General features: G+C 73.8%; 104 protein-coding genes and 3 pseudogenes (1 of these 107 cut by a window edge). 60 read left to right on the forward strand and 47 right to left on the reverse strand.

Features of this window, described 5'->3' with window-relative positions:
• On the reverse strand, positions 1-432 hold a 432-nt coding region (locus ACZ3YO_RS19215; RefSeq protein WP_465570584.1), incomplete at its 3' end, for a hypothetical protein.
• 306 nt (positions 433-738) lie between these two features.
• Between ACZ3YO_RS19215 and ACZ3YO_RS19220 the strand changes: the two are divergent.
• A pseudogene (locus tag ACZ3YO_RS19220) lies at positions 739-1,196 on the forward strand (FUSC family protein); the annotation flags it as partial.
• A gap of 120 nt (positions 1,197-1,316) precedes the next feature.
• On the opposite strand, the gene ACZ3YO_RS19225 reads toward ACZ3YO_RS19220, so the two are convergent.
• The gene (locus ACZ3YO_RS19225; protein WP_465570587.1) at positions 1,317-2,732 is read right to left on the reverse strand and encodes an amidase; all 1,416 of its coding nucleotides are present in this window, start codon (positions 2,730-2,732) and stop codon (positions 1,317-1,319) included.
• Positions 2,733-2,868: 136 nt separating this feature from the next.
• Here ACZ3YO_RS19225 and ACZ3YO_RS19230 point away from each other — a divergent pair, with 136 nt between their 5' ends.
• From ACZ3YO_RS19230 to ACZ3YO_RS19270, 9 genes are all read left to right on the forward strand, one after another.
• Positions 2,869-3,426, forward strand: a complete 558-nt coding sequence (locus ACZ3YO_RS19230; protein WP_465570589.1) for a hypothetical protein — start codon at positions 2,869-2,871, stop codon at positions 3,424-3,426.
• Between the two features lie 117 nt (positions 3,427-3,543).
• Positions 3,544-5,337 carry a glycoside hydrolase family 35 protein gene (locus tag ACZ3YO_RS19235; protein ID WP_465570593.1) on the forward strand — a complete coding sequence of 598 codons (1,794 nt, stop codon included), beginning with the start codon at positions 3,544-3,546 and terminating at the stop codon, positions 5,335-5,337.
• A 162-nt stretch (positions 5,338-5,499) separates the two neighbouring features.
• Positions 5,500-5,847, forward strand: a complete 348-nt coding sequence (locus ACZ3YO_RS19240) for a GntR family transcriptional regulator (protein ID WP_465570596.1) — start codon at positions 5,500-5,502, stop codon at positions 5,845-5,847.
• The gene (locus tag ACZ3YO_RS19245; RefSeq protein WP_465570598.1) at positions 5,844-6,833 is read left to right on the forward strand and encodes a DUF1648 domain-containing protein; all 990 of its coding nucleotides are present in this window, start codon (positions 5,844-5,846) and stop codon (positions 6,831-6,833) included. Before ACZ3YO_RS19240 ends, ACZ3YO_RS19245 begins: the two co-directional genes overlap by 4 nt.
• A gap of 130 nt (positions 6,834-6,963) precedes the next feature.
• Positions 6,964-7,125, forward strand: coding sequence for a hypothetical protein (locus tag ACZ3YO_RS19250; RefSeq protein ID WP_465570600.1), 162 nt, complete (start codon positions 6,964-6,966; stop codon positions 7,123-7,125).
• A 279-nt stretch (positions 7,126-7,404) separates the two neighbouring features.
• On the forward strand, positions 7,405-9,474 hold the full coding sequence (locus ACZ3YO_RS19255) for a SpoIIE family protein phosphatase (RefSeq protein ID WP_465570603.1): 2,070 nt from the start codon (positions 7,405-7,407) through the stop codon (positions 9,472-9,474).
• A gap of 133 nt (positions 9,475-9,607) precedes the next feature.
• Positions 9,608-10,516: an Lrp/AsnC family transcriptional regulator gene (locus ACZ3YO_RS19260; protein WP_465570606.1), complete on the forward strand. Its 909-nt coding sequence runs from the start codon at positions 9,608-9,610 to the stop codon at positions 10,514-10,516.
• Positions 10,517-10,668: 152 nt separating this feature from the next.
• Complete coding sequence (locus ACZ3YO_RS19265) at positions 10,669-12,096, forward strand: APC family permease (RefSeq protein ID WP_465570608.1); 1,428 nt, start codon at positions 10,669-10,671, stop codon at positions 12,094-12,096.
• Entirely contained in the window at positions 12,093-13,739 is a 1,647-nt protein-coding gene (locus ACZ3YO_RS19270) for an amidohydrolase (protein ID WP_465570611.1), read from the forward strand. The genes ACZ3YO_RS19265 and ACZ3YO_RS19270 overlap by 4 nt, the downstream gene beginning before the upstream one ends.
• 24 nt (positions 13,740-13,763) lie before the next feature.
• Here ACZ3YO_RS19270 and ACZ3YO_RS19275 read toward each other — a convergent pair whose 3' ends face one another.
• Positions 13,764-14,132, reverse strand: coding sequence for a hypothetical protein (locus ACZ3YO_RS19275; RefSeq protein ID WP_465570613.1), 369 nt, complete (start codon positions 14,130-14,132; stop codon positions 13,764-13,766).
• Positions 14,133-14,288: 156 nt separating this feature from the next.
• Positions 14,289-14,492, reverse strand: coding sequence for a cold-shock protein (locus ACZ3YO_RS19280; RefSeq protein ID WP_042388274.1), 204 nt, complete (start codon positions 14,490-14,492; stop codon positions 14,289-14,291).
• A gap of 409 nt (positions 14,493-14,901) precedes the next feature.
• On the opposite strand from ACZ3YO_RS19280, the gene ACZ3YO_RS19285 reads away from it, so the two are divergent.
• A complete protein-coding gene (locus ACZ3YO_RS19285; protein WP_396322423.1) occupies positions 14,902-15,126 on the forward strand; it encodes a hypothetical protein in 225 nt (74 codons plus the stop codon).
• A gap of 153 nt (positions 15,127-15,279) precedes the next feature.
• Here ACZ3YO_RS19285 and glmS read toward each other — a convergent pair whose 3' ends face one another.
• Positions 15,280-17,106, reverse strand: coding sequence for a glutamine--fructose-6-phosphate transaminase (isomerizing) (gene glmS / locus ACZ3YO_RS19290; protein ID WP_465549990.1), 1,827 nt, complete (start codon positions 17,104-17,106; stop codon positions 15,280-15,282).
• A 35-nt stretch (positions 17,107-17,141) separates the two neighbouring features.
• Positions 17,142-17,426, reverse strand: a complete 285-nt coding sequence (locus ACZ3YO_RS19295) for a hypothetical protein (protein WP_396322425.1) — start codon at positions 17,424-17,426, stop codon at positions 17,142-17,144.
• Between the two features lie 238 nt (positions 17,427-17,664).
• On the opposite strand from ACZ3YO_RS19295, the gene asnB reads away from it, so the two are divergent.
• From asnB to ACZ3YO_RS19335, 8 genes are all read left to right on the forward strand, one after another.
• Complete coding sequence (gene asnB, locus ACZ3YO_RS19300; RefSeq protein WP_465570618.1) at positions 17,665-19,515, forward strand: asparagine synthase (glutamine-hydrolyzing); 1,851 nt, start codon at positions 17,665-17,667, stop codon at positions 19,513-19,515.
• Between the two features lie 215 nt (positions 19,516-19,730).
• Entirely contained in the window at positions 19,731-20,864 is a 1,134-nt protein-coding gene (locus ACZ3YO_RS19305; RefSeq protein WP_465570621.1) for a hypothetical protein, read from the forward strand.
• A 126-nt stretch (positions 20,865-20,990) separates the two neighbouring features.
• Positions 20,991-22,412, forward strand: a complete 1,422-nt coding sequence (locus ACZ3YO_RS19310; protein ID WP_465570623.1) for a pyridoxal phosphate-dependent decarboxylase family protein — start codon at positions 20,991-20,993, stop codon at positions 22,410-22,412.
• A 90-nt stretch (positions 22,413-22,502) separates the two neighbouring features.
• The gene (locus ACZ3YO_RS19315) at positions 22,503-23,951 is read left to right on the forward strand and encodes a GNAT family N-acetyltransferase (protein WP_465570626.1); all 1,449 of its coding nucleotides are present in this window, start codon (positions 22,503-22,505) and stop codon (positions 23,949-23,951) included.
• 320 nt (positions 23,952-24,271) lie between these two features.
• Positions 24,272-25,534, forward strand: a complete 1,263-nt coding sequence (locus ACZ3YO_RS19320; RefSeq protein ID WP_396322430.1) for a MurT ligase domain-containing protein — start codon at positions 24,272-24,274, stop codon at positions 25,532-25,534.
• Positions 25,535-25,583: 49 nt separating this feature from the next.
• The gene (locus tag ACZ3YO_RS19325) at positions 25,584-26,312 is read left to right on the forward strand and encodes a type 1 glutamine amidotransferase (RefSeq protein WP_396322431.1); all 729 of its coding nucleotides are present in this window, start codon (positions 25,584-25,586) and stop codon (positions 26,310-26,312) included.
• Positions 26,313-26,676: 364 nt separating this feature from the next.
• Positions 26,677-27,702 carry a 6-phosphofructokinase gene (locus tag ACZ3YO_RS19330; RefSeq protein WP_396322432.1) on the forward strand — a complete coding sequence of 342 codons (1,026 nt, stop codon included), beginning with the start codon at positions 26,677-26,679 and terminating at the stop codon, positions 27,700-27,702.
• A 193-nt stretch (positions 27,703-27,895) separates the two neighbouring features.
• Positions 27,896-28,897: a 2-hydroxyacid dehydrogenase gene (locus ACZ3YO_RS19335; protein ID WP_465570634.1), complete on the forward strand. Its 1,002-nt coding sequence runs from the start codon at positions 27,896-27,898 to the stop codon at positions 28,895-28,897.
• A gap of 213 nt (positions 28,898-29,110) precedes the next feature.
• Here ACZ3YO_RS19335 and ACZ3YO_RS19340 read toward each other — a convergent pair whose 3' ends face one another.
• The gene (locus ACZ3YO_RS19340) at positions 29,111-29,488 is read right to left on the reverse strand and encodes a hypothetical protein (protein WP_465570636.1); all 378 of its coding nucleotides are present in this window, start codon (positions 29,486-29,488) and stop codon (positions 29,111-29,113) included.
• A 263-nt stretch (positions 29,489-29,751) separates the two neighbouring features.
• Here ACZ3YO_RS19340 and ACZ3YO_RS19345 point away from each other — a divergent pair, with 263 nt between their 5' ends.
• Complete coding sequence (locus ACZ3YO_RS19345) at positions 29,752-30,726, forward strand: cytochrome c oxidase assembly protein (RefSeq protein ID WP_405363873.1); 975 nt, start codon at positions 29,752-29,754, stop codon at positions 30,724-30,726.
• Positions 30,727-30,816: 90 nt separating this feature from the next.
• On the opposite strand, the gene ACZ3YO_RS19350 is transcribed toward ACZ3YO_RS19345, so the two are convergent.
• On the reverse strand, positions 30,817-31,536 hold the full coding sequence (locus ACZ3YO_RS19350; RefSeq protein WP_465570638.1) for a TetR/AcrR family transcriptional regulator: 720 nt from the start codon (positions 31,534-31,536) through the stop codon (positions 30,817-30,819).
• Between the two features lie 144 nt (positions 31,537-31,680).
• Between ACZ3YO_RS19350 and ACZ3YO_RS19355 the strand changes: the two genes are divergently transcribed.
• Positions 31,681-33,147, forward strand: coding sequence for an MFS transporter (locus ACZ3YO_RS19355; RefSeq protein ID WP_465570640.1), 1,467 nt, complete (start codon positions 31,681-31,683; stop codon positions 33,145-33,147).
• 70 nt (positions 33,148-33,217) lie between these two features.
• Positions 33,218-34,216: a YdcF family protein gene (locus ACZ3YO_RS19360; RefSeq protein WP_465570642.1), complete on the forward strand. Its 999-nt coding sequence runs from the start codon at positions 33,218-33,220 to the stop codon at positions 34,214-34,216.
• A 101-nt stretch (positions 34,217-34,317) separates the two neighbouring features.
• Here the strand turns inward: ACZ3YO_RS19360 and ACZ3YO_RS19365 are convergent, their stop codons facing one another.
• From ACZ3YO_RS19365 to ACZ3YO_RS19375, 3 genes are all read right to left on the reverse strand, one after another.
• The gene (locus tag ACZ3YO_RS19365; protein ID WP_396322438.1) at positions 34,318-36,540 is read right to left on the reverse strand and encodes an NADP-dependent isocitrate dehydrogenase; all 2,223 of its coding nucleotides are present in this window, start codon (positions 36,538-36,540) and stop codon (positions 34,318-34,320) included.
• Between the two features lie 165 nt (positions 36,541-36,705).
• Entirely contained in the window at positions 36,706-37,128 is a 423-nt protein-coding gene (locus tag ACZ3YO_RS19370; RefSeq protein WP_465549967.1) for a DUF4180 domain-containing protein, read from the reverse strand.
• Complete coding sequence (locus ACZ3YO_RS19375) at positions 37,121-37,552, reverse strand: helix-turn-helix domain-containing protein (protein WP_465570646.1); 432 nt, start codon at positions 37,550-37,552, stop codon at positions 37,121-37,123. Before ACZ3YO_RS19375 ends, ACZ3YO_RS19370 begins: the two co-directional genes overlap by 8 nt.
• Before the next feature lie 232 nt (positions 37,553-37,784).
• Here ACZ3YO_RS19375 and ACZ3YO_RS19380 point away from each other — a divergent pair, with 232 nt between their 5' ends.
• Positions 37,785-38,075 carry an SAV_915 family protein gene (locus ACZ3YO_RS19380; RefSeq protein WP_396322441.1) on the forward strand — a complete coding sequence of 97 codons (291 nt, stop codon included), beginning with the start codon at positions 37,785-37,787 and terminating at the stop codon, positions 38,073-38,075.
• Positions 38,072-38,389: a hypothetical protein gene (locus tag ACZ3YO_RS19385; protein WP_465570649.1), complete on the forward strand. Its 318-nt coding sequence runs from the start codon at positions 38,072-38,074 to the stop codon at positions 38,387-38,389. The genes ACZ3YO_RS19380 and ACZ3YO_RS19385 overlap by 4 nt, the downstream gene beginning before the upstream one ends.
• 48 nt (positions 38,390-38,437) lie before the next feature.
• Here the strand turns inward: ACZ3YO_RS19385 and ACZ3YO_RS19390 are convergent, their stop codons facing one another.
• Positions 38,438-38,833, reverse strand: a complete 396-nt coding sequence (locus ACZ3YO_RS19390) for a DMT family transporter (RefSeq protein WP_465570651.1) — start codon at positions 38,831-38,833, stop codon at positions 38,438-38,440.
• Between the two features lie 26 nt (positions 38,834-38,859).
• Here ACZ3YO_RS19390 and ACZ3YO_RS19395 point away from each other — a divergent pair, with 26 nt between their 5' ends.
• Complete coding sequence (locus tag ACZ3YO_RS19395; protein WP_465570654.1) at positions 38,860-39,786, forward strand: serine/threonine dehydratase; 927 nt, start codon at positions 38,860-38,862, stop codon at positions 39,784-39,786.
• Positions 39,787-39,800: 14 nt separating this feature from the next.
• Here ACZ3YO_RS19395 and ACZ3YO_RS19400 read toward each other — a convergent pair whose 3' ends face one another.
• From ACZ3YO_RS19400 to ACZ3YO_RS19430, 7 genes and pseudogenes are all read right to left on the reverse strand, one after another.
• Complete coding sequence (locus ACZ3YO_RS19400; protein ID WP_465570657.1) at positions 39,801-41,120, reverse strand: DUF2254 domain-containing protein; 1,320 nt, start codon at positions 41,118-41,120, stop codon at positions 39,801-39,803.
• Positions 41,121-41,181: 61 nt separating this feature from the next.
• Positions 41,182-41,919: an urease accessory protein UreD gene (locus tag ACZ3YO_RS19405; RefSeq protein ID WP_465549952.1), complete on the reverse strand. Its 738-nt coding sequence runs from the start codon at positions 41,917-41,919 to the stop codon at positions 41,182-41,184.
• Positions 41,920-42,065: 146 nt separating this feature from the next.
• A pseudogene (gene ureG / locus ACZ3YO_RS19410) lies at positions 42,066-42,743 on the reverse strand (urease accessory protein UreG); the annotation flags it as partial.
• Entirely contained in the window at positions 42,733-43,398 is a 666-nt protein-coding gene (locus ACZ3YO_RS19415) for an urease accessory protein UreF (RefSeq protein ID WP_465570660.1), read from the reverse strand. The gene ACZ3YO_RS19415 and the pseudogene ureG, both read right to left, overlap by 11 nt.
• Positions 43,398-45,149 (reverse strand): urease subunit alpha, encoded by a 1,752-nt coding sequence (locus ACZ3YO_RS19420; RefSeq protein ID WP_465570662.1) that lies wholly within the window; start codon positions 45,147-45,149, stop codon positions 43,398-43,400. The genes ACZ3YO_RS19415 and ACZ3YO_RS19420 overlap by 1 nt, the downstream gene beginning before the upstream one ends.
• Positions 45,142-45,453, reverse strand: a complete 312-nt coding sequence (locus tag ACZ3YO_RS19425; protein WP_465570665.1) for an urease subunit beta — start codon at positions 45,451-45,453, stop codon at positions 45,142-45,144. Before ACZ3YO_RS19425 ends, ACZ3YO_RS19420 begins: the two co-directional genes overlap by 8 nt.
• A gap of 14 nt (positions 45,454-45,467) precedes the next feature.
• On the reverse strand, positions 45,468-45,770 hold the full coding sequence (locus tag ACZ3YO_RS19430) for an urease subunit gamma (RefSeq protein WP_465549942.1): 303 nt from the start codon (positions 45,768-45,770) through the stop codon (positions 45,468-45,470).
• 392 nt (positions 45,771-46,162) lie between these two features.
• Between ACZ3YO_RS19430 and ACZ3YO_RS19435 the strand changes: the two genes are divergently transcribed.
• Complete coding sequence (locus tag ACZ3YO_RS19435) at positions 46,163-47,818, forward strand: APC family permease (RefSeq protein WP_465570668.1); 1,656 nt, start codon at positions 46,163-46,165, stop codon at positions 47,816-47,818.
• Between the two features lie 68 nt (positions 47,819-47,886).
• Here ACZ3YO_RS19435 and ACZ3YO_RS19440 read toward each other — a convergent pair whose 3' ends face one another.
• Positions 47,887-49,512, reverse strand: a complete 1,626-nt coding sequence (locus ACZ3YO_RS19440) for an FAD-dependent oxidoreductase (RefSeq protein ID WP_465570671.1) — start codon at positions 49,510-49,512, stop codon at positions 47,887-47,889.
• 302 nt (positions 49,513-49,814) lie between these two features.
• On the opposite strand from ACZ3YO_RS19440, the gene ACZ3YO_RS19445 reads away from it, so the two are divergent.
• The 7 genes from ACZ3YO_RS19445 (at position 49,815) to ACZ3YO_RS19475 (ending at position 55,103) form a co-directional block, all read left to right on the forward strand.
• On the forward strand, positions 49,815-50,981 hold the full coding sequence (locus ACZ3YO_RS19445; protein WP_465570674.1) for a SchA/CurD-like domain-containing protein: 1,167 nt from the start codon (positions 49,815-49,817) through the stop codon (positions 50,979-50,981).
• A gap of 92 nt (positions 50,982-51,073) precedes the next feature.
• On the forward strand, positions 51,074-51,508 hold the full coding sequence (locus ACZ3YO_RS19450) for a cupin domain-containing protein (RefSeq protein ID WP_396322454.1): 435 nt from the start codon (positions 51,074-51,076) through the stop codon (positions 51,506-51,508).
• Entirely contained in the window at positions 51,505-52,761 is a 1,257-nt protein-coding gene (locus ACZ3YO_RS19455; RefSeq protein ID WP_465570677.1) for a beta-ketoacyl-[acyl-carrier-protein] synthase family protein, read from the forward strand. Before ACZ3YO_RS19450 ends, ACZ3YO_RS19455 begins: the two co-directional genes overlap by 4 nt.
• A gap of 5 nt (positions 52,762-52,766) precedes the next feature.
• Positions 52,767-54,008: a beta-ketoacyl synthase N-terminal-like domain-containing protein gene (locus tag ACZ3YO_RS19460; protein ID WP_465570680.1), complete on the forward strand. Its 1,242-nt coding sequence runs from the start codon at positions 52,767-52,769 to the stop codon at positions 54,006-54,008.
• 39 nt (positions 54,009-54,047) lie between these two features.
• Positions 54,048-54,308 carry an acyl carrier protein gene (locus ACZ3YO_RS19465; RefSeq protein WP_396322457.1) on the forward strand — a complete coding sequence of 87 codons (261 nt, stop codon included), beginning with the start codon at positions 54,048-54,050 and terminating at the stop codon, positions 54,306-54,308.
• A gap of 1 nt (position 54,309) precedes the next feature.
• Positions 54,310-54,765 carry an SRPBCC family protein gene (locus tag ACZ3YO_RS19470; protein ID WP_396322458.1) on the forward strand — a complete coding sequence of 152 codons (456 nt, stop codon included), beginning with the start codon at positions 54,310-54,312 and terminating at the stop codon, positions 54,763-54,765.
• Positions 54,766-54,770: 5 nt separating this feature from the next.
• On the forward strand, positions 54,771-55,103 hold the full coding sequence (locus tag ACZ3YO_RS19475; protein WP_396322459.1) for a TcmI family type II polyketide cyclase: 333 nt from the start codon (positions 54,771-54,773) through the stop codon (positions 55,101-55,103).
• Positions 55,104-55,297: 194 nt separating this feature from the next.
• On the opposite strand, the gene ACZ3YO_RS19480 is transcribed toward ACZ3YO_RS19475, so the two are convergent.
• Entirely contained in the window at positions 55,298-56,164 is an 867-nt protein-coding gene (locus tag ACZ3YO_RS19480) for a hypothetical protein (RefSeq protein ID WP_465570684.1), read from the reverse strand.
• 72 nt (positions 56,165-56,236) lie between these two features.
• Positions 56,237-56,713, reverse strand: coding sequence for a PPOX class F420-dependent oxidoreductase (locus ACZ3YO_RS19485; protein ID WP_465570687.1), 477 nt, complete (start codon positions 56,711-56,713; stop codon positions 56,237-56,239).
• Between the two features lie 285 nt (positions 56,714-56,998).
• On the opposite strand from ACZ3YO_RS19485, the gene ACZ3YO_RS19490 reads away from it, so the two are divergent.
• Positions 56,999-57,406 carry a hypothetical protein gene (locus tag ACZ3YO_RS19490; RefSeq protein WP_465570689.1) on the forward strand — a complete coding sequence of 136 codons (408 nt, stop codon included), beginning with the start codon at positions 56,999-57,001 and terminating at the stop codon, positions 57,404-57,406.
• A gap of 220 nt (positions 57,407-57,626) precedes the next feature.
• A complete protein-coding gene (locus ACZ3YO_RS19495) occupies positions 57,627-58,316 on the forward strand; it encodes a class F sortase (RefSeq protein WP_465549923.1) in 690 nt (229 codons plus the stop codon).
• 99 nt (positions 58,317-58,415) lie between these two features.
• Here ACZ3YO_RS19495 and ACZ3YO_RS19500 read toward each other — a convergent pair whose 3' ends face one another.
• Together ACZ3YO_RS19500 and ACZ3YO_RS19505 are read right to left on the reverse strand one after the other, a co-directional pair.
• The gene (locus ACZ3YO_RS19500) at positions 58,416-59,447 is read right to left on the reverse strand and encodes a methyltransferase (RefSeq protein ID WP_465549921.1); all 1,032 of its coding nucleotides are present in this window, start codon (positions 59,445-59,447) and stop codon (positions 58,416-58,418) included.
• 127 nt (positions 59,448-59,574) lie between these two features.
• Positions 59,575-60,669, reverse strand: coding sequence for a right-handed parallel beta-helix repeat-containing protein (locus ACZ3YO_RS19505; protein WP_465570693.1), 1,095 nt, complete (start codon positions 60,667-60,669; stop codon positions 59,575-59,577).
• A gap of 552 nt (positions 60,670-61,221) precedes the next feature.
• Between ACZ3YO_RS19505 and ACZ3YO_RS19510 the strand changes: the two genes are divergently transcribed.
• The 3 genes from ACZ3YO_RS19510 to sph all read left to right on the forward strand — a co-directional run bounded on the left by ACZ3YO_RS19510 (position 61,222) and on the right by sph (position 65,480).
• Entirely contained in the window at positions 61,222-62,217 is a 996-nt protein-coding gene (locus ACZ3YO_RS19510; protein ID WP_465570695.1) for a deoxyribonuclease IV, read from the forward strand.
• 80 nt (positions 62,218-62,297) lie between these two features.
• The gene (locus tag ACZ3YO_RS19515; RefSeq protein ID WP_465570698.1) at positions 62,298-64,394 is read left to right on the forward strand and encodes an MMPL family transporter; all 2,097 of its coding nucleotides are present in this window, start codon (positions 62,298-62,300) and stop codon (positions 64,392-64,394) included.
• Positions 64,395-64,466: 72 nt separating this feature from the next.
• Positions 64,467-65,480, forward strand: coding sequence for a sphingomyelin phosphodiesterase (gene sph / locus ACZ3YO_RS19520; RefSeq protein WP_465570700.1), 1,014 nt, complete (start codon positions 64,467-64,469; stop codon positions 65,478-65,480).
• A 156-nt stretch (positions 65,481-65,636) separates the two neighbouring features.
• Here sph and ACZ3YO_RS19525 read toward each other — a convergent pair whose 3' ends face one another.
• The 3 genes from ACZ3YO_RS19525 to ACZ3YO_RS19535 form a co-directional block, all read right to left on the reverse strand.
• A complete protein-coding gene (locus tag ACZ3YO_RS19525) occupies positions 65,637-65,843 on the reverse strand; it encodes a hypothetical protein (protein ID WP_465570703.1) in 207 nt (68 codons plus the stop codon).
• Positions 65,844-65,882: 39 nt separating this feature from the next.
• Entirely contained in the window at positions 65,883-69,065 is a 3,183-nt protein-coding gene (locus ACZ3YO_RS19530; protein WP_465570705.1) for an SNF2-related protein, read from the reverse strand.
• Positions 69,066-69,420: 355 nt separating this feature from the next.
• A complete protein-coding gene (locus tag ACZ3YO_RS19535; RefSeq protein ID WP_465570707.1) occupies positions 69,421-70,314 on the reverse strand; it encodes a LysR family transcriptional regulator in 894 nt (297 codons plus the stop codon).
• A 157-nt stretch (positions 70,315-70,471) separates the two neighbouring features.
• Here ACZ3YO_RS19535 and ACZ3YO_RS19540 point away from each other — a divergent pair, with 157 nt between their 5' ends.
• Both ACZ3YO_RS19540 and ACZ3YO_RS19545 read left to right on the forward strand, forming a co-directional pair.
• The gene (locus ACZ3YO_RS19540; protein WP_465570710.1) at positions 70,472-72,052 is read left to right on the forward strand and encodes a class I adenylate-forming enzyme family protein; all 1,581 of its coding nucleotides are present in this window, start codon (positions 70,472-70,474) and stop codon (positions 72,050-72,052) included.
• 44 nt (positions 72,053-72,096) lie between these two features.
• Positions 72,097-72,971, forward strand: a protein-coding gene (locus ACZ3YO_RS19545) for an IS5 family transposase (protein WP_465570712.1) whose coding sequence is annotated in 2 segments (ribosomal slippage) — positions 72,097-72,490 and positions 72,490-72,971 — 876 coding nt in all. Because the reading frame shifts where the segments join, the coding sequence is not laid out codon by codon here.
• A gap of 17 nt (positions 72,972-72,988) precedes the next feature.
• Here ACZ3YO_RS19545 and ACZ3YO_RS19550 read toward each other — a convergent pair.
• Positions 72,989-73,483: a hypothetical protein gene (locus ACZ3YO_RS19550; RefSeq protein WP_465570715.1), complete on the reverse strand. Its 495-nt coding sequence runs from the start codon at positions 73,481-73,483 to the stop codon at positions 72,989-72,991.
• Between the two features lie 410 nt (positions 73,484-73,893).
• Here ACZ3YO_RS19550 and ACZ3YO_RS19555 point away from each other — a divergent pair.
• Positions 73,894-74,793: pseudogene (locus tag ACZ3YO_RS19555) on the forward strand (IS982 family transposase).
• Positions 74,794-74,988: 195 nt separating this feature from the next.
• Here ACZ3YO_RS19555 and ACZ3YO_RS19560 read toward each other — a convergent pair.
• Positions 74,989-75,945, reverse strand: coding sequence for an aldo/keto reductase (locus ACZ3YO_RS19560; protein ID WP_360253334.1), 957 nt, complete (start codon positions 75,943-75,945; stop codon positions 74,989-74,991).
• A gap of 203 nt (positions 75,946-76,148) precedes the next feature.
• Between ACZ3YO_RS19560 and ACZ3YO_RS19565 the strand changes: the two genes are divergently transcribed.
• Positions 76,149-77,603, forward strand: coding sequence for an MFS transporter (locus ACZ3YO_RS19565; RefSeq protein WP_465570718.1), 1,455 nt, complete (start codon positions 76,149-76,151; stop codon positions 77,601-77,603).
• 201 nt (positions 77,604-77,804) lie between these two features.
• Entirely contained in the window at positions 77,805-78,011 is a 207-nt protein-coding gene (locus tag ACZ3YO_RS19570) for a hypothetical protein (protein WP_465570721.1), read from the forward strand.
• Between the two features lie 137 nt (positions 78,012-78,148).
• Here the strand turns inward: ACZ3YO_RS19570 and ACZ3YO_RS19575 are convergent, their stop codons facing one another.
• The gene (locus ACZ3YO_RS19575) at positions 78,149-80,059 is read right to left on the reverse strand and encodes a serine/threonine-protein kinase (RefSeq protein WP_465570724.1); all 1,911 of its coding nucleotides are present in this window, start codon (positions 80,057-80,059) and stop codon (positions 78,149-78,151) included.
• A 269-nt stretch (positions 80,060-80,328) separates the two neighbouring features.
• Here ACZ3YO_RS19575 and ACZ3YO_RS19580 point away from each other — a divergent pair, with 269 nt between their 5' ends.
• The 9 genes from ACZ3YO_RS19580 (at position 80,329) to ACZ3YO_RS19620 (ending at position 87,952) form a co-directional block, all read left to right on the forward strand.
• Positions 80,329-81,009 (forward strand): HAD family hydrolase, encoded by a 681-nt coding sequence (locus ACZ3YO_RS19580; RefSeq protein ID WP_465570727.1) that lies wholly within the window; start codon positions 80,329-80,331, stop codon positions 81,007-81,009.
• A gap of 277 nt (positions 81,010-81,286) precedes the next feature.
• On the forward strand, positions 81,287-81,481 hold the full coding sequence (locus tag ACZ3YO_RS19585) for a hypothetical protein (RefSeq protein ID WP_465570730.1): 195 nt from the start codon (positions 81,287-81,289) through the stop codon (positions 81,479-81,481).
• 125 nt (positions 81,482-81,606) lie between these two features.
• The gene (locus tag ACZ3YO_RS19590; RefSeq protein WP_396322477.1) at positions 81,607-81,798 is read left to right on the forward strand and encodes a YegP family protein; all 192 of its coding nucleotides are present in this window, start codon (positions 81,607-81,609) and stop codon (positions 81,796-81,798) included.
• A gap of 130 nt (positions 81,799-81,928) precedes the next feature.
• On the forward strand, positions 81,929-83,215 hold the full coding sequence (locus ACZ3YO_RS19595) for a glycosyltransferase family 4 protein (RefSeq protein WP_465570734.1): 1,287 nt from the start codon (positions 81,929-81,931) through the stop codon (positions 83,213-83,215).
• The gene (locus ACZ3YO_RS19600) at positions 83,212-84,636 is read left to right on the forward strand and encodes a glycosyltransferase (RefSeq protein ID WP_465570737.1); all 1,425 of its coding nucleotides are present in this window, start codon (positions 83,212-83,214) and stop codon (positions 84,634-84,636) included. The genes ACZ3YO_RS19595 and ACZ3YO_RS19600 overlap by 4 nt, the downstream gene beginning before the upstream one ends.
• 28 nt (positions 84,637-84,664) lie before the next feature.
• On the forward strand, positions 84,665-85,639 hold the full coding sequence (locus ACZ3YO_RS19605; RefSeq protein ID WP_465570739.1) for an SGNH/GDSL hydrolase family protein: 975 nt from the start codon (positions 84,665-84,667) through the stop codon (positions 85,637-85,639).
• Positions 85,636-86,178 carry an MOSC domain-containing protein gene (locus ACZ3YO_RS19610; RefSeq protein ID WP_465570742.1) on the forward strand — a complete coding sequence of 181 codons (543 nt, stop codon included), beginning with the start codon at positions 85,636-85,638 and terminating at the stop codon, positions 86,176-86,178. The genes ACZ3YO_RS19605 and ACZ3YO_RS19610 overlap by 4 nt, the downstream gene beginning before the upstream one ends.
• 107 nt (positions 86,179-86,285) lie before the next feature.
• Positions 86,286-87,410, forward strand: a complete 1,125-nt coding sequence (locus tag ACZ3YO_RS19615) for an NUDIX hydrolase (RefSeq protein WP_465570744.1) — start codon at positions 86,286-86,288, stop codon at positions 87,408-87,410.
• Positions 87,411-87,520: 110 nt separating this feature from the next.
• Positions 87,521-87,952: a DUF6188 family protein gene (locus tag ACZ3YO_RS19620; protein ID WP_465570747.1), complete on the forward strand. Its 432-nt coding sequence runs from the start codon at positions 87,521-87,523 to the stop codon at positions 87,950-87,952.
• 219 nt (positions 87,953-88,171) lie between these two features.
• On the opposite strand, the gene ACZ3YO_RS19625 is transcribed toward ACZ3YO_RS19620, so the two are convergent.
• The 4 genes from ACZ3YO_RS19625 to ACZ3YO_RS19640 all read right to left on the reverse strand — a co-directional run bounded on the left by ACZ3YO_RS19625 (position 88,172) and on the right by ACZ3YO_RS19640 (position 90,909).
• The gene (locus tag ACZ3YO_RS19625; protein ID WP_465570750.1) at positions 88,172-88,546 is read right to left on the reverse strand and encodes a hypothetical protein; all 375 of its coding nucleotides are present in this window, start codon (positions 88,544-88,546) and stop codon (positions 88,172-88,174) included.
• 189 nt (positions 88,547-88,735) lie between these two features.
• Positions 88,736-89,122: a roadblock/LC7 domain-containing protein gene (locus ACZ3YO_RS19630; protein WP_396322483.1), complete on the reverse strand. Its 387-nt coding sequence runs from the start codon at positions 89,120-89,122 to the stop codon at positions 88,736-88,738.
• Positions 89,123-89,204: 82 nt separating this feature from the next.
• Positions 89,205-90,407 (reverse strand): hypothetical protein, encoded by a 1,203-nt coding sequence (locus tag ACZ3YO_RS19635; RefSeq protein ID WP_465570753.1) that lies wholly within the window; start codon positions 90,405-90,407, stop codon positions 89,205-89,207.
• Positions 90,408-90,525: 118 nt separating this feature from the next.
• Positions 90,526-90,909, reverse strand: coding sequence for a hypothetical protein (locus ACZ3YO_RS19640; protein WP_465570755.1), 384 nt, complete (start codon positions 90,907-90,909; stop codon positions 90,526-90,528).
• A gap of 910 nt (positions 90,910-91,819) precedes the next feature.
• Here ACZ3YO_RS19640 and ACZ3YO_RS19645 point away from each other — a divergent pair.
• Entirely contained in the window at positions 91,820-92,149 is a 330-nt protein-coding gene (locus tag ACZ3YO_RS19645) for a deoxyxylulose-5-phosphate synthase (RefSeq protein ID WP_465570758.1), read from the forward strand.
• Positions 92,150-92,256: 107 nt separating this feature from the next.
• On the opposite strand, the gene ACZ3YO_RS19650 is transcribed toward ACZ3YO_RS19645, so the two are convergent.
• From ACZ3YO_RS19650 to ACZ3YO_RS19660, 3 genes are all read right to left on the reverse strand, one after another.
• Complete coding sequence (locus ACZ3YO_RS19650; RefSeq protein WP_465570760.1) at positions 92,257-93,573, reverse strand: MFS transporter; 1,317 nt, start codon at positions 93,571-93,573, stop codon at positions 92,257-92,259.
• Complete coding sequence (locus tag ACZ3YO_RS19655; protein WP_465570763.1) at positions 93,570-94,109, reverse strand: ArsR/SmtB family transcription factor; 540 nt, start codon at positions 94,107-94,109, stop codon at positions 93,570-93,572. Before ACZ3YO_RS19655 ends, ACZ3YO_RS19650 begins: the two co-directional genes overlap by 4 nt.
• Before the next feature lie 215 nt (positions 94,110-94,324).
• Positions 94,325-94,939, reverse strand: coding sequence for a dihydrofolate reductase family protein (locus ACZ3YO_RS19660; protein WP_465570766.1), 615 nt, complete (start codon positions 94,937-94,939; stop codon positions 94,325-94,327).
• A gap of 276 nt (positions 94,940-95,215) precedes the next feature.
• Here ACZ3YO_RS19660 and ACZ3YO_RS19665 point away from each other — a divergent pair, with 276 nt between their 5' ends.
• Together ACZ3YO_RS19665 and ACZ3YO_RS19670 are read left to right on the forward strand one after the other, a co-directional pair.
• Entirely contained in the window at positions 95,216-95,857 is a 642-nt protein-coding gene (locus ACZ3YO_RS19665; RefSeq protein WP_465570768.1) for an alpha-ketoglutarate-dependent dioxygenase AlkB, read from the forward strand.
• A gap of 140 nt (positions 95,858-95,997) precedes the next feature.
• On the forward strand, positions 95,998-96,891 hold the full coding sequence (locus ACZ3YO_RS19670) for a VOC family protein (RefSeq protein WP_465570770.1): 894 nt from the start codon (positions 95,998-96,000) through the stop codon (positions 96,889-96,891).
• A gap of 112 nt (positions 96,892-97,003) precedes the next feature.
• On the opposite strand, the gene ACZ3YO_RS19675 is transcribed toward ACZ3YO_RS19670, so the two are convergent.
• Positions 97,004-97,549: a nucleotidyltransferase domain-containing protein gene (locus ACZ3YO_RS19675; protein WP_465570773.1), complete on the reverse strand. Its 546-nt coding sequence runs from the start codon at positions 97,547-97,549 to the stop codon at positions 97,004-97,006.
• Between ACZ3YO_RS19675 and ACZ3YO_RS19680 the strand changes: the two genes are divergently transcribed.
• Both ACZ3YO_RS19680 and ACZ3YO_RS19685 read left to right on the forward strand, forming a co-directional pair.
• Positions 97,548-97,958, forward strand: a complete 411-nt coding sequence (locus ACZ3YO_RS19680; protein WP_465570775.1) for an IclR family transcriptional regulator domain-containing protein — start codon at positions 97,548-97,550, stop codon at positions 97,956-97,958. The genes ACZ3YO_RS19675 and ACZ3YO_RS19680 overlap by 2 nt on opposite strands.
• A 493-nt stretch (positions 97,959-98,451) precedes the next feature.
• Positions 98,452-99,174, forward strand: coding sequence for an alpha/beta hydrolase (locus ACZ3YO_RS19685; protein WP_465570778.1), 723 nt, complete (start codon positions 98,452-98,454; stop codon positions 99,172-99,174).
• A 4-nt stretch (positions 99,175-99,178) separates the two neighbouring features.
• On the opposite strand, the gene ACZ3YO_RS19690 is transcribed toward ACZ3YO_RS19685, so the two are convergent.
• The 3 genes from ACZ3YO_RS19690 to ACZ3YO_RS19700 all read right to left on the reverse strand — a co-directional run bounded on the left by ACZ3YO_RS19690 (position 99,179) and on the right by ACZ3YO_RS19700 (position 100,579).
• Positions 99,179-99,535 (reverse strand): hypothetical protein, encoded by a 357-nt coding sequence (locus ACZ3YO_RS19690; RefSeq protein ID WP_465570781.1) that lies wholly within the window; start codon positions 99,533-99,535, stop codon positions 99,179-99,181.
• Positions 99,536-99,572: 37 nt separating this feature from the next.
• Positions 99,573-100,139 carry a universal stress protein gene (locus ACZ3YO_RS19695; RefSeq protein WP_465570784.1) on the reverse strand — a complete coding sequence of 189 codons (567 nt, stop codon included), beginning with the start codon at positions 100,137-100,139 and terminating at the stop codon, positions 99,573-99,575.
• Positions 100,140-100,267: 128 nt separating this feature from the next.
• Entirely contained in the window at positions 100,268-100,579 is a 312-nt protein-coding gene (locus tag ACZ3YO_RS19700; protein ID WP_465570786.1) for a hypothetical protein, read from the reverse strand.
• A 141-nt stretch (positions 100,580-100,720) separates the two neighbouring features.
• Between ACZ3YO_RS19700 and ACZ3YO_RS19705 the strand changes: the two genes are divergently transcribed.
• The 3 genes from ACZ3YO_RS19705 to ACZ3YO_RS19715 all read left to right on the forward strand — a co-directional run bounded on the left by ACZ3YO_RS19705 (position 100,721) and on the right by ACZ3YO_RS19715 (position 102,456).
• The gene (locus tag ACZ3YO_RS19705; RefSeq protein WP_465570788.1) at positions 100,721-101,095 is read left to right on the forward strand and encodes a hypothetical protein; all 375 of its coding nucleotides are present in this window, start codon (positions 100,721-100,723) and stop codon (positions 101,093-101,095) included.
• The gene (locus tag ACZ3YO_RS19710; protein WP_465570791.1) at positions 101,095-101,883 is read left to right on the forward strand and encodes a DNA alkylation repair protein; all 789 of its coding nucleotides are present in this window, start codon (positions 101,095-101,097) and stop codon (positions 101,881-101,883) included. Before ACZ3YO_RS19705 ends, ACZ3YO_RS19710 begins: the two co-directional genes overlap by 1 nt.
• Positions 101,884-102,081: 198 nt before the next feature.
• The gene (locus ACZ3YO_RS19715) at positions 102,082-102,456 is read left to right on the forward strand and encodes an ASCH domain-containing protein (protein WP_465570793.1); all 375 of its coding nucleotides are present in this window, start codon (positions 102,082-102,084) and stop codon (positions 102,454-102,456) included.
• 105 nt (positions 102,457-102,561) lie between these two features.
• Here ACZ3YO_RS19715 and ACZ3YO_RS19720 read toward each other — a convergent pair whose 3' ends face one another.
• The 6 genes from ACZ3YO_RS19720 to ACZ3YO_RS19745 form a co-directional block, all read right to left on the reverse strand.
• Positions 102,562-103,263: a TetR/AcrR family transcriptional regulator gene (locus tag ACZ3YO_RS19720; RefSeq protein ID WP_465570796.1), complete on the reverse strand. Its 702-nt coding sequence runs from the start codon at positions 103,261-103,263 to the stop codon at positions 102,562-102,564.
• A gap of 127 nt (positions 103,264-103,390) precedes the next feature.
• On the reverse strand, positions 103,391-104,749 hold the full coding sequence (locus ACZ3YO_RS19725; protein WP_465570798.1) for a nitrate/nitrite transporter: 1,359 nt from the start codon (positions 104,747-104,749) through the stop codon (positions 103,391-103,393).
• Between the two features lie 218 nt (positions 104,750-104,967).
• Positions 104,968-105,342: a nitrite reductase small subunit NirD gene (nirD, locus tag ACZ3YO_RS19730; protein WP_465570801.1), complete on the reverse strand. Its 375-nt coding sequence runs from the start codon at positions 105,340-105,342 to the stop codon at positions 104,968-104,970.
• On the reverse strand, positions 105,339-107,945 hold the full coding sequence (gene nirB, locus ACZ3YO_RS19735; RefSeq protein ID WP_465570803.1) for a nitrite reductase large subunit NirB: 2,607 nt from the start codon (positions 107,943-107,945) through the stop codon (positions 105,339-105,341). Before nirB ends, nirD begins: the two co-directional genes overlap by 4 nt.
• 164 nt (positions 107,946-108,109) lie before the next feature.
• A complete protein-coding gene (locus tag ACZ3YO_RS19740; protein ID WP_465570806.1) occupies positions 108,110-109,318 on the reverse strand; it encodes an NAD(P)/FAD-dependent oxidoreductase in 1,209 nt (402 codons plus the stop codon).
• Positions 109,315-111,230, reverse strand: partial view of a molybdopterin oxidoreductase family protein gene (locus ACZ3YO_RS19745; protein WP_465570808.1) — the 3' portion only. It continues 184 nt past the right edge of the window; only the last 1,916 of its 2,100 coding nucleotides appear in the window; the start codon falls outside the window, past its right edge; the stop codon is at positions 109,315-109,317. Before ACZ3YO_RS19745 ends, ACZ3YO_RS19740 begins: the two co-directional genes overlap by 4 nt.

A 111,230-nucleotide genomic window follows, 5' to 3' on the forward strand; every position in this document is an offset into this window, starting at 1 on the left:
CAGGACGAAGTTGAACCCGGCTGCGGCGTGCGGTCCGCCCGCGGGACACGTGCCCTTGTCCGGGAAACCGTCGAAGTACATTCCGTGGCACCGCGCGCAGAAGCGCCAGTCACGCTGGGCGGTCGGAGTGTCCTGAATATCGTGCGGCAGGACGAAGTTGAACCCGGCTGCGGCGTGCGGTCCGCCCGCGGGACACGTGCCCTTGTCCGGGAAACCGTCGAAGTACATTCCGTGGCACCGCGTGCAGAAGCGCCAGTCACGCTGGGCGGTCGGAGTGTCCTGAATATCGTGCGGCAGCGCGAAGTTGAACCCGGCTGCGGCGTGCGGTCCGCCCGCGGGACACGTGCCCTTGTCCGGGGAACCGTCGAAGTACATTCCGTGGCACCGCGTGCAGAAGCGCCAATCTGTTTGATGAGGCATCGATTCCTCCATTGCTGCTTGAACTTAGCTCTGAGCGGGTCGAATTGCGAGCGACCGGTTGCAGCGCATGCTAGTTGGTCACCCCGACCGGCCCCGCGGAACAACTTCATGGCCTGTCGCCGTCCTTGTCGGCGTGCGAGCCGGGCGCTACGCGAATGTGCGTCACTGATTCCCAGAACGTAGGAGGAGGCGCGGGTCGCAACGACCGCACACCCACACGCTCGTCCAGCTCCTCGGTCACGCCCGGAGAATCGATAACCCACCGCGGTCCGGTGTCCCGTCAACCACGGAGCGGGACCCTCAATTTCCATACTGACCCTGGCACAAGTGGCTCGCAAAAGGACCGCCGGCCCGCGGCCCGACCGGCGCGACCGGGCCCGACCGCGCCCAGAGCCGTACGTTCTTCCTATGGGCGCGCTCTCCGCCGTCATCGGCGACACCGCCGACGCGTACCGGACGCGGCTCTTCAACATCGCCGTCCCCCAGCTGTTCGATGCCCTCGGCGTCACGCTCGGGACGCTGGTGTACGGGCAGGGCTGGACGGCCGTCGCCGTGCTCACGACGGTCGCGCCGGTCTCCGCATGTTCTCCTCGATCGGCGCCGTCGCCTCCGCCTCGGGGCTGCTGCTCCTGCTCAACGCCGTGGTCGGCGCCGGCCTGCCGATGCCCGCCCCCTGGTGGAAGCCGCCGTTGCTGCTCGCCCTCGGCGGCGCGGTGGTGCTGGTGCTCACCCTGGTCGCCTGGCCGCTGCGCGGCGGCGTGCCGGAGCGGACGGCGGACGGCCCGGACAAGCCGGACGAACAGCGGGACGGCGTGCTGGCCCCGCTGCACCAGGAGGTCCGGGCCGCGCGGGTGATCGCGGCCCCCGGGCCGGGCCGACGGCTCCGCCGGACCGTCCTACGAGACGCCCTGGTCCTGGATCCGCTGCCAGGGCCGGTCCGCCTCCAGCGCGAACGCCAGCTCCAGCAGCAGCCGCTCCTGGCCGTGCGCCGCCGACAGGTGCACTCCGACCGGCAGGCCGTTGCCCGCCGGCTCGGCCGGCAGCGAGATCGCCGGGCCGCCCGTCACGTTGTTCACCGGAGTGAACGCCACGTAGCGGTGCAGCCGGTCCAGCAGCTCCTCGAAGGCGACGTTCGGGCTCAGGTGCCCGATCGGCGGCGCCATGTGCGCGAGCACCGGCGAGAGGATCACGTCGTGGTCCCGGAACAGCCCCGCGTACGCCGCCTCGGTCCGCCGCAGCCGGCGCAGCACGCCCGGCGTCTTCATGAACTCGCGGTGGAAGGTGCGCCGCAGACCCGTGGTGAGGCCGTCCAGCTTGCGGGCCTGGAAGCCCGGGTCCAGCAGCAGCTTGCCGGTGGTGGCGATCAGAAAGGCGATGTAACCCCAGTAGAGGGTGAAGTCCCGGGAGAACTCCTCGCCGAACGGCAGCGTGGTCGGCGTCACCTTGTGCCCCAGCGCCTCCAGCCGCCCCGCCGTCCGCTCCACCGCGTTGCGGGTCGGCCCGTCGGTGACCGCCACCGGCGAGTCGAGCACCAGCCCGACCCGCAGCGGCCGCTCGCCGGGTCCCTCCACCAGGCCGAGCGGCGGCAGCGCCGGGTTTCGGTGGTGGCGTTCGGCCTCCGCGAAGAAGACGGCGGTGTCCCGGACGGAACGGGTGACCACGCCGTCGGTGACCAGGTCGATCGGCAGCCGCCGGCCCTGGTCGTTGGCGACCAGCCGGCCCCTGGTCGGCTTCAGCCCGACCAGCCCGCAACAGGCCGCCGGGATCCGGATCGACCCGCCGCCGTCGTTGGCGTGCGCGATCGGGACGACGCCGGCCGCGACCAGCGCGGCCGCCCCGCCCGAGGACGCCCCCGGCGAGTGCGAGGGCCGCCACGGGTTGCGCACCGGCCGGGCCTCGGCGAACTCGGTCGAGGCGTTGAGGCCGAACTCCGGCAGCCGGGTCTTGCCGAGGACGGCCAGCCCGGTACTGAGGAACTGCTCGGCGAAGCCCGCGGTCCGCCGAGCCGGCTTGGCCCGGAACGCCGAACTCCCCTGCCCGGTCGGCATTCCCCGCAGGTCCACGTTGTCCTTCAGATAGCTCGGCACCCCGAACAGCGCGCCGCCGTCACCGGCCGGCGCCGTCCGCGGCTGCCCGTACGCGGCGAACGCGACCGGCGCCAACGCCGCGTCGACGCGCTCCGCCCGCGCCGCCGCGGCCGCCGCCAGCTCCGCCGGACTGACCTCCCCGGCCCGTACCGACGCCGCCAGCGCCACCGCGTCGTGCTCCCCCAGCGCGTCGTCCCCGAACGCGTGGACCCGCTCCTCCGCCATACGACTCCCCATCCCCTACCGGCCGGTAATACCGCGCGAGTTCCGCAGTCTAGGCCCGTGGACTCCGTCCGGACAGCCCGCCGTTCCGCCGGAAATCCGCTACCCCGGGCAGGTCCGGCCCGGCCATGATGGCGGCATGACGAACGGGAACGACCAGGAGGCGCCGGGCCTCTGCGTGGTGGCCAACGTGGCACGGGAGACCACCCACGGCGAGGGCGGGCTGGAGATCCGCACCGGGCTGCGGCACTTCGCCGCCGGGGCCAAGGTCTGGATCGCACCGCTGCGGTGGGGCGGCCCGGACGTGCACGTCGTCGGCCGGCACCGGGGCAACGGCCGCCGCTACACCGGGATCGTCGTCCCGCGCAGGTTCCTGGAGAACCTCCGCGTAGCCACCGTCCACAGCCCGGCGCTGCTGCGGGCGCTCGGCGGCGGGCCGCTCTGGACGGCCGAGGACGCCGAGTCGTACGTGCGGTTCTGGGGCACACCGAGGCTGGCGACCCAGGTCCACGTACCGGGCGAGCCTTTCGTCCGCCGGATCAGGCCGGTCACCGACCCGCCACCGATGGAGCTGGAGTACGAGGGCGCCACCTACTACCTGGCCCACTTCAACGCCAACCGCGCCCGCTACTCACCGCTGCCGCCGCCCCCCGAGCCCTCCCTGCCGGCCGAACCCTCCCCGCCGGCCGGCACCTGAGGCTCCGGACCGGCGCACCGGACCGCCCCGGCTCGCCCGGGCCGCCGAACCCGCCGCCTGCCCGGCCGGCCCAACTATCCTGCCGAGCAGCCCGAGTTCCCACCGAAAGCCGGTCCCATGCTCGACTACGACGACACCGGATTCCGCCGCGACGGCGCACCGCACCGGATCATCTCCGGCGCCGTGCACTACTTCCGCATCCACCCCGACCTCTGGGACGACCGCCTGCGCCGGCTGCGCGCCCTGGGCGCCAACACCGTCGACACCTACGTCCCCTGGAACTTCCACGAACTCCCTTCCGGTGAGGTGGACTTCACCGGCTGGCGGGACCTCGGCCGGTTCGCCGCACTGGCCCGCGCCAACGGCCTCGACGTGATCCTGCGCCCCGGCCCCTACATCTGCGCGGAGTGGGAGTTCGGCGGGCTCCCGGCCCGGTTGCTCGCCGCCGACGGCCTGCGGCTGCGCTGCGCCGACCCGGCCTACCTGGCCGAGGTGGACGGCTGGTTCGACGCCGTGGTGCCGGAGATCCTGCCACTGCTGGCGAGCCGCGGCGGCCCGGTGGTGGCGGTCCAGATCGAGAACGAGTACGGCAGTCACGGCAATGACGCGGCCTACCTGGCCCATCTGCGCGACGGCCTGCTCACCCGGGGCGTCGACTGCCTGCTGTTCACCGCCGACGGCGCCGAGGACACCATGCAGCAGGGCGGCACCATCCCCGGCCACCTGTCCACCGCCACCTTCGGATCCCGGCCCGCCGAGCGCTTCGAGGTGCTCCGCCGCCACCAGCCCAAGGGCCCGCTGACCGCCATGGAGTTCTGGATCGGCTGGTTCGACCAGGTCGGCGGGCCCCACCACGTCCGGGACGCCGAGGAGTCCGCCCGGGCGCTCGACGACCTGCTCGCCACCGGAGCCTCCGTCAACCTCTACATGGCGCACGGCGGCACCAACTTCGGCTTCTGGGCCGGCGCCAACCACACCGGCGCCCACCCGGAGGACGCCGGCCACCAGCCCACCGGCACCAGCTACGACTACGACGCGCCGATCGGCGAGGCGGGCGAACTCACCGACAAGTTCCACGCGTTCCGCGCCGTCATCGGCAGGTACGTCCCGCTGCCCGGGACGGAGCTGCCGCAGCCGCCGCCCCGCATCTCCCCGCAACGGATCGGACGCCCCACGGGCCGCGCCCGCCTGCTGGCCTCCCTCGACGCCCTGTCCACCCCGCTGCGCCGGGCCGCGCCCGAACCGATGGAGAAGGTCGGCCAGTCGCTCGGCCTGATCCACTACCGCACCCACGTCCCCGGCCCGCGTCCCGCGATGCCGTTGCGGATCGACGGCATCGGCGACCGCGCCCACGTTTTCGCCGACGGGGTGCCGCTCGGCGTCCTGGACCGCAACGCCCCCGGCGAGACCCTTCCGCTGGCGACCGGGCCGGCCGGCGCGACCCTCGACATCCTGGTCGAGGCGCTCGGCCGGGTGAACTACGGCCCGCTGCTGGAGAACGACCGCAAGGGGATCGGCCGCGGCGTCTCGCACGGCCACCAGCGCCTGTTCGACTGGGAGATCCGCCCGCTCCCGCTCACCGACCTCGGCTCGCTCGCCTTCTCCGACACCGTCGGGGCGAGCGACGGCGACCCGGTCTTCCACCGCTTCGAGGCGACCCTCGACGCCCCCGCCGACGCCTTCGTCGCCCTGCCCGGCTGGGGCCGCGGACTGCTCTGGCTCAACGGCTTCCTGCTCGGCCGCTACACCCACCAGGGGCCGCAGCGCACCCTCTACGCCCCGGGCCCGCTCTGGCACGCGGGCGGCAACGAGCTCGTGGTCCTCGAACTGGAGACCCACGCCGAGGCCGTCGAACTCCGCGACCACCCCGACCTCGGCCCCACGGCGGCCGCCCCCAGCGTCGACTACTGAGCCACCCAGCCGGCCGGTCCCGGATCCTTCCGGAACCGGCCGGTCCCCCTCCGCCCCGTCTGCCCCCGGCCCCGCCGTCCCCCGCCCCTCCCGACCCGCGGCCCCTTCCGTGCTCCGGAAGAAGCCACTCGCCGCCCTAATGGTGCTACTGTCGATAGCATCATGCTGCTGAAGCTGGACCTCTCCGACAGCCGCCCCCTGCACGAGCAGGTGGCCGGTGCCATCCGGCGCGCCATCGCCGAGGGCGAGTGCGCGCCGGGCGACAGGCTGCCGCCCGCCCGGGAGCTGTCCCGGGCGCTGGGCGTCAACGCCAACACCGTCCTGCGCGGCCTGCGCGCACTCCGGGACGAGGGTGTCCTGGAGTTCCGCCGCGGCCGCGGTGTGACGGTGGCCGCGGGCGCCGGCCAACGGGCCGAACTACTCGCCCAGGCGGCCGCGTTGGTCGCTGAGGCCGCGCGGCTGGGCTACAGCAGGAACGATCTCGTCGACCTGATCAGGAGGCTGCCGTGAACGGCGGGGGGAACCGGAAACGTGGTGCGTGGTGGAGCGCGGCCGCCTGGACGGCGGGGGTGTCGGCGGCCCTGGTCGCGCTGCCCCTGGCGGCGGCCGGCCGGCTGCCGGACGAAGTGGCCACCCACTGGGGCGCGGGCGGCCGCCCCGACGACTCGATGCCCTTCTGGGCGGTACCGCTCGCCCCCGCCGGGATCTGGGTGGTCATGGTCCTGGCGCTGGCCCTGACCGTCCGGCGGGCCGGCCCGGCGGCGCGGTCCTGGTCGGGAGCTGCGCTGCTCTCCGGGGGTGTCCTGCTCACCGGCGCGCAGGCGTCGATCGTGCACGCCAATCTGGACCGGACCTCCTGGACGGACGCCGGCTCCGTCGGCCCCGAGGTCGTCGCCATCCTGGCGGCTTCGGCCCTGGCCGGCCTGCTCGGCCGGCTCGCCGGTCGCCGGGCCACCCCGCCACCGTCCGCCACCGGGGCCGACGGGACGGCCGTCGGCCCGCAGCTCGACGTCCCCGCCGGGGAGCGCTTCGCCTGGCTCTCCCGCACCGTCAACCCCTGGCTCCAGCTGACCGCGACCCTGGTAGGCCTGGCCGCCGCCGGTACCGCGATCGCCGCGACCGCCGGCCTGGCCGTCCCGCTGTGGGCCGTCGCCCTCCCGCTCGCCGTCGCCGCCGTCGCGATGTTCGCCTGCTCCTCCGTCCAGGCCCTGGTGACCCCGAAGGGCCTGGAGGTCGCCTTCGGCCCGGCCGGCTGGCCCGTCCGCCGCTGGCCCCTCGACACCATCGAGTCGGCCCGCGCCGAGAAGCGGACCCCGGCCCAGGTCGGCGGCTGGGGCTACCGCCTCAGCGGCCTGGGCACCACGGTGATGCTCCGTGGCGGCGACTGCCTGGTCGTCCGCTCGCGCAAGGGGACCGACTTCGCCGTCAGCGTCGACGACGCCGGGCGCGGCGCCGCGCTCCTCAACTCACTCACCACCCGGCACTCGGCGAAGTGACGCCGGACCGACCCCGGCTCCCGCACCGACCCTCGCCCCCCGGAATGCCCGCCGCCGGACGGAGGTTGACGCCTCGGCAGGCCGGTGAGAGGCCTGACCAGGTCCGGTACCGAGGGGAGCCAGCGGCGCGGTGGGCGCGCAGTCCTTCGCCGACCCCCGCAGCGGCCTCGCGTACAGCTACACCCGCCGCCGGTTCGCCTTCGGGGAGGGCGGCGGCGCGTCGGAGAACCACCGTCTGGCCGCGGCGGCCGTCCGCGCCGCCGAGGCCGCCCGCGCCACGACCGGCCGGTGATCCGCCCGCTGCCGCCGGAGGGCCCGGCAGGGCGTCGCCGGTCCCTCGCGCGGCACACGGATCAGCCGCGCCGGGGCGTGCCGCACGCCTTCCGTATGCGACACGTCGGCCGTCGGGGCGGCCCCGCGGCGCGCCGGCGCCCGCTCCACCGGTAGCGTGCGGGTGACGGCCGTCGTCAGTCACCGCTGTTCGCCTCCCCGGCCGTCGATGCCGTCGATCACCGAGCGGCCGCGGCGCTGCGCGTGCCCCGGCCGTGCACCACCGAAGGGGACGACACGCGTGCCCGAGCCTCAGCTGACTCCGGAGGTCTTCGACCGGGCCATCGTGGCGATCGCCCTCACCGCGGGGCCGGAGCACCGCCTGGTGTACCGCAACGACGCCTTCCACGACCTGTTCGGCCCACGGCCGATGGGGGTGCCGATCCGGGAGGTGTTCACCGAGCCGGGGGTGGACCGCTTCTTCGAGACCCTCGACCTGGTCCGGGCCGACGGGACGGCCCGCCAGGTCACCACGCCGCGCACCGTGGAGACGTCCGAGGACGACCCGGAGGGCCACCGGCACTTCGTCTACAGCTGCTCGCCGGTCTCCTCCCGCTTCGGGGCGGGCGTCCTGGTCAGCGCGATCGACACCACCGCCGAGGTGCACTCCGCCCAGCGCGCCGAGCGGCTCTCGCTGGACCGCCTGTACGCGCTCCAGCGCTACGAGGCGCTGATGTCGGCCGTCTCGCAGCTGGTCTGGCTCACCCGCGCGGACGGCACGATGGCCGAGCTGGTCCCGGGCTGGGAGCAGCTGACCGGGTACCCGTGGCGGGAGACCATGGACGAGGAGTGGTTCGAGCTCATCCACCCCCGGGACCGGGAGGCCCTGGCCCAGCGCTGGCTCGACGCGGCGGAGGGCGAGCCGACGATGTTCGAGCACAGCTTCCGGGTCCGCACCTCCTCCGGCGAGTACCGCCACGTCGCGTCCCGGGCCGTGCCGATCGTGCGCAACGGGCAGCTGGTGGAGTGGATCGGCGCCACCTCCGACGTCGAGGACCGCTGGCGCAACCGACTGCGCGAACGCCTGCTCGCCCGGGCCGTCGCGGTCACCGAGGCCTCCCGCACCGAGGACGCCTTCGCGGCCGTCGCCGACCTGGTGGTGCCCGACCTCACCGACGCCTGCACGGTCTTCGTGCTCTCCGGTCGGGAGCACTCGTCCCAGCCCGACGAGATCCGCGGCACCCGGATCGCCTCCACCGCCCGGCCCGGCCTGCCACCGCTGCCGCCGCTGCACCAGCAGACCTTCCTGCTCGGGCCCCTGGCCCGGCGGGCCGTCGCAGACCGGGCTCCGGCCCTGATGACCTTCCCGTCCGGCCGCGTCCCGCCCGGTCTGGTCCCCGAGGAGTCGGCGCGGTGGCTGGCCCGGGCCCGCGCCACCAGCCTCACCCTGCTGCCCATCGTGATCGACGGCGCCACCGTCGCCCTCGCCGCCGCGGCCGGCTGCGACGACACCCCGCCGCCCGGCCGCGCCGACATCGAGCTGCTCCAGGAGGTGCTCCAGCGCGCCCAGGTGCCGCTGCGCCAGACCCTGGAGCTCCAGCGCACCCGGCACGCGGCCCTCGTCCTCCAGCGGGCCCTGCTCACCGCCCCGCCCACCGTGCCCGGCGCCGAACTCGCCGCCCGCTACCAGCCGGGCAACCGCGCCGCCGAGGTCGGCGGTGACTGGTACGACGCCTTCACGCTGCCCGACGGCTCGCTCGCCCTGACCATCGGCGACGTGGCCGGCCACGACCTCACCGCTGCCACCACCATGGGCCAGCTGCGCAGCATGCTGCGTTCCATCGCCTACAACCGAACCCACCTGCACACCCCGGCCGACGCCCTCACCGGGCTGGACGCCGCCGCCGACGGACTCGGTGTCGCCGTCTTCGCCACCGCCGTCCACCTCCACCTCGCCCCGACCCCGGAGGGCAGCTGGCAGGCGGCCTGGTCCAACGCCGGCCACCCGCCTCCGCTGCTGCTCCCGGCCGACGGCCCGCCGCGCTTCCTCGACGCCGACGAGGCCGACCTCCCGCTCTGCGTGGCCCCCGCCGAACCGCGTCACACCTACCGCACGCCGATCGGCCCCGGCGACACCGTGCTGCTCTACACCGACGGGCTGATCGAGGTGCCCGGCGAGAACCTGGCCACCGGTCTGGCCCGGCTGGCCACCGCCGCCGGGCAGGCCCACGACCTGCCGCTCCACGCCCTCCTCGACCGTCTGCTCGCCGAAGTCCCCGACGCCCGCGACGACATCGCCCTCATCGCCTTCCGCGCCCTCGCCGAACCCCCCGCCGCCGAACCCCCTGCCGCCGAACCCCCCGGCGCCTGACCGGCGGCCGCACCCCCGACGTCGCCCCACCACCCGACGGCCCGGGCCACAGGCGAGGGGGAGCCGGCCGCCGTGCGCCCGGAGGGCGGTAGATTGCCGGGACCCCCCGCCTCGCCCCCCCCAGGAGCCCCCCGTGCTCGACGCCACCGACGCCGCCCTCGTCCGCGAACTGCAGCGCGACGGCCGGGTCAGCTACCAGCGGCTGTCCGAGCTGCTCGGCATCTCGCGCGAGGCGGCCAGGGCCCGGGTGCAGCGGCTGCTGCAGCGCGGCGGGGTGCGGATCGTCGGCATCGTGCCGCCCGCGGTCGCCGGGATCACGGCGGTGGCCCACGTCTCGCTGGACGTGTCCGGGCCGGGCGGGCCGGTCGCCGCCGTGGCCGCCGGGCGGCGGGCGACCAGCTTCGTCTCCTGCACGGCGGGCCCGCAGAGCGTGCTCGCCGAGATCCGGGTGGCCGACGGGGCAGCCCTGGAGCACGAGTTCGCGGCGCTGCGCGCGGTGCCGGGCGTGCGGGGCCTGGAGGTGTTCCGCTGTGCCGAGCTGGTCCGGGACGCCTACTCGCCCGAGGTCGCGGGTGTCCGCGCGGGGCCGCCGCCGGAGCTGGACGCGGTGGACCGCCGGCTGCTCGGCCTGCTCCAGCTCGACGGGCGGGCCAGCTTCGCCGACCTGGCGGAGCGGATCGGCCTCTCCCAGCCGGCGACCCGGGCGCGGGTGCTGAGGCTGCTGGAGGAGGGCGCCGTCCATGTGACCGGGCTGGTGGAGTCCCGTGCGCTGGGCGTGCGCGAGGCGGCGGGGGTCGGGCTGGGGGTGCAGGGCCCGGTCCGGTCGGTGGCGGAGGCCGCGGCCGCACTGCCGGGGGTGAACTACGTGGCCACCGGCTACGGGCGCTTCGACGTGGTGTGCGGTCTGGACGCCCCGGACCGGTCCGCGCTGCTCGCGGGCCTGGAGGCGGTGCGCGCGCTGCCGGGCGTCTCCCGCTCGGAGTCCTGGGTGCACCTGGACATCGTGAAGGAGTCCTACACCTACGATCTGCCCATCGGCTAGGCGATTCCCTCGCCATTGGCACGCCTCACCGACGAATCGCCCAAAACCAACACCACATTCAGCGAATCGTTTTCTTCAGACCCTTGACGCGTTCTTTTCGCCCGCCTTCAATGGCCGGACACCTTCCCCCGCGAGAGAGTCCGGTCCCCCCGATGGCGTCTTCTCCTCCCCCACCGCCGCAGGTCGCCGCGCTGCCGCGCTCCCTCGGCGTCTTCGGCGGGGTCCTGCTGACCCTGTCCTGCGTCACGCCCGCGTCGTCGCTCTTCATCGTCGTGCCCCCGCTGCTCCAGTCGCAGGGCAGCGGCGCGGTGCTCAGCCTGCTGGTGGCCGCCGTGCTCTCGCTCGGGGTGGGCCTCTGCTACGCCGAACTCGGCACGCTGGTGCCCAGCGCCGGCGGCGAGTACTCGATCGTGGGCCAGGTACTCGGCCGGCTGGCCGGCTGGCTGGTGTTCGTGATCTCGATCGTCTCGCTGCTGGTGATCCCGCCGATCATCGCCCTCGGCACCGCCGGCTACCTCGGCTCGGTGCTCTCGTTGGACCCGGCGGTCGCCGGCGGCGCGGTGATGGCGCTCGCCGTCGCGGTGGGCGTCCTGGACATCAAGTCGAACGCGCTGATCACCGGCGTCTTCCTCGGCCTGGAGGTGCTCGCCGCCGGCGTCGTCACCGTCCTCGGCCTCACCCACGTCCACCAGCCGGCCTCGACCCTGGTGCACGCGGTCGTCCCGGACGGGCAGGGCGGCACCGGCCCGTTCACCGCGGGGCTGCTGATCTCGGGCCTGGCCGTAGCGATCTTCACGTACAACGGCTTCGGCACCGCCATCTACCTCTCGGAGGACCTGCGCGACCCGCGCCGCTCGGTCGCCCGGACGGTGCTCTGGTCCCTGCTGGCCGGGGTCCTCGTCATCACCCTCCCGGTGATCGCGATCTGCCTGGGCGTCAGCTCACCGGACCAGCTCGCCGCGGGGGACCTCGTCGCCATCGTCGACGGCTGGGCGGGCAGCACCGTCGGCACCTTCGTGAGCCTCTGTATCGCCGCCGCCATCCTCAACGCCGTCATCGTGATGGTGATCCAGAACGGCCGGGTGCTGTACGCCTCGGCCCGCGACCGGACCTGGCCCGACCCGGTGAACCGCGCCCTCGGCACCCTGCACCCGCGCTGGGGCTCCCCCTGGGTGGCCACCCTGGCGATCGGCCTGCCCGGCGCCGTCCTCGCACTGACCGTGCCGATCGACGCGCTGCTCGGCTTCACCGGCGTGGTCGTCGCGGTCATCTACCTGCTGCTCGGCGTCGCCGCGCTCGCCGCCCGGCGCGGCCGTCACCGCGCCACCGACGCCTGGCGGATGCCGCTCTGGCCGGTCGCACCGGTGATCACCACCGTGGTCCTCGGCTACACGCTCACCCAGCAGGCCGGGCGCGACCTGCTGATCACCCTCGCGGTGCTCGTCGTCGGCGTCCTCTACTGGTTCCTCTACCTGCGCCCGCGCAGCGCCACCCACTGGGCGCTCAGCCTCCCCGCCGACCAGACCGGCCCCGTGGCCGCCTCCACCCCCGTCCACGCCACCGCCTCGGAGACCTCGTGAACCGCCCCGCCGACCTCGTCGTCCACAACGCCCACGTCCACACCGTCGACGACCGGCGCCCCCGCGCCGAGGCGGTCGCCGTCCGCGACGGGCGGATCGCCTGGGTCGGCGACGGCGACGGCTGGCGCGAGCTGGCCGGCCCCGGCACCGAGGTGGTCGACGCCCGTGGGCGCCTGCTGGTGCCCGGCTTCGTGGACAGCCACAACCACGTCCGGCTCGGCTCCGACGCCGCCTGCGTCCAGCTCGCCGGCGCCGGTGACCTGCCCGAGATCGGCCGCCGGATCGCCGACTGGCTGCGCCGCAACCCGGACGCCGACTGGATCGAGGCCGAGGCCTTCGACTACACCGCCATCCCCGGCGGCCGGATGCCCACCGCCGCCGACCTGGACCCGTACACGGGCGACCGGCCCGCCTTCGTGCTCAGCTACGACGTGCACACCGCCTGGCTGAACACGGCGGCCCTGCGCCGCCTCGGCATCACCCCGCGGACCGGCGAACTCGCCTTCGGCACCGTGCGGAAGGATCCGGCCACCGGCGAACCGACCGGCTTCCTCACCGACTTCGCGGTCCGCGGCCTCTCCCGCGACGGGCACCGCGCGCTGCGTGCCGCGGGCATCCCCTGGGCCCACCCCGACCGCCAGTACGGCCGGCTCGCCGCCAGCCTCGACATGGCCGCCCGCTACGGCATCACCACCGTGGTCGAACCGCAGAACTCCCTGGACGACCTGGCCCTGTTCGAGCGCGCGATCGCCGAGGGCCGGCTCCGCTCCCGCCTGGTCGCCGCGCTGTTCCACCCCCGCGGCACCACCGGGGCGGACCTCGCCGAGTTCGCGGCGGCGACACGGCGGCACGACGACGACCGGTTCCGGGTCGGCCCGCTGAAGCTCTACATCGACGACGTGGTGGAGCCGCACACGGCCGCACTGCTGGAGCCCTACGCGGGCCACCACAGCCACCGGGGCGAGACCTTCTACCCCGCCGAGGAGTTCGCCGAGGTGCTGGCCCGCCTCGACGCGGCCGGTTTCCAGGCCTTCGTGCACGCCACCGGCGACCGCGGCATCCGCACCGTGCTGGACGCGGTCGAGCACGCCCGCCGGGTCAACGGCCCCCGCGACGCCCGCCACCAGGTGGTCCACGTGGAGTGCCTGGACCCTGCCGATGTGCCGCGCTTCGCCGAGCTGGGCGTGGTCGCCTGCATGCAGCCCCGGCACTGCTCCCCCGACATCGCCGGCCCGGGCAAGGACTGGGCCGAGGCAGTCGGCGAGCAGCGCTGGTCCAAGGCCTGGCCGATGCGCAGCCTCCAGGACGCCGGCGCGGTGCTGGCCTTCTCCAGTGACTGGAACGTCGCCGAGATGGACCCGCTGGTCGGCCTCTACACCGCCGTGACCCGCCGGGGGCTGGCCGGAGGCGAGCCGTGGATGCCCGGCGAGACGGTCTCGCTGGCCGCCGCCCTGCGCGGCTACACCCTCGGCAGCGCCTACGCCAACTTCCTGGACGACCGCCTGGGTTCGATCACCCCCGGCAAGCTGGGCGATCTCGTCCTGCTCTCGGAGGACCTCTTCGCCCTGGACCCGAAGGCCTACCTGGACGCCCGGGTCCACCTCACCGTGGTCGGCGGCGAGGTGGTCCACCGGGCGGGCTGAGCCGGGGGGCGGCCCCGGACCCGGTCACTGGTCCGAGTAGCCGAGGTCCCCGAGGGTCCAGCTGGAGACGTCCTCGATCGCGATCCGGTACATCCCGCCGGTGTGCGGGAGACCGAAGTCACCCTGGAGGATCCTCGCCAGGTGCAGGTGGAGGTGGGTCACCGGGGCGGCGCCGGGGGCCGGGGCGGCCGCGTCGGCGAACAGCGGCGCGAACGGCTTGAGGCGGTCGGAGGCTTCAAGGACCTCCGCGACCCGTTCACGCCAGACGGCTTCGGCGGCGAGCCGTCCGGTGATGACCGCTCCGGGCACGACGACGGTGATCGGCATCTGATTGCTGCCCGTCGACTCCACCATCGCGGTGATACTGGTCAGCAGCGGATCCGGTTTCGACATGCCTCCAGACTAACGGAGCGGCCTCGCCGGGGGCAGAGGCCCGCGGCGGGGCCGGAAAACGCCGAAAGGCCTGCACCGAGCGAATGGCTCGGTGCAGGCCCGTGCTGTTCGGCCGTCACCGCCCGGGAAAGGGCGGGTGCCGCTCAGCGGTTGTTACTACAGCGGGCGAATGTTCTCCGCCTGCGGGCCCTTCTGGCCCTGCGTGACGTCGAACTCGACCTTCTGGCCCTCAAGCAGCTCGCGGAAGCCCTGGGCGTTGATGTTCGAGTAGTGGGCGAAGACGTCCGGGCCGCCACCCTCCTGCTCGATGAAGCCGAAGCCCTTCTCCGCGTTGAACCACTTCACAGTGCCATTAGCCATGAAAAATCTCCTTGAAAGGCAAATGCGGGTCCTGCACCTCGCAGGGGCCCGTGTCGCCGCGATGAGGCCCACCCGAAGAAGAAATCGGGAAAAACAAAAAATGCGCCAGCGGTCACAACCGGCAGGCGCACACAAAGTTCATGGGAACCAAAACTGCAACTGACGTCGACTGTAGCAGGTGACGCACCCGAACGGCGTTTTTTCCTCGCACGACTCGCCCGCGCCCCGCCCGCCGTCCACCCCCGCGTCGAGGGCGTGTCCGGGGCGGCCTCCGGTGACCCGACGGAGCGGGTGGAGTGCGCGGACCCCGACGCGCGGCAGCGGCCGGGTCCAAGGACCTCCCCCGGTGAAGGAATTCGGGCCGCCGTCCCGGCGCGTTCGGTGCCCTCCGGGGCGCATACTGGCAGCAATGACGAACGCACCCGTGCCCAGGCGCCATCTGCCCACCAGTCCCTTCCGAGCCAAGGTGCCCCCGCCACCGAAACACTTCGCCGTCGACGATCGGGTGTCCCACGACGAGTACGGCCTCGGCCGTGTCGTCGCCGTCGAGGGCGGGGCAACCGCGGTCCTGGTCGACTTCGGCTCGCAGGAGAAGAGGATCACTGCGCCCTTTGCCAAGCTCTACCTGCTGTGACACTCCCCCGTCCCCTCTGACGTCTGACGCCGCCGGCCCGTCCGGCGGCACAGCACCCGGAAGCCCACCGAGCCCCAGACGCCCGGCGGGCTTCCGCACGTCCGGGCCCGGCCACCGCACGGCGACCGGGCCCGGGGGCAACCGCGCGACGGTCTACTCGACGGTCACGCTCTTGGCCAGGTTGCGCGGCTTGTCGACGTCCCGCTTGAGCGCCACCGCGGCGTGGTAGGCGAGCAGCTGGAGCGGGATGTTGAGGAGCAGCGGGTCCAGCTCGGGCTCGTTCTTGGGCACCAGGATGCAGTGGTCCGCGAGCTTGGCCTCGGGGCGGCGGTGCGCGACGGCCACCACGCGGCCGGAGCGGGCCTTGATCTCGCCGAGGGTGGTGAGGTTCTTGTCCAGAAGCTCGTCGTCCGGCACCAGGGCGACGGTCGGCAGCTCGGGGCTGATCAGCGCGAGCGGGCCGTGCTTCAGCTCGCTGGCGGGGTAGGCCTCGGCGTGGACGTAGGAGATCTCCTTGAGCTTCTGCGCGCCCTCGCGGGCCACCGGGAAGCCGCGGACCCGGCCGATGAACATCATGCCCTCGGACTCGGCGTACTCGGCGGCGAGTCCGGCGATGTCGTCGCTCTGCGCGAGGATCTCCCGGATCTGGTCCGGCAGCGCCTTGAGGCCGGCCACGATGCGGCGGCCGTCGGCGGGCGAGAGGTCGTGGATGCGACCGAAGTGCAGGGCGAGCAGGGCGAAGGCGACGACCGTGGAGGTGAACGCCTTGGTGGAGGCGACCGAGATCTCCGGCCCGGCGTGCAGGTAGATGCCGCCGTCGCACTCGCGGGCGATGGCGCTGCCGACGGTGTTGACGACGCCGAGGACCCGGCCGCCCTTGCGCTTGATCTCCTGGACGGCGGCCAGGGTGTCGTAGGTCTCGCCGGACTGGCTGACCGCGACGTACAGGGTGTCCGCCTCGATCACCGGGTTGCGGTAGCGGAACTCGGAGGCGGGCTCGCTGTGGGCGGGGATGCGGGCCAGCTCCTCGATCAGCTGGGCGCCCATCTCGCCGGCGTAGTAGGCGGAGCCGCAGCCGAGGATCTTGACCCGGCGGATCTCGCGCAGCTCGCGGGCGTCCAGGTTGAGGCCGCCGAGGTGGGCGGTGGCGAACCGCTCGTCGAGCCGGCCGCTGAGGGTGCGCTCGACCGAGCCGGGCTGCTCGTGGATCTCCTTGAGCAGGAAGTGCTCGTAGCCGCCGGTGTCGTAGGAGTCGATCTCCCAGTCCACGGTGGACGGCTGGCGGTGGGTGGTGCGGGCGTCCTCGGTGAAGGTGCGGAAGCCGTCGGCCCGGACGGTGGCCAGCTCGCCGTCCTCCAGGTGGACGACCTGGCGGGTGTAGCGGACGAGCGCGGAGACGTCGGAGGCGGCGAACATCTCCTTCTCGCCGATGCCGAGCACGATCGGGCTGCCGTTGCGGGCGACCACGATCCGGTCGGGCTGCTCGGCGTCGAGCACGGCGATGCCGTAGGTGCCGACCACCTTGCCGAGCGCGGCGCGCACGGCGTCCTCCAGCTCGGCGCCCTCGGCCGCGTGCGCGGCGATCAGGTGGGCGAGCACCTCGGTGTCGGTCTCGGAGCGGAAGACGGCGCCGTCGGCGGTGAGCCGGGCACGCAGTTCGTCGGCGTTCTCGATGATGCCGTTGTGGACGACGGCGATGCGCTCGGCGTTGTCCAGGTGCGGGTGGGCGTTGGCGTCGCTGGGCACGCCGTGGGTGGCCCAGCGGGTGTGGCCGATGCCGGTGGCGCCCTTGAACCGGGCCGGCACGGCGGCGGCGAGGTCGGCGACCCGGCCCTTGACCTTGCGGACCTTGAGGCCGCCGGTGCGGCCGGTGACGGCCACGCCGGCCGAGTCGTAGCCGCGGTACTCCAGCCGGGCCAGGCCCTCCAGCAGGAAGGGGGTCGCGTCCTTCGGGCCGATGTAGGCGACGATTCCGCACATGGGGATGACTCCTTCGTGAGACAGGGGGGCGGCGCTCAGCCGTAGACGATCCGGCGCAGCTGCCGGGCCGAGAGCCCGGGCGCCGCGACCCGCCGGGCGGGCAGTTCCTCCGCGAGCCGGGCGAAGATCCGCTCGTTGGTCAGGCCGCGTGCCTGGAGCTCGCCGTGGCGGCGGCGGACGTACTCCTCGGTCGTCTCGGAGAAGTACGCCAGGACCTCCGCCACCACCCGCGCCGCCTCGCGGGGCCCGAGCGGGCTGGTCCGGGTGAGGTGGGCGAGCAGGTCTTCGTGAGGGTGCGAGGCGCCGGGTGAGCTGGACACGAGTGAGGACTCTAGGCCGGACCGATCGGAGAGATCAAAGATCCTGCCCGAATTCGGGCAGATCTTGAGACTTTCGGCGCAAGGAACACCGCCGGACACCCGGTCGGCGCCCCCCGGGAAGCAGCGGCATTGATTCGTCACCTTGTCGACACGCCCTTGTAGCGGCACCGGATCGCCACGTAGCGTGACTCTCCGCACACGCATCGGAGATACGTGTCGGAAGACCGGAGGCTTGCTGATGTGCGGGATCACCGGATGGGTCGCCTTCGACCGCGACCTCACCACCGAACGTCCAGTGCTCGACGCGATGACGGCCACCCAGCTCTGCCGCGGCCCGGACGCGGGCGGGGTCCACCTGGAGCGGCACGCCGCGCTCGGCCACCGCCGCCTCGCCGTCATCGACGTCGAGGGCGGGACCCAGCCCATGACGGCCGAGCACGACGGCCGGGTGCTGGCCGCCCTCACCTACAGCGGGGAGGTGTACAACCACCGGGAGCTGCGGGCCGAGCTGACCGCCGCCGGCCACCGCTTCCGCACCCGCAGCGACACCGAGGTGGTGCTGCACGCCTACCTGGAGTGGGGCGACGGCCTGGCCGAGCGGCTGAACGGCATGTTCGCCTTCGCGATCTGGGACGCCCGCGGCGAGGAGCTGTTGCTGGTCCGGGACCGGATGGGCGTCAAGCCGCTGCACTACTGCCCCACCCCGCACGGCGTGATCTTCGGCTCCGAGGTGAAGGCCGTGCTCGCCCACCCCGACGTCCGGCCGGTGGTCGACCTCGACGGGCTGCGCGAGATGTTCGCCGTCACCAAGACCCCCGGCCGCTCGGTCTACCGAGGCATCGTGGAGGTGCAGCCAGGCCACGTGGTCAGGGTCCGCCGCGAGGGCGTCTCGGTCCGCCGCTACTGGGCGCTGGAGGCCCGCGAGCACACCCACGACCTGGACACCACGGTGGCCACCGTCCGGGCCCTGCTCGACGACATCGTCCACCGCCAGCTGGAGGCGGACGTACCGCTGTGCTCGCTGCTCTCCGGCGGCCTCGACTCCAGCGCCGTCACCGCGCTGGCCGCCAGGGCCCTGCGCGCCGCCGGCGCCGGCGCGGTGCGCTCCTTCGCGGTCGACTTCACCGGCCAGAGCGAGCACTTCCGGGCCGACGAGGTCCGGTCCACCCCGGACGGCCCGTACGCCCGGCTGCTGGCCCGGCACGTGGGCGCCGACCACAGCGTCATCGAGCTGGACAGCGCCGAGCTCACCGACCCGGCCCAGCGCGCCGCCGTGCTGCGCGCCCGGGACATGCCGGGCGGCTTCGGCGACATGGACATCTCGCTGCTGCTGCTCTTCCGCGGCGTGCGCAGGCACTCCACCGTGGCGCTCTCCGGCGAGTCCGCGGACGAGCTGTTCGGCGGCTACCGCTGGTTCCACGACCCGCGGCTGGTCGCCGCCGACGACTTCCCGTGGGCGGGCGCGGTGACCCAGCTCGGCGGGACGGGCACCGGGCCGCGCGAGCAACTGCTGGACCGCGGGCTGATCGGCAAGCTCGACGTGCACGAGTACCGGCGGGCCCGGTACCGCGAGGCACTGACCGAAGTCCCGCACCTGCCGGACGCCGACCCGGTGGAGCGGCGGATGCGGGAGATCTCGTACCTCAACCTCACCCGCTTCGTCTGCATCCTGCTCGACCGCAAGGACCGGATGAGCATGGCCAACGGCCTGGAGGTCCGGGTGCCGTTCTGCGACCACCGGCTGGTCCAGTACGTCTTCAACACGCCCTGGGCGATGAAGTCCTTCGACGGCCGGGAGAAGAGCCTGCTGCGCGCCGCCGTCCGGGACGTGCTGCCGGACGCGATCGCCGACCGGCTGAAGAGCCCGTACCCCGTCGTCCAGGACCCGCGCTACCCGGCGCTGCTGCGGGCCGAGCTCGCCGAGCTGGCGACCGACCCGAACGCCCCCGTCCTGGGGCTGCTCGACCGCCGGGCGCTCGCCGACGCGCTCGCCCCGGAGACCGACCCGCAGTCCGTCCGGCTCGGGGCCGACCTGGCGCTGGACCTCAACACCTGGCTGACGGAGTACGAGGTCTCGCTGGAACTCTGAGCCACCGTCACCACCGGGACGGCACGGCGCGAGCCCCGTCCGCGGCTGCGCCGTCCGGGTGGTGACCCCCGGCCAACCCGCTTCGTTGACCGGGTACGACGTGCGATAGCGTCGCCGACACCTCCCGAATGGCGGCCGAAAACACGGTTTCGCAGCCCCGTGCCGTCAGGATGGGGAGCGAACCGTCCGTCTCGATCCGCCGGGGGATCTCCGTCATGCAACCGCGAGCATTCGCGATTCTCACCGCCCTCCTGCTGGGGGTCCTGGGCCTGGGGTCGGTGGCCGTCACCGACTGGACGCCCGCCGCCGGCACCTCGGCGGCCGGGTCGGCCACCCCCGGCACGGCCGGCCCGGGGGGCTCGGGCGCACCGCCCGCCGGTGCGCAGCAGGCCGGGGCGACGGCCACCCCGACCGGCGACCCGGCGGTCTGGACGCGTTCGACGCTGCGGAACAAGCTGATGGCCGAGATGGAGGCCGCCGACCCCGGCGTCGCGCTGGCCGACCTGGACAAGATCACCAAGGCCCAGCCGTACACCGTCCGGTTCTGCCACCCGATCGCGCACGAGCTCGGGCACCAGGCGGTCAAGCGGTACAACGCCGACTTCCAGAAGGTCATCTCCTTCCCGCACGAGACCTGCGCGGCCGGCTATCTGCACGGCGCGGTCGAGGAGATGCTGAACGCCTCCGCCCAGCCCGAGGTGGACCTGCTGAAGCTCTGCGCGCCCAAGAACAGCGGGCCCTGCATCCACGGCGTCGGCCACGGCACGATGTTCGTCGCCAAGCAGGACGTGGCCAAGGCCCGGGACCTGTGCAACAAGTTCACCACCGACCAGAACCGGATCCGCTGCTCCGAAGGCCTGTTCATGCAGCTGTTCGGGCCGGACGAGGAGGACGAGAAGGCGAAGGCGAACCTGCCCGCCGACAAGCTCGCCCAGGACCCGCTGTACCCGTGCAAGGACCAGCCGTCGCTGTTCCAGTCCGCCTGCTACTTCTACGCGCCGACCTTCTACCTCTCCTCGCACGACTACCCGAACCACCCCGAGGTGTACGGCGAGGCGCTGAAGTGGTGCCTCAACGGCAAGGCCTCCGGCGGGGCCGTGGACTGCAGCCGGGGCGTCGGCTCGCGGACCATGAAGTACAACCTGGACCGCGAGGACTGGGCCGCCCAGCAGTGCGCCACCGCCGCCGACGGCTGGCAGCGAAAGGCCTGCGCCGAGGGCCTGGTCAGCTACTACACGGTGAACTACACGGACGCCGGCGCGGCCGGCCGGCTCTGCGCCAAGATCACCGACAAGGAGATGCAGGGCTACTGCCGCTCCGCGGGCGGGCTCTCCACCTCGCTCGACTGAGCATCCGCGCCGCACGAAGGGGGGCCCGCACCGCACGGTGCGGGCCCCCCTTCCGTAGGATCGGGCCCGATCAGGTGCGCCGAGGACGCCGCGCCACGAGGCCTCCCCCACCCGCTGGAGCACCCCGTGACCTCAGAGGACTTCCGCGCCGCCGCGCACTCCGCCGCCGACCTCGTCAGCGACTACCTCGCCGAGCTGCCCGCCCGCCCGGTCTGGCAGCCGATGGACGACGCCGCCCGGCAGGCCCTGCTGGACGCGCCGCTGCCGACCGACGGCCGCCCGCTCACCGAGCTGCTGTCCGTCATCGGGCGCGACGTCCTGCCGTACCCGATGGGCAACGGCAACCCGCGCTTCTTCGGCTGGGTGAACTCCGCCCCGGCCCCCGCCGGGGTGCTGGCCACCCTCGCCGCCTCCGCGATGAACCCCAGCTCGGCCGGCGGCGACCACGCCGACGTCCACCTGGAGCGGGCGGTGGTCCGCTGGATCGCCGAGCTGGTGGGGTTCCCGCACCCGGCCGGCGGCGGGCTGCTGACCTCCGGCACCTCGATGGCGACCATCGTCTGCCTGGCCGCCGCCCGTAACCGCGCCGCCCGCGCGGCCGGGTGGGACGTCCGCGAGGACGGCCTCGCCGGGATGCCGCCGCTGGTCGGCTACGTCACCGGGGAGACCCACTCCTGCGTCCGCAAGGCCGCCGAGCTGCTGGGTCTGGGCAGCAGGCACCTGCGCACCGTGGCCACCGGCCCGGACGGGCTGCTCGACGTCGCCGAGCTGCGCGCCGCGATCGAGCGCGACCGGGCCGCCGGGCTGCTGCCGTTCCTGGTGGTCGCCTCGGCCGGCACGGTCGGCACCGGCGCGGTGGACGCCTTCCACCCGATCGCCGACCTCTGCGCCGAGCAGCGCCTGTGGCTGCACGTGGACGGCGCGTACGGGGCCTTCGGCGTGCTGGACCCGGCGATCGCCCACCGCTACGCCGGGCTGGAGCGGGCCGACTCGCTCGCCCTCGACCCGCACAAGTGGCTCGGCGTGCCGGTCGACTGCGGCTGCGCACTCGTCCGCGACACCGAGGAGTTGCGCTCCACCTTCAGCCTCGTGCCCTCCTACCTGCGCGACGAGGCGGCCGGCGCGCTCGGCTGGTTCTCCGAGTACGGCACCGAGCAGACCCGCCCGTTCCGTGCCCTCAAGGTGTGGGCCACCATCGCCCACCGAGGTCGCGACGGTCTCTCCCGGGACATCGCCCGGTGCACCGCCCTGGCCCGCCACCTCGGCGAACTCGTAGAGAAGGACGGTGAGTTGGAGCTGCTGACCGAGGTGCAGACGTCGATCGTGGCGTTCCGCCACCGCACCCCCGGGCTGGACGAGGCCGCCCTCGACGCCGTCAACCGGGAGCTGCCGGTGGCGGTCCAGCGGCGCGGCCGGGTCTTCGTCACCGGCGCCCGGCTCGGCGCCCGCGAGATGCTCCGCGCCTGCCTGCTCAACGCGGACACCACCGAGGCGGACCTCGAACTGCTGCTCAGCGAGGTGAAGGCCGCCGCCCGCGAGCTGCTCTGAAGCGGGCCGCGAGCGGGCGAGTCACCGACATTAACCGACAGGTCACGGGGGATTCGTGATCGTGAAACACCGGGGCGGCAGATTGATGGCATGGAGCACACGGAGCAGCTGACGACGACCGGACCGACCGCCACCTCGACGCCGAACCCCTCCCGTGCCCAGCGGCGCGGCACCAGAACCCCTCGCTGGCGCCGCGACACCGTGGAGCTCGCCGCGGTCTTCCTCTCGGTGACCGCGGCCGACCTGGTGGCCAAGCTCGTGGTGCACGGCCCGGACGGCCCGGTGGTGCTGGCCGCCTCCGCGGTCGCCCTGGTGGCCACGGCGCTTTTCCACACCTGGTGGTCGCACCGCCACCAGTTGCACGGGCCGCCGGCCCCGGACGCGCCCGCACCCCCGGCAGCGCCCCCGGCCGCAGCCGGGGCGCCGGCTGCCGCGAAGGAGCCGCTGAAGGGGCCGCTGCACGACTTCGAGCAGACCACGCTCTGGCGGGTGCGCACCACCGTGCAGGACTCCCCCGGCAGCCTGGCCCGGGTCTGCACGGCCTTCGCGGAGCGGCAGGTCAACATCGTCTCGATGCAGTCGCACCCGCTGCCCAGCGGCACCGTGGACGAGTTCTTCGTCCGCGCGCCCCAGGCGCTGACCCGGGCCGACCTGGCCGCGCTGGTGGCGGCGGCCGGCGGGCACGACATCTGGAGCGCCCCGGCCGACGCGCACGACCTGGTGGACGTGCCAACCCACGTGCTGGCGCTGGCGACCCGCACCGCGCTGGACGCCGCCGAGCTGCCGATCGCCCTGCGCCAGCTCTTCGGGCAGTGCACCATCCGGCAGTACCCGGGCGCGGCCGGGCGCGGCGGCACCGGGGTGGACGGCCATGTGATGCGGCTGCCGGTGCCGTCCGGCGACCTGATCGAGCTCAGCCGCCCGCACCTGCCGTTCACCCCGACCGAGTTCGCCCGGGCGCAGGCCCTGGTCGAGCTGGACACCCTGCTCGGCCCCCGGGTGCCGGACGTCCGGGCCAGGCTGGCCCAGCCCGCCGGGGCCGACCTGACCGTGCGGCGCGCGGACGCCGGCGACAAGGCCGCGGCGCTGGCCATGCACCACCGCTGCTCCCCCGACACCCTGCGCAAGCGCTACCACGGCCCGGTCCGGGACGCCGACCGCTACCTGGACCACCTGCTGAACGCCCGGCACGGCCAGACGCTGGCGGTGGAGGCCACCGACGGGCGGATCGTCGCCCTCGGGCACCTGATGTGGGACGACGGCAGCGCCGAGGTCGCGGTGCTGGTCGAGGACGCCTGGCAGCGGCGCGGGCTGGGGCTGGACCTGATGCGGCGGATGTCGGCGCTGGCCCTGGAGGCCGGCGTGGAGACGGTGTACGCCGTCACGCAGTCCTCCAACACCGGGCTGATCGCCACCATGCGCAGGCTGGCCGCCCCGCTGGACTACCAGGTCGAGGAGGGCACCCTGGTGATCACGGCCCACCTGGCCGAGGCGGCCGAGGAGCTCCCCGTCCCCTGGCCGACCCGGCCGGGCAGGTGATCGTTTCTTCACCACATCCTCACGGCGCACCCCTGGCCGGACGGCACCCCGCCGTCCGGCCAGGTCGCGCTCCGGGCCCCGCCGGGAACCGCCGGGGCCCGGAACGGCGTCCCCAGCAGCGGAAGGCCCGTCCGTACACCGCCTTTTCTGACGGAACGTCAGGGGCCTGCGGGCCGGGCCGCCGGGGCCGTCGCAGCTGGCGGCGCGGGGTCCGGATCGTCGAGCCGGGCGGCGGAGTCGGTAGGCTGGCCCCGTCCCCGCCGCCCGACGGCCCGTTATCCGGCCCCGGGCGGTGCCGCAGCAAGGAGGAACCACTGAGCATGGCAGGCACCGAATCGGAGCCCACAGGCGCACGCGACGCCTCGCTGCCCGCCCGCGCCAAGATCGCGGTCACGGCCGGCAAGGTGGCCGCCGCCCTGTCCCAGAAGGCGGGCCGAGGCAGCGGCTCGGTGATCGGCGGCAAGATCGCCCTCAAGCTCGACCCCGATCTGCTCGCCACTCTCGCCGACCACCTGGACGTGGTGCTGGTCAGCGCCACCAACGGCAAGACCACGACCACCCGGCTGATCGCCGAGGCGCTGCGCGCCGCCGGCCCGGTGGTCTCGAACGCCCTGGGCGCCAACATGCCGGCCGGCATCACCTCCGCCCTGGCCGGCGGCTCGGAGGCCCGCTTCGGCGTCATCGAGGTGGACGAGAAGTACCTGGCCGGGGTCGCCCGCGACACCCACCCGAAGGCGATCGCCCTGCTCAACCTCTCCCGCGACCAGCTCGACCGCGCCGCCGAGACCCGGATGATGGCCGAGAAGTGGCGCGAGGGCCTCCAGGACACCGAGGCCGTGGTCATCGCCAACGCCGACGACCCGCTGGTGACCTGGGCCGCCTCCTCCTGCAAGAAGGTGGTCTGGGTGGCCGCCGGGCAGGCCTGGAAGGAAGACGCCTGGTCCTGCCCCGCCTGCGGCGGCGTGATGCAGCGCCCCGGCGAGGACTGGTTCTGCCAGGAGTGCGGCTTCCGCCGCCCCAACCCGCACTGGGCGCTCCAGGGCACCCACGTGATCGACCCGCAGCGCGGCGCCTGGCCCATCCGGCTCCAGCTCCCCGGCCGGGCCAACCTGGCCAACGCCACCAGCTCCGCCGCCGTGGCCGCCGTCTTCGGCGTCTCCCCGCAGGTCGCGCTGGAGCGGATGCAGTCGGTGACGGCCGTGGCCGGCCGCTACGACGTCGTCCAGTACCAGGGCCGTGACATAAGGCTGCTGCTGGCCAAGAACCCGGCCGGCTGGCTGGAGACCTTCTCGCTGATCGACGGCCCGCCCACACCGGTCATCCTCTCCGTCAACGCGCTCGACGCCGACGGTACCGACACCTCCTGGCTCTGGGACGTCGACTACGAGCGCCTCGCCGGCCACCCCGTCTTCGTGATGGGCCAGCGCAAGCTGGACCTGGCCGTCCGCCTGGAGGTCGCCGGGCTGCAGTTCCACGTGGTGGACTCGCTGGAGCAGGCCGTCCGGATGGCCCCGCCCGGCCGGATCGAGGCGATCGCCAACTACACCGCCTTCCAGCAGCTGCGGAAGGTCGTGGCCGGCTGATGCCGGCCCAGCAGCCCCATCGAGTTTGCGTGACGGAAGGCCTTCGAGGATGAGTGAGAGCAGCCTGCGCGTGGTCTGGGTCTACCCGGACCTGCTCAGCACCTACGGCGACCGGGGCAACGCCCTGGTCGTGGAGCGCCGGGCCCGCCAGCGCCATCTCAACGTGACCCGGATCGACGTCCGCTCCGACCAGGCGGTGCCCACCAGCGGGGACATCTACCTGATCGGCGGCGGCGAGGACCGGCCGCAGCGGCTCGCCGCGGAGCGGCTGCGCAACGACAGCGGCCTCGTCCGGGCCGCCGAGAACGGCGCGATCATCTTCGCCGTCTGCGCCGGCTACCAGATCCTCGGCCACGAGTTCGTCAACGACCTCGGCGAGCGCGAGCCGGGCCTCGGCCTGCTCGACGTCTGGACCACCCGCGGCGAGGGCGCCCGCTGCGTCGGCGACGTGCTGGCCGACGTCGACCCGCGCCTCGGCCTGCCGCAGCTGACCGGCTTCGAGAACCACCAGGGCGTCACCCACCTCGGCCAGGGCGTCCAGCCGCTGGCCACCGTCACCGCGGGCCGGGGCAACGGCACCGGGGACGGCACCGAGGGCGCCTGGCGGGACACCGTCTTCGGCACCTACCTGCACGGGCCGGTGATGGCCCGCAACCCCGCCGTGGCGGACATGCTGATCAAGCTGGCGCTGGACGTCAACGCCCTGCCGCCGGCCGACACCACCTGGTACGACGCGCTGCGCGCCGAGCGCATCGCGGCCACATCGCGCCCCGCGTAACACACGCTGTCGTGCGCCGGTCCGCTCCGACCGGGTGCCCGCGATGCGGTCACCCGGTCCACGGACGGGCCCGGACGTACGACAATGGGGTTGCCGGCTGCACACCCTCCTCGGCAGCAGGCTGCACTTCCGCGCGGGGGCGCCGACGGCGCCGCTCCCGCGTCGGCTCCTGCCCGGCCGGACGCAGGGGCCGTATGCTCGACACTCCCGGCCGGTTTCGGATGTTCTGTCCGGATCGGCCGGTCCTTCACCCCACGGTCGTCTCCCCGCCATCACGGCGTGGAACGGGGCCGCTACGGTGACGGTTCGTCGTCCCAGCCTGTAGTCCGGCCGTTCCTCGGTTCTGCTCGGGAGTTGCAAAGCAATGCGTATTGGAGTGCTGACCAGCGGCGGTGACTGCCCCGGCCTGAACGCGGTGATCCGTTCCGTGGTCCACCGGGGGGTGGTCGACCACGGCGACGAGATCATCGGGTTCGAGGACGGCTGGCGCGGTTTCCTGGAGGGCGTCCACCGCCCCCTGACCCTGGAATCGGTGAGCGGCATCCTCGCCCAGGGCGGCACGATCCTCGGCTCCTCCCGGGTGCAGCCGAGCCACTTGCGCGACGGCGTCGAACGCGCCAAGCGGTACTGCTCGGACCTCGGCCTGGACGCCGTCATCCCGATCGGCGGCGAAGGCACCCTCAAGGCCGCCAAGCTGATGAGCGACGCCGGACTGCCGATCGTCGGCGTGCCGAAGACCATCGACAACGACATCGCCTGCACCGACGTCACCTTCGGTTTCGACACCGCCGTCTCGGTCGCCACCGAGGCCCTGGACCGGCTGAAGACCACCGCCGAGTCGCACCAGCGCGTCATGGTCGTCGAGGTCATGGGCCGCCACACCGGCTGGATCGCGCTCAACGCGGGCATGGCCGCCGGCGCCCACGCGATCGTCGTCCCGGAGCGCCCCTTCCACATCGACAAGCTCACCGCCGTCGTCCGCGAACGCTTCGACCGGCAGAAGAAGTTCGCGATCGTGGTCTGCGCCGAGGGCGCCAAGCCCGAGCCCGGCACCATGCACTGGGAAGAGGGCAGCAAGGACATCTACGGCCACGAGCGGTTCACCGGCATCGCCACCCAGCTCTCCCGCGAGCTGGAGCACCGGCTCGGCAAGGAGGCCCGCCCGGTGATCCTCGGCCACACCCAGCGCGGCGGCACCCCGACCGCGTACGACCGGGTGCTGGCCACCCGGTTCGGCTGGCACGCCGTGGAGGCCGTCCACAAGGGCGCCTTCGGCCACATCACCGCGCTGCAGGGCACCAACATCAACCTGGTGCCGCTGGGCGAGGCCGTCGCCGAGCTGAAGACCGTGCCGCAGGATCGCTACCTGGAGGCGGAGACGGTCATCTGACGCTCCCCCGCACCCTGCCGCCGGCCCCCGAGCACCCGCTCGGGGGCCGGTGTCGTTCCCGCGCGACGCCCCCGCGCCCGGGCTAGCGTGACCGTGGGGCAGGACCGGTGGGGCGTGACCGGCGGACGGAGCACCGCCGGCCGTCGCCGGAGCACCGCCGGAGCACCGTCAGACCACGGGAAGGAAGCAGCCGATGGAGATCCTCGCGTACGGCGTACAGGCCGACGAACGGCCGCTGCTGGAGCAGGCGTTCACGGGCCGGCACGAGCTGCGCTGCCTGAGCGTCTTCCTCAACCGCGACACCGCCCCACTGGCCGCCGGCTACCCGGCCGTCAGCAGCAGCGTCAACGACGTCCTCGACGCCGGCACCCTCACCCTCCTCGCGGCCGGCGGCACCAGGCTGATCGCCCAGCGCTCCACCGGCTTCAACAACATCGACCTGGACGCCGCCGCCGAACTCGGCCTCACCGTCGCGCGGGTCTCCCACTACAGCCCCTTCGCCGTCGCCGAACACGCCTGGGCCCTGGCCCTGGCCGTGAACCGCCGGCTCACCCGGGCCGCGAACCGCTCGCGCGAGTTCGACTTCCGCCTCGACGGGCTGCTCGGCCGCGACATCCACGGGATGACGGTCGGCGTGATCGGCACCGGCAAGATCGGCGAGTGCTTCGCCCGGATCGCCCACGGCTTCGGCACCGACCTGCTCGGCTGGGACATCGCCCCCAACCCCGCCTGCACCGCCCTCGGCATGACCTACACCGAACTGCCCGAGCTGCTCTCCCGCTCCGACCTCGTCAGCCTGCACGTCCCCCTGCTGCCCGCCACCCACCACCTCATCGACGCCGCCGCGCTGACCCGCATGAAGGACGACGCCATCCTCGTCAACTCCAGCCGCGGCGGCCTCGTCGACACCGCCGCCCTGGTCGAGACCCTGCGCGCCGGCCGGCTCTCCGGCGTCGGCCTCGACGTCTACGAGGAGGAGACCGGCGTCTTCTTCTACGACCGCTCGGTCGAAGGCATCAGCGACGACACCCTCGCCCGCCTGATGACCTTCCCCCAGGTCCTGGTCACCTCCCACCAGGCCTACTTCACCCGCACCGCCGTCGGCCAGATCATCGACGCCACCGCCCGCAACATCGAGGACCACGAAGCCGGCCGCACCAACGAGAACACCCTCGTCCCGGCCACCGGCACCTGACCCGGAAGGAGTGTCCGGACCGGATCATCCTGCGGTACGGGCGGACACTTCGCGGCCTGCGCGTTCATCCGCGGGAGCCGGCTGAGGTCTCCCCGCCGTCCTCCGCCACGGCACGCGCGGGCGCCGCCGGCTCCGACCGAGGACAGTCGGAGGCCGCGGTCCGGACCAGGGCGGAGACCACCACCGCGGTCGAGAAGCACGCGTGGCCGACGGTCATGAGGGCCCCGTGCGGGCCTCCTCCTCCACGGCGGACGCGTTGACGGCGACGTCCATCGCGCCGGAGGCCGCACCGGTCAGCGCCAGGCTGCCGATCAGCGTCGACTCCGACGTCGCCAGCGACGGCAGGAACCCGACCAGCGCCATGGCCACCAGGCAGCCCGTCACCGCGGGCCGGCCCAGGCGGTCGATGACCGCACCGGCGAGCCGCATGGAGCAGAGCGCGCCGAACCCGATCATCAGCACCGCCACGCCGAGTTCGCCGTCGCCGACCCGGGCCTGGCGCTGCGCCTCGGGGAGGAGCGCGCCCCAGGCACCCCAGAACGTGCCGAACGAGACGAAGGCTGCGAGGACTCGCACACGTCCGGCGGTCATGTGGCAGGGAGCCCCTCGCTACGGGGGCCGCCCGGCTCGGCCCCGGCCCGGGAGGCCGTGGAGGATCGCCATGCAGCAAACCTTTCCGGCGGGCCCGCCGGCGAACCCCCCGGCCGCCCACGTCCGCGGAGCCGGGGGCCGGGGGAAGCCCCGGGGTAAGGCCCGCCTAGTCTGTAGACGCAAGCAAAACGGGCGAACCGGACCCACCAGGGGGCCGCGACGAGGGAAAGCAGGACCCGCCCATGGGCGACGGAATGTCAGGCATGCACCACCACGGCGGGATGACAGAGCTGGGGCCGTTCTCCCTCTCCAACGTCATGACCTGGTCCCCCGACTGGGTGTTCCTGATCGGCAGCCTGGTCGCGCTGGCGCTGTACGGGACTGGCGTGGTGCGGCTGTACCGGCGCGGCGACCGCTGGCCGATCGGCCGGACCGTCGGCTGGGTGGCGGGCGTCGGCTCGGTGATCCTGGTCACCTGCACCGGGCTGAACGACTACGGCATGGTGCTGTTCAGCGCGCACATGATGCAGCACATGGTGCTCTCCATGCTCTCGCCGATCCTGCTGCTGCTCGGCGCGCCGATCACGCTGGCGCTGCGCGCCCTGCGCCCGGCCGGCAAGGGGCGCCCGCGCGGCCCGCGCGAGCTGCTGGTGGCGCTGCTGCACAGCACCTACGTCAAGGTGATCTCGCACCCGGCGTTCACCATTCCGCTGTTCATCGCGAGCCTCTACGGGGTGTACTTCACCCCGCTGTTCGACTTCCTGATGCAGTACCGCCTCGGGCACATCTTCATGATGGTGCACTTCCTGGCCACCGGGCTGGCGTTCTTCTGGCCGATCATGGGTGTGGACCCGGGCCCGAACCGCCCGGGCCACGTGATGCGGATCATCGAGCTGTTCATGGGGATGCCGTTCCACGCCTTCTTCGGCGTGGCGGTGATGATGGCCAGCCACTCGCTGGTGACCACCTTCACCGAGGCCGGCGCGCCGCCCGGGACGGACCTCCTGGCGGACCAGAAGCTGGCCGGCGGCATCACCTGGGCGTTCGGCGAGATCCCGACGGCGATCGTGCTGATCGCGCTGGTCTACCAGTGGATGCGCTCCGAGCAGCGGGTGTCCCGCCGCCGGGACCGTGCCGAGGACCGCAACGGTGACGCCGAGCTGGCGGCGTACAACGCGTACCTGGCCTCACTGGACAAGCGCGGCCAGCGCCCGGCACCGGCGGCCGACGCTGGCTGAGCCCGCTCCCGGGCGCCCCGCTCCCCCGACGAACCCCTGCCCGACGAACCCCTGCCCGACGCCCGGGTGGGGGTTCCGTCGTTCCCGGGGTCAGTCGCGGGGGGCCGCCTGCCGGGCGAGGCCGGCGACCAGGATGTCCATGCCGAACTCGAAGCGCTCGTCACCGACGTTGCGGGTGAGCGCGGCGGCCATCGAGGTGATCATCGGGTAGCGGTCCGCCGGGATCGTGCTGAAGTACTCGCGCACCCTCTCGGTGTAGGCGTCGGCGTCGGCCTCGGTGTGGCCGCTCCGGGTGGAGGCCTCGAAGGTGGTCGCGGTGGTGTAGAGGCCGAGCAGGTCCACGCCGTACGCGGCGGTCTGCTCGTCCAGCCCGCCGGCCCGCAGGATGCCCAGCATGGTGTCGGCGACGTCCATGGCGTGCGGGGTCACCGGGACGTTGGCGACCACGGCGGCCTTGGCGAGGTCGCGGTGGCCGAGCAGCACGTCCCGCGAGCGGCGCATCAGCCGCTTGATCTGCTCCTGCCAGTCGGCCGGGTCCGGCTGTTCGAGGGCGATCTCGGAGTACGCCAGGTCGAGGACGAGCTCGACCAGCTCGTCCTTGTTGCCGACGTGGGCGTAGAGGCTGGCGGCGCCGGTGCCGAGCTCCTGGCCGACCCTGCGCATGCTCAGCGCGTCCATGCCCTCGGCGTCGACGATCCGAAGGGCGGCCTCGACGATCCGTTCGCGGCTCAGCGGCTGGCGCCTGGAGGCCGCCTTCTCCTTCTCCTGCCAGTGCGCCGACCAGCTCGGACGCGGGGCGGCACTGGTCATGGGGGCTCCTTCGTGGTCGGCGTCGGGTCCCACACTACTTGACACGAACACTGTTCCATGGGAGAACACTGTTCGTCGCAAGGAAACAGTGTTCGCTCAGACGAACGTGGTTCGTCCGGCTCCGACCATCAGGAGAGCCCACCCATGACCAGTCAGACCGCCCCTCCCCCGGCCGCCACGGCGGCCGAGCCCGCACCGGCCGGCTACCGCCTGCGCTGGGCCGCCCTCGCCGTGATCCTGGCCGCCGAGGTGATGGACCTCCTCGACACCACGATCGTCGGCGTCGCCTCCCCGGCGATCCGGCGCGACTTCGGCGGCAGTGACGCGCAGATCCAGTGGATCTCCGCCTCCTACACGCTCGCCTTCGCCGTCCTGCTGATCACCGGCGGCCGGCTCGGGGACCTGCTCGGCCGCAAGAAACTCTTCGTCGCCGGCGCGGCCGGCTTCACGCTCGCCTCGGTGCTCTGCGCCGCCTCGGCAGGCCCGGGCACCCTGATCGCCGCCCGCACCGTCCAGGGCCTCTTCGCCGCCCTGCTGATCCCGCAGGGGCTCGGCCTGATCAAGGCGATGTTCCCGCCGAAGGAGATGGGCGCCGCGTTCGGCCTCTTCGGCCCCGTCCTCGGGCTCTCCTCCGTCCTCGGGCCGACGCTCGGCGGCTACCTCACCGACGCCGACCTGTTCGGCACCGGCTGGCGGATGGTCTTCCTGATCAACCTGCCGCTCGGCCTGCTCGCGGCGCTCGCCGCCGTCAGGGTCCTGCCCGCCGACCGCACCACCCGCACCGCCGGCGCCGGCCGGCTCGACCCGGTCGGCGTCCTGGTGCTCAGCGCCGCCGTCCTGCTGCTGGTCTACCCGCTGGTGCAGGGACGCGAGCTGGGCTGGCCGCTCTGGACCTACCTCGCCATGGCCGCCTCGCTGCCGGTCCTCCGGCTGTTCACCGTCCACCAGCGCCGGGTGCTGCGGCGCGGCGGCACCCCGCTGATCGAGCCCTCGCTCTTCGCCAAGCGGGCCTTCACATCGGCGCTCGCCACCGGGCTGGTCTTCTTCGCCGCGCTCTCCGGCCTGCTGCTGACCTTCACCCTCTACCTGCAGCTCGGCCTCGGCTGGAGCCCGCTGCACTCCGGCCTCACCATGATCCCGCTCTCGCTCGGCATCGTGGCCGGCGCGATCCTCTCCGGCGGCTTCCTCGCCCCCAGGTACGGCCGGCGCGTCCTGCATGCGGGCATGGCCGTCGCCGCCGCGGGCACGCTCGGCCTCCGGGCTTCCGTCGAGCACTGGGCCGGCGGCCTGACCAGCTGGGAGCTGACCCCCGCGCTGGCCGTCACGGGCTTCGGCCTCGGCCTGATCATGGCGCCTTTCTTCGACATCGCCCTGGCCGGCGTCGAGGACTCCGAGACCGGCTCGGCCTCCGGGGTGCTCAACGCCCAGCAGCAGCTCGCCGGCTCGATCGGCGTCGCGCTGCTCGGCACCGCGTTCTTCGGCTGGGCCGGCTCGGACGGCTTCCGGCACGCGGCCGGCTGGACCTTCGGCCTGACCGCCGGCCTGCTGGCCCTCGCCTTCCTGGCCGCCTTCCTGCTCCCACGGAACGCCCGCCCGGGCGGCGAGCACTGACACCTCCGTACCGCCACCGCCCGCCGGGGCAGCACCTGGCGGGCGGTGGCGTCCGCTTACCATCCGGTGCATGCAAGCCCTTCTGATGGCCGCCCTGCTCGCCGTGGTGCTGCTCTCCCGGATCCAGGAACCGCGACGGTTCGGCAACGGTGTGCTGCTCGGGCTGACCGGCCTCTGCGTGGCGGTCGGCACGGTGAGCGCCGTCGGCCGCTTCTCGGCGCCGGCGGCGGGCGCCGTCACCGCCGGGGTGGCCGGCGCGGTCTGGCTGAGCGGGCTCGTCGCGGCCGCGCTGCTGGTGGCGAACGGGGTCACGATGGTCCGCCGGGAGGGCACCCGGCCGGCCAGCCTGCTCTCCCTGCTCACCGGTGCGGCCCTGCTCGGGCTGCTGGGGCTGCTGCTCTCGGCCACCTACCTGAGCGTGCGGGCGCTGCGCGCGGCCGCCGGCGCCGCCGTCCTGCTCGGCGGTTACGGCGTGTTCCTGCTGCTCTGCTTCGTCGGGTACACCCTGCTCTACCGCCGGCTGGCCGTCCGCCCGGGCGCCGACTACGTGGTCGTGCTGGGTGCCGGGCTCGACGGCTGCGAGGTGCCACCGCTGCTGGCCGCCCGGCTGGACCGGGCGCTGGCGCTGTACCGGACCGAGGAGGCGGCCGGGCACACCCCGCTGCTGCTGGTCACCGGTGGCAAGGGGCCGGACGAGAGCTGCACCGAGGCGGCCGCGATGGCCGCCCACCTGCTCGCCCGCGGCTGCCCGGGCGAGCGGATCCGGCGGGAGGAGAAGGCCACCAGCACCACCGAGAACCTGGCCTTCAGCCGCGAGCTGATGGAGCGCGAGCACCCGGGCTACCACTGCACCGTGGTCACCAGCAGCTTCCACGTGCTCCGCTCCGCCGTCGCCACCCGCCGGGCCGGCGTGCCCGGCCAGGTGGTCGGGGCGCCGACCGCCGCGTACTACTGGCCGAGCGCCGTCCTGCGCGAGGTGGTCGCGACCGCCCTGCTCTACCCGCGGGTGAACGGCGCGGCCGTCCTGCTGCTCGCGGCGGCCGGGGCGGTGGCCGGCTGGCGCTGGTAGAGCCCGGCCGGCGGGCCGGTCGCCGCGTCCTCGGGACGAACGCCGGGAGGCCCCGGGGTCCTGAGCGGACCCCGGGGCCTCCCGGTTCGACTGGGCTGCGTTCAGCCGAGGTTGGCCAGCGCGTCGTTGAAGGTCTTCGACGGGCGCATCGCGGCCGCGGCCTTGGCCGGGTCGGGCTGGTAGTAGCCACCGAGCTCGACCGGGGCGCCCTGGACGGCGATGAGCTCCTCGACGATGGTCTGCTCCTGCTCGGCCAGCGACTTGGCCAGGCCCGCGAACGCCTCGGCCAGGGCGGCGTCGGCGGTCTGCCGGGCCAGCTCCTGGGCCCAGTAGAGGGCCAGGTAGAAGTGGCTGCCACGGTTGTCGATGCCGCCGAGGCGGCGGCTCGGCGACTTGTCCTCGTTGAGGAAGGTGCCGGTGGCGCGGTCCAGCGTGTCGGCCAGCACCTGGGCGCGGGCGTTGTCGGTGGACTGGGCCAGGTGCTCGAAGCTGGCGGCCAGCGCGAAGAACTCGCCCAGGCTGTCCCAGCGCAGGTAGTTCTCCTTGACCAGCTGCTGGACGTGCTTCGGGGCGGAGCCGCCGGCGCCGGTCTCGAACAGGCCGCCGCCGTTCATCAGCGGGACGACCGACAGCATCTTGGCGCTGGTGCCCAGCTCCAGGATCGGGAAGAGGTCGGTCAGGTAGTCACGCAGCACGTTGCCGGTGACGGAGATGGTGTCCTCACCGCGGCGGATGCGCTCCAGCGAGAACTTCGTCGCCTCGACCGGCGTCTTGATCTCGATCTGCAGGCCCTCGGTGTCGTGCTCCGGCAGGTACGCCTTGACCTTCCCGATCAGGACGGCGTCGTGCGCGCGGCCCTCGTCCAGCCAGAAGACGGCCGGGCTGCCGGTGGCGCGCGCGCGGGTGACGGCCAGCTTGACCCAGTCGCGGATCGGCAGGTCCTTGGTCTGGCAGGCGCGGAAGATGTCGCCGGCCTGGACGGCCTGCTCCAGCACCACGTTGCCCTCGGTGTCGACCAGGCGGACGGTGCCGGCGGCCGGGATCTCGAAGGTCTTGTCGTGGCTGCCGTACTCCTCGGCCGCCTGGGCCATCAGGCCGACGTTCGGCACCGAGCCGATGGTGGCCGGGTCGAGGGCGCCGTGGGCGCGGCAGTCGTCGATGACGGCCTGGTACACGCCGGAGTAGCTGCTGTCCGGCAGCACGGCCAGGGTGTCGGCCTCGTTGCCGTCCGGGCCCCACATGTGGCCGGAGGTGCGGATCATGGCCGGCATCGAGGCGTCGACGATGACGTCGGACGGCACGTGCAGGTTGGTGATGCCCTTGTCGGAGTCGACCATGGCCAGGGCCGGGCCCTCGGCCAGCTCGGCCTCGAACGAGGCCTTGATCTCCTCGCCCAGGTGCGGCACGCCGTCCAGGCCGGCGAGGATGCCGCCGAGGCCGTTGTTCGGGTTGAGGCCGGCGGCGACGAGCGCCTCGCCGTACGTGGCGAAGGTCTTCGGGAAGAAGGCGCGGACCACGTGGCCGAAGATGATCGGGTCGGAGACCTTCATCATGGTGGCCTTGAGGTGCACCGAGAACAGCACGCCCTCGGCCTTGGCGCGGGCGACCTGCGCGGCCAGGAACTCGCGCAGCGCGGCGACGCGCAGCACCGAGGCGTCGACGACCTCGCCGGCCAGGACCGGCACCGACGGGCGCAGCACGGTGGTGGTGCCGTCCTCGCCGACCAGCTCGATGCGGAGCGAGCCGTCGGCGGCGACCACGGCGGACTTCTCGGTGGAGCGGAAGTCGTTCTGGCCCATGGTGGCGACGTTGGTCTTGGAGTCGGCCGTCCAGGCGCCCATGCGGTGCGGGTGCGTCTTGGCGTAGTTCTTGACCGACGCGGGGGCGCGGCGGTCCGAGTTGCCCTCACGCAGGACGGGGTTGACGGCGCTGCCCTTGACCTTGTCGTACCGGGCGCGGACGTCCTTGTCCTCGTCGGTCTGCGGGTCGTCCGGGTAGTCCGGCAGCGCGTAGCCCTGCGCCTGCAGCTCGGCGATGGCCGCCTTCAGCTGCGGGATGGAAGCCGAGATGTTCGGCAGCTTGATGATGTTGGCGCCCGGGGTCTTGGCGAGCTCGCCGAGCTCGGCGAGGGCGTCCTCGATCCGCTGGCCCTCCTCCAGACGCTCCGGGAAGCTCGCGATGATCCGCCCGGCCAGGGAGATGTCGCGAGTCTCCACCCGGACGCCCGCCGTCGAGGCGTAGGCCTGGACCACAGGCAGGAACGAATACGTTGCCAGGGCCGGCGCCTCGTCGGTGTGCGTATAGATGATGGTCGAGTCAGTCATCGGTACTCCGCTTCACGTCTCCAACGTCTTGATGTCAAGATATCTCGTGATCGCCCCTCCGCTCCACCACCCCCCGCTCCGGAGCACGCGCCGGCGCCCGCCCCGGGTCGGCGGCGGTCAGGTCCACCGTGGTCCCGGGACGGGCGCGGGGCAAGCGGAGGAGGGTCAGGCCCGGGCGAGCCGGGCGCCGAACTCCTCGGCGTCGGCGACGAACCAGAGCTGGTTGCCGCGGTTGCTCTCGTAGACGAAGTCGCGCAGGGCGCTGCTGGCGGCCAGGTGTCCGGAGATGTCGCCGGTGACGGCCAGGCCGATCCGGTAGTTGACGAACTTCTGCGAGATCTCGCCGGCGACCCGGGTGCTCAGCCGGAAGAAGTCGTCGCCGAGGCGGGCGGCCGGGACGACGACCCAGGCGGCGTCGTGGCCCATCGCGTCGCCGATCAGGTCCATCGCGTCCCGCTCGCCGCGGACCGCCGGGCCCTCGGCGGGCAGGCGCAGCACGGTGGCCCCGGCCACCTCGACGGCCTCCGCTCCGGTGGCCACCGCCGCGGCGGGCTCGACGGTGTCGGTGACCTCGTGGTGCTCAGACATGACGGTTCTCCCTGGTCAGCGCATTGATGAGGACGAGCAGCTCGGCGGTGTCGGCCAGCCCCCCGAGGATGATCACCTTGAGCGTGGATCGCTCCTCGTCGTGCACGGTCTGGAGCTTCAGCGGCCTGCCCTCGCGGGGGCCGGCGATCGCCGCCATCACGGTGTTGGCGAGCCAGGCGGCCTCCCGGGTACCGATGCCGTCGACCTGCACGATCGTCGAGGCCTCAGCATGGAGCTCCGGCGCGGCGGCCGGAGCGGGCGCCGCCGGGGTGCCGGTGAAGGCCGCCAGGTCCTCCTCGGTGATCCGGTACTGCTTGCCGATCCGGGCCGCCTTCAGCCGGCCGTCGCGGACGTAGCCGCGCACGGTCCGGACATGCAGCCCGAGCAGCTCGGCCACCTGTTCCACCGAGTAGTACTGCGGCACGCGTGCCACCCTCCTTGGACTGCTCTATTTGCCATCAAACTACCATACCGAGCATGGCCAGAGGGAAGAATAGGGATGTTTGGGGAAGGACGGCCGAGCGAACGTCAGGAGTCCGTCAACACGGCGCCGCATTCGGTCAACACTGCGTCAGGACGACGCCCGGCGGACCGCGGGCGCCCTAGCGTCGGAGAAGCAGTTCCGGCAGGCCCCTCCACCACTCGGGAGCACCCGCATGGCCCGCGTCGTCTGGCACGTCCCGGTCACCGTCACCGGACGCACCACCGCCCTTCGCCTGTTCCGTCTCCGCGACGGCCGCCGCTGTGCGGTCGGCTTCAGCTCCGCCGAGGCCCTGACCGCCCTGCTCGGGCCGGGCCAGGCGTCCACCGAGCTCGCGGAACCCGCACTGCGGGCACTCGCCGCACCGCTCGGCGTCGACACCGTGGTCCTGGACCCGCGCCTGGTGGCGCCGCCCGTGCCCGCCACCTGCTCCCCCGCCCCGGCGGCCCAGCTCCAGCCCCGGTGACCGCCCTCCACCTGCTCCCCGGCGGCGCCGCGCCGCAGCCCCAGGGAGCCCGGCCCCTGCACGCCCTCGCCCGGGTCGGCTTCGGCCCCGTCCCGCTCGACTTCGACCGGCTGGCCGCCGAGTTCCCCGCCGTGCAGAGCGGACTCGCCCTGGCCGGGGACGCCGACCTCGAACTCCGCCTCGCCTGCACCGGCCCCGAGGAGTTACGGGCCATCTCCGCGGCCCTGCTGCGGGCCGGCGCCGCCCACGTCCGGATCGACCTGGTCCTGCGCGCCCTCGTCCCCCGGCCGCCGACGCTCCGGCCGGTGCCGTAGCCACCTGCCGCCCGCGCCCCCGTGTCGCGGGAGCACGGGCGGCTCGGCTCAGCCGCTTTCGCGGGTCAGCGCGGCGATCGCGGCCAGCATGAGGACGGAGCCGGCCAGCAGTGCCGGGGTGAGGGGCTCGCCCAGGAAGGCGGTGGCCATCAGAGCGGCCGTCACCGGTTCGAGCAGGACGGAGGCCGTCGCACCCGGCACGGCGGCCGGGCCCGCGAAGTACCAGCGGTACGCGAGCAGGGTCGGAACGGTGCCGATGGTGATCAGCGTGCCGAGGCCATGGCCCGCGTACAGCACCGAGCCGAAGTAGGCGCACTGGCTGACGGCGGGCCCGAGCCCGGTCAGGACGGTCGCCCGCCGCGAACCCGCGGCCGGTCGTGATCTTCTCCTCTCCCACGGTGACCACGTACCGTCGGCGGTGACGCGGTGGAGGTCCTCCTCCACCCCCGGGTGCGGAGGAGAGCAGCGGCGTGGACCACCTGACGTACAGCGACGTGAAGGCGGCCGGGGAGCGGATCGCGGGGCGGGTGCGACCGGTGGTGGTGGCGCCGGGGGACGAGGGCGGGCGGGTCTGGCTGGCTCTGGAGTACCTGCAGCACACCGGGAGTTTCAAGGCGCGCGGCGCACAGAACTTCCTGCTCGCGCACGCCGGGGCGGGCACCCTGCCCGCCGCCGGGGTGACCATCGCGTCGGGCGGGAACGCGGGCCTGGCCTGCGCCTGGGCGGCCCGTGAACTCGGCGTGCGCGCCACGGTGTTCCTGCCGGAGACGGCGCCGCCGGTGAAGATGGCGCGGCTGCGGTCCTACGGCGCCGAGGTACGGCTGGCGGGCGGCGAGTACGCGGAGGCGCTGGCCGCGTGCGAGGAGTTCGCTGCGGCGAGCGGCGCGTTGGCCTCGCACGCCTACGACCACCCGCTGATCGCGGCCGGGGCCGGGACGGTCCTGGAGGAGATCCGGGACCGACTCCCGGGCCTGGACACGGTGGTGGTGTCGGTGGGAGGCGGCGGACTGTTCGCCGGGGTGGCGGCCGCGGCGCGCGAGCACGACGTCCGGGTGGTGGCGGTGGAGCCGGCGGGCAGCCGGGCGTTGAACGCGGCGCTGGCGGCGGGGAGTCCGGTGGACGTCCCGGTGGAGTCGGTGGCCTCGGACTCCCTGGGCGCCCGCCGGGCCACCGCACTCGCCGTCCATGCCGCCCAACAGGACGGCGTCCGTTCGGTGCTGGTCCCGGACACCGCCATCGTCCGGGCCCGGCAGGACCTTTGGGACGAGCGCCGGATCGCCGTCGAACACGCGGCGGCCACCGCCCTCGCCGCGGTGGACGGCACCGACGGCGAGCGGATCGCCGTCCTGCTCTGCGGCGCCAACACCGACCCGTCCGACCTGGTGACCGGCGGCTAGCGGCGGCCGGCGGCTCAGCCGATGCCCTGGCGGTCCGGCACCAGGGCGAACGTCCGGGCCTGCGGGTCGGGCAGGTTCTCCGCCACGGCCCGGTCCAACAGGACGCGCTGCTCCAGGAGTCGGGTGCGCCGGTGCTCGGGGGCGATGCGCAGCAGGTCGTCCAGGGAGGCGGCGAGGCGGCGTGTCACCTGCGGGTGCCCGGCGCCGCAGAGGCGGATCTCGGTGAAGGCGAGATCGACCACGCAGCGCCAGTCCGGTACCGGTTCCACCAGCCGGACGGCGCCTGCCCGGTCGCGGAAACAGAGGTCCCCGAAGCTCTCGTGGACGAGCATGGCGAGCAGCTGGTGGATCCGGTCGATGGACTGCACCGCGGTGGTCGGGTCGTTGACGGCGGGCGAGAGCGCTCGGATGGCGATGTCGACCAGCTGACGGAACCCGAAGCCGAGGTCCTGGTGCATCGTCCGGTCGACGCCGACGTTGAAGGCCAGGGCGATCCGCCGCGGGCGCGGCGGTCGGGCGCCGGCCACCCGGACGATCGGGGTGCCGGGGGTGATGAAGTCGCCGATCCGGGGGACGAGGTGGAGCACCGCGTCGTGCTTGCGGGCGATCCGCACCAGCCGGCCGATGTTGACGTCGCGCAGCACCCCCGAGCGGCCCTCGTGCAACAGGGTGAGCGCTCCCTCGGGGACGGCCGGCGGCTGCGGCTCGGGCTGCATCAGCCGGTAGTGGTGGATGACCGACACCGACTCGTTCGCCACCCGGTCGATGACGTGCGGGACGCGCAACAGCCGCATGGTGGACTGCACGTAGAGGACGAACAGCCCCAGGCTGAGCACCACCAGCAGGACGGCGACGAGGCCGGAGAAGACCGGTACGGACGTGACCTTGGCCGGGTCGGTGGAGTCGTCGTAGCTGAGCTGGACGAGCAGCGCGAAGAGGAAGGTGGCCAGGCAGACCGAGAAGGTGGCCTTGGTCAGCCGGCTGCGCACGTACAGCCGCAGCACCCGCGGGGAGAACTGGCTGGCGGCCATCTGCAGGGCGACCAGCGAGATCGAGAACACCACGGCGATGAACGTCAGCATGGCCGAACTGACGGTCGAGACCACACTCCTGGCGGCGCCGGTGAACCGCATCAGCTCGTCGGCGGAGCCGGTCTCGGCGACGGTGGCGGTGACGACGCTCTCGTCCAGCCAGGCGGTGACCGAGGCCAGCACCACGGCGGCGAGGCAGGTGAGCAGCGGGGCGAACCAGAACGACTCCCGCAGGTGCTCGCGCAGCGGGGAGAGCGCGCGGTAGCGCACCTGTCGGGGCGGGCCCGGCGAACGGTCGGTCATCGCCCCAGGCTAGGGCGGGTGCTCACAGCCGCGCCGGTACGCCACGCCCGCCCCGGGTGGGCTACCCCAGCAGCCGGCGCAGTGCGAGCCCGTCCGGGGCTGCGGCGGTGAGCAGCGCGGCGTCCGGGTCGGGCAGCGTGAGCAGGGCGGCGTCGCCCCCGGCGGGCCGCCCGGGCGGTGGCGGCGGCGGGTGGCCGACGGTGAGCCGCTGTCCGGTGGCCCGGTGACCGCCGAGGACGGCGGGGCCGTCCCAGCCGGGGGCGCCGGGGCCGAGGTCGGTCTGCTGGTCGAGCAGGAGCCGGCCGGCGCGGCGGACGGTGAGCCGGGAGGTGAGCCGGCCGGGGGCGGCGCCACGGGCCCAGTCGTGGTGGCGGCCGAGGATCTGTTCCTCGCGGTGGCGCAGCCGGGCGCCGGCGGCGAGGGTGATCCGGGTGTGCAGGACGAGGTGGCTGCCGCTCGCGGCGACGACGGGTTCGGGCCGCCAGTCGAGCCGGGCGCCCTCCCCCACCGTCAGCGCGATGTCGTAGAACGCGGGCCCGGGCCCGGGCAGGCTGATGGTGGCGGCCGCGCTGGTGACGGTGAGCGCGGCGCCGTCGGCGAGTTCGACGGCGAGGGCGAGCCGGTCGCCGCCGAGCGGTGCGGCCATCGAGCCGACGAGCACCACGTGGGCGGCGCCGTCGTCGTCCCGGGTGCGGCGGGGGGCGAGCGGGCCGGCGCCGGAGAGGACGGGCAGAGCGGTGGTGCCCCGCCCGTCCGGCTCGGCGAGGATGCGGGCCCGCGCGAGGACTGCGGCCGTCACCGGGCCTGGCGCCGGTCGGTCGCGTGCTGCGCGGCCTGGCGCGGGTCGGCTCCGTCCTGCGCGGCCTCACTCGGGTCGGCTCCGTCCTGCGCGGCCTCACTCGGGTCGGCCCCGTACTGCGTGGTCTCGCGCCGGTCGGCCTCGCGCCAGGCCGCGAGCTTCTCCCGGACCCAGGCGGCGACGGGGGCCACGCCGTCGGCGGAGGTGAGCGAGCAGAAGACGGTGGGCAGCTCGCCGCGCTGGGCGGCGGCGTCGCGGGCCATCACGCCGAGGTCGGCGCCGACCAGCGGGGCCAGGTCGGTCTTGTTGATCACCAGCAGGTCGGAGGTGGAGACGCCGGGGCCGCCCTTGCGCGGGATCTTGTCGCCGCCGGAGACGTCGATGACGAAGATCTGGTGGTCGACCAGCCCGCGGCTGAAGGTGGCGGTGAGGTTGTCGCCGCCGGACTCGACGAGGACGAGGTCGAGCGGGCCGACGGCGTCCTCCAGCTCCTCGACGGCCTCCAGGTTGGCGGAGATGTCGTCGCGGATGGCGGTGTGCGGGCAGCAGCCGGTCTCGACCGCGCTGATCCGCTCGGGCGGCAGGACGGCGTTGCGGAGCAGGAACTCGGCGTCCTCGGTGGTGTAGATGTCGTTGGTGACGACGGCCAGCGAGAGTTCCTCGCGCAGCAGGCGGCAGAGGGCGGCGACGGTGGCGGTCTTGCCGGAGCCGACCGGCCCGCCGAGGCCGATCCGCAGGGCGCGGCGGCGGCCGTCGGCGGCGAGGGCGGCCGCGTACGTGTGGCGGACGGGTGCGTCGACGGGGTCGACGTGGTCACGATGCAAAGAGACGGACCTTCCAGGAGTGGTGCTCTTCGGCGTAGACGTCGAGCAGCGGGGCGGAGGCGGCCGGCAGCGCGTCCGGGTCGTCGCGCAGCGCCGCGGCCAGGGCCTCGCCAGCGACGGCGTCGAGCTGCGGCGCGAGGCGGGCGAGCGCGGCGGCGACCTCGTACGGGTCGAGGCCGAGCAGCCGCACGCATGCCGTGGCCGGCCCGTTGACGCTCTCGTACACGGCGGCGGAGGCGGCCTGGGCCGGGGTGAGCCCGGCGGCCAGCGCGGCGGTGCCGAGCACCACCGGCTGGTGCGCGCCGCGCGGGAACCCGCCGGCGAGTCGGTCGAGTCGGTCGTGCGGCCAGGCGGCGCGGGCGGCCCTGAGCAGCTGGCGGCCGAGCCGGCGACTGGTGGCGCGCAGGGCCGGCGACGGGGTGCGGGCCTCGGCGGCCGCGTCCAGGACGACGATGTCCTGTCCGGCGGCGGCCGCGGCGGCCAGGGCGGCGGCGACCAGGCCGGTGGTGTGCAGCCGCCCGGTGAGGAAGGCCGCCATCGTGGCGCTGTCGTACACCCGCCCGGCCTTGACCGCCGCCTCGGCGCCGCCGGAGTGCGCGTGCCCGCCGGCGGGGAACCGGCCGTCGGCGAGCATCAGCAGCGCAGCGAGGGCCATCAGAAGAGGAAGTACCGCTGGGCGAGCGGCAGTTCGGTGGCCGGTTCGGGGGTGACGACCTCGCCGTCGACGGTGACGGTGAAGGTGTCGGGGTCGACCCGGACGTCGGGGCGGGCGCTGTTGTTGACCATCTGCTCCTTGGTGACCCCGCGGGTGTTCCGGATCGCGGTGAACTCCTTGGCCACGCCGAGCTGTTCGGCCAGCCGGGCGGGCAGGCCGTCGTCGATCGCGGCCTGCGCGGTGAAGTTGAGCGAGTTCGCCGCCGCCGAGCGCCCGGTGGCGCCGAACATCGGCCGCGGCAGCACCGGCTGGGGCGTGGGGATGGACGCGTTGGCGTCGCCCACCTGCGCCCGGGCGATCTGGCCACCCTTGACGACCAGGTCGGGCTTGACCCCGAAGAAGGCCGGCGACCAGAGCACCAGGTCGGCGAGCTTGCCGGGTTCGACCGAGCCGATCTCGCCGTCCAGCCCCTGGGCGACGGCGGGGTTGATGGTGTACTTGGCGACATAGCGCCGGGCCCGGTGGTTGTCGGCGCGACCGTCCCCGGGCAGCGCGCCGCGCCGGGCCTTCATGACGTGGGCGGTCTGCCAGGTGCGCAGCACGACCTCGCCGATCCGGCCCATGGCCTGGGAGTCGGAGCTGATGATGGAGATGGCACCGAGGTCGTGCAGGACGTCCTCGGCGGCGATGGTGGAGGGCCGGATCCGGGACTCCGCGAACGCGAGGTCCTCGGGCACGTGCGGGCTGAGGTGGTGACAGACCATCAGCATGTCGAGGTGCTCGTCGACGGTGTTGACGGTGTGCGGCCTGGTCGGGTTGGTGGAGCTGGGCAGCACGTTGGCCTCGCTCACCACGGTGATGATGTCGGGCGCGTGGCCGCCACCGGCGCCCTCGGTGTGGTAGGCGTGGATGCCCCGGCCGGCGATCGCGGCGAGGGTGTCGCCGACGAAGCCGGCCTCGTTCAGGGTGTCGGTGTGGAGGGCGAGCTGGGCACCGGTCCGGTCGCAGACCCGCAGGCAGGCGTCGATCACGGCCGGGGTGGCGCCCCAGTCCTCGTGGATCTTGAAGCCGAGCGCGCCGGCCCGCAGCTGGTCGTGCATCGACGTCTCGTTGACGGTGTTGCCCTTGCCGAGCAGCCCGACGTTGACCGGCAGGCCGTCCATCGCCGCGAAGAGCCGGCCGAGGTGCCAGGCGCCCGGGGTGACGGTGGTGGCCTTGGTGCCCTCGGCGGGCCCGGTGCCGCCGCCGACCAGGGTGGTGACACCCGAGGCCAGCGCCTCGTCCACCAGCTGCGGGCAGATGAAGTGGACGTGGGTGTCGACGGCGCCGGCGGTGACGATCCTGCCGTTGCCGGCGATCACCTCGGTCTCCGGGCCGATCACCAGCCTGGGGTGGACGCCGTCCATGGTCTCGGGGTTGCCGGCCTTGCCGAGCGCGGTGATCCGGCCGTCCCGGATGCCGATGTCGGCCTTGACGACGCCCCAGTGGTCGAGCACCACTGCGCCGGTGATGACGGTGTCCGGGGCCCCTTCGGCGCGGCTGGTGCGGGCCTGGCCCATGGACTCGCGGATCACCTTGCCGCCGCCGAAGACGGCTTCGTCGCCGCCGCGGCTGCGGTCCTCCTCGACCTCGATCAGCAGGTTGGTGTCGCCGAGCCGGATCCGGTCGCCGGTGGTCGGGCCGTAGAGGTCGGCGTAGCGCTCGCGGGTGAGCCGGAGGGCGGGGCGGCCGGCCCTGAGGTGCTCAGTCATCGAGGGCTCCTGCCGTCTCGCCGCGCAGGCCGGCGACCTCGCGGCGGCCGGCGATCGGGACCAGCTGGACCTCGACCGGGATGCCCGGCTCGAAGCGGACGGCGGTGCCGGCGGGGATGTTGAGGCGCAGGCCGCGGGCGGCCGCACGGTCGAACGCGAGTCCGGGGTTGGTCTCGGCGAAGTGGTAGTGCGAGCCGACCTGGACGGGCCGGTCGGCGCCGTTGAGGACGGTCAGCCGGGTCACGTCCAGCCCGAGGTTGAGACCGATCTCGCCTTCTCCGTAAATGATCTGACCCGGCGTCATGCTTCCGCCGGCGCTCACTGGATGGGCCCGTGGACGGTGACGAGCTTGGTGCCGTCGGGGAAGGTCGCCTCGACCTGGACGTCCGGGATCATCTCGGGGATGCCCTCCATGACGTCGTCCCGGGTGAGCACCTTGCGGCCGGAGTCCATCAGCTCGGCGACGGTCCGGCCGTCGCGGGCACCTTCGAGGACGTGCGAGGTGATCAGTGCGACCGCCTCGGGGTGGTTGAGCCGCAGGCCGCGGCCCCGCCGGGAGCGGGCCACATCGGCGGCCACGTGGATGAGCAGGCGCTCCTGCTCGTGGGGGGTGAGTTTCATCTGCGCGCACCTTCGAGGGGAGGTAAGAGCGCGCGGACACGACGCTGTGCCGCGGTGGTGGCGCATACCGTAGCGGACGAACCACCCCTGGGGCAGGCCGCCCCGCCAGCCCGGGCCGGTATCACTATGCAGTGGGCGCTATTTCTATGACCCTATGTGCCGTCCAGATTGCCAGATCTTGAGGCGAAGCTCAATTCCCGCTCAAGTGCTGAACCTACTCATCAGTTATGTAACACATGTATGAACTGAATGCCCCCTACCTGCGAGGATGTCCGGCCAAGTAGGTAAACATTCAGTAATGAAATCTGTGCAGAGGCCTATGAATACGCCTACTGTGTGGCAACTCTCCGCGCTCCGATCGCCGGGGCCCCCACACCACAGAGAGATTTCGCATGGCATCCCTCAACCAGCTCTCCCCGCCGAGCACGGGTACCGACACCGGTACCCCCACTCACCGCTCGCTGCGCCGCGAGGTCGGACTGATCGGCCTCATGTGGGCCTCGGTCGGCTCGATCATCGGCTCCGGCTGGCTGTTCAGCGCGAAGAACGCCTCCATGGTCGCCGGCCCCGCCGCCCTCATCTCCTGGGGCATCGGCGCCATCGCGATCGCACTGCTGGCGTTCGTCCACGCCGAGCTCGGCGGACTCTTCCCCGTCGCGGGTGGCACCGCCCGCTACCCGCACTACGCCTTCGGCGGCCTGGCGGGGATGTCTTTCGGCTGGTTCTCGTGGCTCCAGGCGGCGACCGTGGCGCCGATCGAGGTCTTCGCCATGATCAACTACGCCACGCACTGGTCCTTCGCCGAGGGCCTGCAGCGGCCCGACGAGACGCTGACCACCAGCGGCCTCATCGTCGCCGTCTTCCTCATGGCCCTCTTCGTCGCCGTCAACTTCCTCGGCGTCAAGGTGCTGGCCCGCACCAACAGCATCACCACCTGGTTCAAGATCGCCGTGCCGCTGGCCACGATCTTCGTCCTGGCCATCACCAACTTCCACCCCGGCAACTTCACCGAGCACGGCTTCGCGCCGTTCGGGATCAAGGGTGTCCTGACCGCGATCAGCACCAGCGGCATCATCTTCGCCCTGCTCGGCTTCGAGCAGGCCCTGCAGATCTCCGGTGAGAGCCGCAACCCCAAGCGCGACATCCCGCGCGCCGTCATCGGCTCGGTCAGCATCGGCACCCTGATCTACGTGCTGCTGCAGGTGGTCTTCATCGCCGCGATCCCCGCGGCCAGCCTCGCCGGGGGCTGGGCCGGCCTGGACTTCGAGGGCATCAGCCGCCCGTTCGCCGGCCTCGCCATGACCGTCGGCCTCGGCTGGCTGGCCTACGTCCTCTACGTGGACGCCATCATCTCCCCCGGCGGCGCCGGCCTGATCTACACCACCTCCACCTCCCGCATCTCCTATGGCCTGAGCAAGAACGGCTACGCGCCGCAGGCCTTCGAGAAGGTGGACCGCAACGGCGTGCCGTACTTCGGCCTGATCATGTCCTTCGTCACCGGCGTGATCTGCTTCCTGCCGTTCCCCAGCTGGCACGAGCTGGTCGGCTTCATCACCTCCGCGAGCGTGCTGATGTACGCCGGCGCCCCGCTCGCCTTCGGCGCGCTGCGCCGCCGCCTGCCGAACCGGGAGCGCTCCTACCGCCTGCCCGGCGGTGCCGTCATCGCCCCGCTGTCCTTCGTGGTCGCCAGCCTGATCATCTACTGGTCCGGCTGGGAGACCCTGTACCGCCTGGGCTTCGCCATCCTGATCGGCTACCTGCTGCTCGGCGGCTACGCCGTCTACGCGATCCGCAAGGGCCTGCCGAACGCGCCGCGCCTGGACTGGCGGGCGGCCCAGTGGCTGCCGGCGTACCTGGTGGGTCTCGGCGTGATCTCCTGGCAGGGCACCTTCGGCGGCCAGGGCCACATTCCGATGTGGTGGGACATGGCCGTGGTCGCGCTCTTCGCCCTCGGCATCTACTTCTGGGCGATCCGGGTCGCACTGCCGGCCGACGTGATCGAGCGGAACGTCGAGGACATCGAGGTGGTCGACGCGGGCGGTCACTGACCCTCGGTCGCACCACAGGACGGGCCCGCCGGTTCACCCCGGCGGGCCCGTCCCGCGTCTCCGGCGCCCTACAGCTTCAGCACCGCGCGCAGCGCCGCCGTCACCGCCGCCTCCGGATCCGCCACCGCGCCCTCCGAGCGCCAGGCGACGAAGCCGTCCGGACGGACCAGCACCGCGCCGTCCGGGCGGACCCCGTGGAGCTCGGCGAAGTCCGCGCCGGGCTCGGGCGCCAGGTCGTCCTCGGCGCCCGTACCGATCCGGTAGGCGTCCAGCGGGACGGCCAGCCGGTCGGCCGCCCGCCGGGCGCCCTCGTGCCAGGCCGTGCCTTCGGGGCCGGTGAGCAGCACCATCGCCTGCTCGTACAGGTCGAGGGTGGAGAGCTTCACACCCGCCCGCAGCAGCCACTGGTGCGGCGCCCGGCTGCCGGGCTCGCCGGCCGACTCGAACTTCTCCGGTACCACCGCGCCCGCCGGATCCGCCCCGGCCACCGCGCCCTCGGGGTAGCGGTAGCCGAGCGCCACCGCCAGCACGCCGGCCTGCCGGCCGACGCCCGGCACCACCGCGTACCCGGGGTGGCTGTGCTCGGCCGAGCGCGCCGAGGCACGCTCGCTCGTCACCTCGGCGACCGGTCGGCGCTCCTGGCCGTACGTCTCCAGCAGCCCCGGCCCGGCCCAGCCGCCCAGCACCGCGGCCAGCTTCCAGGCCAGGTTGTGCGCGTCCTGGATGCCGGTGTTGGAGCCGAACGCGCCGGTCGGCGACATCTCGTGCGCGGCGTCCCCCGCGAGGAAGACCCGTCCGCCGGAGTACCGCTCGGCCACCCGTTCGGCCGCGTGCCAGGGCGCCTTCCCGGTGACCTCCACCTCCAGGTCCGACACGCCGACCGCCGCCCGGATGTGCCGGACGCACCGCTCGTCGGTGAACGCCTCCAGCGGCTCGCCGCGCTCGGGGTGCCAGGGCGCGTGGAACACCCACTCCTCGTGGTTGTCCACCGGCAGCAGCGCGCCGTCGGCCTCCGGGTTGGTCAGGTAGCAGGCGATGAAGTGCCGGTCGCCCACCGCCTCGGCCAGCCGCTTGGCCCGGAAGGTGATGCTGACATTGTGGAACAGCTCGCCCTTGCCGGTCTGGCCGATGCCCAGCCGCTCCCGGGCCGGGCTGCGCGGGCCGTCCGCCGCGACCAGGTACTGCGCCCGGACGGTGCGCTCCTCGCCGGTCTCCCGGCTGCGCAGCAGCGCCGTCACCCCGTCGGCGTCCTGCTCGAAGGAGAGCAGCTCGGTGCTGAAGCGCAGGTCGCCGCCGAGCTCGCGGGCGGACCGCAGCAGCACCGGCTCCAGGTCGTTCTGGCTGCACAGACACCACGCGCTCGGGCTGAACCGGGCCAGCCGGCCCCCCGGGTCGATCTCCCGGAACAGCCACTCCTGCTCCTCGCCGGTCAGCGAGGGGGTCTGGAGGATGCCGTGGTTCGCGGCGAGCACCGAGGCCGCCTCGCGGATCGCCTGCTCGATCCCGGCCACCCGGTACAGCTCCATCGTGCGGACGTTGTTGCCTCGGCCACGCGGGTGACGCGAAGTGTCGGCGTGCTTCTCGACCAGCAGGTGTCTGACACCCAGTCGGCCCAGGAAGAGTGAGGCCGACAGCCCGACCAGCGAGCCGCCGACGATCAGGACCGGCACCCGGTCGTCAACCTTCGGATTCATCAATTACTCCAGCCTGTACGGGAGTTCGCGGTCCGGCTTCGGGCTCGGCGCCGCCCTCGGCGGGGCACGCACACACGGCGGCCCCGTCTCTCCATCCCCCGCCCCGGGGTCGTTCTGCCGCCCCTTCGCTCGGATGGCCCGCAAATCTCGCGCCACCCCGCGGGCTCCGCGCACGATCGACCTCAGGCCTGACGCCGACGCCCGGGCCGACCGCCACCGCACCGCCCTCCCCCGTCGGGCCCACCGGCCGGACGCCGCCCCGCGCGGCCGGACGCGGGCGCCCCAGAAGCAGAAAGTGGATCATGACGACTCTGTCCGAACCGCAGTCGCAACAGCAGGCCGAGACCGACACGCGGCTGCGCGTCATGCTGATGCTGGAGATCAAGGACGGCGCCCAGCAGCGCTTCCTCGACGTGTACGAGACGCTGCGCCACCAGGTGGCGTCCGTCCCCGGGCATGTCAGCGACCAGCTCTGCCAGTCGATCAACGACCCCCGGCAGTGGCTGATCACCAGTGAGTGGGAGGACCAGGAGACCTTCCTGGAGTGGGTCGACAGCCCGGCGCACCGCGAGATGGTCAAGCCGATGCACGGCTGCGTCAGCGACACCTTCCGCTCGCTGCGCTACTCCATCCTCCGGGAGACCTCCGCGGCCGGCGTCACCGGCACCCGCGCCCCGGCGGAGGTGCCGCCCGGCCTGCCCCGCACCACGCCGGCCGGGCACGTCGGCCCGCCGCAGGCCGCACCCGGCCCGGACGGGGTGACCCGGCACGCGCTGACCTTCACCGTGAAGCCCGGCAGCGAGCAGAAGGTGGCCCGGATCCTGTCCGGCTACACCTCCCCCAAGGCCGAGGTCGACGAGACCACCCGGCTGCGCCGCACCTCGCTGTTCATGCACGGCAACCGCGTCGTCCGGGCCGTCGAGGTGATCGGCAACCTCGGTGACGCACTGCGCCACGTCGCCATGCAGCCCGAGGTCCGGGCCGTCGAGGAGGCGATCAACCCGTACCTGGAGGAGGCCCGCCAGCTGGGCGACCCGCAGGCCGCGCGCGCCTTCTTCGCCAAGGCGGCGCTGCCCGCCGAACACCAGGCGATCGCGGGCTCCCCCGTCTCCGGGCGGCTGCACCGGCACGCGGTGCTCTACCCGGTGAAGCCCGGCAACGGGCAGGCCGTCGCCGCGCTGCTGGCCGAGCACGACAACCTGGCCACCGCGGACCCGACCGGCCCGGTCGCCGCGTCCTTCGTCTTCCACCGGGAGGACATCGTGGTCCGCCTGGCGGACCTGCGGGTACCCGCCGAGGCCGACCCGGCGGCGGCCCTCGGTGTCGCCGGCGAACGCGAGGCCACCGTCCTCGGCCGGCTCCTCGACCTCGGCGCCGACGGCGACCTTCGGACCGTCGCCGGACTCAGCGCCTTCCTCGCGGCCCGCGCGATGAACCCGGTCACCGACCGCAGTTCGCAGGAGGGCTGACGGGGCGCCGGCACGGCGCCGCCGCCAGAAGAACCGCCGGACCCCGCACCACCGCCGGACCAGATCCGGAACCGACACTCGGAGGAAGAACCATGTCCACGCAGTACCCACGGATCGTGCACGTCGACGAGGCACCGGAGAACCGCCGGCGCGGCGGCGACCTGCGCGCCATGCTCACCCCCACCACCTGCGGCGCGACCAGCGGCTTCATGGGCCTGGCCATCGTGCAGCCCGGCGAGCGGATCGGCGAGCACTACCACCCGTACTCCGAGGAGTTCGTCTTCGTGGTGAGCGGCGACCTCGAGGTCGACCTGGACGGGGTCACCCGGGCGCTCAAGCCCAACCAGGGCCTGATGATCCCGATCGACATGCGCCACCGGTTCCGCAACGTGGGCGACACCGAGGCCCGGATGGTCTTCCACCTCGGCCCGCTCGCCCCCCGTCCGGAGCTGGGCCACGTCGACACCGAGGAGACCGAGGGTGCCGTCACCTCCGGCCCGCCGGAACACGCCAAGGTGGCTTCGTGACACGGCGCGTCGCCGTCACCGGGATCGGCGTGGTCGCACCCGGTGGCGTGGGCGTCCCCGCCTTCTGGCGGCTGCTCACCTCCGGCCGGACGGCGACCCGGGGCATCACGCTCTTCGACCCCACCGGGTTCCGCTCCCGGATCGCCGCCGAGTGCGACTTCGACCCGGCGGCGCACGGGCTGAGCCCGGAGGACGCCCAACGGGCCGACCGGTACGTGCAGTTCGCGATGGTGGCCGCAGACGAGGCGGTCGCCGACGCGGGTCTTGACCTCGCCGCGGAGGACCCGTGGCGGATCGGCGTCTCGCTCGGCACCGCCGTCGGCGGCACCACCCGGCTGGAGCACGACTACGCCCTGGTCAGCTCCGGCGGCACCCGCTGGGACGTCGACCACCGCCGGGCCGAACCGCAGCTGCACCGGGCCTTCGCGCCGTCCACGCTGGCCTCCGCGGTCGCCGAGCGCACCGGCGCGCACGGCCCGGTGCAGACCGTCTCCACCGGCTGCACCTCCGGGCTGGACGCGATCGGTTACGCCTTCCAGGCGGTCGAGGAGGGACGCGCCGACATCTGCATCGCCGGCGCCTCCGACTCGCCGATCTCGCCGATCACCGTCGCCTGCTTCGACGCCATCAAGGCCACCAGCGAACGCAACGACGACCCGGAGCACGCCTCCCGCCCCTTCGACGCCCACCGGGACGGCTTCGTGCTCGGCGAGGGCGGCGCCGTCCTGGTGCTGGAGGAGCTGGAACACGCCCGCCGGCGCGGCGCCCGGATCTACGGCGAGATCGGCGGCTTCGCCACCTTCGGCAACGCCTACCACATGACCGGCCTCACCCAGGAGGGGCTGGAGATGTCCCGGGCGATCGACGACGCGCTCGACCACGCCCGGGTGAACCGCACCGACGTCGACTACGTCAACGCGCACGGCTCGGGCACCAAGCAGAACGACCGGCACGAAACGGCGGCCGTCAAGCGCTCGCTCGGCGGGCACGCGTACGAGACGCCGATGAGCTCGATCAAGTCGATGGTCGGGCACTCGCTCGGCGCGATCGGCGCGATCGAGGTGGTCGCGTGCACCCTTGCACTGGCCCACGGCGTGGTACCGCCGACCGCCAACTACGAGACTCCGGACCCGGAGTGCGACCTCGACTACGTGCCGCGCACCGCGCGCGAGCTGCCGCTCCGTCACATCCTGTCGGTCGGCAGCGGATTCGGCGGATTCCAGTCCGCCGTCGTGCTCAACAGAACGGGGTGAGATCCATGACGTCACGTCAACAGGAACGCCGGGCGGTGGTCACCGGCCTCGGCGTGGTGGCGCCGAACGGCGTCGGTGCCGACGCCTTCTGGAAGGCCACCAGGCAGGGCGTGAGCGTCCTCGACCGGATATCCCGCGAGGGCTGCGCCGACCTCCCGCTGCGCATCGCGGGCCAGGTCCGGGACTTCGACCCGCAGTCCGTGATCGACAGCCGCTACCTGGTACAGACCGACCGCTTCACGCACTACGCGATGGCCGCCGCCGACCTGGCGGTGGCGGACGCCGGGTTCACCCCCGACCCCGAACAGCCCTACGCCGTGGGTGTGGTGACCGCGGCCGGCTCCGGCGGCGGCGAGTTCGGCCAGCGCGAGCTGCAGCAACTCTGGGGCCAGGGGCCACAGTTCGTCGGACCGTACCAGTCCATCGCATGGTTCTACGCGGCCAGCACCGGCCAGGTCTCGATCCGCGGCGGCTACAAGGGCCCGTGCGGTGTGGTCGCCAGCGACGAGGCCGGCGGCCTGGACGCCCTCGCACACGCGGCCCGCGCGATCGAGCGCGGCACCGACGCGGTGGTGGCCGGCGCCGCCGAGGCACCGCTGGCGCCCTACTCGATGGTCTGCCAGCTCGGATACCCCGAGCTCAGCCTCTCCGAGGAGCCCCACCGGGCCTACCTGCCGTTCTCCGCGGACGCCAACGGCTTCGCCCCCGCCGAGGGCGGCGCGATGCTGCTGCTGGAGGACGAGCGGACGGCCCGCCGGCGCGGCGCCACCGTGCGGGCCCACATCGCCGGGCACGGCGCCACCTTCACCGGCGCCTCCCGCTGGGAGGAGTCCCGGGAGGGGCTGGCCGCGGCGATCCGGATCGCGCTCGACCAGGCCCGGATCGCCCCCGAGGAGGTCGACGTGGTCTTCGCCGACGCCCTGGGCGTCCCGGCCGCCGACCGCGCCGAGGCGCTCGCCCTGGCCGACGCGCTCGGCCCCTACGCCGAACGCGTCCCGGTGACCGCGCCCAAGGCGGGCACCGGGCGGGCCTACTGCGGGGCGCCGCTGCTCGACGCGGCGGCGGCCGTACTCGCCATGGAGGACGGCGTGGTGCCGCCCACCCCCAACGTCACCGAGGTCTGCCACGACCTCGCCCTGGTGACCGGCCGCGCCCGCCCGGCCGAGCTGCGCACCGCACTGGTGCTCAGCCGCGGGCTGATGGGCTCCAACGCCGCGCTGGTGCTCCGGCGCGACGACCGGGCCTGACCGACAACCCCTATTTGGCTCACCTAGAAGGGACTTCCCGTGAGCATCACCCTCAGCCACCCCGAACTGGCCGCGCTGATCCAGGCCCGGGCCGGTGTCGCGATCGACCCGATCGAGTTGGAACGCCCCGGTGTCAGCTTCGACGAGTTCGGCGTGGACTCCCTCGGTCTGCTCGGCGTGGTCGGCGAACTGGAGAACCGGCACGGCGTCAAGGTCACCAACGGTGCGGAGTCGGCCAAGACCCCGGCCGAATTCCTGGAACTGGTGAACGCCGCGTTCACCGCGAAGGCCGGTGCCTGAGATGCCTGGACACACGGACAACGAGATCGTCATCGCCGCGCCGCTCGACCTGGTCTGGGAGATCACCAACGACCTGGAGAACTGGCCGCAGCTGTTCAGCGAGTACGCCTCCGTCGAGGTGCTGGAGCGGGACGGCGACAGCGTGCGCTTCCGGCTCACCATGCACCCCGACGAGAACGGCCAGATCTGGAGCTGGGTCTCCGAGCGCACCACCGACCGGGCCTCGCTCGCGGTGCGCGCCCGCCGGGTCGAGCCCGGGCCGTTCGAGTTCATGGACATCCGCTGGGAGTACGCGGAGGTCCCGGCCGGCACCAAGATGCGCTGGGTCCAGGACTTCGCGATGAAGCCCACAGCCCCGGTCGACGACGACGGCATGGTCAACCACATCAACCGCAACTCGCGCATCCAGATGCAGCTGATCCGCGAGAAGGTCGAGAAGCAGGCCGGGGAGGTGTGAGCCGGATGCACCGCGCACTGATCGTCGCCCGGATGAAGCCGGACGCCGCCCCGGGCATCGCCGACGTGTTCGCCGAGTCCGACCGCGGTGAACTGCCGCACCTGATCGGCGTCACCGGCCGCAGCCTCTTCCAGTTCGGCGACGTCTACCTGCATCTGATCGAGGCCGACCGCCCGCCGGGCCCGGCCGTCGCGCAGGTCGCCGGCCACCCGGAGTTCCGGGCGGTCAGCGACGCCCTCACCGCCTACGTCCAGGCGTACGACCCGGCCACCTGGCGGGAGCCCAAGGACGCCATGGCGCGCGAGTTCTACCGCTGGGAGCGTGGCGGCCTCAACTGAGCCGCGCCCCGGACCGCACGGTGCCCCGCAGGAAGGCCTGCGGGGCACCGGCGTGTGGAGGGGGCGCTGAGCGTCGGCCGCCGTGAGCGCCGGCGGCCCGGATCGTGCGCCGGGCCGTTCCGCAGAGCGCACGTCGAGGCGTGCGGCGGGGCGTGCCTCAGGGGCGTGCGTCGGGGCGTGCGGCGGGGCGTACGTCAGGCCGTGCCGAGGGCGGCGTCCGGGGTACGGCCCGCCTGGGCCTGCTCGACGCGCTGGACCAGCAGCGCGGCGAGCCGCCTGGTGGCCGCGGGGTCGACCGGGCCGCCCTCAGTGGTCACCGTCGCGACCACCGTACCGGAGCGCAGCACGATGGCGACGCCGTCCCGGCCGGCCAGATCGCCCTGGAAGGCGCGGCTCTCGCTCCCCAGCGCGGCCAGCTCGACCGCGTGGTACTTGCTGCCGTCGGCGTACCCCGCGTACGCCTCCGCGAGCTTGTCCTTGGCCGCCGCCTTGCTCGGGAGGGTCTCGATCCCGAAGCGCGCGGTCACCTCGCCGGAGGAGAAGCGGGCCGACCCGCTGAGCGGCTTGCCGCTGCACGACCCGGCGCCGGTGCAGGTGGTGGCGTGGTCGGCGGTGTCCACCCGGCGCTTCTCCTCCTCCCAGCCGGTCATGGCCTTCTGGTCCGGCATCAGCTGGAGCAGGAGCTTGTCGTCGAGCAGCAGTGTGTCGGAGTCCGCCCCGGCGGGCTGCGCGGCCCCGCCACCGGTGGCGCCCGCTCCTCCGCCCGGGGCCGGCGTGCCCGGCGTGCCCGGCGCGGGAGAGCCGGAGGTGCCGGCCGCGGCGCCGGAGGCTGCGGACGTCGCGCCGCCGGCCGCCGCCTGGTCCCCGGCACCGGCCGGGCTCGCCCCGGGGCTCGCCGGAGCGGTCGTGGCCGCTCCCGCGGTCGCACCCGCCGCCGGGCTCGCGCTGCCCGTCGCCGTGTCGTGGGAGGTCTTCGACCCCCCGGAGCCACAGGCCGCCAGCACGCCCAGCAGAACCCCCGTCGCCGCCACCGCGGCAACCTTCCGACCGACCGTGCTCATCGACCGCTCCCTCTCGTGTCAGTGGACCATCAAGATAGACGCGGCAGGTCGCGGCCGGTTCCCCGGGGGTGGTCACCGGGGAGAAGGGGCTACCCCCCGGGCCCCCGCAGCGCCCGCAGCCCCCGGCGCACCCGGCGGGAGGGTCTCGACGCCGGTCACCCGGCTGATCCGGGTCGGCTCGATCAGCACCACCACCCGCCGCTCGCCGGGGATCCTCCACTCGTAGCGCTCCGCCCCGAGGTAGACCCCGGCCAGCCGGTCCATGTTCCGGTCCGCCTCCTCCCCCTCGACGAACCGGACCACCCGCCCGCGGATCTGTACCCGGTCGTACGGGTCGGCCGCGTCCGCGTGCGACAGGCAGACCCGGGGGTCGCGCCGCAGGTTGCGCTCCTTGACCCGCCCGACCGAGGTGTTGAACAGCACCAGGCCGCCTTCCGTCCCCACCCACATCGGGCTGACGTGCGGCGACCCGTCGGCGTTGACCGTGGCGACGAACCAGATGTGCCCCGCCTCGATCCGCGCCCGGACGTCCTTCGAGATCTCGACCATGCGCCAAGCCTGCCCGCGCGCGCCCGCATCCACGCCGGCCTTCGCCCGTCGGGACGGCGGGCCCGCGGCCCCGGGTCCATGCCGGATTCACCCGGATCGCCGGGGCAGTCGGGTGAACACGCCAAGGAGTCCACTCGAAGGGACGCACAACCACCGCCCTCACCCCCCTGCTCCGGTGGCAGCGGCCGCCGGGGTGGTTGACGGTGGATCAGGCGCACCACTCCGCGAGTCCCCTTGCCCGACGACGTGTCGGCTGTCGCGGGCCGCGCCGGAAGGATCACCATCATGCGTTCTGCACGCACGCTTCTCGCCGGGGCCGTGGTCGCCGCCGCCGCCCTCACCGTCGGCGCCCCCGCCGCCTTCGCCGACGGCTCCGACAAGAACCTCACCTGGCAGGAGAAGCAGGACAAGTCCGCCAGCCCCGACAGCCAGAAGACCTGGGACGAGAAGCAGGACAAGTCGGCCGGCCCCGACAGCCAGAAGAGCTGGGAGGAGAAGGACAAGGGCTCCTCCTCGGGCGAGGAGCACAAGGCCGACGAGAAGACCCCGCACGGTGGCGTGCACACCGGCGGCGGCGGCCTGGCGCTGTCCGGCGGCGGCCTCGGGGCCGGCGCCGTCCTGCTGCTGGGCGGTCTCGGAGCCGGCGCGATCGCGCTGCGCAAGGGCCGTCGCGCCACCGGAGCCGCGATCTGACCTGCGTCGCCGGGTCAGGCGCCGCCCGTCACCTCCCGTCGCCTCCCCGCCGTGGCCGCCGCTCCGTGCGCCGGCCACGGCGGGGGCACGCGGGGCGGTCCTCCGGCGGCGGTGCCACCGCTGTGCCGACTTGAAGCCGAGTCGCCGTTGAAGCCGGGTCGGCGTTGAAGGCCGAGTCGCCGTGAAGGCCGAGTCGCCGTGAAGGCCGAGGAGTGGAGTCATGACCGGTCTGGTCCCTGGTACGTCCCGGCTGCTGCGCGCGGGTATGGGCGCGGCGGCGGCCGGTCTGCTGCTCATCTACAACTCGGTGGACGCCGCACCCTCGGCCGAGCCTCCGCCGGGCCAGGCCGCTCCCCCGGCGGCCACCGCCGGCGCGTCCCCCGGCGCCGCGTCCGCCTCACCGGCGGCCTCCCCGGCACCGGCCAAGCCGTCCGGGCCGGCGCTGAAGCGGTCCGTTCCGACCCGGCTGCGGATCCCGCAGATCGCCGTGGACGCACCGTTCACCGAGTTGACGCTGAACCCGGCCGGGCAGCTCAACGCGCCGCCACCGGAGAACCAGAACCTCGTCGGCTGGTACCGCGACGGCGTCACCCCCGGCGAGCGCGGCAGCGCCGTGGTGGCCGGGCACGTGGACACCACCAAGGGCCCGGCGGTGTTCCTGCTGCTCAGCCTGATGCTGCCGGGCAACAAGGTCGAGGTGCAACGGGCGGACGGCACAGTCGCCGTCTTCACGGTCGACTCGGTGGAGACCTTCGCCAAGAGCGCCTTCCCCGACCAGAAGGTCTACGGGAAGACGCCGGACGCCCAGCTGCGACTGATCACCTGCGGCGGCACCTACGACAAGAAGCGCAAGGACTACCTGGACAACGTGGTCGTCTTCGCGCACCTGGAGTCCTCGCACAAGGCCTGAGCCGTCACGACGAGACCCCACCGCCACGACGCGCAGCCACGACGAGACCGCCCGCACCGGGAGCCCGGTGCGGGCGGTCTCGTCGTGCGCGGGTCGGGGTCAGCCGCGCACGGTGGCCTCGAAGGCGTGCAGGTACGGGTTGACCGGGCGGACCTCGGCGACGTCCAGGCCGGCCTCCTCCATCAGCCGGACCAGGCTCTCCTCCGAGTGCTTGGCGCCGCCGACGTTGAGCATCAGCATGAGGTCCATGGCGGTGGTGAAGCGCATCGACGGGCTGTCGTCGACCAGGTTCTCGACCACCACGACACGGGCGCCCGGACGGGCCGCGCGGACCACGTTGGCGAGGGTGCGACGGGTGCTCTCGTCGTCCCACTCCAGGATGTTCTTGATGATGTAGAGGTCGGCGCGGACCGGGATGTCCACCCGGCAGTCGCCGGGCACCAGGCGGGCCCGGGCGGAGTAGGCGCCGCCGTCGCGGAGCCGCGGGTCGGCGCCGGCGACCACCTTGGGCAGGTCGAGCAGGGTGCCGTGCAGCGCCGGGTGCTTCTCCAGCAGGCTGGCCAGCACGTGTCCCTGGCCGCCGCCGATGTCGACCACCGAGTCGATCCCGGTGAGGTCCAGGTAGGCGGCGAAGTCGGCGGCGGACTGGCGGCTGGAGGTGGTCATCGCCTTGTCGAAGACCTTCGCCGAGTCGCCCGCGTCGCTGTGCAGGTAGTCGAAGAACTCCTTGCCGAACAGCTCGGGGAAGACGTTGCGGCCGGAGCGGACCGCCTCGTCCAGCTTCGGCCAGGCCTCCCACGTCCACGGCTCGGTGCACCAGAGGGAGATGTAACGCAGGCTGTTGGGGGCGTCCTCGCGCAGGAGCCGGGACATCTCGGTGTGCTCGAACCGGTCGCCGCCGGTCTCCTGGAAGATGCCGTAGCAGGTGAGCGCGCGCATCAGGCGGCGCAGCTGCTTGGGCTCGGTGTCGAGCGCGGCCGCGAGGTCGGTGACGCTGGTCGGGGTGTCGCCGAGCGCGTCGGCGACACCGAGCCGGGCGGCCGCGCGGACGGCGGCGGCGCAGGCGGCGCCGAAGACGAGCTCCCGCAGCCGCATCGCGGCCGGCGGGGTGGTGGCGGGCGTGGTGGTCATGTGCCGTCTTTCTGCAGAGGGGAGGTGGGGGCTGGGCGGGTGTCCCGGTGTCGCCGGGCGGGCGGGCCTTCACGGACACGCCCTTGGGCTCCGCGGGAGTCGCGGAGCCGGTGGGACGCGCGGCGGTTCAGCAGTGACCGGCGGGCATGGAGACAGCGCAGTGGTTGCGGCTGAAGGAGTTGGTGGTACCGGTGTCGGCGTCCACCAGGTCGGCCGGACCGTTGCCGACCGCGTGGTTGCCGGTGATGGTGTTGCGGGCGTTGGGCACGCCGACCACGCTGCGGAAGAGCACGATGCCGCCGGACATCGGCGAGGCCCCGACGTTGTCGCTGACCTGGTTCTCCGTCACCGTGGTGTCCTCGGCGCCGGTGAGCAGGATGCCGGTGCCCTGGATGTAGTCGAGCCGCGGGTTGGGCGGGCAGTACCTGTTGTTGGCGACGACCCGGTTGCGGGCGATGCTCAGCGCACCGGCCCGGGGGACTCCCTCGTCACCGACGATGAAGACGCCGCCGCAGTTGCCGTGGATCTCGTTCGCCTCGATGCTCAGGTCGCGCAGGCGGCGGACGGTGACACCGATCCGGTTGTCGGTCAGCAGGTTGCCGCTGACCACGGTGCCGCCGGTGTCGATGGCACCGCCCTCGTTGGCCACGCTGTTGGCCAGGAAGACACCGGACTGGCCGTTGCGGCTGGACTCGTTGCCGGTGATGACGGCCCTGGTCGACTTCTCCTGGCTGATGCCCTGCTGGCCGTTGTCGTGGACGTGGACGGCGCGGACGGTCATGCCGGTGGTGGCGCTGGCGTTGATGCCGTTCTTGGGGAAGCCGGTGACGGCGAGGGCCTCGACGGTGATCCCGTCGAGCGGGTCGGCGTCGGTGCCGACGACACAGAGGCCGTGGCCGGCGGTGGCACAGGCGGAGTCGCCGGCGGTGCCGTCCCCGGCGGTGCCGGGGGTGATCACGCTCTTCGGGCCGGAGCCACGCAGGGTGAGGCCGGCGGTGGTGATCCGGACGCTGCCTCGGTAGGTGCCGGGGAGCAGTTGGACGGTGTCGCCGGGGCGAGCGGCGTCGACGGCCTGCTGAATCGATTCGCCCGGCTGGACGAGGTGCAGGGCACCCGCGGCGTGGGCCGGGGGCGCGGCAGCGAGGGTGGTCAGGGCGGTGGTGAGGGCGGTCGCGGCGGCAGCGGTGGCCGCGGCGAGATGGTGGACCCGTCGCGTGGGCATGAGTGGTGACCTGCTTTCTGGCGCGCTCGCGGGGACGCCGGCGCGGTGACGCGGTGTGTGCGGGAGATGACGGCCGGTGGGGTCGGTCGCATCGACGCTATGGGCGCACGGGTGGGCCCGCCACCAGGGCTGGGCTGCGGGACTGACGGGGCGTCGGCAACCGGAGGAATCGGGGCGTGCGCGGGGCAGGCCGGACGGCTGCGGGCGGTGACCGGCGCACTGAGGGCGGCGCGCCGGCGGACATGGCGACGCGCCCGGCCGCGGGGGTGCGGGCGGGCGTGTGGGTTACGCGCGTGGGCTGCGGGCGGGTGGCGGCGGGCTGCCGATGGTGGACTCGGGTGCCGATGGTGAGCGGGGTGCCGGCGGTGGGCGCTGGTGCGCTGATCCGTCACGGGCAGTGACGCCGACGGGGCCGTCCGGCCTGGCGTTCGAGGTCCGATTCACTCGATCGGGTAGAGAGGAGAGCTGCTCCGGGCGTGTCGTCGGTATACGATCGCCGGCCCCGGACGGCTGCGCGCCGGGGCGTCCGGGGCGCGTGGCATGCTCGGGGCCATGAACACCGCCGCCGTCCTCCCGCCCGTCGCCGCCCTACCGCCGGTCACCGCCGTCCGCAACCCGGTCGGCGCCCATGTGCCGGTGGCCGCCCGCGGGCTGGCCGGGACGGGGCTCGCGTACGCGCGGCGGGTCGGCGCCGAGGCCGTCCAGGTGTTCGTGGCCAACCCGCGCGGCTGGGCCACTCCCCCGGGCAACCCGACGCAGGACGAGGAGTTCCGCACCGCCTGCGCCGAGCAGGGCATCCCGGCGTACGTGCACGCGCCGTACCTGATCAACTTCGGCTCGGACACCGCGGGGACCCGCGAGCGCTCGGCTGCCTCGCTGCGCCACTCGCTGGTGCGCGGCCATGCGATCGGCGCACTGGGCGTGGTGCTGCACACCGGCTCGGCGGTCGGCACGGCGCCGGGCGGCGGCTCCCGGCGGGCCGAGGCGATGGCGCAGGTCCGCGAGGACGTCCGCCCGCTGCTGGACGAGCTGGACGCGCTCGGGGAGGACGCGCCCTGGCTGCTGCTGGAGCCGACGGCCGGCCAGGGCAGTTCGCTCTGCTCGCGGATGGAGGACCTGGCCGCTTACGTGGACGCGTTGGACGGCCACCCGAAGGTCGGGGTCTGCCTGGACACCTGCCACGCCTTCGCGGCCGGCCACGACCTCGCCGCGCCGGGCGGCGTCCGGGAGACGCTGGACGCGCTGGTCGCGGCCGCCGGGCCGGGCCGGCTGCGGCTGATCCACGCCAACGACTCGGAGGACGTGGTCGGCGCGCGCAAGGACCGGCACGCCAACATCGGCGCCGGGCGGATCGGAGCGGAGCCGTTCCGCGAGCTGTTCGAGCACCCGGAGACGGCCGGCGTCCCGCTGGTGGTCGAGACGCCGGACCGCAAGCACGGCGGCGACGGCACCGGGCACGCGCTCGACATCGCCGTGCTCAAGGAGCTGCGCGAGCGGGCCGCGGTACCGGTGCAGCCCGTTCCCGCCGGTGCAGCCCGTTCCCGCTGACGGACGCGTCCCCGGCTGCCGGGTCGGCGGGGCGGTGGCAGGCTGGAACGAGTGATGTCTCAGGCCCCTGGGGGTTTGCGATGAGCCCGACCCGGAGACTGGCCACGCTCCCGTGCGGACGCCGCAGCAAATGGGTGGTGCTGGCGCTCTGGCTGGTACTGCTGCTGGTGGCGGGACCGCTCGCCGGCAAGCTCACCGACGCCGAGGACAACCAGGCGTCCAGCTGGCTGCCCGGCAACGCCGAGTCCACCCAGGTACTCAACGAGCAGCGCGCGTTCCAGCCGGTGGACACGGCCCAGGCCGTGGTGGTCTACACCCGCGACAGCGGGATCACCCCGGCTGACCAGGTCGAGGCGGCCCGGGACGCGACCGCCTTCGCCAACGCGCCGCACGTGCTGGGCCGGGTGATCGGCCCGGTGGTCTCGACCGACGGCCGGGCCATGCAGACCATCGTGCCGGTCGACATCGGCACCGGTGGCTGGCAGGACCTGCGCCCGGCGGTGGACAGTCTGCGTGCCACCGCCGCCGACAACAGCCTGGGCATGACCACCCACGTCACCGGACCGGCCGGGATCGGCGCCGACCAGGCCGAGGCGTTCGCGGGCATCGACGGAACCCTGCTGGCCGCCACCGTCAGCGTGGTGATCATCCTGCTGCTGCTCACCTACCGCAGCCCGGTGCTCTGGGCGCTGCCGCTGCTCTCCGCGGCCGGGGCGCTGGTCGTCGCCCAGGCCGTCATCTACCTGCTGGCCAAACACGCCGGACTGACCGTCAACGCGCAGAGTGCCGGCATCCTGATCGTGCTGGTGCTGGGCGCGGGCACCGACTACGCCCTGCTGCTCACCGCCCGTTACCGGGAGGAGCTGAGACGGCACGAGGACCGGCACGAGGCGATGGCGCTCGCCCTGCACCGGGCCGGGCCGGCGATCCTGGCCTCCTCGGCCACCGTGGTCGCGTCGATGCTCTGCCTGCTGATCGCCGAGATGAACTCCACCAGCGGCCTCGGCCCGGTCTGCGCGATCGGCGTGCTGGTGGCGCTGGCCGCGATGCTGACGCTGCTGCCGGCGCTGCTGGTGGTCGTCGGGCGCTGGGTGTTCTGGCCGGTCAAGCCTGCCTTCGGCACGCCGGAGCCGACGCGGACCGGCCGCTGGGCGCACGTCGGGACGTGGATCGGCCGACGGCCCCGCAAGGTCTGGATCGGCACCGCGCTGGCCCTGGGGGCCTGCTGCGTCGGGCTGGTCTCGCTCAACGCCACCGGCCTGTCCACCGCCGGCAGCTTCACCGGCACGCCGGACTCGGTGGTCGGCCAGCAGGTGCTGGAGCGGCACTTCCCCGGCGGGACGGGCGCGCCGCTGACCGTGATCAGCACGGCGGGTGAGGCGGGCGCCGTCCGGACGGTGGCGCAGGCCACCCCCGGCATCGCCGGGACGTCGGTGCCGGGGGAGCGGCAGGGGCAGGCGCTGTTCCAGGCCACGCTGGCCGATCCGCCGGACAGTCAGGCCGCGAAGGACACCGTGGACCGGGTGCGGGCGGCCGTCCACGAGGTGCCCGGTGCCGACGCCAAGGTGGGCGGCTCCACCGCGGTGATCCTGGACGCCGGCCGGGCCGCGGCCAGCGACAACCGGGCGATCATCCCGCTGGTGCTCGGCGTGGTGCTGGTGATCCTGGCGCTGCTGCTGCGGGCGGTGACCGCGCCGCTGGTGCTGATCGCCACGGTGGTGCTGTCGTACGCGGCGGCGCTCGGGATCAGCGCGTTCTTCTTCGAGCACGTCTTCCACTTCGAGGGCGAGGACAACGCGTTCCCGCTGTTCGTCTTCGTCTTCCTGGTCGCGCTCGGAATCGACTACAACATCTTCCTGATGACGCGCGTGCGGGAGGAGTCCGCCCACAACGGCACCCGGCAGGGGGCGGTGGCCGGGCTGGCCGCGACCGGCGGGGTGATCACCTCGGCCGGACTGATCCTGGCGAGCACCTTCGCGGTGCTCGGCACACTACCGGTGGTGGGCTTCGCCGAGATCGGCTTCGCGGTTGCGCTCGGCGTGCTGCTGGACACCCTGGTGGTGCGGTCGGTGCTGGTCACCGCGCTCACCATGGACCTGGACCGCCACATGTGGTGGCCGGGCAAGTTGTCCAGGCAAGTCAGCCGTCCCGAGAGCGAGTTGACCAGACAGCTTTAAGTTACCGCTGAGTTCATATGGTTATCGTCCGCAGTCTTGCCGGACGTGACCGGGTACGCGTTGACTGCGGGCATGCCAACTTCCACCACGCTTCGTCACGGCACCCGGCTGGCCGCCGCCTGCACCGCCGCCGCCGCCCTGCTCGCCCCGGTGGCCGCCGCTCCGGCCGCCTCGGCAGCGGCCGCCCCGGTCGCCGACACGGCCGCCACCACGGTTCCGGCACTGAACGTGCTCACCTACAACGTCTTCCTGATGAGCAAGAACCTGTACCCCAACTGGGGCCAGGACTACCGGGCCAAGGCGATCGCCGCCTCGGACGTGTTCCAGGGCCACGACGTGGTCGTGGTCCAGGAGGCCTTCGACAACGCCGCCTCCGACCTGCTCACCTCGCAGGCCTCCGCCGTGTACCCGTACCACACCCCGGTCGTCGGCCGGTCGACCAGCGGGTGGGACGCCACCGGCGGCAGCTTCGCCTCGTCCACCCCGGAGGACGGCGGGGTGACGCTGCTCAGCAAGTGGCCGATCCTGCGCAAGGAGCAGTACATCTTCAAGGACGCCTGCGGCAGCGACTGGTGGTCGAACAAGGGCTTCGTCTACGCGGTGCTGGACGTCAACGGCGTGCGCACGCACGTGGTCGGCACCCACCTGCAGTCCACCGACACCGGCTGCTCCGCCGGCCAGCCGGCCGCCGTCCGGGCGGCGCAGCTCAAGGCGATGAAGGCGTTCATCGACGGCAAGAACATCCCGGCCGCCGAGCCGGTGCTGCTCGCCGGCGACCTCAACATCGACTCGCACGGCAGCGAGTACCCGTCGCTGCTCAGCAACGCCAACGTGTCGCCGGCCACCACCCGCAACGGGTGGGCCGACTCCTTCGACACCGTGGACAACTCGATCGCCGCCTACCGCTACCCCGGTGAGCCCAAGGAGGACCTCGACTACGTCCTCTACCGGGCCGACCACGCGCAGCCGGCGAGCTACACCAACACGGTGGTGCGCTTCCACAGCTCACCGTGGACGGTGAGCAGTTGGGGCAAGAGCTACACCTACACCGACCTGTCCGACCACTACCCGCTGTCGGCGGGCTGAGCGGCCGCGCACGCCGGCCGGGTGCCCGGGCTGCGTCCTGCGCCGGGTCCTGAGCCGGGTCCTGGGCTGGGTGCGCCTGGGTCGGGGGCCTCAAGCCGGGTGCCTGGGCCGGGGTCCCCGCCCCGGGTGCCCGGTCCGGGCGTCCCGGCCGGTTTCTCAGCCAGTGCCGGTGAAGCGCCGGTAGGCCGGTCCGAGGGCGGCCTCCAGGGACCGCCCTCGGACGGCGAGGCCGGACGGGCCCAGGTCGTCGACGGCCGGGGCGACGGGGTCGGTCTCGTCGGCGCCGCTCGGGGCGGACGGAACGCGGCCCTGCCAGAACGTGTCGAGGCACTCGGCCAGCGGGCGGTCACCAGGTGCGGGCATCACAGCGGTCACTCTCCGCAGATGGGGGCATCACGGCGGTCACTCTCCGATCGCGTCGGCGGAGAGGGTCAGCAGCTCGCGCAGCCGCTCCGCGGACAGCTCGGCCAGCCACTGCTCGCCGCCGCCGATCACGGCGTCGGCGAGGCTGCGCTTCGCCGCGAGCAGGCCGTCGATCCGTTCCTCGACGGTGCCGACGCAGACCAGCCGCCGGACCTGCACGTCGCGGTGCTGCCCGATCCGGTGCGCGCGGTCGGTCGCCTGGTCCTCGACCGCCGGGTTCCACCAGCGGTCGAGGTGGATCACCTGGTTGGCAGCGGAGAGGTTGAGGCCGGTGCCGCCCGCGCGGAGCGAGAGCAGGAAGACCCTTGGCCCGTCCGGGCGTTGGAAGCGCTCGACCAGCTCGTCCCGCCGCCCCTTGGGCACACCGCCATGCAGGTAGGCGACCTCCTCGCCCAGCCGGCGGCTCAGGTAGGGCTGGAGCATGGTGCCGAACTCGGCGTACTGGGTGAAGACCAGCGCCCGGTCGCCCTCGGCCAGCGCCTCCTCCAGGAGCTCCACCAGCCGCTCGACCTTGCCCGAGCGGCCCGCCAGCTCCGTCCCGTCGTGGAGGAGTTGGGCGGGGTGGTTGCAGACCTGCTTGAGCCGGCCGATCGCCGCCAGCACCGCGCCCTTGCGCTCCACCCCGCGGATGCCCGCGAGGCGCTGCAGGAGGTCGGCGACCACCGCCCGGTACAGGCCCGCCTGTTCCGCGGTGAGGTTGCAGCGGACGGTGAACTCCTGCTTCGCGGGCAGGTCCTGGGCGATCAGCGGGTCGCTCTTGCTGCGGCGGAGCAGGAACGGACCGGTCAGCCGCCGTAGCCGGGCCGCCACCTCCGCGTTGCCGGACTGCTCGACCGGGATCGAGAACCGCTCCTTGAAGGACTCCGCACTGCCGAACAGCCCCGGATTGGCGAAGTCGAGGACGGCGTGCAGCTCGGCGAGCCGGTTCTCCACCGGCGTGCCGGTGAGCGCGATCCGGGGGCCGGAGCGCAGCGAGCGGACCGCCCGGGACTGCCGGGCCGCCGGGTTCTTGACGTGCTGCGCCTCGTCGGCGACGATCCGCCGCCAGCGGACCCGGCGCAGCTCGGTGACGTCCCGCTGGACCAGCCCGTACGTGGTGATCACGAGGTCGGCGGATGTGTCGGGCACGGTGCGGTCGGCGCCGTGGTGAACGTGCACGCGCAGGCCCGGGGCGAACCGGGCCGCCTCGCGCTGCCAGTTGCCGACCAGCGACATCGGACAGACCAGCAGGGTCGGCCCGGCCGCGCCGCGCTCCTGTTCCAGGGCGAGCAGGGCGAGGGTCTGCACGGTCTTGCCGAGGCCCATGTCGTCGGCCAGCACGGCGCCGAGGCCGAGCCGACCGAGGGCGTCCAGCCAGGCCAACCCCCGCCGCTGGTAGGGGCGGAGCGTTCCGGTGAAACCGGCGGGCAGGTCGGGGACGCGGGAGGCCGGGCCGGGCCGGCCGGCCAGCAGCTCGCCGATCGGACCGGTGGCCCGGACGGCGGTGACGGGCAGCCCGTCCACGGCCGCGCGGTCGTCGACGGCCAGCCGGAGCAGCTCGGCCGGCTCCATGGTGCCGCTGCCGCGCTCGGCCAGGAACCGCACCGCGACGGCGAGTTGGGCCTGGTCCACCTCGATCCAGCGGCCGCGCAACCGGACCAGGCCCTGCTGGGCCGCCGCCAGTTCGGCCAACTCCTCCTCGGTGAGGGTGAGTTCCCCGAGGGAGAGCTGCCACTGGAAGTCCAGGACGTCGTCCCGGTCGATCTGCGCAGTGCGCTTGACCGCGCCCGGCACGGCGGCCGGGGCCGCGGTGAGGGCCAGCCCGAGCCGGGGGCGCCGCTGCCACCAGGCCGGGAGCAGCACGCCGAAGCCGGCCCGGGTGAGGGCGGGCGCGGCCTCGCGCAGGAACCGCAGGGCGCCCTCGCGGTCCAGCTCGACGCCGGTCGGGCGGGGGCTCAACAGGGCGGTGCGCAGCGGCGGGTGGACGCGGGCGGCACGGTCGAGCTCGGCGAGGTAGGAGGCCGCCGGGTCGGGGACGGTACGGGCGAGGGCGGCATACCCCGCCTCCTCGGACCACAGGTCGGCGGCGGGGACGACCAGGGACGGGCGGTCGACGGCCTGGACCAGCAGGTCGAGGTGCCAGACGTCGGGGGCGGCCTCGCCCGGGGCAGCCTGGTCGCGGGGTCCCCCGTCGCGGAGTCGGAGGTCGGGGGCTCCCCCGTCGCGGGCTTCGAGGTCGGAGGCTTCGAGGTCGGGCGCGAGTGGCTCGGTGAGGCGGAGGTTGAGCCGCAGCGGGCTGCCCGCGGGGCGGGCGGCGTGCCAGGCGGCGAGGCGTTCGGGCAGGCCGGCCGGCGGCGGCCCCGGGAGCCGGCCGTCGGCGGACCAGAGGGCGGCGAGCCAGGGCTCGGCGGGCGGTTCGAGGTCCGCGAGGGCGGCCCGGGCCTCGCAGTCGACCAGGGTGTCCAGCAGGGCGGTGGCCAGGCCGGAGCCGGTGGGCCCGGCCTGGGCGGGCGCGGACGCGTGGTACTCGGCGCGGCAGACCGGCGGGCAGCCGGCGGCCAGGGCGGCCAGCTCACGTCGGGCCGCGGCGTCGGGGGTGGGCCGCCACCGCGCGGCCCACGCCGCGGGCGCCTCCTCGCCGAGCACCGGGAGCAGCCGCCCGCGCCCGACCAGCCGCCAGGCGAGGTCGTGCACGGCGGACAGCCAGCGCAGCGAGGCGCCGTACGCGAGCTCGACGGACGCGCCGCCGAACTCGCCACCGGATTCACCGGGCCCGCCACCGGGGAGTTCGACGGTCGCGCCCGGCCAGTGCGGGTCGTGGACCGCGCCCAGCAGCTGGGCCGCCTCGGCGGCGTCGAACAGCAGGGTAGGCACCCGCCAGGGGCTCAGCGCGAGGCCGCGTGGCGCGCTGCCGGCCGGCAGGTCGGGCGAGGGGACCGGCCGGTCACCGAGGGTGGGCAGGCGAAGGCCCGTCCAGCGCTCGGCGCCCTGCCCGGCCAGCCAGTCGAGGCCCGGGCCGATCGCCCCCAGAAGCCGCGCGACCTCGCCGGCCGGGCACGCGAACGGATGGGCGCCGCCCTCGGCACGGCGGGCGGCCGGCCTGCCGTTGCGGTACGCGTGTGCGTCCTCCGCCCAGAGCGCGAGGCGGCCGTCGGCCCGCCAGAGCGCGTGCAGGGCGTACATCGGTGGGCCTTCCGGGACGGCGGGACAGCGGGCTTCCCACCCTAACCGCGAGGTCGGACAACCGGGCGGGCGCGCGGACCGGGGCGGGCCACCCCCTGTGCAGCCCCGCGTGCCTCCCCACCCCCGGGGCCGCCTGGCGGTCCCGTCGCACCCCGCCCCGCGGGCGGCCTGCGGCGGGGCAAGGGGCACGCCACGGCCTGCTTCCGCGCTCGCGGCCGGCTCCACCCCGGCAACCCGGCGGCCGAGCCCCGTCCCGACGACGAGCACGAGGAGCACGAGGAGCACGAAGAACAGTTCCGGCGGCGCGCACACCACGCGCGTCCGCAGCAGCGCGCCCCGGCACGGGTACGGCTGCTCAGCCTCCCGTACCGACACCGGTCCGGCGGAAGTGACGGACGGCGAAGGCCCCGAAGAGCCCGGCGGCGGCGGACCGGGGTGCGTCCCCGTCGCGGACGAGGCGCAGCTCGCGGTGGCAGTCGGGCCCGGCGAGCCGCACCCAGCACAGAGGCGCGCGGACGTCCGAGGCGCGTGCCATCGCGGGCAGCAGGGCGACACCGAGCCCGGCGGCGACCAGGTTGACGACGGCGCCGGGTTCGTCGCCCTCGCAGACGATCACCGGGTCGACGCCCGCCGCGGCGAAGAGCCGGTCCGCGAGGGCGCGCTGCCAGTGGCCCCGGCTCGGGGTGACGAACGGCTCTCCGTCCAGTTCGCCGACCGGCACCTCCTCGCGTCCGGCCAGCCGGTGGCCCTGCGGCACCGCGAGCAGCACGTCCTCCCGCAGCAGCAGTTCGGAGACCAGCCCGGGGCCCACCAGCGGCTGTGAGGCGAGGCAGAGGTCCACCTCCCGGGTGCGGAGCCTACGCGCCATCGCATCGACGGAGGACTGCCGCACCCTCACCTCGATGCGGGGGTGGGCGGCCCGGAAGCCGGCCAGCAGGTCGGTGGCGGTCAGCAGGGTCTCGGTGGCCAGCGTCACCCGGCCGCCTCCCTGGGCGGCATCCGCCAACTCGCTCTTCCCGTCGTCGAGTTCACGAAGTGCACGGTCGACCCGGCGCAGGAAGGCCGCACCGTGGTCGTTGAGGTGGATGCGCCGGCCCCGGCGGTCGAAGAGCCGGACCCCCAACTCGGCCTCCAGCCGGGCGATCGTCCTGCTCACCGAGGGCTGGGCGACGCGCAGTTCCTCGGCGGCCCTGCTGATGTGCTCGTGCCGGGCCACGACCTGGAAGCAGCGCAGCGCGGGCAGATCCACGGGCTCTCCCCTCCCCCGGGCATCACTCATAACTCCGGAGGCATCATCTCATGCAATATTCGGTCTTGGAGTTGATGAGCGGGGCTCACCTAGCCTCCGAGAAGAGGTTCCGGCCGGGCCGCTCGCCCGACGGCCGCCACACCGAAGGAGCTGCCGCATGTCCGCCAACCCGCCTCCGGCGTCCGAGAGTCGGTTCGAGAGCTACGTCGAGGCCGTCCTCGCGGTCCTCCGCCGCACGCCGGACCGGCCGGCGCTGGTAACCGCCGACGGCGGCGCCGTCCTGGCCGGTGAACTCCACGACGACGTCCGGCAGTTCTCCGCCATCCTCGCCGGCCACGGCGTCCGCCGGGGGGACACCGTGGTACTCCTCACCGACGACGGGCCGGAGGCGATCGTCGCGCGGTACGCCGCGAACCTGCTCGGCGCACGGGTGGCCTTCCTCGGCGCGGGCATGTCCGCCGCGGTACAGGCGGACATCGTGACGAGCGTGGACGCGCCGGTGCTGCTGGTCGGTCCGGCCCGGTCGGGCGCGGCCGAAGCACTGCTCGCCCGAGTGCGGGTGCCGGTGGTGCTGCAGCTCGGCACCACCGTGCCGCCGGGTGCCGCGGCCGGAGCGGCCGCCCCCGCCACGACGGCGGATCCCGCCCGGGCGCAGGACGACTGGTGCCTGCGCTTCACCGGGGGCACCACGGGCACCCCGAAGGGCATCCCGATGGCGCACGGCCCCTACCGGCAGCTGCTCGACCGCCTCGCCGGCCGGATGCGGGCCGGCGCCCGGCCCCGCGCCCTCGCCTGCACCTCGCTCGCCCACATGGCCGGGATCCTCGCCGACGCCGCCCTGCTGGCCGGAGGCACCGTCGTGCTGCGGCCCGGCTTCGACCCGGGGGACGTCCTCGCCGCCCTGGAGCGGGAACGCATCACCGACCTGTGGCTGCTGCCGCCCCTGCTGTACCGACTGCTGGACCACCCGGCGGCGGCCGGCACCGACCTCTCCGCCCTCCGGCGGCTCTTCTACGGAGGCACCCCCGCCTCCGCCGAACGACTGCGGCAGGCCGCCGAGGTGTTCGGGCCGGTCCTGCACGGCTGGTACGGCCAGACCGAGGCGGGATCGATCACCGAGGTCGGCCCGGAGGAGCACACGATCACCGGACCGGGCGGCCGGATCACCGCCGGCCGGGCCGATCCCGGGGTCGAGATCGAGATCCGCAGCCCGGCCGGGGCCGCCCTGCCCCCCGGCGAGAACGGGGAGATCCACGTCCGCACCCCCATGATGATGAGCGGCTACTGGCGCCGGCCGGACCTCACCGCCGAGGTGCTGCACGAGGGCTGGATCCGCACCGGGGACATCGGCCACCTCGACGACGCCGGCTACCTCCACCTGGTCGACCGGCTGAAGGAGATGGTCATCGTGGTGGGCGGCCACGTCTACCCGGCGGAGGTGGAACAGGCACTGCTCGCCCACCCCGCCGTCGCCCAGTGCGCGGCCTTCGGTGTCCAACGGGAGGACGGGACCGAGGAGTTGCACGTAGCGGTCGTCCCGGCGGCCGGCCGGCACGCGGACGGCGCACTGGTCCGCGCCCGGATCACCGACCGGCTGGGCGCGATGTACGCGCCCGCCGCCGTCCACGCCGTGGACCACCTGCCGCTCACCGATGCGGGCAAGCCCGACCGCAAGCTGCTCCGCGAGGCGCTCGGCGGCTCAGGCCGGAGCCGGGCGGCAGACACCAGGCATCACTAGGACCTGTTGCGAAAGTGGATCTTGTTCGTTCATGATCACGTCTCGTGGGACGTGGGGATCTGACGAACGGCCAGTGGGTGCGGCTTGAGCCGCTGCTGCCGCAGGGCATCAAACCGGGGCGGCCGCAGGTGTGGACGCGACGCCAGCTGATAGACGGCATACGGTGGCGGACTCGAACCGGTGCTCCGTGGCGTGACGTGGCGGATCGCTACGGGCCGTGGAACCGGGTCTACGACCTGTTCCGGCGCTGGCAGCGGGACGGCACCTGGGCCCTTATCCTCACCCGGCTCCAGGCCGAGGCGGACGCGAACGGCCTGATCACCTGGGAGGTCAACGTGGACTCCACCATCTGCCCAGCCCACCAGCACGCCGCCGGGGCGGCGAAAAAGGGGATCTCCAAAAGGAGCCGCCCGGCGGTGTCTTCGTCGAGCCGGCCGACCACGGTCTCGGACGGTCCCGAGGCGGCCTGACCAGCAAAATTCACCTCGCCGTCGAGCAGGGCCAGAAGCCCCTGTCCGTCGTGATCACAGCTGGGCAGCGAGGTGACTCGCCGCAGTTCGAGCCCGTCCTGGAACCGATTAGGGTGCCCCGACTTGGGCTCGGCAGGCCGCGCAAGCGACCGGATCGGGTGCGGGCCGACAAGGCATACGACTCTCACGCCAACCGCTCCTACCTGCGCAGACGCGGGATCAAGGCCACCATTCCCGTGCCCGCAGACCGCGTCCGCAACCGACAGAAGCGCGGCTCACTCGGCGGGCGGCCGCCGAAGTTCGACAAGGACGACCACAAGCAACGGCATGCGGTCAAGTGCGGGATCAACCGCCTCAAGCGACACCGTGCCGTCGCCACCAGGTACGACAAACTCGCCGTCCGCTACGAAGCAACAGTGCTGGTCGCAGCCATCAACGAATGGCTGTGATCAGCAATGTCGCTGCGTCACTTCCCGGTCTTCTTGGCAACCCGATCGACCATCGCCTTTGCCATGGAAGCGGGTGCCTGTGGGTCAATCCTGTGAGCGACCGGGTTGCACTGGACATCGATGACGACGGTGCTAATTCGAACCATCACGTGGCACGCATAGTACGATTTCGAGTCCTGGGTGACCTCCTTCCAGACCGCCTTGTTCTCATCGCCGAGCGGCGGAAGCTCCATGGAGGTATTGACGACTCCGTCGCCGCTCTTCCATATCCCGGCCATCTTCCTGAAATCGACTGTGGCCGACTCAACGCTGTCGTAGGCCCATGCCTGGTAGGTAACGGACGTCTCCGTGGAGATGTTCTCGAAAGTGCTGTTTCCCCAGAATCGCAGCTCTGGGATACACGGTCCGAGGGCGCAGTCCTGCGGCTTGACGATGCCGTTGAAGCGGGTCTTCAGCGACCAACCAGATGGGACGCTCTCCATATCAGGGAAGAGCGTTTTGAACTCGTCCATGGTGTCGACAGCAGAAGCTGTGGCACTCGACCGCTTCTCCTGTCCAGAGTCATCGCGTGAGACGGTCGAGCCGTTGCAGCCGCTTACGGCCATGGCGAGACAAGCGGCAAGGATCACGCGACTCAGCGCAGCGTGATGACTTCGACCGACGCCTGACTGTCCATCAGTCTTCATCGCTTCCCCGCTCCCCCGACACTGCAGGACCAGGACATGAAAGCACAGAGGGCCCTAGCACGCCTATACGCCTGAGGCAGCAACGGCTCAAGCCGTGCCCACTGGCCGTTCTCGTTAGATCCCCACGTCCCACAAGGTGTGATCACGAGCCAAAGATCCACTTTCGCAACAGGCCCTAGCTAGACGAATAGTTCCGATGTCTGGCTGCGGAGACAGCAAGAGGGTCCCGATGATCCGTGTGTGACGACAGACCTCGAAACCTCCTGACCTCACTTTATGTGAAAGTTGACGACGAGATCGGAGGAACCCGATGGATGGGAACGCCGCCGCTACTGAGCGACAGCGAGTTGGTCTGTCTGGCGGTCGCGCAGGGCACTGCTCGGGTACCACTCCGAGGCCCGGTGGCTGCGCTACGCGAACAAGCACCTGTCGGAAATGTTCCCCTACCTGCCGCAGCGGCCGGGCTACAACAAGCGTCTGCGATCCTCGCTTCCGCTGCTCAAGCGCATGATCCGGGAGCTGGCCATGGACAGCGACTTCTGGTTCGACAACCACTGGATCGTCGACTCGACGCCGGTCCCGTGCGGGATGTCGCGGCCGACGGTGTTGCTGTCGAACCTGGCCGGGTGGGCGCAGTACGGATACTGCGCGTCACATTCCCGGTTCTTCCGGGGACTTCGGCTCTACCTGGTCTGCACGCCCACCGGTATGCCGATCATGCGGGCGCTTGCCTCCGCGAAGATCGGCGAGCGCGAGGTGCTGTCCGCGATGCTTGAGGTCGACGCCGGCGTGGTCGCCGCCCGCGAGGGCATCCTGCTCATCTCGGACAAGGGCTTCGCGTCCAAACCGTTCGAGCGGGAGCTTCTCGATCAGGGCATCGAGCTGCTGCGGCCTTCGCGCAAGCGCGGGAAGGGAGCGGTACGGCCGAACCGATGCTCAAGAAGGTCCGCCAGCTGATCGAGTCGGTCAACGACACCCTCAAGGGGCAACTTGACCTGGAACAACACGGCGGACGAACCTTCGAGGGCGTCGCGGTCCGGGTCACACAAAGGATCTTGGCGATGACTGCCGGGATCTGGCACAACAACCGGATCGGCGCACCGGTCACCCGCTCGCTGATCGCTTACGATCACTGACCACTTCGGTGCAACTCGTCAAGCTCCACCGGAACCCCGGCATTGTCGCCGGCCGCGAGCCCCGCGCCGTTCGGTGCGGGGCTTCGCCGGTTCACCCGTGGGCGAGCGGCACGCCGGGCGGCAGCGGCGGCTTCACCGGGAGCCGGACCGTGCCGCCGACGTGCCTTGCGCAGCGCCCGTACTCTCCCGGGCCGCTCAGGCCACGGCGGGCTCCGCGTCGAGGACCGCGTCGATCTCGGCCAGTTCCTCGGAGGTCGGCACCCACTGCCCGGCGGCGGCGTTGGCACGCACCTGCTCGGCACTGCTCGCCCCGGCGATGACCGAGCCGCAGCCGGGCCGTGCGGCGAGCGCGCCAACGCCGATCTCGAGGACGCTCCGGCCGTGCGCCTCGCCCCAGGCGGCGAGACGTTCGACCGCGTCGAGGCCGGCCTCGGTCACCCGCTCGGGCCGCGACGCCAGGCGCGAGCCCGCGGGCACGCCCGTGAGACGGCGCACCTTCCCGGTCAGCAGGCCGTTGGCGAGCGGGTAGAACGGCAGCACACCGAGGCCGTAGTGCAGCGCCGCGGGCACCACCTCCCGCTCCGCACCGCGTTCGAGCAGCGACCATTCGTTCTGAGCCGAGACGAACGGGACGGCCCCGATCTCCCCGGCGACGTGCGCGGCCTCGGCGATCTGCCAGCCGGCGAAGTTGGAGTGCCCGATGTAGCGCACCTTGCCTTCGCGCACCAGCTCGCTGAGCGCGGCGAGCGTCTCGGCGATCGGCGTGCGCGGGTCAGGGGTGTGAAGCTGGTAGAGGTCGATGTGGTCGGTCTGCAGGCGTCGCAGCGACTCCTCAACCGCGCGCCGGATGTAGGCCCGGCCGCCCTTCGCCCCGGCCGCCGGCCCGTACCCCAGGTCCGCCCGCTGATAGCCGAACTTGGTGGCCAGCACGACCTCGTCGCGCCGCCCTTTCAACGCCTGGCCGAGCAGCGTCTCGGAGCCGCCCCCGGCGCCGTACATGTCGGCGGTGTCGAAGAGCGTCACCCCGGCGTCGAGTGCCGCGTCGACCACCGCGAGCGTCTGCGCTGCGTCGAGACGTCCGCCGAAGTTGTTGCAACCGAGTCCAACTACGGAGACGAGGAGTCCGCTGTTGCCGAGCGTTCGATATTCCATGGGGTGACTCTAGTTCTGGCACGACAACCGGACCGGCCAGCCCGTCACCCGGTCACTGATCGACCACTGAGCACATCGGAACCACTCGTCTAGGGCTCGCCTGACGGCCCGAGGTCTGTCGACATCAAGTATCTTGACGTCGAGATTTATCTCCGGCAGGCTGCTCCCCGAGCACCGGAACGGAAAACGGGGAGTGGCGGGCCATGCGAGACAACGGGGGCGGGCTGCTGGCGCAGCTGCGCCGGCCGCCGGGCGGGCGGGACGGGCGGATCATGCTGCTCGCCCAGTTCCTGGACCGGGCCGGGACGGGCGTGTGGGCGGCAGCCTCGGTGCTCTACTTCACCTTCGTGACGCGGCTGGACGCCCGGCAGGTCGGCCTGCTGCTGGGCGTCGCCGCGGTGGCGGGCATCGCCGGGTCTCCACTGGCGGGGCAGCTCGCCGAGCGGTTCCCGCTGCGGGGGCTGCTGATCTGGAGTCACCTGCTGCGACTGGGCGCGATGGGCCTGGTGCTGCTCTGCGACAGCTTCACCACCCTGATGCCCGTGATCGCCCTCATCTGCCTGGCCGAGCGGGCGGCCAAAACGCTGGAGATGCTCTTCGCCACCCGGGCGACGGGCGAGCGGCGCTCCACCTACCAGGCACTCACCCGCAGTGCCGCCAACGCCGGGTACGCGCTGGGTGCCGGGATCGCGGCGATCGGCCTGGCCGTGGGGACGGAGAACGCCTACCGGGCGCTCGTCCTGGCCAACGCGCTCTCCTTCGCGGTGACCGCGGCGCTGGTGTGGCGCACCCGGGAGCCCCAGGGCGGCGGGCGGGTGGCGGCGCGCGCCGGTACCGCCGCCGCACCGGACGCCACGACGGCGGGGCCGGCGCCCAGCCCCTGGCGGGACGCCGGCTACCTGCGCTTCGTCCTGCTGGACATCCCGATGTGCCTGGACGACTCGCTGCTCAACGTCGGACTGCCACTCTGGCTGGTGAACCACACCTCGGCGCCGCACGCCTTCGTCCCGGCCTTCCTGGCACTCAACACCGTGCTGGTGGTCGTGCTGCAACTGCGGGTCTCGGCGCGGGCCGAGGGGCCGCACCGGGCGGCGGCCGCGGTGACGCTGTACGGGGTGGCGGTGCTCGCGTCCTGCGTGGTCCTGGCGTTCGGTACCGGCGGCGGGCCCTGGAGCGCGTCGATCGCCCTGCTGGTCACGGCGACGCTGGTGACCGCCGCCGAGCTGGTGCGGTCGGTGACCTCCTGGGAGCTGGCGGTCTCGCTCGCACCCGACCGGGCCCGGGCCTCCTACCTCGGCGTGGCCGGCATGGCCCAGTCCGTCCAGAAGTCCGCCGGACCGCTGCTGCTGACCGGCGTGGTGATGGCGACCGGCCCGGCGGGCTGGCTCGGCCTCGGGGCGGCGGTCGCCGGCCTGTCCGTCGTCCAGCGGCGGGCCTGCGAACGGCGGCTGACGGCCATGCGGCCGAGCGGCGCGGCGGCGCCGGTCTCGGGGCCGGGGTCTGCGCCGGTGTCGGCGGCTGCGGCTGCGGCTGCGGCCGAGCCGGAGGCTTTGCCAGCGGCGATGCCGGAGTCGCTACCTGTGCCGGCGGCTGCGCCCGAGCCGGCGGACGATGCGGCGGCGGGACCGGCCGAACGCCCCGCGACCGGCCACCGCTGACCCGAATGCGCAGCCGGCTCACCCGGCCGGGTCATCTCTGTCACCCGTTCGCACCGCTCCGGTGGCGAAAACGCCGGATCCCGCACGTTTCGCATGCCAACGTTTGAGGGGCACCCCCGCAGGGCGCCTCTGAGGCCCGCCCCGGGCCCGGTCCGGCCGCAACGGCGGACTGAAGAGCTGTGATGACCTGGAAGGCTTGAGATGTCCGTTCGTGGAACGCTTTGCAAGTTCGCCGTCACCGCTGTCCTGGCGGCCGCGGCCGCGGTCGCCGTGCCCACCACGGCGGTGGCGCACAGCGACGCCCCGGAGCCGTCGTCGGCGTCGGGTCTCGCCACGGGCGCGGCCTCGGTCGGCCTCTTCGGCCCGAAGATCAGCTGGCTGGAGGCGTTCAGCCGGAGCAACGGCTGACCGGCCGCACCCCTGTCACCCGGACGCCCCGGCCGCACCACGCGGCCGGGGCGTCCGGCGTTCGTTCCGACCGGACGGTGACGCCTCCACGGCGGCCCCGAGCCGGCCGACGTCGTGTCGGCGTCGCCGTGCCGGCGTCAGGGGAGCTTGCCGAGGGCTTTGGCCATCAGGGCCTCGGCCACACCGCCGGGCGGGAAGGGTGACGACTCCGTGGCGAAGAACTCGACGAGGTAACCGCCCTTGCTGGTGGTGACCTTGTCCACGACGGCGGGTGCGTAGGTGGTACCGCCGTAGGTGCAGGTGTACGTCTCACGGCGGGCCACCACGTCCCCGCCGATCGCCGGAGCCGGCAGGGCCTTGACGGTGACCTCGCAGCTCTGGGGGTCACTGCTGAACTTGATGTTCGCGGTGTACGACGGGCAGCTGCTCAGCTGGTCCCGGACCGCCTGCATCGACCGGGTGATCTCGGCGGCGTCGGCCTTCTTGAGCTGCTCGTTGAACGAGTAGTGCTCCTTCGATCCGCCCGCCGGGTTGTAGTAGTACTCCGCGGTGTCGTCCGCGGTGTGCTTCCACCGCGTCTCCCGGTTGCGGGCCTCGCAGGGCCAGGTGCCCGCGACAGGACGCCCGTAGCCCATGTCCCCCGCACCGAGGTTCTCCTTGTAGCCCGCCGGCAGCTCGCTCTTCTGGAGCAGCTTGGCCTGCATCGCCCGCCCCTCGGAGAAGTAGGGCACGGCGAAGGCCACACCCAGCGCGGCGGCTCCCGCGACGAGCGACGCCGTGATCACCGCCCACGGCCGCCACGACCGGCCCGAGGCCGCCCCCGCGGCGGCGGCCGTCCCGGGGGTGACGGCGGTGAGCGGTGCGACCGCGGCGGCGGGCGCCGCGGGAACGGCAGCGGTCGCCGACGACGCGGGAAGGACAGCGGTGGCGGGCGGCGCAGGAACGGCAGCGGTCGCCGACGGCGCGGGCGGCGGCGGCGCGGGAACTGTGAGCCCGGCGTACGCGTCGATGACGCCGGCCGACGTGGCGTCGCCCGCCATCGGTCCGGGCACAGCGGCCATCGGCCACGGAGCGGGGTGTACCGGACCGGTCAGCACCGGACCGGTAGCGGGAACGGTTACCACCGCCCCAGGCACGACAGGCCCGGATACGACAGGCCCGGGGACCACCGGCCCGGGGACCAACCCAGCGGGACCGGGGGTGCCGGCGGGCTGAGCCAGCAGCGCGGCGGCCTCGTGAAGGGTGAGCCTGCGCCGGGGATCCTTGGCCATCAAGCCCTCGATCACGGGCGCGAGCGCCCCCGCTCGACACGGTGGCGGCGCCTCGTCCGAGACCACGGCCAGCAACGAGGCGGTCGGGGTGCCGCGCTGGAACGGGGACCAGCCCTCGACCGCCTGGTACAGCGAGACGCCGAGCGAGAAGAGGTCCCCGGCCGGCCCGTCCTCCTGTCCGTGGAGGCGCTCCGGCGCCATGTACTCGACCGACCCGATGACGGCGCCCGTCGCGGTGAGCGCGGTGTCCTCGTGCCGCAGCGCGATGCCGAAGTCGGTCAGCAGCACCTGACCGTCATCGGCGAGCATGATGTTGGCCGGCTTCACGTCCCGGTGGACGATGCCAGCCGCGTGCGCCGCCCCCAGCGCCGACAGCATCGCCGCACCGATCCGGGACACCGCCTCGGGCTCCAGCGGCCCGGCCGCCAACCGGTCGGCCAGCGAGCCCCCGGTGATCAGCTGCATCACCGTCCACGGCACACCGTCCGCCACGACCACGTCGTGCACCGCGACGACGTGCGGGTGGTCCCGCAGCCGGGCGGCACTGCGGGCCTCCCGCTGCGCCCGGACGAGCCGTTCCTCGGCCTGGGCCGGGCTCATCGAAGGCGCCAGCCAGACCTGCTTGACCGCCACGTCGACATGCAGAGCGAGGTCGGTCGCCTGCCAGACCTGTCCGAAGCCGCCGGCACCCAGCCGCCGGACCAGCCGGTATCTGCCGGCGATGACCAGGCCCTCGTACTCCCCCTCGCCCGCCACCCCGTCGCGCACGGCTGCCACCGCATACCCCCTCGTCGACCGGCGCCATGATAGCGACCGACCGTCACCGCCCCACCGGGACGGTCGTGTTCACCGCCGCCGCGCCCGCACTCCCGGCCGCCCACCAGCGCCCGGGCAGGCCGATCGCCCCCTGGACGGAGCCCGCGGCGCGGGAGGCCCGACCGGCTCGTCCGGCACGCGCAATGACCCGTCCTCGCCGGGGCGGGCGTGGCTGCCGATGTCCGATTCGAAGGGGGTCGGCAACGGCGTTCGCCCACCAGACTGAACGGGTGACGACATCCCCGGCCTCTTCCGACCGTCTCCGCGCCGTTCTCTTCGACTCGGGCGGCGTACTCATACGGCCGATCGGCGGCCGCTGGAACCCGCGAGCGGACTTCGAGCAGACCGTCCTCGCCCATGCCCCTTCGACCACAGCGGAGGAGTTCGCGGCAGCCATCGCGGTGGGGGACCGCTTCTTCGCCGCCTCGTCGTCGACGCCCGACTACGACGACTACCACCGGGTGATGCTCCACCACCTCGGCGTGGACCCGACCCCGCACCTGCTCGCCGACCTGCGCCGCGAAGTCCCCCCTCGCGTACTCCTGGAGACGTACCCGGACGTCGAGGAGACCCTGCGGGAGCTGAGCCGCCGGGGAGTCCGGATGGCCGTGGTGTCGGATGCCTGGCCCAACCTGCCCGCGCTCCACGCCGGACTCGGGATCGACCGGTTCTTCGAGGCGTACGCCATCTCCGCCGTCCTCGGCTGCACCAAGCCGGACCCGCGCATGTACCACCACGCCAGCGACGCCCTGGACCTCGCACCCTCGGAGTGCCTGTTCGTCGACGACGATCCCGACCTGGTCGCCGCGGCGATCCGCCTCGGCTACGCGGGACGCGCACTGCAACGGGACGCGGCCGCCTCCCCCGTACCCTCCATCACCTCCCTGACGGAGCTCCTGGACCTCTTCTGACGCGCCCGGCACGGTCCGGTGGCGCCGCGACGGCATGGCCGACGGGTCCGGCCCGGGTCGGTCGTCGAGGTCCGAGCCGGCCCGGGCGTGGCCACCGCGACCCGCAGCACAGGCCCAGTCGCGTGTCGCTCGGAGCACCCGGCAATCTTCGGTAAGGCAGGTCGAAGTCCGGTGGGACGGAAGTGCGCTGCAGCCGGAAAGCCATGACGCGCCCCACCTTCACGGGTGGTCGGATCATGAGGTGTTCCAGGGCGGGGAGAAGAGGGGGAAGGGCTGCATGTCGACGGCAGCGTTTCGGTTCCCCGCACTGCAGGGGCACGATCCGGACAGTCTCGGCGGCCTTCGGTTGGTGGCGCGGCTGGGCGAGGGCGGCATGGGCCAGGTGTTCCTCGCCCTCTCCCCGGGCGGGCAGCCGGCCGTGAAGATCGTTCGCAACGAGTTCGCCAGGGATACGGAGATGCGCTCTGTTTGATGATCCGGACAGTGGCCGTGACCCGTTCGGCGGAGGCCCGAATGCCTCATCTGACAAGCAGCAGAGGCCCTTTGGCCCTACGTTGCCACGTGAGGGGGCTACCCGAAGGAAAGGCGAACACTGCCATGGCAGGAAAGTTCGAGCTGTACACAGACGACACCGGCATGCACCGGTTCCGGCTCAAGGCGAGCAACGGCTCCGTCGTGGTGACCGGCGACCCGCACGAGAGCCGGGACGACTGCATCAGGAGCATCGAGTCGATCCGCAAGCTCGCGCCCTACGCGGAGCTGAAGGAGACGGCGGCCGGTCCGGCCTGAGCGGGCGCCCGCCGGTGACGGCGGGGTGAGGGCGGGAACGCGGGTCGGCGGGACAAATCGCCGACCCGCGTTCGTTTGTACGACAGATCCCTTTGGCCGCCTGCACGCCGGACCCGGACACAACTCAGGCATGCGCGTCGCCATCGTCACCGAATCCTTCCCTCCCGAGGTCAACGGAGTCGCCCACAGCGTGCTGCGGACGGCCGAGCATCTGGTCCGCCGGGGCCACCAGCCACTCGTCGTCACCCCGGCGCCCGCGCGTGGCACCGACTGCCCGCCGCACACCTTCGGGGCCGGCCCGACCGCCGCCGAACTGCCGGTCGTCCGGATCCCCTCCGTCTCGCTGCCCGGGTACCCGCAGGTGCGGATCGCCCTGCCCAGCCGGCAGCTCACCGCCGCCATCGCCGGGCACCGGCCCCACCTCGTCCACCTGGCCAGCCCGTTCGTGCTCGGCGCGCGCGGCATGCAGGTAGCCGACCGGCTCGGCGTCCCCGCCGTCGCCGTCTACCAGACCGACCTTGCCGGCTACGCGCACGCCTACCGTGCCGGGCGCGGGCTCGGCGAGGCCGCCGCCTGGCACCGGATCCGCACCATCCACCGGGCCGCCGCCCGCACCCTCGCGCCGTCCACCCCGGCGGCGCAGGACCTCACGGCGCACGGCGTGCCCCGGGTCCAGCTCTGGCCGCGCGGGGTCGACTCGGCCCGCTTCCACCCGCGCCACCGCGACGAGGCGCTGCACCGGGCCCTCGCCCCCGGCGGGGAGGTGCTGGTCGGCTACGTCGGGCGGCTCGCGCCAGAGAAGCGGGTCGACCTGCTGGCCGCCACGTCGGCGCTGCCCGGGGTCCGGACGGTGGTCATCGGCGACGGGCCGTCCGCCGCCGGGCTCAAGGCCGCGATGCCCGGCGCGGTCTTCCTCGGCCGCCGGACCGGCGACGAACTCGCCCGCTGCTTCGCCACCCTGGACGTCTTCGTGCACACCGGTCCGCTGGAGACCTTCTGCCAGACCATCCAGGAGGCGATGGCCAGTGGCGTCGCGGTCGTCGGCCCTGCCGCCGGCGGCCCGCTGGACCTCGTCGCCCACCACCGCACCGGTCTGCTGGTGCCGCCCCGGGACGGCGCCGCGGTCGCCCGGGCGGTCGGGACGCTGGCCGCCGACGCCGGTCTGCGGGCCCGCTACGGGCGCGCCGGGCGGGCCGAGGTCACCGCCCGTACCTGGGAGGCGGTCGGGGACCTGCTGCTGCGGCACTACGCGGAGGTGCTGGCGGAGCACCGTGGGGTCGCCGTCGCCGCGGATGCCGCCCCGGTCGCGCCGGTCGCGCCGACGGCGGCCGTCCCGGCGGTGGCTGTCCCGGCGGTGGACGCCCCGGCAGCGGACGCGGCGGTGGACGCCTCGATGGCGCAGGAGCTGTCGGCATGACCGGACACGGGGGCCCGCTGCGGATCGTCCGGGTGGCGAACTTCGTCACCCCGGTCTCCGGCGGGCTGCGGACCGCCCTGCGTCACCTCGGCGCCGGCTACCGGGCCGCCGGGCACGTCCCGGTACTCGTCGTGCCCGGCGAGCACCGCAGCGAGGAGGAGACCGGGCAGGGCCTGGTCGTCACCCTGCCCGGGCCCGTGCTGCCCGGCAGCGGCGGGTACCGGCTGCTCACCGACCGGCGGGCCGTCGCCCACGAGCTGACCCGGCTCGCGCCCGACCGGCTGGAGGTCTCCGACCGCACCACCCTGCGCTGGACGGGCGGCTGGGCGCGGCGGCACGGCATCCGCTCGGTCATGGTGTCGCACGAGAGCGCCGTCGGGGTCCTCCGGACCTGGGGCCTGCCCGCCCCGCTCGCCGGCGCCGCCGCCGACCGGCTCAACGCCCGGACGGCACGGGCGTACGACACCGTGGTCTGCACGACGGACTGGGCGGCGGCCGAGTTCCGGCGCCTGGGCGTACGGAACCTGGCGCGCGCACCGCTCGGTGTGGACCTCGCCGGGATGCGGCCGCCGGCCGACGGGGACCGGGCGCAGGAGCGGGCGCGGTACGCGGAGCCGGGGCAGGTGCTGCTGGTGCTCTGCTCGCGGCTCTCCGCCGAGAAGCACCCCGAGCGGGCTGTCGACGCCCTGGCCGAACTGCGCGCGCGCCGGGTGCCGGCCGTCCTCGTGGTGGCCGGCACCGGACCGCTCCGCTCGCGACTGGCCGCCCGGGCCGCCCGGCTGCGGCTGCCCGTGCACTTCCTCGGGCACGTCGGCGGGCGCGACGCCCTGGCCCGGCTGCTCGGCTGCGCCGACGTGGTCCTCGCACCGGGGCCGGTGGAGACCTTCGGCCTCGCCGCGATGGAGGCACTCGCCTGCGGCACACCGGTGGCGGTCAGCCGCTCCTCGGCGCTCCCCGGGCTGGTCGGGCCGGCCGGGGTGGCCGCGGAGGACACCGGTGCGGGCTTCGCGGAGGCGGTCCGCGTGCTCCTCGCCCGCCCCGAGGCCGCCCGCCGCGGCGCGGCCCGCGCGCATGCGGAGCAGTACGGCTGGCCCGCGGCCGTCGCCGCCTTCCTCGCCGCCCACGGCGCGGGGCGGGAGCGACGGGCGGAGGCTCCGGGGGCACGGGCGGGGGCGGGGGTGGCGGTGCCGGGGCGGCGTCCTGAGCGGGCGGGGGCAACCGGCAACGCACAGGAGGTCGGACCGGCCGACTTCCTGCTCCGGCGGCGAGGGACGGGGAATCGGGAGGCAGGCAGTGAGCACGGCGGTGGTCGGGGACGAGGGTGGCGGGACGGCCCCGGGCGGGACGCTCCCGGGCGGGACGGCCTCGGGCGGGACGCTCCCGGGCGGGACGGCCCCGGGCGGGGTGCGAGGAGCAGGTGAGCGGCGGGCGGCCGGGCCGGTGCGGTTCGTGGCGCTCGGAGACTCGCTCACGGAGGGGGTCGGCGACCCGGTGGCCGACGGGTGGCGGGGCTGGGCGGCCTTGCTCGCACGGTCGTTGGCGCCGGCCGGGGTCGGCGTCGAGTTCACCAACCTGGCGCGGAGCGGGGCGCTCAGCACCGATCTGACGACGGAACAGCTGCCCGCCGCGCTGGCGCTGCGTCCGGCGGTGGCGGCCGTCGTGGTCGGGGGCAACGACACGCTGCGCGCCGGGTTCGAGATCGGCCGCACCACGCGGGAGTTGGACACCACCCTCGGTGGACTGTCCCGCAGCGGCGCGCTGGTGCTCACCGCGTGCCTGCCCGACCCGGGCACGCTGCTGCGGCTGCCGCAGCCCCTCGCCCGTCCGCTGGCCCGCCGGATGCGCGCGGTGAACACGGTGGTGCACGCCCTCTCCGTACGCCACCGGACGGTCCACCTGCACATCGCCGAGCTGCCGTGGACGGCGCAGCGGCAGCTGCTGAGCGTGGACCGGCTCCACCCCAGCGCCGAGGGGCACCATCTGATCGCCCGCGGCTTCCACGACCTGCTCGCCGCCGCCGGCCGCCCGCTCGGCCCGGCCCCCGCCGCCGAACCCGCCGAGCCGCCGCCGGGCGCGCTGGCCGACCTCTGGTGGATGGCGACCCGCGGCACCCGCTGGGTCGCCGACCGCAGCACCGATCTGCTCCCGGGTCTCCTCGCGCTGGCCGCCGTCGAGGGCTTCACCCGGCTCCGCGGGGCCACCGGCCGCCAGGACGAGCGGATGGCCCGCGCGGCGGAGGCGGCGCTCGCCTCGATCGGGCGGGCCGGGGCGGGCGACCCGCTGCCGGGGGCCCGGGGCTACGCTCCTGACGGGGTACTGCCACGAACAGAGGCGGCGTCAGGAACGGCGCCACGAACAGTGGCAGCGCCACGAACAGAGGCAGCGCCGCGAACGGCGCCACGAACGGAGGGGACCGCCGAATGAGCGGAACGGTCACAGCAGTCAGCAGCAACGGCGAGTACTCGTTCACCAAGCCCAACCGGGCCGCCATCACCCTGCTCACCGGGCTCGGGGTGGAGGGGGACGTCCATGCCGGGGTCACGGTCAAACACCGCTCGCGGGTCGCCCAGGACCCGACCCAGCCGAACCTCCGGCAGGTCCACCTCATCCACGAGGAGCTCTTCGCCGAGGTCGGCGCAGCTGGGTTCGGCGTGCGGGCCGGCGATCTGGGCGAGAACGTCACCACCCGCGGCATCGACCTGCTCGGCCTGCCCACCGGGGCGCTGCTGCGGATCGGCGGCGAGGCGGTCGTCGAGGTCACCGGGCTGCGCAATCCGTGCCTGCAGATCGACAACTTCCGGGCCGGGCTGCTGAAGCAGGTCGTCGGCCGGGACGAGGCCGGGAACGTCGTGCGCAAGGCCGGCATCATGGGCGTCGTGCGGGCCGGCGGCACGGTGCGGCCCGGCGACGCGATCGCGGTGGAGCTGCCGGAGGGGCCGCACCGGCCGCTCGAACGGGTCTGACCCTGGTTCGATCCCCGGGGGTGGCGGGGAACCGTTGAGATGGGCGAGGGTGTCGTGGTGGGCAGGCGGGCGGGGGTCCGCCCGGTTCGGTGGAGGGACTTGCTGTGGTGACGTCACCGCCTTCGGGCAGCCAGGACGGTCGTGCGGGGCGCGAGTTGCTGGCCGCAGCCGGGGTGCTGTTCCCGGACGGGCAGGGCCGGGTACTGGTGGTCCGGCTGCCGTACGACCGGAAGCATCCGCTGGCCATCTCGGGCGGCGGCTGGGAGCCGGAGGACCTCTCACCGCGCCGGACGGCCGTCCGGGAGATCGCGGAGGAGCTGGGGTTCACCCCCAGGCTCGGGCCGCTCGCCTGCATCGACTGGACGCTCGACGACTTCCGGCCGCCGATCGCCGCGCACCTCTACTGGGCCGAACCGCTCACCCCTGAGGAGCGCGCGGCCTTCACGCCGGACACCGCGGAGGTCGGCGGCTGGGCGTGGCTGACGCCCGAGCAGGCGGCTCACGCGCTGCCGCCCCGGCTCTCCCGCCGGGTGAGCGCCTGTCTGCGGGCGCCGCGCGAGGCCGGGCCGTTGGAGCTGGAGGACGGCCGGCCCGCCGGGCACACGCTCGACCATCTGGCGGCCGTGCCGACGCCCGCGTACACCGGGCCGGCGGGGGTCACGCTCACCGGCACGCCCGACCTGCCCCAGGCCGAGCCCACCGCTCCCCCGCTGGACCGGAAGACGTACATCGCCACCCGCCCCCGGATCCGGGCGAAGGCGCGCACGCTGTTCACCGACGCGGCCGGGCGGGTGCTGCTGGTACGGCTGCGGCCCTGGGCCGGCCCGGGCGGCGAGGAGCCGTACTGGGTACTGCCCGGCGGCGGCATCGAGGCGGACCGGGAGCTGCCCCGGGCCGCGGCCCGCCGGGAGGTGCGCGAGGAGCTGGGCTGGGAGTGCGAACCGGGCCGGCTGCTGGCCCTCGACTGGCTGCCCGGGAGGGACGCGGACCCGGCGAGCCGCCGGGACACGGCCGTACTGGTCTACGTCTTCGACGGCGGGACGGTGACGGAGGAGCGGCTCGCCTCGATCACGATGGCCGAGGACGAACTGGTCGAGTGGCGGCTCTGCGACCCGGCCGAGGCGCGGGCCCTGCTGTCCGCCTCGTCGTGGGACCGTACGGCGGCCGCGCTCGCCGCCCGCACCCGCCCGGGCGGCCCGGCCGAACTGGTCGGCGGGCGACCGGCGGACTGACGGCCGGGCGGACCGGCGGCCGGTGGCGGGCGAACCGACCGCAGGCTGACGGCCCTGCGGGCAGGCCGATCCGCCGGACCCGAACGGGCTTCCTGGTCCACACTGGGCCCATGCAGAACGCGATCGGGAAGGTACTGGCCGGACGTCGGGTCGAGGCGGTCAGCGGCGGCGGCCGGCTCGACATCACGCTCGACGGACCGGTGACCGTCCGGGTGGCGCACGAGTTCGTGTTCGCGGCACCGTCCGAGGTGGACCACTTCTTCCCCGCCCTGACCTTCCGCCCGTCCGGCACGCTGCTCGGCCTGGTGGGCCGGACGGTCGGTGCCGCCCGGGTGACCATGGCGGGCGGGCTGGAGCTGGCCTTCGACGGTGACGCCGTGCTGTCCGTGCCGCCGCACGCACAGGTCGCGCCATGGAGCGTGCTCACGCCCGACGGCGCCGTCTGCGCGGGACTGGCAGGCGGCGAGGTGGCGTGGGCGGAGGAGCCGGCGGGGCAGGAGGAGCGGGAGGGGCCGGAGGGTCTGGCGGCATCGGACGGGTGAGCCGGTCCGTCCGGGGCGTGGAGTGCCCTGCCTCGAACACCGCCCACGCCGGGGCACCGCCCAGACCTCGGAGCCGCTCAGGACCTGGCACCGCCCAGACCTCGGCGCCGCTCGGGCCCGGGCGTTGTCACCGACCGTCCGGACGGACTCCGCGCCGCGCGACGCGGGGTCCGTCCATCGGACACGGCTACCCGGGACGGGAGCCCCGGCCTCGCGGCGTCAGACCTCCAGGTCGGCCTCGATCTTCGTGAGCTGGTGCCGGGCCATCGCCAGGTTGGCGCGGCTCTTGTCCAGCGCGAGGTAGAGGAAGAGGCCCTTGCCGCTGCGGCCGGTGAGCGGGCGGATCAGGTGGTACTGGCTGCTGAGGGTGATGAGGATGTCCTCGATGCCGTCCTGCAGCCCGAGCATGTCCATCGTGCGCATCTTGGCCCGGACCACGTCGGTGTTCCCTGCGGCGGCGACGTTGAGGTCGAGGCCGCCGGGGCCGTCGAGGGTGGCGAGGGCCATCCCGCTGTTGTAGTCGACGAGGGCGGCACCGAGGGCGCCTTCGATCACGGTCATGGTCTGCTTGAGCGCGCCGACTGCGTCGGTCATGGCGGTGTCTCCAGTTCGTTCGGAAGATCGGAAGATCAGAAGGGCCGGAAGGGTCGGAAGGGTCGGAAAAGGTCGGTGGGTCCAGGTCGCTGGATCAGGGTCACCGGAGCCCCGTCACCGGGTCCGGCCCGGTGGGATCCAGGTCGGCGGGGTGAGGGCGGCCCTTGGGAAGGGTGTCTTCGGAGGGGCTTACGGAGGGTCCTTCGGGGTCAGCGCGTCGTTGAGGAGGCCGGCGATCCGCCGGGCGGAGCGTCGGGCCTCCAGGTGCAGGCGGCCGACGTTCACGTCCGGGTGCGCCAGCAGGGTCAGCACACAACTGCCGCCGGCCGCGTAGGTGGCGACGTACCCGTGCTCGCCGCGGACCAGCGACTCCCGGAACTCGCCCTGGCCGGTGGTGTCGGCGAGCCGCTGGGCCAGGCCGAGTGAGGCGGCGGTCATCGCGGCCAGGCCGGTGGGCTCGGTCCCGTGGGTGTCGTGCGCGACCAACAGGCCGTCCACGCTGGCCACCAGGCCGCCCGCGAGGTGCGGGACCCGGTGCTTGAGGGCACGCAGTTCGGCCAACAGGTCCGTCTCCAAGGCGATCAGTTGTCTCCTTCCGACACGCTGCTTGAGCGCCCGCCTCATGACCGTGAGAGCGGGGTCGCGGGCGGAGAGTGGTTCAAAGTCGGGCCTCCAGAAGGATTCGGACCCGGGTCAGCAGCGCGATGTCCGGGTCGGGGACGGTCAGCGGGTGGGCCGCTGCCGGGTCCGGCGGGTGGACCGGGGCCGGCGCGTGGACCAGGGGCGGGGCGTGGACCAGAGCCGTGGGCGGGCGGTGGTGGGCGGAGCGGGCGGCGCCCGCCGGGAGCAGCGCCGCCAGGGCCGCGCCGGGCACACGGCGGTGCAGGCCGGGCACTGGACCGGGCAGCGGTTCGGATTGCGGTCCGGGTCGTGCTCCGGCCCGCGGCTCGGACTGCGGATCGGACTGCGGCGCGGGCCGCGCTCCGGGCTGCGGGCCCGGCCTCGGCTCGGGCTGCGGGCCCGGCGGACGGCCGGACGGCGCGCCACCGGAGGTACCGGCGGCCATGGCGCGGCCGGCGGCGGCCGCCGCCCAGGCGGCGTGGCGCGGGGCGCCGCGGCCCGGGGTGGCCAGCAGTCCGGCAGCCGCGAGGCGGCGGACATCGGCCGTGGTGGCGAAGGCCGAGCGGCCGAGCAGCCGGGCCAGCTCCGCCGGGGTTCTTCGCCCGTCCGCATGGTCGAGCAGTTCGCGCTGGCGGCGGCTGGGTGGGCAGGGCCGGCCCCCGACGCGGGTGCCCGGGGCGGCGCACCGCTCCTGGGCGCCACCCGGACGGACCGGTCCGACCGTGTCCGCCGGGCGGACCGGCGTGGTGTCGAGCTGCGGCCAGGGCCAGATCCGTTCGAGCAGCCGGTGCCGGCGCTCCACCTCCCGCCGCAGCCGCCGGGCGCTCACCGCCGCGACCGGGCCGAGCCAGTGCCGTACGCCCGGCTCGAAGGACCACGGGCCTGCCGGGGTGCCCGTGGCGCCGAGGACGAAGAACGCGGCGTCGTAGAGGACGCCGAGCTGGCAGACCTCCAACTCGCCCCGGGTGAGGAGCCGTTGTTCGACCAGGGCGCCGCCGACCCGGCCGTGCGGGCCGAAGGAGCGCACGGCCTCCTGCCAGGCCTCCCGGGTGATCCGGCCGCAGCGGGTGAGCAGGGTCGCCAGGTCGGGCGCGCGGTCGGACTCGGCGTGCACCACCAGGCCGTCGGCGAGGTGGAGCGTGCCGGTGGGGCCGCGCAGCACACCGGTCGCACGCTCCCCGGCCAGCTGTTCGACGGCGGTGAAGGACCCGCCGGTGGCCATGGCGTCGACGTCGTTCACGCCGGCCGCCCGGTGGCTGCGGCGGGCCCGGCACCGCGGCCCGCTGGCCGAAACGCGACGCCGCGGGCGGGCGAGGCACCGGGTTGGCCCGGCAGGGCGTTCGTCATCCGCGTACCAGTCATCCCAGCACCAGTTCCTCCGCGAGGGCCTGGAGCCGGTAGCGGGCCGCGGCGAGGTTGCCCTCGGTCCGGTCCAGCCAGAGGTGCAGGACGAGCGGGCTGTCGAAGACGGTGTCGATGAAGCAGATCAGGTGGTAACTGCGGCCCGCAGTGACGATGATGTCCTGTAACGGCACCCGGCGGTCCTCCGCCGCGGTGAAGGTCTCGCTCTCAACAGCCGTGCGTACCAAGTCGGTTGTCTCGGCAGCCGAGATTTCGTGGTCGCCGGTGGGGCTGACGCCGACGCTGCCGAGGGCGAGTCCGCTGCTCCAGTCGATGAGGCTGGCCGCGCGGGCCCCGGCGATCGCCATGGCCCCGGACAGGCATTCGTCGATCCCCGGCACTCGGGCTCCTTCGGGCGGTTGGGCAGCCGGGCGCGCTGGGCCGGCGCCGGCCGGACCGCCACGACGAGTGGCGGGTTCGACACGGAAGGCTACTGGCCGATTCCGTATGACGAACATTCCAATGGCATATTCACACCACAAGGGGCTGATTTCGGCCAAGCTATGACGGCCCATCAGCTCGCACCGACTGCCCAAACGCGCTGGCGAGAGCCGCCCGCTGCCCGACCTCGCGACACCACGCAGCAGCCCACCTGGAGCGGGACCTTGGCCGGTTGTCGGCCACGAGGAAGAGTTCCGGCCACGGACTGCGATAAGACCGATCCGTCGACCGCGCCGCCGGACGCCGTGGCCGGGGCGGGCGGCGTCACCGCTTCGCACCCGCCTGCCCGGGCGCCGCGTCGCAGAGGGAATCCGGCGCGCGGCCGGAACCGCCCGCAAGGGGCCGGCGGCGGTACGGGCCGGACGGACGGCGCATGCGTTGACGGCACTGGAGGCGGCTCGCTCCGGGGCGTCCGCCGCCGCCGGACGGGGCGGGGCGCGTGAGGTCAGGTCCGCTCAGCACCGTGGGGAACGACGAGGGGGCCGTTCCGGTACGGAACGGCCCCCTCGGGGTGGAGCGCCAGGCCCGGGTTGAACGGACTCTTCCTACTGAAAGTAGGACGTGCTCCGGTAGCACCTCTGACGCATGTCCGAGAGATCATTTCCTCTCGACGGGAAGAACATTAGCAGGACATCACGCCTGCTCAGAAATCGAACCGATGGGGTGGGACGAGGGACCCTGCGGTCGGGCACGGACCCCGACGGTCGGGCACGGGCCCCCGGTCCGACACGGACCCCGCCGGTCGGGCATGGGGGAGCCCCGCGCGGGAAAGTCGTCGAAGTCCGCCGGTGGTGGCCCTAGGCTGACCGGGTGGCCCACACCAAGACCTCGTTCGTCTGCCTGACCTGCCGCGCCTCCTACAAGCAGCCGTACGACGACACCCACCCCCGCGAGCGCCCCTGCCCGCGCTGCACCCGCCCACTGATCCGCGTGGGATCCGCCTTCGAGGCGCCTCGCCGCCGCGACACCGCCGCCTGGCGGACCCTGTCCGCCCTGCTCGACGCCGGCGTGCGCTTCCACAAGAACCACTGCGGCGGCTACCGCCCCCGCACCCTCGGCGAGGTCCGCGAGCGGATGGCCTTCGCCCGCCGCACGGGCGAACCGGTCGCCGAAGCGCTCGTCCGCCGCGACCTCCCGTAGGGCCTCGCCGCGCGGCCTCGAAGTCCCCGGAGCCCATGGGACCCCGGGCCCTGATGGAGGCCGGGCGCCCGACGCTCCGGGCCGAGGCCAGGAACGCCGAGCCGGGCTCAGCACGGGCTCAACGACCTCGCGGAGCCCTCAACGACACCCTCCTGAACGGGGTCCCCGGATTCCGCGCGATCTGGATCACCGGCCGGTGCGGCGGCACTCAGCGCCGCCTCGACCTGGCGGTTGCTGGTCATGGTCGACGTGACGGCGGTCATGGTGAGGAGGAGGCCGGCGGCGGTGTAGAGCGGGGTGCGCACGTCGTAGGTGGTGGCCAGCCAGCCGCCGAGGAAGGCGCCGAACGGGGCGGCGCACATGGCGAGCATGCGGGAGGTGGAGGCGACCCGGCCCATCAGGTGAGCGGGGACGATCGCCTGTCGGAGGGAGGGGCCGAGCACCATCGTGGCGCCCATGCCCGCCCCGCAGACGGCGAGCGCGAGGCCGGCGACGTACGGGTTCGGGGCGACGGCCAGGCCCAGGATGGCGAGCCCCTCGACTGCGGCCGTGCAGGTGAGCGCGGTGCCGGTGCCGAGTCGTCGGCCGAGGAAGGAGGCGATGCCCGCGCCGAGCAGACCGCCGGTGGCCTCCGCCGTGAGGAGCAGGCCGAAGCCGTAGGTGCCGACGCCGAGGCGATCGTGCGCGAAGAGGGCGAGTACGGTCTCCACGGCGAGGAAGGCGATGTTCCCGACCGCCGGACGCAGCGCGAGCCCGAGCAACAGCTGATCACGGAACACGTACGAGGCGCCGGCCCGCGCCTGCCGCACCAGCGACTCACGGGCCTGCGGTACGGGCCGGGGTGCGGCGGGCAGCGACCTTACGAGCAGTGCGGAGAGCGCGAACGACACCGCGTCGGCGAGCAGCGGAACCGCCCGCCCGAGCGCGAGCAGGGCACTGCCCGCAGGCGGCCCCGCGAAGCCGGACGCGGCGGTCTGGGCGCCGCGCAGACGGGAGTTGGCGCGCTCCAGGAGCGCGGGGTCGCGGCCGAGCAGATCCGGCAGATAGGCCGTCGCGGCCGTGTCGAAGAAGAGTCCGCCGAGGCCGAGCAGGAAGGCGACGGCCGCGAGCAGTGGAATGCTCAGCACGTCGAGCGCGGCCGCTGCCGCCGGTATCGCGAGCAGCACCGCACGCGCCGCGTCCATGACCCACATCGTGCGCCGACGGTCCCAACGATCCACCAGCGCACCGCCGACCACCCCGAAGAGCAGCCACGGCAGCGTTCCGGTGGCCGTGACGACGGCGAGCGCCATCGGATCCCGCGTCAACGTCAACGCGAGCAGCGGCAGCGCGGCATGCGACACCCCGTCACCGAGCGAGGACACCGTCTGCGCGGTCCACAGCCGTCCGAACCCGGTCGGCAACTTCCCAACGGCTGAGGTCACTTGGCGCCCCCTTCGGGCTGCTCACGCGGTGTCGGGTGGAACAGTGCGAAGACGAGTGACGCGTCCGGCAGCGACGGATCGGACAGCTCCCGGTACTCGTCCGCCAGTGCCTGCAGCCGCGCCCCCAGCTCCGCGAACTGCTCCTCGGTGAGCCGCAGATGCGCCATCCGGACGTGCCGCTCGCCATCCACCGGCGCCGCCTCCAGGTCCGCCACCGCATGCCGCATCAGCACATCCGGCTCTCCCTCGCCCCGGTCCGGCAGCACGATCGCCCGTGCGGCCATGGCGTAGTACCGCTCGGTGACCCCCCGGACCTTCCGCGTTCGCACCACCTTCACCAGGCCGGCCCGTTCGAGCAGCCGTACGTGGTAGCTGGAACTCCCCTTGGCAAGGCCCACTCGCTCGGCGATCTGCGTGATCGTCGCGGGCTCGAAGCGGAGCACGGCCATGATCCGGTGACGCGTGAGATTGGAAACGGCGCGTAGCTGTTCGTCAGTGGTGACGTGGAACGTCCCGGGAAGATCATCGGTAGGCATGCCCCTAATAGTCAACACTTCTTGACCATTAGGCAAGGGGTTTTGCCCAGACTTCTGGAATCGGCTGTCCAGCCCCCGGCGGTCGGATCGTCTTCCACGCCTTCGGCCGCCTCGTCGAATTCATCCGTGGCCTCATCGCCATCGGCGCCGAGGAGGGCCTCGCCACGGCACGCGCCCGCAGCCGGGCCGGCCGACGCCCCACCGCCGCCGCGTCGTCAGAGGACGTCGTAGGTCAGGTGCGTCGCGGTCGATGTCGGCGTCACGCTCCGCTGCACCAGCGTGCGCGGCGCTCCGCCGGTGAACAGTGGCGTCCCGGCACCGAGCACGACGGGTGCGAGGTGCAGGCTCAGCACGTCGACCAGCCCGGCGGCGAGCGCCGAGCCGACGGTGGCGCCGCCGCCCATGAGGACGACGTCGAGATCCCTGCCGGCGGCCGACGAAGCCGCCTCGGCGCGCTCACGCGCGGCGGCGACGGCGTCGGGCAGACCGGTGGTGACGAACGTCCAGTCGAGGCCGGTGTGCCGCACCGACTCCGGCGGCGAGCTCGTCACCACGACGAACGCGGGCTTTCCGACCTCGCCGGCGCCGTAGCCGGTCTCGTCGTCCCAGCCGTTCGGCCCGTCGACCACGTCGAAGAGCCGGCGGCCGAGGACGACGGCGCCCGAGCGGGCGGTCCCCTCGCGCAGGACCCGCCGGTCGTCGGGGTCGTCGGAGAACGCCCAGGTGTGCAGGGCCTCGCCGCCGGTACCCAGACCGCTGTCCGGGCCGGCGCCAGGGCCGGTGACGAAGCCGTCGAGGGAGACCGAGATGTCAGCAATGATCCGAGTCATACCAGCGTCATACCCGGGGCAGACCTGATCCGCAGCCCGGCGCCGTCGCTCACGCACGAGGCCGGCCGGGCGGACGCAGCGTGGCGTCCTCGCGGCGCCCGGGGCACCGGCTCCGACCAGCCCCCGGCCTCGGTGAGCAGGAAGCTCACCGGCCGGCCTTCCGCCGAGAACGCTCGGCCTCCACTGCGACGGGACGACTGGTGCCGGTCGGTCGCAGGGACGCCGATACCCCCTTTATATCGAGCATGTGTTCGATTCAGGGCGTACGCTGGAGCCATGCGCAGCTCCGTTCACCTCCAGCCCTCGCTGTTCGACGACGCCGGACCGGGCGGGATCGCGCTCGGAACGCTCGCCGGGGTGCGGCGGCAGGTGCTCGGGGCCGGGGCCTGGGTGGACGTGGTGACGGGGTGGGTCACGGGGGCGGACCTGCTGTTCGAACAGCTGGCGGCGGAGGTCCCGTGGCGGGCGGAGCAGCGGGAGATGTACGAGCGCGTGGTGGAGGTGCCGCGGCTGCTCGCCTCGTACGGGGAGGGGGACGCGCCGCCGCATCCGGTGGTCGGGGCGGCGCGGGCGGCGTTGAGCGCGCACTACGCGGCGGAGCTGGGCGAGCCGTTCCGGACACTCGGGCTCTGCTACTACCGGGACGGGCGGGACAGCGTGGCCTGGCACGGGGACCGGATCGGGCGCGGGGAACGCGAGGACACCATGGTGGCGATCGTCTCGGTCGGGGAGCCACGTGCGCTGCTGCTGCGGCCTCGCGGCGGGGGCGGACCGGTGGTGCGGCACCTGGTGGGGCACGGGGACCTGCTGGTCATGGGCGGGTCGTGCCAGCGGACCTGGGAGCACGCCGTTCCGAAGACGGCCCGGCCGGTGGGCCCGCGGATCAGCATCCAGTTCCGGCCGCGCGGAGTGGCCTGAGCACAGCGGGGGGGGCACCCCGGCTGTGGGGAGGTCCGGTCACCGGGAGGTCCGGTTGCCGGGAGGTCCGGTCACCGGGAGGTCCGGTTGCCAGGGGTCCGGGCGCGGCGGAGGCTGGCGGGAGGACCGAGGAGGACGGCATGCCGAAGGCGGGCAGGTACCGGGAGGGCGTGCCGTGCTGGGTCGAACTGGCCGCCGGGCCGGACCTGGGCCGGGCCCGGCGGTTCTACGGCGGGCTGTTCGGGTGGGAGTTCGTCGGGGCGGACGACGGCCCGGGCGAGGGCTCGGAGAACAGGCCGGAGGACGAGCCGGAGGAGGAGCCGGACGACGGCCCGGACGGGTACACCGTGGCGACGCTGCGCGGGGCGCAGGTCGCGGGGATCGCCCGAGGGCCCGGGGGCGACGGCTCCGCCTGGCTGACCTACCTCGCGGTGGACGACGCCGACCGGGTCGCCGAGGCGGTCCGGCAGGCCGGCGGGCGGATCGTCCGGGAGCCGGGCGAGGTGGCCGAGTTGGGGCGCAGCGCGCTCGCGGTGGATCCGCTCGGCGCGGTCTTCGGCCTCTGGCAGGCCCGACTGAACCCGGGGGCGGGCCTGGTCAACGAGCCGGCCACGTTCACCTGGAACGAGCACCTCTCCCCCGACCCGGACGGCGCCCGGGCGTTCTACCGCCAGGTCCTCGGGTACGAGTACGCGCGCCCGGCGGGCGACTACACGGTGTTCCGGGCCGGTGGGCAGCCGGCCGGCGGGATCGGCGGGAACCCGGGAGTGGATCCGGACGGTCCGGCGGCGCTCTGGGCGGTGTACTTCGGCACGGCGGACACCGACCGGACGGTGGAGCGGGCGGTCCGGCTCGGCGGGAGCGTGCTGGACGGGCCGGAGCCGACACCGTTCGGACGGGTGGCGGTGGTGCGGGACGACGGCGGGGCGGCGTTCACCCTGATCACCGTGCCCCAGAGCGACTCGGCGGAGCCGGCGGGGAGAGCAGAGCCGACGGATGCCGCGGGGAGGGGGGAACAGGCCGAGACGGCCTGACGCGACCGGGACGGCGCGAAGTACCGTGCTCACCGAGGCCCGGGCTCGGCTGTGCTGTTGCTGTGCGCTGTGGGCCCGACTCGACCGCGAGCCCTACGTGTTGGCCCGGCGGTCAGGAGACTCGGTCCAGCGCCGCCCGCAACCGGGTGATGTCCGCGGCGTCCTTGGCGCGGCGCGGCCTGCGCGCGTCCCAGACCGGCATCATCCGCTTGATCTCGATCTGCGCCTCGGGGCTCACGATCGGGCACTCGACGTCGCCGAGCCGTCCGGGTGCGGTGTCCAGGAGGCCTGCCGGCCAGGGAGTGCCCGCCCAGGGGCCGCCGGCGACCAGCGCCCGGCCGTCGGGGGCGAAGTCCAGCAGGGCGAAGCTGGACTCCAAGTCGTCCTTCATGAAGTCGAGTTGCTGCTCTGGCGGCCCGGCGTCGAGCGGGCGGTAGCCGAGTTCGCGCAGGCCTGCGGCCAGGACGGGGGCGTCGGCGGCCGGGGCGAACCAGTCGATGTCCTCGTGGTCCCGGGTGAGTTCACCGAGGAAGAAGTCCATCGCCCAGCCGCCACGCAGCCAGACGCCGATGCCGAGGCGGCGGGCGAGGCCCATCGTCTCGGCGATCAGGGCGAGTTGCCAGTCGGCACGTTCCCGGTTAACAGACCCCACATCCATGATTGGGACGCTACACCCGCCCCGCGTCCCTCGACACCGCATTAATCCCCACCCCGGCCGGCCCTGGCCCTCGGCGACCCTGGCGCTGACCGGCACCCGCCCGGGCCGGCACCTGCCATGGCCGCGGCCGGTCACCGCCTGGACCATCTCCGACGAGACCCACCTGCGCGCCGACCTCGCCAGGATCCGCGTCCGCGGCTACTCGATCGACGACCGTGAGAACGAGCCCGAGGTCCGCTGCGTCGCCGCCCCGATCTTCGACCACACCGGCGAGGTGACGGCCGCCCGCTCGGTCTCCGGCCTCACCTCACGGATGACCGCGGCCCGCGTCCGCTCGCTCGGCCCGGGGGTCGCCCAGGTCGGCCTGCGGATCTCCCACGAACTCGGCTCCGACCGCCAACCGGGCTGAGGGCCCTCGGCGGGCCAGGCCCCTCGGCGGGGCGCCCGCGCGGGTTTCCCGGCGACGCCGCGAAACGCGAACGAGGCCCGGCGCCTGGAACGGCACCGGACCTCGTCCGACTGTGGAGCGCCAGGCCCGGGTTGAACGGACTCTTCCTACTGAAAGTAGGACGTGCTCCGGTAGCACCACTGACGCCTGACGAGGAATGATCTCCCTCGCGACGAGAAGAACATTAGCAGGTCAGAGCCCCTGCCCCCAACCCGCGCCGCACACCGGCCACCGGCCCGCATGTCCCGCGAAACGCGAACGAGGCCCGGCACCTGGAACGGCACCGGACCTCGTCCGACTGTGGAGCGCCAGGCCCGGGTTGAACGGACTCTTCCTACTGAAAGTAGGACGTGCTCCGGTAGCACCACTGACGCCTGACGAGAGATCATCTCTCTCGCAACAGGAAGAACATTACCAGCTGACAACCCCTGCCCTGACCGGAGGCGAACCCCCTATGACCAGCAACGACCGGACCACGCACGAGACCGTCGAGTACGGCCCCGGCCGGCTCATGGACATCCACCGACCGACCGGGAACGCCGGCGGGCCGCTGCCGGTGGTGCTGCTCTGGCACGGCCGGGGGGCCGACGAACGGGACGCGATGCGGCCGCTGGCACGCGAGGCTGCGGAGCTGGGGCTGCTGGTGCTGGTCCCGGACTGGCGGTCGGACGAGGAGGACGGGGGCGCCGCGCACCTGCGGGCCTCGTTCGACCACGCGCGGCGGCACGCGGCCGCATACGGCGGCGACCCGACGCGGTTCGTGCTGGCCGGGTGGTCGATGGGCGGGAAGGAGGCGGTCGCCCTGGCCACCCACCCGAGCACGCCGGCCGGGGTGCGCCCGACGGCGGCGGTCGGCATCGCCTCCAGCTACGTCCGCCCCGCCGTCACCACCGGCGAGGTGCCGCTGCCGCTGCTCGCCGGCCGCCCCTCCCCCATACCGCTCTGGCTGGTGCACGGCACGCGCGACGAGCTGGTGCCGGTGGAGTGCTCGCGGGAGCTGAACACCGCTCTTTCGCAGGGCTCGCACCTTCTGGAGCTGGACTCCGACCACGCCGGCGTGGTCCTCGCGGAGTACGACCCGGCCCTCCAGCGCTGTGTGCCCGGGCGGGCCGAGCACGCGGTGCGCGCCGGGCGGGCGACGGCGCGGGTGCTGGCGGAGGCGGCCGGGGTGGCCTAGCCGGTCAGGCCGCCCGGCGCCAGCCGTCGCGGGCGTCCCGGGCGGCCGCCCGGGCAGGGCTCCGGGTGGCGGTGAGGAGGGGGAGGAGAAGGGCCGCCGCCGTGAAGAGGAGGAGGTGGCCGGCCTCGGGGGCGGGGCCGGCCCAGCCGAGGGCGCCGTGGCGGTGCTCGACGAAGCCGTTGTGGAAGAGCCAGGCCGCCAGGGCGATCAGCGGGGCGGCGGCCGGGCGGGAGTGGCGGCCGACGGCGGCGCAGAGCAGCGCGTAGGCGGCGAGGGCGACCCACGTCGGGCGCAGCTCCCCGAGGACGGCGAGCGCGGGCAGCAGGGCGGCGGCGGCGAGCAGGGTCACCGCGGCGGACATCGCAACGGGGAGACGGGAGGGCCGGGTCATGGGGTCGTCACCGCCCGACGGCGAGCGGTCGCAGGAGGGTGTGGTGGCGTTGGAGCGCTTCGAGTTCGCGCTGCAGCGGCGGCTTGGGGACGGCGAGGACCGGGCAGGTGGCGTGCCGGACGCAGTAGGCGGTCACGGACGGGCGCAGTGCGCGGGCGAGCACACCGCGGCCGCCGGCACCGAGGACGAGCAGGTCGCCGGGGCGGTCGGCGGAGCGGACCAGTGCCTGGCCGGTCTCGCCGCGCACAGCCTGGCTTCGCAGCCGCACCCCCGCGTATCCGCCGCCGAACGCCTCGTCCAGGGCCTGCCGCAGCCGGGCGCCTGCCGCGTCGCGGCAGGCGCTGAGCAGCGGCGGGCACGGGGAGCGGCGGTAGCCGAACTCGCCGCCGGGCGGGGTCCAGCAGTGCACGGCCAGCACCTCGGCGTCGGTGCGGCGGGCCTCGGCGACGGCGCCGTGCAGGGCGGCGAGGCTGCCCAGCGAGCCGCTGACCCCGACCACGATCCGGCGGTGGCCCTCGGGTGCCTCGTACGTGTCGAGCGCTTCGCTGTCGGTTCCGGCGCCGTTGTCCGCCATGGCCCTGCCCGTCCTTCCGGCTGGTGCTGATGTGCTGTCGGCTCCAGCAAAGCCGGGCGGTGCGCGGGCCGGCCGTTCGTTGACGGAGTTCTGACGCGCGGGGCGCGGATCCGTACGCGGCCCTGACGTCAGGCGGGCGCGGGCGGGTTGCCCGGCAGGACGTAGACGTCGACGGCGACCTGCCGTTCGGGGTGCGGGGAGGGGGTGGGCGTGAACTCCAGGTGGTACGGGAGGGGCGGGCGGCCGGTGGGGAGCAGGCCGTGGGTGGCGGCGGTGACCGCGAGGCGCAGGTAGGTGAAGGGGATCAGTTCGGGCGGGCCGGCGTGCCGCAGCGCGAGGCCGGTGGCGGCGGGGACGGTCCGGGCGGCGGCCGCGAAGTCGGCGCGGGGGACCGGGGCGCCGGGGGCGGGTGGCTCCGGACGGGTGCGGGCGTCGAGCAAGTGGCCGGGGTCGTCGACCGTGACGCCGAGCGCCTTGGTCCGGGAAAGGTCGCGGAGGTCCGGGCCGTCCGGCGGTAGCTGGCGGCGCTCACCGAGGCACGCGCGGGCCGGCCGACCGTGGAACAGGCGCCCGTACAGCGGATGGCGTACTTCGAGGACGAACCGGACCTCCCCACGCCGTACGCCTACACCGGACTGGCCCACTATCTGGTGCCGCCGGAGCAGGTGGCGGACTTCCACAGGCTGATGCGGCGCGACTGGCCCGTGCTCCTCGCCGAGCGGCTGACCACCGGGGACCGGGCCGAGGTGTACTACGGCGAGGACGACACCGGGCCGCTCTTCCTGGAGGTCGTCCGCTGGTACCGCCGGGAGGGACCGGGGATCGCGTACCGCAACGAGCGGGTCGGCGCGGTCTGGCAGGAGGCCTACCGCCGGACCGAACCGCGCGGGGCCCGCCCGGCCTGCGAGTACCTTTGGGCTGCGGAACTGAAGTTTCCTTACCACGAGGTGAGTTGATGGCACACCTGGGAGACCCCGGCCGGGCGCCGGAGCCGGCCGCGGTGGTGGCCGGACGGCTGCGGGCCGCACTGGAGGACAGTGCCGTGCCGGGCCGGGCGGAGGCCGAGCGGGCGTACCTGAAGAGCGGGCTGGACCACCTCGGGGTGCCGGTGCCGGCGATGCGGGCGCTGGTCCGGAACACCCTGCGGGCCGCGCCCGGGCTGGACCGGGCCGGGGTGCTGGAGCTCGCCGAGGAGCTGTGGGCACCGCCGGTGCACGAGTCCCGCTCCTGCGCGCTGCTGCTCCTGGAGTACCGCGCCGAACTGCTCCTCCCGGAGGACACCGCCTTTCTGGAGCGCCTGCTGCGGGAGTGCGCGACCTGGGCGCACGTCGACCTGCTCGCGCCCAAGGTGGCCGGCGCACTGCTGCTGCGGGCACCGGAGACGGCGGCGGACTTCCTGCGCTGGAGCCGCGACGCGGAACAGTGGGTGCGGCGCGGCGGGGTGCTCACGTACGTCCTCGCGCTCCGCGACCCGCGCGAATTCCCGCACCACTTCGAGGAGTTCACCGCACTCGCCGATCCGCTGCTGACAGACCCCCGGTTCTTCGTCCGCAAGGCGGTGGGCTGGACGCTGCGCGAGGGGGTCAAACACCACCCCGCCGAGGTCACCGGCTGGCTGGGGCGGCGGCTGGACCGGGTCTCCGGGCTCACCCTGCGCGAGGCGATCCGGCCGGTGGACGAGGCGGCCGCGGGCCGGCTGCTGGCGGCCCACCGCGAGCTGCACGGACGCCGCCCGCGGGGGTGAGGCCGTCGGGCCCCGGGGCGGGTCGGACACCCCATGCCGTTGGGCGCCAAGCGGATCCGCTTCGTGCGAGACCTTGGGGGCCTCGTGAGCGGGGCGGTCGGTCACAGAGGCGGATTCCTCCTATCGTCGGGTGGAGACGATCCGCCTGTCGGCGGCGCGTACGAGAGGTGATGACGGGTGTGGCCACGGGTCAACGGCATGCGTTCGATGGAGCTCGGCACTCCGGACGGGATGCGGGCAGAGCTGAACTCCCTGGTGCTGACCGGGCAGAAGACCGCCACCACCGGCCTGCTGGAGGACTACGCCAAGGAGACCGAGGGCCTGGAACACCTCGGCGAACGGCTGGCGCTGCTGAACGATCAGGGGCAGTCCATCGCCGTCATCGAGATCACCGGCGTGGAGGTGAAGCCCTTCCGTGAGGTGACCTGGGAGCATGCCCGAGCCGAGGGGGAGGGCGATGCCTCGTTGGAGGAGTGGCGCGCCGGGCACCGCCGCTACTGGAATCGCTTGGGCACCCTGGTGGAGGACGACACCCCTGTGGTCTGCCTGGCCTTCCGTCGTGTTGGGGATTGACCGCCTCGGGCCCGGTCGTCGCCGATCGGCAACCAGTCCGCCTCCCCGGCGGGTACGGCACCGAGTCTCCGCGACCCGGCGGGTCTCATCGGGCGTCGGGGCGGCTCAGGCCTCCGGCCCGCCAACCCCAGGCCCGCCGGTTCCCGGCCTGTCCGCGTCCCAGAGGCCCGCGAACATCTCGTCCAGGCGCTCCTCGCCGACCGGCGGCACCGGCAGCGGGTGGGTGGCCTGCGCGCGGAAGCCGTCCAGCAGCAGGGCGAGGTAGCGGCGCCAGAGATCCGGCCGCAGCTCGGTGGTGGCGGGCAGGGCACGGCAGAGCGGTCCGAGCAGGAAGAGCAGGTCCAGCGTGACGACGTCGGCGCGCATGGTGCCCTGCTGCTGCGCCCGGGCGACCAGCGCGCCCACCGTCTCGGCGTTCTGCCGGCTGATCCCGGTCATCGCGGGGACGGCCGGGATGGCCTGGGTGACCAGGTCGTTGATGCCGCGGTCGGCGGCGACCAGCGTGAAGATCCGCTCGAAGTAGTGCTCGATCGCACCCCAGGAGTCCTCGGCTGCCAGGGCCTCCTCCCCCGCGTCGGCGAGCACCGCGGCGACGTCCGCGAACACCTCGCCGATCAGCGCCTCCCGGTTCGGGAAGTGCCGGTACAGCGTCGCGTTTCCGACCCCGGCCTCCTTGGCGATCTGGTCCAGCGGCACGTCGAGACCGTGCCGGGCGAAGAGGTCGCGGGCGGTGGCGAGCAGCAGGTCACGGTTGCGCTGCGCGTCGCGCCGCAGCCGTCCGGGGGTCTGTGCGCTGCCTGGTGCCATGCCAGGACCCTAGCAACCCCGACGGAGGGGCCCGGCGCCCCGGAAGGCAAGCCCGGCGCTGCCCGGTCGGGCGCCGGCCCCGGGGCGTCGAGCGCCCCGGAGCCGGTAACCCGCGATCGACCCGCCGTCAGCGCGCCGCGCGGGGCCGCAGCCAGACCGCCCAGGTGAGCGCCGAACAGAACAGGTACGCCGCCAGGAAGCCCAGGTAGGCGGCGTCACCGTTGTGGCTGGCGAGGAAGGACTGCCGGAAGGCCAGGTTGACCAGCACCCCGCCGAACGCGCCCACCGCGCCGGCGAGGCCGATCAGCGCGGCCGAGCGGCGGCGGGAGTCGGATTCGGCCTCCCCGGGGTCGGCGCCGGCCGCGACGGCCGCCCGGGCGCGGGCCTGGTAGTTGGCCGGGATCATCTTGTAGGTGGAGCCGTTGCCGATGCCGCTGAGCACGAAGAGCGCGATGAAGCCGGAGAGGAAGAGCGGCAGCGAGTGGGCCCGGGAGGCCGCCAGGACGACCGCCGTCCCGGCGCCCATCGCGACGAAGGTCACCAGGGTGACGACGGCGCCGCCCCAGCGGTCGGCCAGTCGGCCGCCGACCGGGCGCAGCAGCGAGCCGAGCAGCGGGCCGAGGAAGGTCAGCGCGGCCGCCTTCACGGGGGTGTCGAATCGGTCGTGGAACTGGACCTGGAGCACCTGGCCGAAGGCGAAGCCGAAGCCGATGAACGAGCCGAAGGTGCCGATGTACAGGGTGGAGACCGCCCAGCCGTACGGGTCGCGGGCCACCTCGCGCAGCGCCCTGGCCTGGCCGCGCGGCGGGGCGGCCAGGTTGTCCATCCGTGCCCAGGCGCCGGCCGCCGCGAGCACGATCAGCGGCAGGTAGAGCAACGGCAGCAGCCTGGGGTGGGCCGCGCCCGCGGTGGCCAGGACGAACAGGCCGAGCAGTTGGACGGCCGGGACGCCCAGGTTGCCGCCGCCCGCGTTGATGCCGAGCGCCCAGCCCTTGAGGCGGTGCGGGTAGAAGGCGTTGATGTTGGCCATCGAGGAGGCGAAGTTGCCGCCGCCGACCCCGGCGACGCAGGCCACGGCGAGCAGGGTGCCGTAGGAGACGCCGGGGGTGAGCACCAGGGCGGCCAGCACGGTGGGGAGGAGCAGCAGCAGGGCGCTGACCACCGTCCAGTTCCGGCCGCCGAACCGCGCCACGGCGAAGGTGTAGGGCAGGCGCAGCAGGGCGCCGAGGGCGGTGGGCAGGGCGGTGAGGGTGAACTTGCCGGCGGTGTCGATGTGGTACTCGGGGCCGAGGAAGAGCACCAGGACCGACCAGAGGCTCCAGACGGAGAAGCCGATGTGCTCGGAGAGCACCGAGTAGACCAGGTTGCGGCGGGCGATCCGGGCTCCGGTCCGCTCCCAGAAGGTGGCGTCCTCCGGGTCCCAGTGGGTGAGCGGGCCGGTGCCGGCTCTGCCGCCGGCGGACTGCGTTTCGACGACGGCGCTCATGCGTCCCCCTCGCTTCGCTCGGCGGGGGCATTCGCCCACACGCACCCCTCAATGACTCGCTCGCTCCGCTCGCTCATGCGTCCCCCTCGCTTCCCTCGGCGGGGGCATTCGCCCACACGCACCCCTCAATGACTCGCTCGCTCCGCTCGCTCATGCGTCCCCCTCGCTTCGCTCGGCGGGGGCATTCGCCCACACGCACCTTTCGACGGTTCGGTTGCTCATGCCGCGTTCTCCGTCCGGGAAGTGGCGCGGGGGTCACTGCTGCGGACCGGCCAGAGCCGCAGGACGGCGGGGCTGCCGTCGGGGGCGGTGTCCTCGTCCAGGCAGCGGCCGTCGGTGAGGTCGAAGACCTGCTTGTACATCGGCGAGGCCAGGGTGGGCCGGTCGCCGCGGCTGCCGAGCAGGCCGCGGGAGAGGACGTGCGCGCCGCTGAACGGGTCGCGGTTGTCGACGGCGTGCAGGGTGCCGGTGCGGTCGCGGAAGACGGCCACCTGGGCGCCGTCGAGCAACACGGCCACGCCGCGTCCGGGTTGCAGGTCGTCGAGGGTGCAAACGGGCTGCCAGCGGGTGCCGTCGTGGATCTCCACGGTCATGGGGTGAGCACCTCCAGTCGGGGACCGGCCACCAGGACCGGGGTGGGAGTGAGTGTGGGGGTGGTGAGGATGCGCCCGTCCTCGCCGGGGCGGGCGGGTCGGATCTGGCCGCGTTCGGGGACGAACGTGACGGCTGGGTCGGGGGTGCCGGGGGCGTTGACGAAGGAGGAGAAGCGCCGCAGCCGGTCGGGGTCGGCCAGGGTGGCGGCCCATTCGTCCTGGTAGCCAGCGATGTGACTGGCCATCAGCTGGTCCAGTTCGGCGGCGATGCCGAGCGAGTCGTCGATCACCACGGCGCGCAGGTGGTCCAGGCCGCCCTCCAGCCGGTCCAGCCAGACCGAAGTGCGCTCCAGACGGTCGGCGGTGCGGATGTAGAACATCAGGTAGCGGTCGATGGTGCGGATCAGCGTCTCGCGGTCCAGGTCGGCTGCCAGTAGGTCGGCGTGACGTGGCGTCATGCCGCCGTTGCCGCCGACGTAGAGGTTCCAGCCGGCCGAGGTGGCGATGATGCCGAAGTCCTTGCTCTGCGCCTCCGCGCACTCGCGGGCGCAGCCGGAGACGGCGGACTTGAGCTTGTGCGGGGAGCGCAACCCCCGGTAGCGGAGCTCCAGTTCGATCGCGAGGGCGGTGGAGTCCTGGACGCCGTACCGGCACCAGGCCTCGCCGACGCAGGACTTCACGGTGCGCAGCGCCTTGCCGTAGGCGTGTCCGGACTCGAAGCCGGCGTCAACCAGCCTGCTCCAGATGCCGGGGAGCTGGTCGACGCCGGCGCCGAAGAGGTCGATCCGCTGGCCGCCGGTGATCTTGGTGTAGAGGCCGTAGTCGCGGGCGATCTCACCGATGGTGATCAGGCCCTCGGGGGTGATCTCGCCGCCGGGCACCCGCGGCACGACCGAATAAGAGCCGTTGCGCTGGAGGTTGGCGAGGAAGTGGTCGTTGGAGTCCTGGAGCGCGGCCTGTTCGCCGTCCAGGATGTGGCCGCCGCCGAGGCTGGCCAGGATCGAGGCGACGGTCGGCTTGCAGACCTCACAGCCTTCGCCGCTGCCGTACCGGTCGAGGAGTTCGGAGAAGCCGGCGATGCCGGTGACCCTGACGATCTCGTACAATTCGGCGCGGCTCTGCGGGAAGTGCTCGCAGAGGCCGGTCTGGGTGGCGACGCCGGTGGCCGCCAGCTCCTCGTTGACGACGGTGGTGAGCTGCTTGACGCAGCTGCCGCAGCCGGTGCCGGCCCGGGTGCACTTCTTGACCGCGGCGACGCTCTCGCAGCCCTGCTCGTGAACGGCCGCGCGGACGGCGCCCTGGGTGACGTTGTGGCAGGAGCAGAGCACCGCCTCGTCGGGGAGCGCTATCGGGCCCGCGGCGGCGAACCCGGCGGGCAGCACCAGCTGTTCGGGCGCCGTGGTGAGCGGCTTGCCGGCCACCGCGAGCGGCCGCAGGGTGCCGTAGGCCTCGGTGTCGCCGACCAGGACACCGCCGAGAAGTGCGCCGTCGGCGCCGATCACGAGCTTGCGGTAGACGCCGAGCCGGCTGTCGCTGTACAGCACGTCGAGGGCGCCTTCGGCGCTGCCGTGCGGGTCGCCGAAGCTGGCCACGTCGACGCCGAGCAGCTTGAGCTTGGTGGAGGTGTCGGCGCCGGTGAAGCCGGGGCCGGGGTTGCCGGCCAGCGCGCGGGCGGCGGTCTCGGCCATCTGGTAGCCGGGCGCCACCAGGCCGTAGACCCGGCCGTCCACGGTCTGGGCGCACTCGCCGATGGCCAGTACGTCCGGGTCGGCGGTGCGGCAGTGCTCGTCCACCACGATGCCGCCGCGCGGGCCGACGGGCAGGTCGCAGTCGCGGGCCAGCTGGTCGCGCGGGCGGACGCCGGCCGAGAACACCACCAGGTCGGCGGCGAGTTCACGGCCGTCGGAGAGGGCGAGCGCGCGGACCCGGCCGTCGGCGGCGGTCTCGACGGCGTTGGCGCCGGCGCCGGTGTGGACGGTGACGCCGAGGTCCTCGATCTTGCGCCGGAGCAGTTCGCCGCCGCCGTCGTCGACCTGGACGGCCATCAGGCGGGGCGCGAACTCGACCACGTGGGTGGCCACGCCCATGGCCCGCAGGGCGCCCGCGGCCTCCAGGCCGAGCAGGCCGCCGCCGACCACCACGCCGGTCCTGGCGTGCTCGGCGTCGGCGCGGATCGCGTCGAGGTCCTCGATGGTGCGGTAGACGTGGCAGCCGGCCGCGTCCTTGCCGGGGACGGGGGGCACGAACGGGAGGGAGCCGGTGGCCAGCACCAGGGCGTCGTACCGGACCTCCCGGCCGGACCGGGTGGTCACGGTGCGGGCCGCGCGGTCCACGGCGGTGACCGGGTCGCCGAGGCGCAGGTCGATGCCGTGCTCGGCGAGGAAGCCGGGCGGGCAGAGCGCGAGGTCCTCGGGTGTCCGACCGTCGAACAGCGCGCTGAGGTGGACGCGGTCGTACGCGGGGCGCGGCTCCTCGGCGAGCACGGTGACCCGCCAGCGTCCGGCGCCGGGCTGCTCGGTCCAGGCCTCCAGGAAGCGCTGGCCTACCATGCCGTGGCCGACGAGGACGAGGTCCCGTGGTCGGTCGGGCGTGTGGGATGTCATCGCGGTACTCCTCGGGGTCGTGCGGGCGTGCGGGTGGGGAGTTGAGGGGGGTGGGTGTGCGGGTGAGCAGGAGGTGCTCAGGTGAGCAGGTGGAAGGGCTGGGTGCTCAGGTGAGCAGGTGGAAGGGCTGGGTGCTCAGGTGAGCAGGTGGAAGGGGTGGGTGCTCAGGTGAGCAGGTGGAGGGGGTGGCCGGTGAGCGGGTCGTCGCGCTGCCAGGCCTCGGCCAGGCCGTCGACGCCGGACAGGTCGCCGAGCAGGATCGCGCCGACCAGCCGGTCGCCGCGCAGGACGAGCTTCTTGTAGCTGCCCCGGGTCGCGTCGGTGAGCCGCAGCACGTCCAGGCCCGGGTCGAGGGTCTCGTCCACGTCGCCGAAGGCCGCGTACTCCAGGCCGCCGGTGCTGAGCCGGGCCGGCGGCCGGGAGCCCGTGTAGCGGGCGTCCGGGTCGGCGCCGGAGAGGTGGAGCGCCAGCACGTCGGCCTGGTCCCAGGCGGGGAGCGCCAGGCCGTGGACGGTCTCGCGGTGTTCGGCGCAGTCTCCGATCGCGTACACGCCGGGTACGGCGGTGGCGAGCCGGTCGTCCACCAGGACTCCGGTGGCGACCGGGACGCCGGCGGCGTGCGCGAGCGCGGTCCGCGGCCGGGTGCCGCAGGCGAGCACCACCAGGTCGCACTCCAGGAGGTACCCGCTCGCCAGCTCGACGCCGGTGACGCGCTCCTCGCCCCGCAGGGCGCGGGCGCGGTTGCCGGTGTAGGTCTCGACCCCGAGCGCACGCAGTCCGGCCCGGAGCACCGATCCGGCCTCGGCATCGAGTTGACGTTCGATCAGATAGGGCCCCTGGTGGACGACTTCGACCGGGACGCCGAGGACGGCCAGCGCCCGGGCGGCGCTCACGCCGAGCACCCCGCCGCCGATCACCACCGCCCGGCGGGCGACGACGGCGTCCTCGGCCAGCCGGGCGCAGTCGTCCAGGCTGCGCAGGGTGTGGACGCCCTCGGTGAGGCCGCGGCCGTCCGCGCGGCGCAGGCCGCGAATGGGCGGCAGCACCGGGTTGGAGCCGGTGGCGAGCACCAGGTCGTCCCACGGTTCCACGGCGCCGTCGGCGAGGCCGAGCGTGCGGGCCGCGGTGTCGAGCGCCACCACCTCGCAGCCGGGGCGCGGTTCGGCCCCGCCCAGCGGCAGCGCGATCGCCTCGGCGTCGTAGCGGCCGGTGAGCACGTCGGCGAGCAGCACCCGGTTGTAGGGGGCGCGGGCCTCGGCGCCGTAGACGGTGACCCTGCCGGTGCCGCCCAGCGCGGTGTGGCGCTCGGCGAAGCGGGCCGCGGCCATGCCGCCGCCGACCACCGCGATCCTGCGGTCCTTCGCGGTCCTCATGACGCCACCTCCCCGGCCCGTTCGACCCGGACCGCGCAGAGCTTGAACTCCGGCATCCGGGAGACCGGGTCGAGCGCCGGGTTGGTGAGGGTGTTGGCCCGCCCGGCACCCGGCCAGTGGAACGGCATGAAGACGGTGTCCGGCCGGATGGTGTCGGTGACGCGGGCCGGCGCCACCGCCCGGCCGCGCCGGCTGACCACCGTGACCAGCTCGCCCTCCGTGACGGCGAGGCGGGCGGCCAGCCGCGGGTGCAGCTCCACGAAGGGGCCCGGCGCGGCGGCGTTCAGCTCCGGCACCCGCCGGGTCTGCGCGCCGCTCTGGTACTGGGCGAGCACCCGGCCGGTGGTCAGGTACAGCGGGTAGTCGCTGTCCGGCTCCTCCGCCGCCGGGCGGTGGGTGACGCCGGCGAACCGGGCGCGGCCGTCGGGGGTGGCGAACCGGTCGAGGAAGAGCCGCGGCGTGCCCGGGTGAGCCTCGTCCGGACAGGGCCAGAAGACGCCGCCCTGCGCCGCGATCCTCCCGTAGCTGATGCCCGCGTAGTCGGCGTCCCCGCCGGCCGACGCGCGGCGCAGCTCCTCGAAGACCGGCTCGGCCTCGGCCGCGAAGCCGTCCACCACGCCGAGGCGGGCGGCGAGTTCGCGCATGACCCAGAGCTCGCCGCGTACGCCCTCGGGCGGGTCCAGCGCACGGCGGCGGAGGATGACCCGGCCCTCCAGGTTGGTGGTGGTGCCGTCCTCCTCGGCCCACTGGGTGACCGGGAGCACCACGTCCGCCAGCCGGGCGGTCTCGGAGAGCACCGGGTCGGCGACGACCAGCAGGTCCAGGGTGCGCAGCCGGGCCGTGACGTGGGCGGCGTTCGGCGCGGAGACCACCGGGTTGGAGCCCATCAGCAGCAGCGCCCGGGCGCCGCCGGGCCGCCCGAGCCCGTCCAGCAGCTCGTACGCGGAGCGGCCCGCGCCGGGCAGCGCCGCCGGGTCCACGCCCCAGACGCCGGCCACGTGGGCCCGGGCCGCCGGATCCTCGATCGAGCGGTAGCCGGGTAGCTGGTCGGCCTTCTGGCCGTGCTCGCGAGCGCCCTGGCCGTTGCCCTGGCCGGTCAGGCAGCCGTAGCCGGAGCGGGGCCGGCCGGCCTTGCCGGTGGCCAGGCAGAGGTCGATCCAGGCGCCGACGGTGTCCGTCCCCTTGCTCTGCTGCTCCGGGCCGCGGGCGGTCAGCACCATGCCGGTCGCCGCCCTGCCGAACAGCTCGGCGGCGGTGCGCAGTTGCGCCACCGGGACGCCGGTGAGCCGCTCCACCCGGTCCGGCCAGAGCGCCATCGCGGCGGCCCGCGCCCGGTCGAAGCCGGTGGTGCGGGCGGCGACGAACTCCTCGTCGACCCGGCCGTCCGCGATCACCAGGTGGAGCAGGCCGAGCGCCAGCGCGAGGTCCCCGCCGGGCCGGGGCTGGAGGTGCAGGTCCGCCTCGGCCGCCGTCCGGGTACGGCGCGGGTCGACCACGATCAACGTGCCGCCGTTCTCCCGGAGTTCGCGGAAGTAACGGAGCGCCGGCGGCATCGTCTCGGCCGGGTTGCCGCCGACCAGGATCAGGCAGTCGGTGTGCGGGATGTCCTCCAGCGGGAACGGCAGTCCGCGGTCCAGTCCGAACGCCCTGCGGTGCGCGGCCGCCGCCGAGGACATGCAGAACCGGCCGTTGTAGTCGATGTTGGCGGTGCGCAGCACGACCCGGGCGAACTTGCCCAGCTGGTAGGCCTTCTCGTTGGTCAGCCCGCCGCCGCCGAACACCCCGACGGCGTCCGCCCCGTGGCGCTCGCGGACCGCGGCCAGGCCCTCGGCCACGCGGTCCAGCGCCTCCGCCCAGCCCGCCGAGCGCAGCGGCCCGCCCGGCCGGTCGCGCAGCAGCGGCCCGGTCAGCC

This window comes from Kitasatospora sp. NPDC022785 (assembly GCF_055561295.1).

What these genes read in the sequence shown, in the direction of transcription:
- ACZ3YO_RS19710 (WP_465570791.1), top strand. Translation starts at nt 101,095, where the DNA reads ATGGCACACCTGGGAGACCCCGGCCGGGCGCCGGAGCCGGCCGCGGTG.
- ACZ3YO_RS19620 (WP_465570747.1), top strand. Translation starts at nt 87,521, where the DNA reads ATGCAGAACGCGATCGGGAAGGTACTGGCCGGACGTCGGGTCGAGGCG.
- ACZ3YO_RS19690 (WP_465570781.1), bottom strand. Translation starts at nt 99,535, where the DNA reads ATGTCCGCCGCGGTGACCCTGCTCGCCGCCGCCGCCCTGCTGCCCGCG.
- ACZ3YO_RS19540 (WP_465570710.1), top strand. Translation starts at nt 70,472, where the DNA reads ATGTCCGCCAACCCGCCTCCGGCGTCCGAGAGTCGGTTCGAGAGCTAC.
- ACZ3YO_RS19450 (WP_396322454.1), top strand. Translation starts at nt 51,074, where the DNA reads ATGTCCACGCAGTACCCACGGATCGTGCACGTCGACGAGGCACCGGAG.
- ACZ3YO_RS19225 (WP_465570587.1), bottom strand. Translation starts at nt 2,732, where the DNA reads ATGGCGGAGGAGCGGGTCCACGCGTTCGGGGACGACGCGCTGGGGGAG.
- ACZ3YO_RS19530 (WP_465570705.1), bottom strand. Translation starts at nt 69,065, where the DNA reads ATGTACGCCCTGCACGCGCTCTGGCGGGCCGACGGCCGCCTCGCGCTC.
- ACZ3YO_RS19525 (WP_465570703.1), bottom strand. Translation starts at nt 65,843, where the DNA reads ATGCCCGCACCTGGTGACCGCCCGCTGGCCGAGTGCCTCGACACGTTC.
- nirD (WP_465570801.1), bottom strand. Translation starts at nt 105,342, where the DNA reads ATGACCGTGGAGATCCACGACGGCACCCGCTGGCAGCCCGTTTGCACC.
- ACZ3YO_RS19600 (WP_465570737.1), top strand. Translation starts at nt 83,212, where the DNA reads ATGACCGGACACGGGGGCCCGCTGCGGATCGTCCGGGTGGCGAACTTC.
- ACZ3YO_RS19435 (WP_465570668.1), top strand. Translation starts at nt 46,163, where the DNA reads ATGGCATCCCTCAACCAGCTCTCCCCGCCGAGCACGGGTACCGACACC.
- ACZ3YO_RS19670 (WP_465570770.1), top strand. Translation starts at nt 95,998, where the DNA reads ATGCCGAAGGCGGGCAGGTACCGGGAGGGCGTGCCGTGCTGGGTCGAA.
- ACZ3YO_RS19265 (WP_465570608.1), top strand. Translation starts at nt 10,669, where the DNA reads ATGGCGTCTTCTCCTCCCCCACCGCCGCAGGTCGCCGCGCTGCCGCGC.
- ACZ3YO_RS19550 (WP_465570715.1), bottom strand. Translation starts at nt 73,483, where the DNA reads ATGGACGAGTTCAAAACGCTCTTCCCTGATATGGAGAGCGTCCCATCT.
- ACZ3YO_RS19335 (WP_465570634.1), top strand. Translation starts at nt 27,896, where the DNA reads ATGGAGATCCTCGCGTACGGCGTACAGGCCGACGAACGGCCGCTGCTG.
- ACZ3YO_RS19415 (WP_465570660.1), bottom strand. Translation starts at nt 43,398, where the DNA reads ATGGCCCTCGCTGCGCTGCTGATGCTCGCCGACGGCCGGTTCCCCGCC.
- ACZ3YO_RS19320 (WP_396322430.1), top strand. Translation starts at nt 24,272, where the DNA reads ATGGCAGGCACCGAATCGGAGCCCACAGGCGCACGCGACGCCTCGCTG.
- ACZ3YO_RS19565 (WP_465570718.1), top strand. Translation starts at nt 76,149, where the DNA reads ATGCGAGACAACGGGGGCGGGCTGCTGGCGCAGCTGCGCCGGCCGCCG.
- ACZ3YO_RS19665 (WP_465570768.1), top strand. Translation starts at nt 95,216, where the DNA reads ATGCGCAGCTCCGTTCACCTCCAGCCCTCGCTGTTCGACGACGCCGGA.
- ACZ3YO_RS19380 (WP_396322441.1), top strand. Translation starts at nt 37,785, where the DNA reads ATGGCCCGCGTCGTCTGGCACGTCCCGGTCACCGTCACCGGACGCACC.
- ACZ3YO_RS19325 (WP_396322431.1), top strand. Translation starts at nt 25,584, where the DNA reads ATGAGTGAGAGCAGCCTGCGCGTGGTCTGGGTCTACCCGGACCTGCTC.
- ACZ3YO_RS19680 (WP_465570775.1), top strand. Translation starts at nt 97,548, where the DNA reads ATGATTGGGACGCTACACCCGCCCCGCGTCCCTCGACACCGCATTAAT.
- ACZ3YO_RS19685 (WP_465570778.1), top strand. Translation starts at nt 98,452, where the DNA reads ATGACCAGCAACGACCGGACCACGCACGAGACCGTCGAGTACGGCCCC.
- glmS (WP_465549990.1), bottom strand. Translation starts at nt 17,106, where the DNA reads ATGTGCGGAATCGTCGCCTACATCGGCCCGAAGGACGCGACCCCCTTC.
- ACZ3YO_RS19345 (WP_405363873.1), top strand. Translation starts at nt 29,752, where the DNA reads ATGCACCACCACGGCGGGATGACAGAGCTGGGGCCGTTCTCCCTCTCC.
- ACZ3YO_RS19725 (WP_465570798.1), bottom strand. Translation starts at nt 104,749, where the DNA reads ATGAGCGCCGTCGTCGAAACGCAGTCCGCCGGCGGCAGAGCCGGCACC.
- ACZ3YO_RS19625 (WP_465570750.1), bottom strand. Translation starts at nt 88,546, where the DNA reads ATGACCGACGCAGTCGGCGCGCTCAAGCAGACCATGACCGTGATCGAA.
- ACZ3YO_RS19470 (WP_396322458.1), top strand. Translation starts at nt 54,310, where the DNA reads ATGCCTGGACACACGGACAACGAGATCGTCATCGCCGCGCCGCTCGAC.
- ACZ3YO_RS19285 (WP_396322423.1), top strand. Translation starts at nt 14,902, where the DNA reads ATGACGAACGCACCCGTGCCCAGGCGCCATCTGCCCACCAGTCCCTTC.
- ACZ3YO_RS19505 (WP_465570693.1), bottom strand. Translation starts at nt 60,669, where the DNA reads ATGCCCACGCGACGGGTCCACCATCTCGCCGCGGCCACCGCTGCCGCC.
- ACZ3YO_RS19440 (WP_465570671.1), bottom strand. Translation starts at nt 49,512, where the DNA reads ATGAATCCGAAGGTTGACGACCGGGTGCCGGTCCTGATCGTCGGCGGC.
- ACZ3YO_RS19240 (WP_465570596.1), top strand. Translation starts at nt 5,500, where the DNA reads ATGCTGCTGAAGCTGGACCTCTCCGACAGCCGCCCCCTGCACGAGCAG.
- ACZ3YO_RS19305 (WP_465570621.1), top strand. Translation starts at nt 19,731, where the DNA reads ATGCAACCGCGAGCATTCGCGATTCTCACCGCCCTCCTGCTGGGGGTC.
- sph (WP_465570700.1), top strand. Translation starts at nt 64,467, where the DNA reads ATGCCAACTTCCACCACGCTTCGTCACGGCACCCGGCTGGCCGCCGCC.
- ACZ3YO_RS19400 (WP_465570657.1), bottom strand. Translation starts at nt 41,120, where the DNA reads ATGACCGACCGTTCGCCGGGCCCGCCCCGACAGGTGCGCTACCGCGCG.
- ACZ3YO_RS19695 (WP_465570784.1), bottom strand. Translation starts at nt 100,139, where the DNA reads ATGGCGGACAACGGCGCCGGAACCGACAGCGAAGCGCTCGACACGTAC.
- ACZ3YO_RS19560 (WP_360253334.1), bottom strand. Translation starts at nt 75,945, where the DNA reads ATGGAATATCGAACGCTCGGCAACAGCGGACTCCTCGTCTCCGTAGTT.
- ACZ3YO_RS19480 (WP_465570684.1), bottom strand. Translation starts at nt 56,164, where the DNA reads ATGAGCACGGTCGGTCGGAAGGTTGCCGCGGTGGCGGCGACGGGGGTT.
- ACZ3YO_RS19595 (WP_465570734.1), top strand. Translation starts at nt 81,929, where the DNA reads ATGCGCGTCGCCATCGTCACCGAATCCTTCCCTCCCGAGGTCAACGGA.
- ACZ3YO_RS19230 (WP_465570589.1), top strand. Translation starts at nt 2,869, where the DNA reads ATGACGAACGGGAACGACCAGGAGGCGCCGGGCCTCTGCGTGGTGGCC.
- ACZ3YO_RS19365 (WP_396322438.1), bottom strand. Translation starts at nt 36,540, where the DNA reads ATGACTGACTCGACCATCATCTATACGCACACCGACGAGGCGCCGGCC.
- ACZ3YO_RS19585 (WP_465570730.1), top strand. Translation starts at nt 81,287, where the DNA reads ATGTCGACGGCAGCGTTTCGGTTCCCCGCACTGCAGGGGCACGATCCG.
- ACZ3YO_RS19485 (WP_465570687.1), bottom strand. Translation starts at nt 56,713, where the DNA reads ATGGTCGAGATCTCGAAGGACGTCCGGGCGCGGATCGAGGCGGGGCAC.
- ACZ3YO_RS19475 (WP_396322459.1), top strand. Translation starts at nt 54,771, where the DNA reads ATGCACCGCGCACTGATCGTCGCCCGGATGAAGCCGGACGCCGCCCCG.
- ACZ3YO_RS19655 (WP_465570763.1), bottom strand. Translation starts at nt 94,109, where the DNA reads ATGCCTACCGATGATCTTCCCGGGACGTTCCACGTCACCACTGACGAA.
- ACZ3YO_RS19740 (WP_465570806.1), bottom strand. Translation starts at nt 109,318, where the DNA reads ATGAGGACCGCGAAGGACCGCAGGATCGCGGTGGTCGGCGGCGGCATG.
- asnB (WP_465570618.1), top strand. Translation starts at nt 17,665, where the DNA reads ATGTGCGGGATCACCGGATGGGTCGCCTTCGACCGCGACCTCACCACC.
- ACZ3YO_RS19660 (WP_465570766.1), bottom strand. Translation starts at nt 94,939, where the DNA reads ATGACTCGGATCATTGCTGACATCTCGGTCTCCCTCGACGGCTTCGTC.
- ACZ3YO_RS19420 (WP_465570662.1), bottom strand. Translation starts at nt 45,149, where the DNA reads ATGACTGAGCACCTCAGGGCCGGCCGCCCCGCCCTCCGGCTCACCCGC.
- ACZ3YO_RS19570 (WP_465570721.1), top strand. Translation starts at nt 77,805, where the DNA reads ATGTCCGTTCGTGGAACGCTTTGCAAGTTCGCCGTCACCGCTGTCCTG.
- ACZ3YO_RS19430 (WP_465549942.1), bottom strand. Translation starts at nt 45,770, where the DNA reads ATGAAACTCACCCCCCACGAGCAGGAGCGCCTGCTCATCCACGTGGCC.
- ACZ3YO_RS19275 (WP_465570613.1), bottom strand. Translation starts at nt 14,132, where the DNA reads ATGTCGAAACCGGATCCGCTGCTGACCAGTATCACCGCGATGGTGGAG.
- ACZ3YO_RS19355 (WP_465570640.1), top strand. Translation starts at nt 31,681, where the DNA reads ATGACCAGTCAGACCGCCCCTCCCCCGGCCGCCACGGCGGCCGAGCCC.
- ACZ3YO_RS19500 (WP_465549921.1), bottom strand. Translation starts at nt 59,447, where the DNA reads ATGACCACCACGCCCGCCACCACCCCGCCGGCCGCGATGCGGCTGCGG.
- ACZ3YO_RS19490 (WP_465570689.1), top strand. Translation starts at nt 56,999, where the DNA reads ATGCGTTCTGCACGCACGCTTCTCGCCGGGGCCGTGGTCGCCGCCGCC.
- ACZ3YO_RS19715 (WP_465570793.1), top strand. Translation starts at nt 102,082, where the DNA reads ATGCGTTCGATGGAGCTCGGCACTCCGGACGGGATGCGGGCAGAGCTG.
- ACZ3YO_RS19280 (WP_042388274.1), bottom strand. Translation starts at nt 14,492, where the DNA reads ATGGCTAATGGCACTGTGAAGTGGTTCAACGCGGAGAAGGGCTTCGGC.
- nirB (WP_465570803.1), bottom strand. Translation starts at nt 107,945, where the DNA reads ATGACATCCCACACGCCCGACCGACCACGGGACCTCGTCCTCGTCGGC.
- ACZ3YO_RS19675 (WP_465570773.1), bottom strand. Translation starts at nt 97,549, where the DNA reads ATGGATGTGGGGTCTGTTAACCGGGAACGTGCCGACTGGCAACTCGCC.
- ACZ3YO_RS19425 (WP_465570665.1), bottom strand. Translation starts at nt 45,453, where the DNA reads ATGACGCCGGGTCAGATCATTTACGGAGAAGGCGAGATCGGTCTCAAC.
- ACZ3YO_RS19510 (WP_465570695.1), top strand. Translation starts at nt 61,222, where the DNA reads ATGAACACCGCCGCCGTCCTCCCGCCCGTCGCCGCCCTACCGCCGGTC.
- ACZ3YO_RS19720 (WP_465570796.1), bottom strand. Translation starts at nt 103,263, where the DNA reads ATGGCACCAGGCAGCGCACAGACCCCCGGACGGCTGCGGCGCGACGCG.
- ACZ3YO_RS19315 (WP_465570626.1), top strand. Translation starts at nt 22,503, where the DNA reads ATGGAGCACACGGAGCAGCTGACGACGACCGGACCGACCGCCACCTCG.
- ACZ3YO_RS19445 (WP_465570674.1), top strand. Translation starts at nt 49,815, where the DNA reads ATGACGACTCTGTCCGAACCGCAGTCGCAACAGCAGGCCGAGACCGAC.
- ACZ3YO_RS19235 (WP_465570593.1), top strand. Translation starts at nt 3,544, where the DNA reads ATGCTCGACTACGACGACACCGGATTCCGCCGCGACGGCGCACCGCAC.
- ACZ3YO_RS19370 (WP_465549967.1), bottom strand. Translation starts at nt 37,128, where the DNA reads ATGTCTGAGCACCACGAGGTCACCGACACCGTCGAGCCCGCCGCGGCG.
- ACZ3YO_RS19590 (WP_396322477.1), top strand. Translation starts at nt 81,607, where the DNA reads ATGGCAGGAAAGTTCGAGCTGTACACAGACGACACCGGCATGCACCGG.
- ACZ3YO_RS19460 (WP_465570680.1), top strand. Translation starts at nt 52,767, where the DNA reads ATGACGTCACGTCAACAGGAACGCCGGGCGGTGGTCACCGGCCTCGGC.
- ACZ3YO_RS19495 (WP_465549923.1), top strand. Translation starts at nt 57,627, where the DNA reads ATGACCGGTCTGGTCCCTGGTACGTCCCGGCTGCTGCGCGCGGGTATG.
- ACZ3YO_RS19705 (WP_465570788.1), top strand. Translation starts at nt 100,721, where the DNA reads ATGGCGTACTTCGAGGACGAACCGGACCTCCCCACGCCGTACGCCTAC.
- ACZ3YO_RS19340 (WP_465570636.1), bottom strand. Translation starts at nt 29,488, where the DNA reads ATGACCGCCGGACGTGTGCGAGTCCTCGCAGCCTTCGTCTCGTTCGGC.
- ACZ3YO_RS19330 (WP_396322432.1), top strand. Translation starts at nt 26,677, where the DNA reads ATGCGTATTGGAGTGCTGACCAGCGGCGGTGACTGCCCCGGCCTGAAC.
- ACZ3YO_RS19360 (WP_465570642.1), top strand. Translation starts at nt 33,218, where the DNA reads ATGCAAGCCCTTCTGATGGCCGCCCTGCTCGCCGTGGTGCTGCTCTCC.
- ACZ3YO_RS19610 (WP_465570742.1), top strand. Translation starts at nt 85,636, where the DNA reads ATGAGCGGAACGGTCACAGCAGTCAGCAGCAACGGCGAGTACTCGTTC.
- ACZ3YO_RS19515 (WP_465570698.1), top strand. Translation starts at nt 62,298, where the DNA reads ATGAGCCCGACCCGGAGACTGGCCACGCTCCCGTGCGGACGCCGCAGC.
- ACZ3YO_RS19350 (WP_465570638.1), bottom strand. Translation starts at nt 31,536, where the DNA reads ATGACCAGTGCCGCCCCGCGTCCGAGCTGGTCGGCGCACTGGCAGGAG.